Source organism: Paenibacillus sp. FSL H3-0469, assembly GCF_038051945.1.
In the GTDB taxonomy this organism is placed as follows: domain Bacteria; phylum Bacillota; class Bacilli; order Paenibacillales; family Paenibacillaceae; genus Paenibacillus_AQ.
Genome location: NZ_CP150302.1, coordinates 171985 through 287327 on the forward strand (window position 1 = coordinate 171985; position 115343 = coordinate 287327).

106 protein-coding genes and 1 pseudogene (1 of these 107 running past the window's edge) are annotated in these 115343 nt (G+C 51.7%); 65 read left to right on the forward strand and 42 right to left on the reverse strand.

Annotated features, from left to right (window positions below):
- Together NSS83_RS00805 and NSS83_RS00810 are read right to left on the reverse strand one after the other, a co-directional pair.
- Positions 1-553, reverse strand: partial view of an S-layer homology domain-containing protein gene (locus NSS83_RS00805; RefSeq protein ID WP_341186201.1) — the 5' portion only. 122 nt of this gene lie to the left of the window's left edge; 553 of the gene's 675 nt are visible here — the first part of the coding sequence; its start codon is at positions 551-553; its stop codon lies beyond the left edge, outside the window.
- An 85-nt stretch (positions 554-638) separates the two neighbouring features.
- Positions 639-1214: a hypothetical protein gene (locus NSS83_RS00810; protein WP_341347493.1), complete on the reverse strand. Its 576-nt coding sequence runs from the start codon at positions 1212-1214 to the stop codon at positions 639-641.
- Between the two features lie 286 nt (positions 1215-1500).
- Here NSS83_RS00810 and NSS83_RS00815 point away from each other — a divergent pair, with 286 nt between their 5' ends.
- A complete protein-coding gene (locus NSS83_RS00815) occupies positions 1501-1974 on the forward strand; it encodes a transcriptional repressor (protein ID WP_036694380.1) in 474 nt (157 codons plus the stop codon).
- A 93-nt stretch (positions 1975-2067) separates the two neighbouring features.
- On the opposite strand, the gene NSS83_RS00820 is transcribed toward NSS83_RS00815, so the two are convergent.
- Complete coding sequence (locus NSS83_RS00820) at positions 2068-2748, reverse strand: TIGR00266 family protein (RefSeq protein ID WP_341186199.1); 681 nt, start codon at positions 2746-2748, stop codon at positions 2068-2070.
- A gap of 457 nt (positions 2749-3205) precedes the next feature.
- A complete protein-coding gene (locus tag NSS83_RS00825) occupies positions 3206-4024 on the reverse strand; it encodes a helix-turn-helix domain-containing protein (RefSeq protein WP_341186198.1) in 819 nt (272 codons plus the stop codon).
- Positions 4025-4338: 314 nt separating this feature from the next.
- Here NSS83_RS00825 and NSS83_RS00830 point away from each other — a divergent pair, with 314 nt between their 5' ends.
- Genes NSS83_RS00830 through NSS83_RS00850 form a run of 5 tightly spaced genes read left to right on the forward strand, consistent with a single transcriptional unit; the run spans position 4339 to position 9300 of the window.
- Positions 4339-5106 carry a sugar phosphate isomerase/epimerase gene (locus tag NSS83_RS00830; RefSeq protein ID WP_341186197.1) on the forward strand — a complete coding sequence of 256 codons (768 nt, stop codon included), beginning with the start codon at positions 4339-4341 and terminating at the stop codon, positions 5104-5106.
- Positions 5099-6196, forward strand: a complete 1098-nt coding sequence (locus NSS83_RS00835; protein WP_036729132.1) for a Gfo/Idh/MocA family oxidoreductase — start codon at positions 5099-5101, stop codon at positions 6194-6196. The genes NSS83_RS00830 and NSS83_RS00835 overlap by 8 nt, the downstream gene beginning before the upstream one ends.
- Positions 6197-6244: 48 nt before the next feature.
- A complete protein-coding gene (locus tag NSS83_RS00840; protein WP_341347494.1) occupies positions 6245-7315 on the forward strand; it encodes a Gfo/Idh/MocA family oxidoreductase in 1071 nt (356 codons plus the stop codon).
- Between the two features lie 41 nt (positions 7316-7356).
- Positions 7357-8325: a sugar phosphate isomerase/epimerase gene (locus NSS83_RS00845; protein WP_209985768.1), complete on the forward strand. Its 969-nt coding sequence runs from the start codon at positions 7357-7359 to the stop codon at positions 8323-8325.
- A gap of 3 nt (positions 8326-8328) precedes the next feature.
- Positions 8329-9300, forward strand: coding sequence for an aminoglycoside phosphotransferase family protein (locus NSS83_RS00850; RefSeq protein WP_341186195.1), 972 nt, complete (start codon positions 8329-8331; stop codon positions 9298-9300).
- A 55-nt stretch (positions 9301-9355) separates the two neighbouring features.
- On the opposite strand, the gene fabV is transcribed toward NSS83_RS00850, so the two are convergent.
- Positions 9356-10546, reverse strand: a complete 1191-nt coding sequence (gene fabV / locus NSS83_RS00855) for an enoyl-ACP reductase FabV (RefSeq protein WP_341186194.1) — start codon at positions 10544-10546, stop codon at positions 9356-9358.
- 95 nt (positions 10547-10641) lie between these two features.
- On the opposite strand from fabV, the gene NSS83_RS00860 reads away from it, so the two are divergent.
- The 3 genes from NSS83_RS00860 to NSS83_RS00870 all read left to right on the forward strand — a co-directional run bounded on the left by NSS83_RS00860 (position 10642) and on the right by NSS83_RS00870 (position 14469).
- Positions 10642-11187 carry an HXXEE domain-containing protein gene (locus NSS83_RS00860; RefSeq protein ID WP_341186193.1) on the forward strand — a complete coding sequence of 182 codons (546 nt, stop codon included), beginning with the start codon at positions 10642-10644 and terminating at the stop codon, positions 11185-11187.
- A 133-nt stretch (positions 11188-11320) separates the two neighbouring features.
- Positions 11321-12391 (forward strand): ABC transporter ATP-binding protein, encoded by a 1071-nt coding sequence (locus tag NSS83_RS00865; protein ID WP_341186192.1) that lies wholly within the window; start codon positions 11321-11323, stop codon positions 12389-12391.
- A gap of 641 nt (positions 12392-13032) precedes the next feature.
- Positions 13033-14469: a glycoside hydrolase family 43 protein gene (locus NSS83_RS00870; protein WP_341186191.1), complete on the forward strand. Its 1437-nt coding sequence runs from the start codon at positions 13033-13035 to the stop codon at positions 14467-14469.
- Between the two features lie 116 nt (positions 14470-14585).
- Here the strand turns inward: NSS83_RS00870 and fabF are convergent, their stop codons facing one another.
- Complete coding sequence (fabF, locus tag NSS83_RS00875) at positions 14586-15824, reverse strand: beta-ketoacyl-ACP synthase II (protein ID WP_341186190.1); 1239 nt, start codon at positions 15822-15824, stop codon at positions 14586-14588.
- Between the two features lie 132 nt (positions 15825-15956).
- On the opposite strand from fabF, the gene NSS83_RS00880 reads away from it, so the two are divergent.
- Complete coding sequence (locus NSS83_RS00880) at positions 15957-16799, forward strand: helix-turn-helix transcriptional regulator (RefSeq protein ID WP_341186189.1); 843 nt, start codon at positions 15957-15959, stop codon at positions 16797-16799.
- A gap of 128 nt (positions 16800-16927) precedes the next feature.
- Complete coding sequence (locus NSS83_RS00885) at positions 16928-18034, forward strand: citrate synthase/methylcitrate synthase (protein ID WP_341186188.1); 1107 nt, start codon at positions 16928-16930, stop codon at positions 18032-18034.
- A 112-nt stretch (positions 18035-18146) separates the two neighbouring features.
- Here the strand turns inward: NSS83_RS00885 and NSS83_RS00890 are convergent, their stop codons facing one another.
- Positions 18147-18434, reverse strand: a complete 288-nt coding sequence (locus NSS83_RS00890; RefSeq protein WP_036694360.1) for a hypothetical protein — start codon at positions 18432-18434, stop codon at positions 18147-18149.
- 175 nt (positions 18435-18609) lie between these two features.
- On the opposite strand from NSS83_RS00890, the gene NSS83_RS00895 reads away from it, so the two are divergent.
- On the forward strand, positions 18610-19377 hold the full coding sequence (locus NSS83_RS00895) for an exodeoxyribonuclease III (protein ID WP_341186187.1): 768 nt from the start codon (positions 18610-18612) through the stop codon (positions 19375-19377).
- Positions 19378-19575: 198 nt separating this feature from the next.
- Here the strand turns inward: NSS83_RS00895 and NSS83_RS00900 are convergent, their stop codons facing one another.
- Positions 19576-21081 (reverse strand): amidase family protein, encoded by a 1506-nt coding sequence (locus tag NSS83_RS00900; RefSeq protein WP_341347495.1) that lies wholly within the window; start codon positions 21079-21081, stop codon positions 19576-19578.
- 15 nt (positions 21082-21096) lie between these two features.
- Positions 21097-22242: a VanZ family protein gene (locus NSS83_RS00905; protein WP_341186185.1), complete on the reverse strand. Its 1146-nt coding sequence runs from the start codon at positions 22240-22242 to the stop codon at positions 21097-21099.
- 132 nt (positions 22243-22374) lie between these two features.
- Between NSS83_RS00905 and NSS83_RS00910 the strand changes: the two genes are divergently transcribed.
- From NSS83_RS00910 to NSS83_RS00925, 4 genes are all read left to right on the forward strand, one after another.
- A complete protein-coding gene (locus NSS83_RS00910; protein WP_341186184.1) occupies positions 22375-22722 on the forward strand; it encodes a hypothetical protein in 348 nt (115 codons plus the stop codon).
- A gap of 135 nt (positions 22723-22857) precedes the next feature.
- Positions 22858-24090 (forward strand): aminopeptidase, encoded by a 1233-nt coding sequence (locus NSS83_RS00915; protein WP_341347496.1) that lies wholly within the window; start codon positions 22858-22860, stop codon positions 24088-24090.
- Positions 24091-24649: 559 nt separating this feature from the next.
- Positions 24650-25186, forward strand: a complete 537-nt coding sequence (locus tag NSS83_RS00920) for a sigma-70 family RNA polymerase sigma factor (RefSeq protein WP_341186182.1) — start codon at positions 24650-24652, stop codon at positions 25184-25186.
- Positions 25176-26315 carry a DUF4179 domain-containing protein gene (locus NSS83_RS00925; protein ID WP_341186181.1) on the forward strand — a complete coding sequence of 380 codons (1140 nt, stop codon included), beginning with the start codon at positions 25176-25178 and terminating at the stop codon, positions 26313-26315. Before NSS83_RS00920 ends, NSS83_RS00925 begins: the two co-directional genes overlap by 11 nt.
- Positions 26316-26390: 75 nt before the next feature.
- On the opposite strand, the gene NSS83_RS00930 is transcribed toward NSS83_RS00925, so the two are convergent.
- The 3 genes from NSS83_RS00930 to NSS83_RS00940 form a co-directional block, all read right to left on the reverse strand.
- Positions 26391-26942 carry a hypothetical protein gene (locus NSS83_RS00930; protein WP_341021389.1) on the reverse strand — a complete coding sequence of 184 codons (552 nt, stop codon included), beginning with the start codon at positions 26940-26942 and terminating at the stop codon, positions 26391-26393.
- A gap of 168 nt (positions 26943-27110) precedes the next feature.
- A complete protein-coding gene (locus NSS83_RS00935; protein ID WP_341186179.1) occupies positions 27111-28412 on the reverse strand; it encodes a DUF5050 domain-containing protein in 1302 nt (433 codons plus the stop codon).
- Between the two features lie 39 nt (positions 28413-28451).
- Positions 28452-29300, reverse strand: coding sequence for an ornithine carbamoyltransferase (locus NSS83_RS00940; protein ID WP_341021392.1), 849 nt, complete (start codon positions 29298-29300; stop codon positions 28452-28454).
- 273 nt (positions 29301-29573) lie between these two features.
- On the opposite strand from NSS83_RS00940, the gene NSS83_RS00945 reads away from it, so the two are divergent.
- Positions 29574-30497, forward strand: coding sequence for a helix-turn-helix transcriptional regulator (locus NSS83_RS00945; protein WP_341347497.1), 924 nt, complete (start codon positions 29574-29576; stop codon positions 30495-30497).
- 90 nt (positions 30498-30587) lie between these two features.
- Here NSS83_RS00945 and NSS83_RS00950 read toward each other — a convergent pair whose 3' ends face one another.
- The 3 genes from NSS83_RS00950 to NSS83_RS00960 are packed head-to-tail and all read right to left on the reverse strand — an operon-like array spanning position 30588 to position 34165.
- Positions 30588-31727 (reverse strand): toxic anion resistance protein, encoded by a 1140-nt coding sequence (locus NSS83_RS00950; protein ID WP_341021394.1) that lies wholly within the window; start codon positions 31725-31727, stop codon positions 30588-30590.
- 26 nt (positions 31728-31753) lie between these two features.
- The gene (locus NSS83_RS00955; RefSeq protein WP_341021396.1) at positions 31754-33439 is read right to left on the reverse strand and encodes a VWA domain-containing protein; all 1686 of its coding nucleotides are present in this window, start codon (positions 33437-33439) and stop codon (positions 31754-31756) included.
- An 18-nt stretch (positions 33440-33457) separates the two neighbouring features.
- Positions 33458-34165, reverse strand: coding sequence for a hypothetical protein (locus NSS83_RS00960; protein WP_341021397.1), 708 nt, complete (start codon positions 34163-34165; stop codon positions 33458-33460).
- 626 nt (positions 34166-34791) lie between these two features.
- On the opposite strand from NSS83_RS00960, the gene NSS83_RS00965 reads away from it, so the two are divergent.
- The 9 genes from NSS83_RS00965 (at position 34792) to NSS83_RS01005 (ending at position 46523) form a co-directional block, all read left to right on the forward strand.
- A complete protein-coding gene (locus tag NSS83_RS00965) occupies positions 34792-35754 on the forward strand; it encodes a DMT family transporter (RefSeq protein WP_341186821.1) in 963 nt (320 codons plus the stop codon).
- Positions 35755-36041: 287 nt separating this feature from the next.
- Positions 36042-36878, forward strand: a complete 837-nt coding sequence (locus NSS83_RS00970) for a PRD domain-containing protein (protein WP_341347498.1) — start codon at positions 36042-36044, stop codon at positions 36876-36878.
- A 114-nt stretch (positions 36879-36992) separates the two neighbouring features.
- Positions 36993-38894 (forward strand): beta-glucoside-specific PTS transporter subunit IIABC, encoded by a 1902-nt coding sequence (locus NSS83_RS00975; protein ID WP_341347499.1) that lies wholly within the window; start codon positions 36993-36995, stop codon positions 38892-38894.
- Positions 38895-38928: 34 nt separating this feature from the next.
- Positions 38929-40404 (forward strand): 6-phospho-beta-glucosidase, encoded by a 1476-nt coding sequence (locus NSS83_RS00980; protein WP_341347500.1) that lies wholly within the window; start codon positions 38929-38931, stop codon positions 40402-40404.
- 103 nt (positions 40405-40507) lie between these two features.
- On the forward strand, positions 40508-40831 hold the full coding sequence (locus NSS83_RS00985) for a hypothetical protein (RefSeq protein ID WP_076077639.1): 324 nt from the start codon (positions 40508-40510) through the stop codon (positions 40829-40831).
- Positions 40832-41014: 183 nt separating this feature from the next.
- On the forward strand, positions 41015-41314 hold the full coding sequence (locus tag NSS83_RS00990) for a heme biosynthesis protein HemY (protein ID WP_036729071.1): 300 nt from the start codon (positions 41015-41017) through the stop codon (positions 41312-41314).
- Between the two features lie 211 nt (positions 41315-41525).
- Positions 41526-42413, forward strand: coding sequence for an Rpn family recombination-promoting nuclease/putative transposase (locus NSS83_RS00995; RefSeq protein WP_341348697.1), 888 nt, complete (start codon positions 41526-41528; stop codon positions 42411-42413).
- A gap of 191 nt (positions 42414-42604) precedes the next feature.
- Positions 42605-44194, forward strand: coding sequence for an ABC transporter substrate-binding protein (locus tag NSS83_RS01000; RefSeq protein ID WP_341186171.1), 1590 nt, complete (start codon positions 42605-42607; stop codon positions 44192-44194).
- A gap of 205 nt (positions 44195-44399) precedes the next feature.
- Positions 44400-46523: a serine hydrolase domain-containing protein gene (locus NSS83_RS01005; protein ID WP_341347501.1), complete on the forward strand. Its 2124-nt coding sequence runs from the start codon at positions 44400-44402 to the stop codon at positions 46521-46523.
- A 181-nt stretch (positions 46524-46704) separates the two neighbouring features.
- Here NSS83_RS01005 and NSS83_RS01010 read toward each other — a convergent pair whose 3' ends face one another.
- Positions 46705-48057: an FAD-binding oxidoreductase gene (locus NSS83_RS01010; RefSeq protein WP_341347502.1), complete on the reverse strand. Its 1353-nt coding sequence runs from the start codon at positions 48055-48057 to the stop codon at positions 46705-46707.
- Positions 48058-48784: 727 nt separating this feature from the next.
- Here NSS83_RS01010 and NSS83_RS01015 point away from each other — a divergent pair.
- Together NSS83_RS01015 and NSS83_RS01020 are read left to right on the forward strand one after the other, a co-directional pair.
- Positions 48785-50224, forward strand: a pseudogene (locus NSS83_RS01015) (AraC family transcriptional regulator).
- A 137-nt stretch (positions 50225-50361) separates the two neighbouring features.
- Positions 50362-51345, forward strand: coding sequence for a diaminopimelate dehydrogenase (locus NSS83_RS01020; protein ID WP_341347503.1), 984 nt, complete (start codon positions 50362-50364; stop codon positions 51343-51345).
- A 569-nt stretch (positions 51346-51914) separates the two neighbouring features.
- On the opposite strand, the gene gdhA is transcribed toward NSS83_RS01020, so the two are convergent.
- The gene (gdhA, locus tag NSS83_RS01025; protein ID WP_341348698.1) at positions 51915-53291 is read right to left on the reverse strand and encodes an NADP-specific glutamate dehydrogenase; all 1377 of its coding nucleotides are present in this window, start codon (positions 53289-53291) and stop codon (positions 51915-51917) included.
- Positions 53292-53565: 274 nt separating this feature from the next.
- Here gdhA and NSS83_RS01030 point away from each other — a divergent pair, with 274 nt between their 5' ends.
- The 9 genes from NSS83_RS01030 (at position 53566) to mnhG (ending at position 61740) form a co-directional block, all read left to right on the forward strand.
- A complete protein-coding gene (locus NSS83_RS01030) occupies positions 53566-54228 on the forward strand; it encodes a DUF2625 family protein (protein ID WP_341186166.1) in 663 nt (220 codons plus the stop codon).
- Positions 54225-55073: a metallophosphoesterase gene (locus NSS83_RS01035; RefSeq protein WP_341347504.1), complete on the forward strand. Its 849-nt coding sequence runs from the start codon at positions 54225-54227 to the stop codon at positions 55071-55073. Before NSS83_RS01030 ends, NSS83_RS01035 begins: the two co-directional genes overlap by 4 nt.
- 162 nt (positions 55074-55235) lie before the next feature.
- Entirely contained in the window at positions 55236-55844 is a 609-nt protein-coding gene (locus NSS83_RS01040) for a universal stress protein (protein WP_341186164.1), read from the forward strand.
- Positions 55845-55911: 67 nt separating this feature from the next.
- Entirely contained in the window at positions 55912-58776 is a 2865-nt protein-coding gene (locus NSS83_RS01045) for a Na+/H+ antiporter subunit A (protein WP_341186163.1), read from the forward strand.
- A complete protein-coding gene (locus tag NSS83_RS01050; protein ID WP_341186162.1) occupies positions 58776-59111 on the forward strand; it encodes a Na(+)/H(+) antiporter subunit C in 336 nt (111 codons plus the stop codon). The genes NSS83_RS01045 and NSS83_RS01050 overlap by 1 nt, the downstream gene beginning before the upstream one ends.
- Positions 59108-60589, forward strand: a complete 1482-nt coding sequence (locus tag NSS83_RS01055; protein ID WP_341186161.1) for a Na+/H+ antiporter subunit D — start codon at positions 59108-59110, stop codon at positions 60587-60589. The genes NSS83_RS01050 and NSS83_RS01055 overlap by 4 nt, the downstream gene beginning before the upstream one ends.
- A 2-nt stretch (positions 60590-60591) precedes the next feature.
- Complete coding sequence (locus NSS83_RS01060; protein WP_036694319.1) at positions 60592-61071, forward strand: Na+/H+ antiporter subunit E; 480 nt, start codon at positions 60592-60594, stop codon at positions 61069-61071.
- Positions 61068-61361, forward strand: a complete 294-nt coding sequence (locus NSS83_RS01065; RefSeq protein WP_036694318.1) for a Na(+)/H(+) antiporter subunit F1 — start codon at positions 61068-61070, stop codon at positions 61359-61361. Before NSS83_RS01060 ends, NSS83_RS01065 begins: the two co-directional genes overlap by 4 nt.
- Positions 61336-61740: a monovalent cation/H(+) antiporter subunit G gene (gene mnhG, locus NSS83_RS01070; protein WP_051493387.1), complete on the forward strand. Its 405-nt coding sequence runs from the start codon at positions 61336-61338 to the stop codon at positions 61738-61740. The genes NSS83_RS01065 and mnhG overlap by 26 nt, the downstream gene beginning before the upstream one ends.
- A 63-nt stretch (positions 61741-61803) precedes the next feature.
- Here the strand turns inward: mnhG and NSS83_RS01075 are convergent, their stop codons facing one another.
- Entirely contained in the window at positions 61804-63036 is a 1233-nt protein-coding gene (locus tag NSS83_RS01075) for an MFS transporter (RefSeq protein ID WP_341186160.1), read from the reverse strand.
- Positions 63037-63102: 66 nt separating this feature from the next.
- Here NSS83_RS01075 and NSS83_RS01080 point away from each other — a divergent pair, with 66 nt between their 5' ends.
- From NSS83_RS01080 to NSS83_RS01095, 4 genes are all read left to right on the forward strand, one after another.
- Positions 63103-64215 (forward strand): metallophosphoesterase, encoded by a 1113-nt coding sequence (locus NSS83_RS01080; protein ID WP_341186159.1) that lies wholly within the window; start codon positions 63103-63105, stop codon positions 64213-64215.
- Positions 64216-64338: 123 nt separating this feature from the next.
- Positions 64339-64725 carry a GntR family transcriptional regulator gene (locus NSS83_RS01085; RefSeq protein ID WP_341347505.1) on the forward strand — a complete coding sequence of 129 codons (387 nt, stop codon included), beginning with the start codon at positions 64339-64341 and terminating at the stop codon, positions 64723-64725.
- Entirely contained in the window at positions 64715-65578 is an 864-nt protein-coding gene (locus tag NSS83_RS01090) for an ABC transporter ATP-binding protein (protein ID WP_341347506.1), read from the forward strand. Before NSS83_RS01085 ends, NSS83_RS01090 begins: the two co-directional genes overlap by 11 nt.
- Position 65579: 1 nt before the next feature.
- Entirely contained in the window at positions 65580-66218 is a 639-nt protein-coding gene (locus NSS83_RS01095; RefSeq protein ID WP_036694313.1) for an ABC-2 transporter permease, read from the forward strand.
- A 32-nt stretch (positions 66219-66250) separates the two neighbouring features.
- Here NSS83_RS01095 and NSS83_RS01100 read toward each other — a convergent pair whose 3' ends face one another.
- Complete coding sequence (locus NSS83_RS01100) at positions 66251-67609, reverse strand: deoxyribodipyrimidine photo-lyase (protein WP_341186156.1); 1359 nt, start codon at positions 67607-67609, stop codon at positions 66251-66253.
- A gap of 152 nt (positions 67610-67761) precedes the next feature.
- Here NSS83_RS01100 and NSS83_RS01105 point away from each other — a divergent pair, with 152 nt between their 5' ends.
- Positions 67762-69681, forward strand: coding sequence for a serine hydrolase domain-containing protein (locus NSS83_RS01105; RefSeq protein ID WP_341186155.1), 1920 nt, complete (start codon positions 67762-67764; stop codon positions 69679-69681).
- A 250-nt stretch (positions 69682-69931) separates the two neighbouring features.
- Here NSS83_RS01105 and NSS83_RS01110 read toward each other — a convergent pair whose 3' ends face one another.
- Both NSS83_RS01110 and NSS83_RS01115 read right to left on the reverse strand, forming a co-directional pair.
- Complete coding sequence (locus tag NSS83_RS01110) at positions 69932-72220, reverse strand: DEAD/DEAH box helicase (RefSeq protein WP_341347507.1); 2289 nt, start codon at positions 72218-72220, stop codon at positions 69932-69934.
- A gap of 282 nt (positions 72221-72502) precedes the next feature.
- The gene (locus tag NSS83_RS01115; protein ID WP_341186153.1) at positions 72503-72982 is read right to left on the reverse strand and encodes a MarR family transcriptional regulator; all 480 of its coding nucleotides are present in this window, start codon (positions 72980-72982) and stop codon (positions 72503-72505) included.
- Positions 72983-73267: 285 nt separating this feature from the next.
- On the opposite strand from NSS83_RS01115, the gene NSS83_RS01120 reads away from it, so the two are divergent.
- Complete coding sequence (locus tag NSS83_RS01120) at positions 73268-73669, forward strand: RidA family protein (protein ID WP_341186152.1); 402 nt, start codon at positions 73268-73270, stop codon at positions 73667-73669.
- Between the two features lie 24 nt (positions 73670-73693).
- Positions 73694-75190: a monooxygenase gene (locus tag NSS83_RS01125; protein ID WP_341186151.1), complete on the forward strand. Its 1497-nt coding sequence runs from the start codon at positions 73694-73696 to the stop codon at positions 75188-75190.
- Positions 75191-75341: 151 nt separating this feature from the next.
- Here the strand turns inward: NSS83_RS01125 and NSS83_RS01130 are convergent, their stop codons facing one another.
- The 5 genes from NSS83_RS01130 to NSS83_RS01150 form a co-directional block, all read right to left on the reverse strand.
- The gene (locus NSS83_RS01130; RefSeq protein ID WP_036694305.1) at positions 75342-76265 is read right to left on the reverse strand and encodes a carbohydrate ABC transporter permease; all 924 of its coding nucleotides are present in this window, start codon (positions 76263-76265) and stop codon (positions 75342-75344) included.
- Positions 76266-76282: 17 nt separating this feature from the next.
- Positions 76283-77245 (reverse strand): ABC transporter permease subunit, encoded by a 963-nt coding sequence (locus tag NSS83_RS01135; RefSeq protein ID WP_051493410.1) that lies wholly within the window; start codon positions 77243-77245, stop codon positions 76283-76285.
- 117 nt (positions 77246-77362) lie between these two features.
- A complete protein-coding gene (locus NSS83_RS01140) occupies positions 77363-79042 on the reverse strand; it encodes an ABC transporter substrate-binding protein (RefSeq protein ID WP_341186150.1) in 1680 nt (559 codons plus the stop codon).
- 122 nt (positions 79043-79164) lie between these two features.
- A complete protein-coding gene (locus NSS83_RS01145) occupies positions 79165-80907 on the reverse strand; it encodes a sensor histidine kinase (RefSeq protein ID WP_341347508.1) in 1743 nt (580 codons plus the stop codon).
- A gap of 18 nt (positions 80908-80925) precedes the next feature.
- The gene (locus NSS83_RS01150; RefSeq protein ID WP_341186818.1) at positions 80926-82479 is read right to left on the reverse strand and encodes a response regulator; all 1554 of its coding nucleotides are present in this window, start codon (positions 82477-82479) and stop codon (positions 80926-80928) included.
- Positions 82480-82654: 175 nt separating this feature from the next.
- Between NSS83_RS01150 and NSS83_RS01155 the strand changes: the two genes are divergently transcribed.
- Entirely contained in the window at positions 82655-82792 is a 138-nt protein-coding gene (locus NSS83_RS01155) for a hypothetical protein (protein WP_341347509.1), read from the forward strand.
- A 404-nt stretch (positions 82793-83196) separates the two neighbouring features.
- A complete protein-coding gene (locus NSS83_RS01160) occupies positions 83197-83382 on the forward strand; it encodes a hypothetical protein (RefSeq protein WP_341186147.1) in 186 nt (61 codons plus the stop codon).
- Positions 83383-83490: 108 nt separating this feature from the next.
- Here the strand turns inward: NSS83_RS01160 and NSS83_RS01165 are convergent, their stop codons facing one another.
- Positions 83491-83859 carry a hypothetical protein gene (locus tag NSS83_RS01165; protein ID WP_341186146.1) on the reverse strand — a complete coding sequence of 123 codons (369 nt, stop codon included), beginning with the start codon at positions 83857-83859 and terminating at the stop codon, positions 83491-83493.
- A 39-nt stretch (positions 83860-83898) separates the two neighbouring features.
- Positions 83899-84798 carry an SUMF1/EgtB/PvdO family nonheme iron enzyme gene (locus NSS83_RS01170; protein ID WP_341186145.1) on the reverse strand — a complete coding sequence of 300 codons (900 nt, stop codon included), beginning with the start codon at positions 84796-84798 and terminating at the stop codon, positions 83899-83901.
- Positions 84799-85001: 203 nt separating this feature from the next.
- Here NSS83_RS01170 and NSS83_RS01175 point away from each other — a divergent pair, with 203 nt between their 5' ends.
- Positions 85002-86270 (forward strand): hypothetical protein, encoded by a 1269-nt coding sequence (locus NSS83_RS01175; RefSeq protein ID WP_341347510.1) that lies wholly within the window; start codon positions 85002-85004, stop codon positions 86268-86270.
- An 81-nt stretch (positions 86271-86351) separates the two neighbouring features.
- On the opposite strand, the gene NSS83_RS01180 is transcribed toward NSS83_RS01175, so the two are convergent.
- The 4 genes from NSS83_RS01180 to NSS83_RS01195 all read right to left on the reverse strand — a co-directional run bounded on the left by NSS83_RS01180 (position 86352) and on the right by NSS83_RS01195 (position 92061).
- The gene (locus NSS83_RS01180; RefSeq protein WP_341347511.1) at positions 86352-88412 is read right to left on the reverse strand and encodes a methyl-accepting chemotaxis protein; all 2061 of its coding nucleotides are present in this window, start codon (positions 88410-88412) and stop codon (positions 86352-86354) included.
- 159 nt (positions 88413-88571) lie between these two features.
- On the reverse strand, positions 88572-89318 hold the full coding sequence (locus NSS83_RS01185; RefSeq protein ID WP_341347512.1) for a (2Fe-2S)-binding protein: 747 nt from the start codon (positions 89316-89318) through the stop codon (positions 88572-88574).
- A 13-nt stretch (positions 89319-89331) separates the two neighbouring features.
- Positions 89332-90294 carry an ABC transporter substrate-binding protein gene (locus NSS83_RS01190; protein WP_341347513.1) on the reverse strand — a complete coding sequence of 321 codons (963 nt, stop codon included), beginning with the start codon at positions 90292-90294 and terminating at the stop codon, positions 89332-89334.
- A gap of 120 nt (positions 90295-90414) precedes the next feature.
- Entirely contained in the window at positions 90415-92061 is a 1647-nt protein-coding gene (locus NSS83_RS01195; protein ID WP_341347514.1) for a helix-turn-helix domain-containing protein, read from the reverse strand.
- A 165-nt stretch (positions 92062-92226) separates the two neighbouring features.
- Between NSS83_RS01195 and NSS83_RS01200 the strand changes: the two genes are divergently transcribed.
- Positions 92227-94104 carry an ABC transporter substrate-binding protein gene (locus NSS83_RS01200; RefSeq protein ID WP_341347515.1) on the forward strand — a complete coding sequence of 626 codons (1878 nt, stop codon included), beginning with the start codon at positions 92227-92229 and terminating at the stop codon, positions 94102-94104.
- Positions 94105-94157: 53 nt separating this feature from the next.
- Here the strand turns inward: NSS83_RS01200 and NSS83_RS01205 are convergent, their stop codons facing one another.
- Both NSS83_RS01205 and NSS83_RS01210 read right to left on the reverse strand, forming a co-directional pair.
- Positions 94158-95207: a DUF1835 domain-containing protein gene (locus NSS83_RS01205; protein ID WP_341347516.1), complete on the reverse strand. Its 1050-nt coding sequence runs from the start codon at positions 95205-95207 to the stop codon at positions 94158-94160.
- A gap of 30 nt (positions 95208-95237) precedes the next feature.
- A complete protein-coding gene (locus NSS83_RS01210; protein ID WP_341347517.1) occupies positions 95238-96341 on the reverse strand; it encodes a hypothetical protein in 1104 nt (367 codons plus the stop codon).
- Between the two features lie 507 nt (positions 96342-96848).
- Between NSS83_RS01210 and NSS83_RS01215 the strand changes: the two genes are divergently transcribed.
- Positions 96849-97763, forward strand: a complete 915-nt coding sequence (locus tag NSS83_RS01215) for a hypothetical protein (RefSeq protein WP_341186136.1) — start codon at positions 96849-96851, stop codon at positions 97761-97763.
- Positions 97764-97942: 179 nt separating this feature from the next.
- On the opposite strand, the gene NSS83_RS01220 is transcribed toward NSS83_RS01215, so the two are convergent.
- Both NSS83_RS01220 and NSS83_RS01225 read right to left on the reverse strand, forming a co-directional pair.
- On the reverse strand, positions 97943-98389 hold the full coding sequence (locus NSS83_RS01220) for an OsmC family protein (RefSeq protein WP_341186135.1): 447 nt from the start codon (positions 98387-98389) through the stop codon (positions 97943-97945).
- A gap of 271 nt (positions 98390-98660) precedes the next feature.
- A complete protein-coding gene (locus NSS83_RS01225) occupies positions 98661-99596 on the reverse strand; it encodes a sulfurtransferase (protein WP_341347518.1) in 936 nt (311 codons plus the stop codon).
- 163 nt (positions 99597-99759) lie between these two features.
- Here NSS83_RS01225 and NSS83_RS01230 point away from each other — a divergent pair, with 163 nt between their 5' ends.
- Positions 99760-100707 (forward strand): phosphotransferase, encoded by a 948-nt coding sequence (locus tag NSS83_RS01230; protein ID WP_341186133.1) that lies wholly within the window; start codon positions 99760-99762, stop codon positions 100705-100707.
- 13 nt (positions 100708-100720) lie between these two features.
- On the opposite strand, the gene NSS83_RS01235 is transcribed toward NSS83_RS01230, so the two are convergent.
- The 3 genes from NSS83_RS01235 to NSS83_RS01245 form a co-directional block, all read right to left on the reverse strand.
- Complete coding sequence (locus NSS83_RS01235) at positions 100721-101656, reverse strand: aminoglycoside phosphotransferase family protein (protein ID WP_341347519.1); 936 nt, start codon at positions 101654-101656, stop codon at positions 100721-100723.
- A gap of 75 nt (positions 101657-101731) precedes the next feature.
- The gene (locus NSS83_RS01240) at positions 101732-102118 is read right to left on the reverse strand and encodes a hypothetical protein (protein WP_341186131.1); all 387 of its coding nucleotides are present in this window, start codon (positions 102116-102118) and stop codon (positions 101732-101734) included.
- Between the two features lie 227 nt (positions 102119-102345).
- Entirely contained in the window at positions 102346-102717 is a 372-nt protein-coding gene (locus tag NSS83_RS01245; protein WP_341186130.1) for a hypothetical protein, read from the reverse strand.
- 303 nt (positions 102718-103020) lie between these two features.
- Between NSS83_RS01245 and NSS83_RS01250 the strand changes: the two genes are divergently transcribed.
- Genes NSS83_RS01250 through NSS83_RS01270 form a run of 5 tightly spaced genes read left to right on the forward strand, consistent with a single transcriptional unit; the run spans position 103021 to position 106552 of the window.
- Positions 103021-103995 carry an ABC transporter ATP-binding protein gene (locus tag NSS83_RS01250; protein ID WP_341186129.1) on the forward strand — a complete coding sequence of 325 codons (975 nt, stop codon included), beginning with the start codon at positions 103021-103023 and terminating at the stop codon, positions 103993-103995.
- Positions 103988-104734 carry an ABC transporter permease gene (locus tag NSS83_RS01255; RefSeq protein WP_341186128.1) on the forward strand — a complete coding sequence of 249 codons (747 nt, stop codon included), beginning with the start codon at positions 103988-103990 and terminating at the stop codon, positions 104732-104734. Before NSS83_RS01250 ends, NSS83_RS01255 begins: the two co-directional genes overlap by 8 nt.
- A complete protein-coding gene (locus tag NSS83_RS01260) occupies positions 104734-105117 on the forward strand; it encodes a GntR family transcriptional regulator (protein WP_341186127.1) in 384 nt (127 codons plus the stop codon). The genes NSS83_RS01255 and NSS83_RS01260 overlap by 1 nt, the downstream gene beginning before the upstream one ends.
- A 5-nt stretch (positions 105118-105122) precedes the next feature.
- The gene (locus tag NSS83_RS01265) at positions 105123-105824 is read left to right on the forward strand and encodes an ABC transporter ATP-binding protein (RefSeq protein WP_341186126.1); all 702 of its coding nucleotides are present in this window, start codon (positions 105123-105125) and stop codon (positions 105822-105824) included.
- Complete coding sequence (locus tag NSS83_RS01270; RefSeq protein WP_341347520.1) at positions 105818-106552, forward strand: hypothetical protein; 735 nt, start codon at positions 105818-105820, stop codon at positions 106550-106552. The genes NSS83_RS01265 and NSS83_RS01270 overlap by 7 nt, the downstream gene beginning before the upstream one ends.
- Before the next feature lie 80 nt (positions 106553-106632).
- Here the strand turns inward: NSS83_RS01270 and NSS83_RS01275 are convergent, their stop codons facing one another.
- Entirely contained in the window at positions 106633-106908 is a 276-nt protein-coding gene (locus tag NSS83_RS01275) for a PilZ domain-containing protein (RefSeq protein WP_235218399.1), read from the reverse strand.
- Between the two features lie 248 nt (positions 106909-107156).
- Here NSS83_RS01275 and NSS83_RS01280 point away from each other — a divergent pair, with 248 nt between their 5' ends.
- From NSS83_RS01280 to NSS83_RS01315, 8 genes are all read left to right on the forward strand, one after another.
- Positions 107157-107762 carry a pentapeptide repeat-containing protein gene (locus NSS83_RS01280; protein WP_341186124.1) on the forward strand — a complete coding sequence of 202 codons (606 nt, stop codon included), beginning with the start codon at positions 107157-107159 and terminating at the stop codon, positions 107760-107762.
- A gap of 153 nt (positions 107763-107915) precedes the next feature.
- Positions 107916-109547 carry a diguanylate cyclase gene (locus NSS83_RS01285; RefSeq protein ID WP_341186123.1) on the forward strand — a complete coding sequence of 544 codons (1632 nt, stop codon included), beginning with the start codon at positions 107916-107918 and terminating at the stop codon, positions 109545-109547.
- A gap of 414 nt (positions 109548-109961) precedes the next feature.
- Positions 109962-110042, forward strand: a complete 81-nt coding sequence (locus NSS83_RS01290) for a YjcZ family sporulation protein (RefSeq protein WP_245368211.1) — start codon at positions 109962-109964, stop codon at positions 110040-110042.
- A gap of 164 nt (positions 110043-110206) precedes the next feature.
- Positions 110207-111010 carry a glucosaminidase domain-containing protein gene (locus NSS83_RS01295; protein WP_341186122.1) on the forward strand — a complete coding sequence of 268 codons (804 nt, stop codon included), beginning with the start codon at positions 110207-110209 and terminating at the stop codon, positions 111008-111010.
- Between the two features lie 5 nt (positions 111011-111015).
- The gene (locus NSS83_RS01300) at positions 111016-111297 is read left to right on the forward strand and encodes a holin (RefSeq protein ID WP_341186121.1); all 282 of its coding nucleotides are present in this window, start codon (positions 111016-111018) and stop codon (positions 111295-111297) included.
- 114 nt (positions 111298-111411) lie between these two features.
- Entirely contained in the window at positions 111412-111834 is a 423-nt protein-coding gene (locus tag NSS83_RS01305; RefSeq protein ID WP_341186120.1) for a hypothetical protein, read from the forward strand.
- A gap of 154 nt (positions 111835-111988) precedes the next feature.
- The gene (locus NSS83_RS01310) at positions 111989-112123 is read left to right on the forward strand and encodes a YjcZ family sporulation protein (RefSeq protein WP_209873522.1); all 135 of its coding nucleotides are present in this window, start codon (positions 111989-111991) and stop codon (positions 112121-112123) included.
- 177 nt (positions 112124-112300) lie between these two features.
- Positions 112301-112552 (forward strand): YjcQ family protein, encoded by a 252-nt coding sequence (locus NSS83_RS01315; protein WP_341186119.1) that lies wholly within the window; start codon positions 112301-112303, stop codon positions 112550-112552.
- An 87-nt stretch (positions 112553-112639) separates the two neighbouring features.
- Here the strand turns inward: NSS83_RS01315 and NSS83_RS01320 are convergent, their stop codons facing one another.
- Both NSS83_RS01320 and NSS83_RS01325 read right to left on the reverse strand, forming a co-directional pair.
- Positions 112640-113533, reverse strand: coding sequence for an S-layer homology domain-containing protein (locus NSS83_RS01320; RefSeq protein ID WP_341186118.1), 894 nt, complete (start codon positions 113531-113533; stop codon positions 112640-112642).
- A 133-nt stretch (positions 113534-113666) separates the two neighbouring features.
- Entirely contained in the window at positions 113667-114242 is a 576-nt protein-coding gene (locus NSS83_RS01325; RefSeq protein WP_341186117.1) for a hypothetical protein, read from the reverse strand.
- Positions 114243-114422: 180 nt separating this feature from the next.
- Between NSS83_RS01325 and NSS83_RS01330 the strand changes: the two genes are divergently transcribed.
- Both NSS83_RS01330 and NSS83_RS01335 read left to right on the forward strand, forming a co-directional pair.
- Positions 114423-114848, forward strand: a complete 426-nt coding sequence (locus NSS83_RS01330) for a hypothetical protein (RefSeq protein WP_341186116.1) — start codon at positions 114423-114425, stop codon at positions 114846-114848.
- A 74-nt stretch (positions 114849-114922) separates the two neighbouring features.
- Positions 114923-115261, forward strand: coding sequence for a hypothetical protein (locus tag NSS83_RS01335; protein WP_341186115.1), 339 nt, complete (start codon positions 114923-114925; stop codon positions 115259-115261).
- Positions 115262-115343: the final 82 nt, after the last annotated feature.

Sequence of the window (115343 nt, forward strand, 5' to 3'; positions counted from 1 at the left end):
CAGTGATCTTGTATTTCAGCGCCCGCTGAATGCTGCCCTGGTAGGAAGGGTCCAGCGCGTCTGCATCTGCAAGCGTAGCCGGGACGAGATTGATCATCGGCAGGTTACCGGCCTTCTCCACAGCTTGAACCAGCATACTGGTATACAGCTCTTTAGAAATCGGCTTCGCCGGATCGATATTGGCCGGGATATTCACACCATTATAGTGCGCATTGATGAAGGCTTCCGCGTACCAGGCATTGTCCTTTACTTTGGAGAAAATAGCACTGGCCTGGGGGGCCTTATTGAAATCAATAGCGGCCAGGCTAAGCTGCAGACCACCGGAGATGAACTGAACACCTTGTGCAGTCGATACTATGGCTCCGGGAAGAAACTGTGTGTCTGATATTCCTTTGATCCGTCCTTGTTCCTTTAGTGTATCTATTTTATCTTTGCCGCTTATACTGCCGATATCCTTAAAGCTGCTGCCGGCTGCAAACATCTGCCCGCCGAACGAGAAGGAGAGAAGGGTGGCTGCGGTTATAGCTGCGATAGTGTATTTTTTCAATGTCATTTGAATTCCACCTCTATTATAGGTTGGGCCGCTTGGCCTGTATCAACTCCCTTGACGGTATAAGGTTAGAAAAGGTTGCAGCGCTCTACATCATTTCCTGAAACAGCAGATTGCGGTAGGGGTACCGGCTGAATCGGGTCTTGAACAGCAGCGCTATTCCGCTTTCTTCAATCGTTACGGATTTCAGTGACGTTGTCTTCACATGGCTGCGCACCATCGCCCTTACCGCCCGGTTATCCTTACGCCGGATGGCGGCAGCCATAGCTTCCGCGAAGCTCCGGTTAACCGCAAGCTCGCGGTACAGCGGGATGATGGAACGCGCTATGCAGCGGTGAGCGTCTGTATTGAAGGTGAACTGAACGGTTCCCGGCGGAATCGTCGTTCCATTGGTATAGAAGGCAACCGGCAGCGGAAAAGGAAAAGAGATAAAATATCCGATCCCGTTCGTTCCGTAATTCTCCGCGTCAGCAAGCGCAGGGATACTGTGGAGCAAGCTGCCCATCAGGTCCAGGTCGGCAGTGACAACCGCAGTTGTCCATTGCCTGGCATAACTGCGGTTTCCGGCAATTTTCCGGTAGAACGGCAGCATGGCCGCAGCTACGCTGCGCAGAACACGGGCTGTTACAAGCCGCTGCGTCTGCTTAGGTTGTACTTTCGCCATCTGGATCATCCTCACTTTGTACAGATTCTTTCCAAGTATAAGCACCTACAGGTTACATTTGATCTTGATATAGAGTATGGGGATAGCGCGCACTTCGGAATGGGCGGACCCGGTTTCGGCAGAAATATTATCTGTGTGCGGAGCGGCAGAGGGGGATATTGTGTGCTAGGGATGTTATACTGGTGTCAGGACTTTTCTTTGACGGGCAAGTTTGTTATGCTTATATCGTAACGATTACTAATTATTCTGCGGGAATTGTTCTGCTTCCGGAAAGGTGGGAACCCGGGTGAACCGAGTGGCAAATATCAGCCAGCAGTTTGCGGCTCATAATTATAAGCTTACACCACAGCGTGAGGCGATAGTGAGAGTGCTGCTGGATAATGAGAAGGATCATCTAAGCGTGGAAGAGGTATACATGCTAGTCAAGCGCAGTTACCCGCATTTGGGGCTGGCGACGGTCTACCGTACCTTGGAGCTGCTGTGTGAACTTCATATTGTGCAAAAAATGAATTTCGGCGACGGCGTCGCCCGTTATGATCTGCGCGACGACGACCATATGCATATGCATCATCACCTGATCTGCAATGTATGCGGTAAGCTGGAAGAGATCAAGGATGATTGGCTGGTGGAGCTGGAGGCGCGGGTAGCCCGTGAATATGGCTTCAGTGTGACCGATCACCGTCTCGATTTCAAAGGCACCTATAATAGTTGTCAAAAGAACGGCTGCAAGGGCGACAAGGACTGCCGCGCCGTCTCATAAGCACATCTGTAACGCACAGAAGGCGCAGGGCTGAACTTCAGCCTGCGCCTTCTTGCAATTATAAGAAGTTACGGAATCTGCGAAATGCGGCTGCTAGGAGCGGTTCGGCACGAAGGATTTGATCCAGGTTCCGAAGCTGCCGGGATTGCGGGTCTGAACCAGGATCACCCCTTCGCCGCGGAACCGGCAGACCAGGGCCTCGCCGCTGGTTAAGCTGTTCAGCCAGCCGGAGGCAGCTTTTTCTATCTTGTATTCCATATAGTCGGGCCAAGCTACAAGATGTCCGTTATCGATGATCATCTCTTCGCCCGGTCCGAGGTTAATGGCGTGAATCGCTCCGAAGGAGGAGAGGAAGACGGTGCCCCTGCCGCTGATTTCGAGAATGAAGAAGCCTTCGCCGGAGAACAGGCCGCGGGTCAGATTCTGCATCTTGGTATTGACCTGAATGCCTTGGGTTCCAGCCAGGAAGCCATCCTTCTGAACAATCAGCTTGTACGACCCGTCCAGCTCAATGGCCTGTACATCCCCGATGGCACCGGGTGAGAGCAGCACCTCACTCTGTCCGCGCGTGGCGGTCAGCTCCTGGAAGAAGAATTTCTCCCCGCTCAGCATGCGGCCCAGGCCGCGCATAATTCCGCCGTCCACGGTGCCTCTGAGCTCCACATTCGGTGACATGGCCACCATCGCCCCCATCTCTGCTTTAACGCTTTCGCCCGGTTCCAGCATGACTTTCAGCATGGCGAAGGCGCCGTCATACAGCACATCATATTTCATATAGTACTCCTCCTCATTCTTGCGGTTATTTGTTATGATCACAGGTATGTATCTTGCTCTTCAAGGATACTGTACCAAGCCGTGAGACTGCAAGCCGGACCTAAGGAAGCAAGGGGCTGGTATGCAGTAACAAATGAATATAGTGAACAGTACCGGGCAGCAGTCAGGATATTGTGTTAAAATGAAGCGGACAGTGCAGCCGCATTGAATCTACGAACGATAAGGAGTGTCGCCGCTTATGGCACGGACAAGAACGCAGAAGGCGCTGCTTAAGGCAGAGCGCTCAGGCACATGGTGTGCAGAAAGAAACCGCAGACTCAATCAGGATTACGGGGCCATTTCCCAGCATGTCAGAGTAACCCCCGGCAAACGGGAGCAACTTAATAAGGTCAAACACAAGGAGCGGATCTTCCATGATGGCGCTCCTTTTGCATGCCTTGCGCATAATTCATCATGCTTAAACCTGTGCCCTGCTGTGAATACGGTACTCCTTGGGCGACATGCCGAACCGGCTGCGGAAAATCCGGTGGAAATAGGTATAATTCGCAAATCCGCAGGTTTCGGATACATGCTCCAGCGGCATGGGGCTGAACGTAATCTTTTCCCGGGCCATATCCAGCCGTACATCATTTACATATTTGACAATCGTGGTGCCGAAAGCTTCCTTGAATAGATGAACTGCCCGGGAGACCGAGATATCTACATGTGCAGCCACATCCTCCAGCCGGAAGGCGTAAGAGGCATGCTCTTCAACGTACTGCTTCATCCGGTAAGCCAGATAAGCCTTCGGTGAAATCGCGGGCTGATCAATCATCAGCCGGTCAATCTCCATACATAGAATCTGCAGATAACAAGAAGAAATGTCCGGTGAGGAGTCTGACAAGCGGCGCTGTTCCAGCACAAGCTGGCGGAAGAGGCCGAGAATATGATCGCTCATCGGCAGGCGGAGTACCGCCGGACGCTGCTTGCGTCCCCACCATTCTTCAATCCATGGACCGCTGCAAAAGATATGATAGTCGCCGCTCTCGATTCTCGGCTTGCCAACAGGATAGACTTCCTTGTCGATACTTAAATAGTAGGGATCATTCGGTGCGAACAGCATGAGATCACCGCTCTCAACGGTCGTGATAGCTCCGTTCTCTCTGGTGCGGCTGCGCCCTTCGGTCTGGAGCCGCAGCAGATAATACTGTACGCCCTCGCTGCGTGACATATGAAACGGTTTGCGGTGGAAGGAGAATCCGGCGGATAGAATGTGGCAAGCGGCAGATGTTGTCATGTGTCCCTCCAAGTCTAATAAATGATAAGCAGATTGTTCATGTTTTAATCATATTATTCATTTTATTATATACGCTTTCATATTACCATGTAGCTAAGCAAAAAACATACAAATGATGTGGAGAAGGCCGTATTGCGGCGCTAATCGCTACATTTACAAACTCTGGAAGCAGTGGATGAAACCAAGAGAACACATCGTTCTCCAATGTTTACAGCCCGTTTGTTCAGGTGATGCACTTTCAGGGAAGATAACCTGTAGTGCGGCGGCAGCAAGCACAGGATAACTCCGGATCATATAAGGAGTGGAAATAACAAATGCTTAAGGTTGGACTGCAGCTGTATACGCTGAGAGAAGAACTGGAACAGGATTTCGAAGGGACTATACGTAAGGTAGCCGAGCTGGGCTACAGCGGTGTGGAGTTCTTCCACTATTTCGGCCGTACGGCCGGGCAGGTGAAGGCGCTGCTTGAAGAGACAGGGCTTGTTGCTGTCGGAGCCCACCGCCCGTACGATGCGATGCTGAATGATACGGAGCAGGAGATCGCCTTCAATCTGGAGATCGGCAACCGCAATCTGATTGTGCCTTATCTGACAGAAGAACAACGGAACTGGCCGGAGGTAGCGGCGGGTCTGCGGACCATCGGCGATAAATGCCAGGCTGCCGGTGCTGTTCTGTCTTATCATAATCATGATTTTGAATTCACGGAGAAGGTTGACGGCCAGCCAGCCTTTGATTATCTGTTCGAAACGGTGTCTGCGGAGCAGCTTCAAGTAGAGATGGATACATGCTGGGTGTATTACGGCGGATATGATCCGGCAGAATATATCCGTAAGTACGCAGGACGCCTGCCGATCATCCACCTCAAAGATCTGAAGAAGAAAGAAGACGGCTCACCGGAGACTGTAGTACTCGGCGAGGGTGAAGTGGATTTGGCTGCGATCATTGAAGCAGCAGCTGCGGCTGGTGTGGAATGGGCAGTGGTCGAGCAGGACTTCTGCAGCCGCTCGCCGCTTGGTAGTGTGGCTGACAGCTTGAACTGGATCAAAACATATGAGAATCAAGGAGGAAGTATTCATGTCTAACAAACTCAAAATTGCTATTATCGGTTGCGGTGGTATCGCAAACGGCAAACATATGCCAAGCCTTGCCCGTCAGGAGGATGCCGAAATGGTGGCATTCTGTGATATTGTGGAAGAACGTGCCCAGGAGGCTGCGAAGACTTACGGTTCAGAGGGAGCTGCCGTATTTACCGATTTCCGTGAGCTGCTGGCAACGGGCGGCTTCGATATCGTGCATGTCTGCACGCCGAATGACAGCCACTCCGAGATTACGGTTGCTGCACTGGAAGCCGGCAATCATGTGCTATGTGAGAAGCCAATGGCCAAGACCACTGCACAGGCCAAGGAAATGCTGGATGCCGCTAAGCGTACCGGCAAGAAATTGTCCATCGCCTATCAGAACCGATTCCGCGCAGACAGTGAATATCTGAAGGGGCTGTGTGAAGAAGGAGAGCTTGGCGATATCTATTACGGTAAGGCTATTGCGCTCCGCCGCCGCGCCGTACCAACCTGGGGCGTGTTCCTGGATGAAGAGAAGCAGGGCGGAGGACCGCTGATCGATATCGGTACCCATGCACTGGACCTGACACTCTGGCTGATGAATAACTACAAGCCGCGTATGGTTGTAGGCTCTACCTTCCATAAGCTGGGCCAGAAGAAAAATGCTGCGAATGCCTTCGGTCCATGGGACCCTGAACAATTCAAGGTAGAAGATTCCGCCTTCGGCTTCATTACAATGGAGAACGGTGCTACAATTGTACTTGAATCCAGCTGGGCGCTGAACGTATCTGAATTCGGTGAAGCGAAGACGATGCTTGCCGGAACGGAAGGCGGAGCGGATATGAAGGACGGGCTGCGTCTGAACGGCGAACGTGCCGGCCGCCTGTATGAGACCAAGGTGGACCTGTCCTCCGGCGGTGTCGCCTTCTACAGCGGAGCTGCGGAGAATGAAGCAGACCGTGAAGCCCGTCTGTGGCTGGAAGCCGTAAGAGAAGACAAAGACCCGGTGGTTCTGCCGGAGCAGGCCTTCGTAGTTACCCAGATTCTTGAAGCAGTGTATGAATCAGCACGTACCGGACGCGCCGTATATTTCGACGGAAGTTCTGACAACTAAGAGCATCTCCGGGTCACGCGACTATTTAGAGAAACAGGAGTGGAATCCATGAGTTCAATCAAACATACTGTAGCCATCATTGGTTACGGCGGAATGGGAAGCTACCATACCCAATTAATCAAGGAGAGTGACCGGGTGGTAGTGACCGGTGCCTTCGATCTGCTGGAGAACCGGCGCGCCTTGGCTGAGGAAGCAGGCTACACAGCGTATTCCAGCTATGAAGAAGTGCTGGCAGATCCGGCTGTGGACATCGTTCTGATCGCTACACCGAATGATGTCCACAAGGACATCGCCCTTCAGGCTTTTCAGGCAGGCAAGCATGTAGTCTGTGAGAAGCCGGTGGCCATGTCCTCGGCTGAATTCATCGAGATGCAGGCTGCTGCGGAGGCGGCCGGACGGGTGCTGATGGTGCACCAGAACAGACGCTGGGATGAGGACTTCCGCGTAATCAGAGAGATGTATGAGCAGGGAACGATTGGATCACTCTTTCAGATTGAATCCCGGGTGCACGGCGCCAACGGAATTCCCGGCGACTGGCGTCATGTGAAGGAGCAAGGCGGCGGGATGCTGCTGGACTGGGGCGTGCATCTGCTGGATCAGCTGTTGTTCATGATTGACAGCAAGGTGAGCAGTGTCAGCAGCAGTCTGAGCTTTATCCTCGGCAATAACGTGGATGACGGCTTCGATGCCGTGCTGCAGTTCGAGAATGGCATCAGAGCCATCGTGGAGGTAGGGACAACCAACTTCATCACGATGCCAAGATGGTATGTGAAGGGCACCGGGGGAACCGCTATTATTGAAGACTGGTCACTGAGAGGCAGAATTGTAGCCCCCAACCACGAGTCGGAAAAGATTGAACCGACACCGATCCGCGCAGGTGTAGGCTTGACCAAGACAATGGCCCCTCCTTCAGAAGGTTCAACGGTCCTTGAAGATCTGCCTGCGGCATTAGAGATGCCCTCCAGCTTCTATGATAATCTGGCCGCTGTCATCGAAGGCACGGCGGAGCCGATTGTCAAGAATGCCGAGGTGCTTCGAGTGCTGAAGCTTATTGAGGCAATCTTTGAAGCGGCAGAGCGTAATGAGACGATTAAGAATTTCGATAACTACGGAGCTTAAGCAGGCTACAATACGACCCCTAGGAAAGGTGGAATCTGCAAATGAAACTTGGAGTATTTATGGTGTTGTTCGGCGGCCGCAAGCTGGAGGATGCACTGGATTATGTGGTCTCCAAAGGACTGAAGGCTGTTGAGATCGGTACCGGAGGGTATCCCGGGAACAGCCATTGCAATCCCAAGGAGCTGCTGGAGAATGAAGCGGCCCTGCAGGAATTCAAGCAGCAAATAGAATCCCGCGGCTTGATCATCAGCGCACTAAGCTGCCACGGCAACCCGCTGCACCCGCAGAAGGAGCTGGCAGACAAGGATCATGAGGTGTTCGTAGACACCGTGAAGCTTGCACAGAAGCTGGGCGTCAAGGTTGTGAATACCTTCTCCGGCTGTCCGGGCGATCATGAAGGTGCTAAATATCCGAACTGGCCGGTTGCCCCATGGCCGAATGATTACCAGGAGATTCTGGCCTGGCAGTGGGAGAACAAGGTCATTCCTTATTGGACAGAGCAGGCGGCCTTCGCTACTGCACATGATGTGAAGATTGGTCTTGAGCTGCACGGTGGCTTCTCAGTACACACTCCGGCTACCCTGCTGAGATTAAGAGAAGCTGCCGGGGATGCCATCGGGGCCAACCTTGACCCTAGCCATATGTGGTGGCAGGGAATTGATCCGGTACAGGCCATTCATATTCTCGGCCGTGAAGGCGCGATCCATCACTTCCATGCGAAGGATACCGTTATTGATCCGGTGAACGTCAACAAGTATGGCCTGACGGACATGCAGTCTTATGCGAACATGCTGGACCGCGCCTGGCAGTTCCGTTCCGTAGGCTACGGACACGATGTCAAGGTCTGGGCAGATATGATGAGCGCACTGCGTCTGGTAGGCTACGACTTTGTAGTCAGCATCGAGCATGAAGACGGCCTGATGTCCATTGAAGAGGGCTTCTCCAAAGCGGTAGACAATCTCAAGCAGGTGCTGATCGAAGAGCCGCTGTCTGAGATGTGGTGGGTCTAACCGGTGGAGAGCTTCACTAAAGTCCAATTGAACGACTGGCAGCTTAGTCTCTTGACTGCCGCAGCCTTTGGTACGGATGTGCAGATCGCCAGCAGCAGGGAGCTGACCGCAGGATTCTTTAATACGGCCTATGATTTAGAATTAAGCGATGGCCGGTCGGTCATTCTTAAGGTGGCTCCGGACCCGGAGACAGAGACTCTAAGCTACGAGAAGGATATCATGCGTGCTGAGGTGGAGGCTCTACGGCTGGTACGTGCTGCTGGCGGTGTGCCTGTGCCGGAAGTGTACAGCTATGACGATAGCCTGCAGTTGATCTCCTGTCCGTATTTCTTCATGGAGAAGATTGAAGGACAACCGTATAACGAGGTGAAGGAGAGTCTTACCGAGGAACAACGGTATTCCATTGAATTCGAGCTGGGCCAGTACCAGCGGAGAATCAATGCAATTGAGGGATCAGCCTTCGGGCTGTTCGGCAAAGAGCCTGGCGGAATCGGACTCACCTGGAGGGAGACCTTCAAGTCGATGCTGCTGAATGTGCTTCAGGATGCGGTCAGGCTGGAGGCACGGCTACCGGCCAATCAGCAGGAAATAGAGCAGGTGGTGGAGCTGTATCTGCCGGCCCTGGATGAAGTAACCCAGCCGCGCTTGGTGCACTGGGATCTGTGGGGCGGCAATCTTTTTGTACAGAATGGAGTAATCGTATCGATTATTGACTGGGAGCGGGCGATGTGGGGCGATGTGCTGCTTGAGTATTATTTCCGGCATTTCGAGAGCTCGGCAGCATTCTATGAAGGATATGGGTCGGCTTTTGCCAGCCGGAATGAACTTCTGCGCAAGCAGCTATATGACCTGTATCTGGATTTGATCCTAGTCATTGAATGTTACTCACGCCAGTATAAGGATGAGAATCATATTAACTGGGTGCACGATAATCTTGCGGAATCCTGGACACGATTCACAGCTTTGGTACTATAGCATACCTATAAGGCCGGGTCTCTTATTGAGATCCGGCCTTATAGCCTGTTGATCCTCAGTAACTGTTGCGGATGGCAACAACCGGATCGGTATCAGCCTCATAGTCAACGCCGCCGGATTCGAAGCCGAACAACTGGAAGAACTCGCGCCGATAACCGGCCAGATCGGAATACTCGTAGACATTCTCCGTGCGTAGCAAGGGCCAGATGCGGTTCACTTCTGTCTGCACGGCATGGCTCATCTCATGGTCATCTATCCGGATGCGCCCTTGTGCATCTAACGGAGTCCCTTCCGGATTGTACAGGAAACCGTTATACAACCGGTAGGCTTGCTCAATGCAGCCTTCGTGTACTCCCTGTTCTTTCATGACCTTGTAGAGGACTGCCATGTATAGCGGAACTACAGGAATCGCCGAGCTGGACTGGGTCACCAGACCCTTGCTTACTACTACATAAGCGCGGCCGCCCGTTCGTGATAATTGTGCATTCAGCTGTAAGGCTGTAGCTTCCAGATGGTCTTTTGCCCGGCCGATGGTGCCGTCTCGGTAGATAGCCTGTGTTAACTCTGGACCTACATAGGAGAAGGCGAGGGTAACCGCATCAGCTGCCAGAACGCCGGAATCCCGGAGCGCTTCAATCCATAGCTGCCAGTCCTCTCCGCCCATCACATGAACCGTATCATCGATTTCAGGTTCGGTGGCCGGTTCAATCTGTACGGTGCTTAGTTCTCCCGTATGGAAATTGACGGTTGTATTGGTATAAGTACTGCCGATGGGCTTCAACACAGAGCGATGAACGTCTCCGGTCTGCGGGTCTGTTCTGCGCGCCGAGGCTACACTGTAAATGACCAGATCAACCTGTCCAAGCTCGCGGCGGATCAACTCGATGGTCCGTTCCTTTGTCTCAGCGGTAAAAGCGTCCCCGCATACGCTATAGGAGCACAGTCCCGCCGTGTGGGCCATCTCCTCAAACGCTGCGGAATTATACCAGCCTGCGGAAGCGGTCCGGGTCTCGCTGGCTGTACTCGGCCTATAGACACCTATAGTGGCTGCTCCAGCACCGAAGGCTGCTGCAATTCGGGCGGCAAGCCCGTAACCGGTTGAAGCGCCGATAACGAGCACGTTGCGGGGACCGGTGAATCTTCCTTGGGCCTGTACATAATTTACTTGTTCTTGTACCTGTTGTGCGCAGCCTACCGGGTGGGCAGTCGTGCAGATGAACCCGCGGGTTCTCGGTTTTATGATCATTAGAATAGCTACCTCGCTTTCATCGGTGGTTGCAGGGACTGCTGAAATAAACATACCAGATGACGACTTTCTTTGGCAAAGGGAGAGAAGTGAGGATGATGAACTTTCTTCAATTACATATTGACCTAACAAGCCTGCTGTGGCTATTGCCTGTCTGCTTTATGTTTCATGATTTTGAAGAGATTCTAACAGTCGAGGCTTGGGGAAAGAAGCGCGGACAGGCTGTTACCGCATCGGTTTCCCACGCTTTGCGGAAGCGTATTGCGCCAATGATGAGTGTAACCACCAGGAATTTTGCTATGGATGTGCTCTTCGTGTATATTCTCATAGTAGGGGTAACCTTCCTTGCGGTCTTTTTAGAGTTCTACTGGCCCTACTTAGCTGTCGTCGCTGTATTTCTGCTGCATGTCTTCACACATTTGGCACAAACTATTGTTCTAAAGCTGTATACCCCGGGTGTAGTGACAGCGGTGCTTGTAGCATTTCCGTATTCTTTGTATGCTTTTTACCGCTTGCTGCATGATGGCGTTGTTAGTGAAGCTGACATAGGATGGTCGCTGCTGCTCATGTTGATGCTAACACCGCCGCTTGTATGGGGGTTGATGAAGAAGAGGACAAGACATAAGCACAGCCATGAATAATGATTATTGACGGTGGCGTTTTCAGAAAAATCTTGACGTAAGCCCCCTAAGATAGATAAAATAATAGTATTGCGTGTTTTTCCGATATTAAGAATGAAGATCATACTTGAAAAGAAACAGAGAGGGTGACAGGATGGAGCGCCTTTTAGAGGTAAAAGACCTGGCTATATCATTCAGAACACGCGGAGGAGAAGTGCAAGCAATCCGTGGTGTCAGCTTTCATGTAAATAAAGGGGAGACACTGGCGATTGTTGGCGAATCCGGTTCCGGTAAGAGCGTAACCTCGCAAGCCGTCATGAAGCTGGTTCCTCAGCCTGCGGGCGAATATAAGCGTGGACAGATTCTGTTCGATGGACAAGATCTGATCGGCAAGAATGAGAAGCAGATGCAAAAAATCCGCGGCAAAGAAATCGGAATGATTTTCCAGGACCCGATGACTTCACTCAATCCGATGATGAAGGTTGGCCGGCAGATTACGGAAGTGCTGTTCAAGCATGAGAATATCACGAAGGAAGCTGCTTACAAGCGTGGTGTTGAATTGCTTAATCTGGTAGGGATTCCGTCACCAGAACGCCGTTTCCAGCAGTATCCGCATGAATTCAGCGGCGGGATGCGCCAGCGTGTCGTAATCGCTATGGCACTGGCGGCTAACCCTAAGCTCCTGATTGCCGATGAGCCGACAACCGCGCTTGACGTAACTATTCAGGCACAGATCCTTGATCTGATGAAGGACCTGCAGAAGAAGATTGATACAGCGATCATTTTCATCACCCATGACCTTGGGGTTGTGGCGAGAATGGCTGACCGTGTTGCTGTAATGTATGCCGGACAGATCGTTGAAATGGGTACCGCAGAAGAGATCTTCTACGATCCAAGACATCCGTACACTTGGGGCTTGCTGGCTTCCATGCCAAGTCTGGAGAGCAAGGGCTCGATGCTTACAGCGATCCCGGGTACACCTCCCGACTTGATTAAGCCGCCTAAGGGAGATGCCTTTGCTCTGCGCAGCACGTATGCAATGGCGATTGACATGGAGAAGGAACCGCCAATGTACAAGGTATCGGATTCTCATCTTGTGAAGTCCTGGCTGATGCACCCGATGGCACCTGCGGTAGAGCCGCCGGATGTTGTGAAGAAGCAGCGCCGCGTGTTGAGCAATGCTTATCCAGAGCCAGTACTTGTTGGCAATAGCAGCGATTACTAAGTTTAATTAGATTAGCGTCAGGCCTTCATGGGCCTGGCGTTTTTTTTGTTTTTTAGGAAATTTGTCCGAATACAATCGGTGCTCCTGCATTGAGGAAGGGCCCCTTGCTCCGCAGTCCGTAACATTGTAGAGATAATCCTGCAAGAAGTGCAACAATACTGCCCTATAGAACCCAATGATGCTGAAATCCTGCATAAAATACAACAAAGCCAGCACTTACTTGCTTAAAACACCGGAATTCTTGCAAATGATACAACAATACACCCTAGAATGTAACATTTTTAGAAGAATCCTGCAAAATGTGCAACAATGCAATCCATGCAAACGGCCCGTGAGAGGAAATGCTCAGAATGGGCGAGAGATAGGCGGAGAACCATCATGAAAAGAAGAAGTACTTCAGAACTTCTGCAAAGACCGGCTACAAAGTATGGCCAAAATGGTATACGGGCTGGATATATGTCACAAAAAGCGATGAGAGACGAGCATCCTTCACCCATGGGATGATTTTGTTCTATCTTTATTTTATAGAGGATATATTTCATATAAATATGAAACAAAACTAACTAATATAAATAAAAGTATTGACTAAATCTTATTTGCGCAGCAAAATGTAAGGGTATACATAGGGAGGTTATGATGAGATGAGAAAAAGATCCTTAACGGCATTGATATCCTTATCTCTGCTGTCGGCATGCGGTGGAGGGAATCCGGAAGGGCCGCCGGAGTTCGGGAATGTATCTGTACACGATCCCTCTGTGATTAAGGTGGAGGATACGTATTACGTGTTCGGTTCGCATCTGGCCTCGGCCAAATCCAAGGACCTGATGTCGTGGACGCAGATTTCTTCCGGCGTGACGGACGATAATGTGCTGATACCGAATGTAACGGAGGAGCTTAGCGAGACGCTTAGCTGGGCCCAGTCGGATACGCTGTGGGCACCGGATGTCATTCAATTGGCCGACGGTAAGTTCTACATGTATTACGATGCCTGTAAAGGCGATTCTCCGCTGTCAGCGCTAGGTATTGCCGTGGCCGATAAGATTGAAGGTCCATACAAGAATAAAGGCATTATTCTGAAGTCGGGAATGTCCGGCATCGGGGATGATGGAGAGGTCTACGATTCCACGGAGAAGCCGAATGTGGTGGACCCTGATGTGTTTTGGGATAAGGACGGCAAGCTGTGGATGGTCTACGGCTCCTACTCCGGCGGCATCTTCATCCTGGAGCTTGACCCGGCTACGGGCTTCCCGCTGGAGGGCCAGGGCTACGGCAAGAAGCTGCTCGGAGGGAATCATGCGCGGATTGAAGGGCCGTATATGCTATATAGCCCGGAGACCGACTATTACTACCTGTTCCTCTCCTACGGCGGGCTTGATGCGAATGGCGGTTATAATATCCGTGTCGCCCGCTCCAAGCATCCGGCTGGCCCGTTCGAGGACTCGGAAGGTAAGGCTATGCTGGACGCCCAGGGGACGCCTGGGGTATTGTTCGATGATCCGGCCTACGCACCTTACGGCGTGAAGCTGATGGGGAATCATGAATTTGTGAATACAGATGAAGAAGCCGCCGCCGGATCAGGTACAGGCTATGTCTCCCCGGGACATAATTCGGCGTACTATGATGAGAAGAGCGGGCAATATTATCTGATCTTCCACACCAGGTTCCCGGGTCTCGGAGAGCAGCATGAGGTTCGGGTTCACCAGATGTTCATGAATGAAGCGGGCTGGCCAGTTGTCGCACCCCACCGTTACGGCGGCGAGAGGATCGGCAAGTACACAGTCAAGGATGTGGCGGGTGCTTACAAGCTGGTGAACCACGGCAAGAAGATTACGGCTGAGCTTGCAGAGTCGCAGGTGGTAGAGCTGAACGCAGACGGTACGATTAGCGGGGCCGTAACAGGTACATGGGCCTTGAGCAATGATCATATGGCGAAGCTGACACTAGAAGGTGCGGAGTACAGCGGGGTATTCCTGCGGGAATGGAATGAAGCGACCTCAAGCGAGGTAATGACCTTCACGGCACTTTCAGCGGAAGGCGTTGCAGTCTGGGGAAGCCATGTATCACCGGAGGCCAAGTAAACTAATCCTGCGAGCATTCAAGTCACAACCGGCTTCATACCCTTAACCATTACAAACAGCGGGTCTCCCTTAGAATGGGTGGTCCGCTGTTTGCTGTATATAGGAATTAGCTGCGATTACGATTCATACTTGCGCAGAACGATTACAGCGTTATGGCCGCCGAAGCCAAAGGAATTGGAGATCCCGATCTTCAGGTCTGCTTGGCGGGCTACGTTAGGGACATAATCCAGGTCGCAGGATTCGCCCTGCTGCTCCAGATTAATCGTGGGCGGGATTAGTCCTTCTTGCAGGCTTTTGAGCAGAGCAATCGCTTCCAGACCGCCGGCTGCGCCAAGGGCATGTCCGGTCATCGATTTGTTAGCCGTGACCGGAATCTGGTAGGCCTGCTCTCCGAATAGCTTCTTAATCGCCAGGGTCTCCGAAAGGTCTCCGACCACCGTGCTGGTTGCGTGTGCGCTAATGACATCTACCTCCCCGGGACTGATGCCAGCCTCGCTAAGTGCCAGCTTCATTGCCTGGTAGGCTCCTATCCCCTCAGGATGAGTAGCCACCATATGATAAGCGTCGGAGCTTGCGCCATATCCGGTGACCTCGCCATAGATAACGGCATCTCTGCGCAGGGCATGGGAGAGGGACTCCAGGATCACAATAGCTCCGCCCTCCGCGATGACAAACCCGTCCCTGTTCCGGTCAAAAGGCCGGCTGGCCCCCTGCGGGTCTCCGTTCCGGGTAGACAAGGCGGTCGCATTGCCGAAGCTGGCCAGGGCAATCTCGGTCACCGCCGCTTCCGCACCTCCGGCGATGATCACATCGGCCCCGCCGTAACGGATCAGGCGGAAGGCTTCGCCAATGGCCGTGTTCCCGATGGAACAGGCGGTCACCGGCGATAGTGTAGGCCCTTGTGCCCCGAGCCTGATGCTGATCATCGCTGCCGCCATATTGGAGATCAGCATCGGGATCAGGGTAGGACTTACCCGCTCCGGTCCCCTGGACCGCAGCAGCTCGCCCTGGTCCATTAACGTCTGGATACCGCCTACGCCGGAGCCCACATAGACGCCCAGCCGTTCCCGGTCCAGCTCCTCCAGCCGGAGACCGGAGTGCGTCCAGGCCTCCTCTGCGGCGGCAAGCGCGAACTGGCTGAACCGGTCCATCCGCCGGGCCTCCTTGCGGCCGAATCTGGCATCCGGGTCGAAGGCCTGCACCGAGCCGGCAATCTTGGTTTTGAAATGGGTGGTATCAAAAGAATCAATCGGCGTAATCCCCGATTCTCCTGCCGCCAAACGGCTCCAAAACTGCTCCACAGTATTGCCAAGCGGGGAGATGACACCCATTCCTGTAATTACGACACGTTCCATCTGCTATTCCTCCTGTTATTCTGATTAAGCTTATTTTTTCATGTTGCTTATCCTATTACAAGTTGTAGTTTATACTAGTATAATTACTACTACACTAACAGGCAGACGAACTGTATGACAGGAGGAAGCATGATGTCCAATCAGAACAGGCTTCAAGCATTATCGGAATTCCTGAAAGCAAGACGCGCGGCCATTACCCCGGCATCAGCGGGGCTCCCGGAGGGCACCCGCAGGCGGACGCCCGGGCTCCGGCGCGAGGAAGTGGCGCAGCTCGCCGGAGTGAGCAATACCTGGTATACCTGGCTGGAGCAGGGGAGGGACATTAAAGTGTCCCCATCCGTTCTGGATTGTATTGCCGCAGCATTGCGGCTGACGAAGGATGAGCGGAGTTACTTGTTCGCTCTGGCGCTGGAGAACGGACCGGGAGTCGCAGACTATACCCAGGAGGAGCCTTCGGTGATTCATCCGTCCCTGCAGAAGATTTTGCAGGAGCTGAAGACCTGTCCGACCATCATCTCGGACCGGCACTGCGGCATTGTCGGCTGGAATGAGGCGGCGGCGCATGTGTTTCTTGATTTCGCCAAGCTGGCTCCACAGCAGCGCAATATGATCTCACTGCTGTTCGAACGCAAGGAGTTCAGGCGGCTGGCGGTGAATTGGGAGCAGTTCGTCCGGGGATACTTATCGATCTTCCGCGCCTATTACGGGCAATATCTGGAGGACCGCTGGTACGATGAATTCATCGCGGAGATGAAGGAGCGGCATCCGGAATTCAATCATTTATGGGAAGAGAGCCGGGTCAGCTCCGCGCCGGATGTTGTACTGGAATTCCGGCATGCCAAAGCCGGCAAAATGCTGTTCCATCTCACCTCCCTCCAGGTGCAAGGTACAGCGGATCTGCGGTGCAGCATCTACACGCCAGCGGGTGAATCGGGTACAGAAGCCAAGCTGAAGCAGCTTATGGAGCTTAAGTGAGGTAGGTGATAGATTTTCCTTATGGTTTCATAAAAAACTATAAATATGCAATATAGATTTTGCAGTTTATACTCCTAATATGATGAATTTCTTCCTGCGGGAGGGACCGGAAAAGGGGTAAAGATATAATGGCTAAAGTTACGGGATTAGAAGGCATAGTTGCCGGAGAGACAGCAATTGGATTAGTAGATGGAGAGAAAGGGTATCTGGTATACCGCGGATATTGGGCCAAAGAGCTTGCGGTGAGCAAGAGCTATGAGGAAGCCGCTTATTTGCTCTGGAACGGACACCTGCCTGATGCAGAGGAGCTGACGCAGCTCAAGGCGCAGATGGCAGCGGAGAGAATAATTCCGGAATATCTCTGCAAGATGCTTGATCTGTATCCGGCTTCTGTACCGCTGATGCTGGTATTACAAAGTGCAGTGGCTGCACTTGGGGATGAGGAGAACGCTACCTGGCCGCCCACACTGAAGCAGGCTGTGCGGCTGACGGCTATGCTTCCGGCGATCATTGCTTACAGGTACCGCAGCCTTCAGGGCTTGCCGCCTCTGAAATCGCTTCCTGAGCTTGGCCATGCCGCGAATTATCTGTATCTGCTCACAGGCAAGCTGCCTGAAGAGGCTCATGTGAAGGCGCTCAGCGCCTATATGATTCTCTGTATGGAGCATGGCATGAATGCCTCGACCTTCGCCGGGCGGGTGGTGCTGTCCACGGAATCGGATCTATGTGCGGCCGTAGCCGGATCGATCGGAGCGATGAAGGGTCCGCTGCACGGCGGCGCGCCGTATGAAGTGATATCGATGCTGGAGGAGATCGGGACGAAGGAACGCGCGGAGCCATGGCTGAGAGGGAAGCTTGAGGCCGGAGAGAAGCTGATGGGCTTCGGGCACCGGATCTACAAGACCAAGGACCCGCGGGCGGAAGCCTTGCAGATTGCGACACTTAAGATGATCGGCAAGGACGATTACTTTGATCTTGCGCTTCATGTGGAGGCTACAGCGGTTGCGCTGCTGGAGGAATACAAGCCGGGCCGCCGCCTGTTCACCAATGTTGAGTTCTATGCTGCGGCTATACTGAAGGCGCTGAAGCTGGCGCCGGAGATCTTCACGCCTACATTCACAGCGGGAAGAATTGTCGGCTGGACGGCCCATCTGCTGGAGCAGTCAGCCCATAACCGGATTTTCCGGCCACAATCTACTTATATCGGACCTATGCCTGAATCAGAGACGCTCTGATAGCAGCTGCTTCTCTATTGACGTGCAAAAGCACCCCCGGCCGTCTACCAGCCGGAGATGCTTAACAAGGGAATGTTAATGAGAGAGTATGAGGGGATACTCTTACATTAGATTAGAAATCAGAGGTTGCCACTTCGATTGTGCCGAAGACTGCACCGGCAGCTGTGCTCAGAAGTCCTGCGACCAGCAGGGCATGAACGGATAAAGTGAGACTGTTAAATGCAGGGATCAAATAAGTGACCACTGGAGCGTTGACGCGGTAAATAACGAGATCCACAGGAAACCCGGAATTGTTGTTTACCGTCACAGCCGCGTTGATGCCACCTGCCAGATTTTCATAGTAAGATTTACCTACAGAAGCGGGCAGATTGAAGAATTGTTGCGGTAATAAGATAGCCATTGTAATGTCCTCCTTTTCCTTGTGATAGGATAGTATATTCGGCAAAACTATGATTGCTGTAACGTATGCCATGGGAGATTCACACATTTCAATAGGATACCTTCAGGTTCATAGAGACCCCGAATCTATGGTACACTGGATGTAATCTAGTGACTGGTAAGGGGAAATGACAACGATGAAGCTGGTGTCCTGGAATGTGAACGGTCTGAGAGCTTGTGTGAATAAAGGGTTTAACGAGTATTTCCGGGAGGTTGACGCAGATATCTTCTGTGTGCAGGAGACGAAGCTCCAGGAGGGGCAGATTGTTCTTGACCATGGGGAGGAATATGCTCAGTACTGGAACTATGCACTCAAAAAAGGATATTCGGGTACGGCTGTATTTACCAGAATCAAGCCGCTATCCGTACGATATGGACTGGAGCAGGAGACGGAGGATGAGGGGCGGATCATCACCCTGGAATTCCCGGACTTTTATCTGGTGAATGTGTACACGCCGAATGCCAAGCGCGATCTGTCGAGGCTGGACTACCGGATGGAGTGGGAGGACCGGTTCCGTGCCTATTTGCTGAAGCTGGATGAGCATAAACCGGTTGTCGTGTGCGGGGATCTGAATGTGGCGCATCAGGAGATTGACCTGAAGAATGCGAGATCGAACCGGGGAAATTCAGGCTTCACCGACGAAGAACGCGGCAAAATGACCACGCTGCTCGCAGCCGGCTTCGTGGATACCTTCAGATGGTTCTATCCTGAGCTGGAGGGTGCCTACAGCTGGTGGTCCTACATGCCTAAGGTCAGAGAGAAGAATGTGGGCTGGCGGATCGATTATTTTCTCGCTTCAGAGCGCTTAACCCCGCGTCTGCTGGACGCCGGAATTGAATGTAATGTTCTTGGCAGCGATCATTGCCCGGTAGTTCTCCATCTGGCGGATGCGGCGGAAGCATAGACAGAGTGTATATCTGTGATACAAGTGGAAACGGCTTTGCCGTCCTTTTTAAAGTACGGTATCGTTTCAGCGAGAAATATAAGGATAAGTTATTGCGTGAAACATATAAATTCTTATATTTTAAAAAGAGGCTGTATCCCGGAGTTCGGGATACGGCCTCTTTCAGTTGTAACGCCGGTTGAGGGCCGGCTTGCCCGGTTATTCTGACGGGCTGCCTGGCTCCAGCACCGGCGGCCGCCGGTGCTTCGTGGCCTGTTCGTAACTATAAGAAATCCCTAGCAGCATAGCTTCACTATGCGCTGAGGCACAGAAGGTGATACCTTGCGGCCCCTTGGTAAGATAGCCGCCTGGTGCAACAATACCCGAGCAGGTGTAGCCGACAGGAACTGTAATCAGCGGATAACCCGCTCTCGCCGCTACTTCACGTCCGTGATCTCCAGGGAAGAGGAGCGCATCCAGACCGTAATGCTCCAGGGCATAATCGATTCCCTGGCTACCGGGCAGCGAACGGGAAGAATGCAGCTGCTCCAGATATTCCTGCTCTGTAATATCATCCCCAGAGGTGTTCAGCCATTCCAGTGTTCCCTGGCCGTATTTCAGTGCCTGTTCGCTATGCTGCTGATTGAAATCTATCAGTTCCTGCAGGGAATGCACAGGAGCGGATTCCGGCAGGCCTCCCAGATAGCGGTTCAATCCAGGCTTGAATTCATATTGCAGAATCGTAGCGTTCCATTCCGCATCCTGACAGGGGAGCTCTACAGGGTCAATGATTTCTGCCCCCAGCTCTCTTAGAGCCGCTATGGCAGATTCCATCATCTTAAGAGCTTCACTATCCAGATCTTTATAATAGAATCGCGGAATTCCGATTCTAGTGTTTCTTACCGCATCCGGCTCCAGACCTGCCGAATAATCCGGTACAACAGAGGAAGCAGAGTCAGCGCTCCCGGCCAATACATTAAGCAGGAGTGCAGCGTCCTTGACCGTTCTGGTCATCGGACCGGCGCTGTCCTGGCTGCCGATTCCCGGTATTATGCCCTTGTTGCTGACCAGCCCCCAGGTAGGCTTCAGACCTACAAGGGAGTTATGGGCCGCCGGGCTGATGATGGAGCCGGAGGTCTCCGTGCCTATGGCGACGGTGACAAGGTTAGCGGCAACCGCCGCCGCACTTCCTGAGCTGGAGCCGCCAATGAACAGCTCCCCCGGGCCGTAGGGGTTCAGTACAAGCCCGCCGCGTGAGCTGTATCCGGCCCACATCGAGGGCGACATGAAGTTGGCCCACTCGGTCATATTGGCTTTGCCCAGAATCACTGCCCCGGCTGTTCTTAGCCGAGTGATAAGCTCAGCATCTTCTGCTGCTATGCACTCTGCAAGCGCCAAAGCTCCTGCACTGGTGTGCAGCTTATCAGCTGTGCCGATGTTATCTTTGACCAGGACTGGTATACCATGCAGCGGTCCCCGGCTACCCTGATCTCTTCGTTCCTGATCGAGCTTCGCAGCAATCGCAAGCGCCTCTGGATTCACCTCCAATACGGAACGGAGGAGACCATCCAACCGGTTGATCCTTTCCAAGTACCAGCCCACCAGCACTTCGGAGGTTAAGCACCCTTGTGCCATTTGCTCCTGAATGCTAGTGATGTCTGCTTCTATTAACCAATCTTGCTCATCTGGAGCAAAGGAGATACGGATGGAATCGTTATTATTCATAAGAGTGCTATACCTCTATTCATTGATTACTGTATTGCCTAGGGTCTCGCTTGCCGCTACCTCATGCCGCTTCGGCCAGCTGATTACATTGCGGGTTCTGCTAAGCTCCTCGTAGATAAGTGGACGGTCACGCTTGATTAACCGCAGCACCAGATGAATGAAGAAGGCTACATCTACCGCCAGGATGAACAATTTCACCACGGCCGTCAATGCTGTGCCGATGCTCAGGAAGATCGCGGAGTCAGGCGGCAGGGCATTCATCCCCCCGAGGACGCCATAGAGTAATCCATATCGTGCCCATACCCTCCAGGGTCTGGCCGGGCCGCCGTCCTCACTCCTAAGCCGGATACGCACAACCCATTTGCCGAAGGTACGTCCGCCTGTGAACAGAGGAATGCTCAGGAAATACACCATACTAACTGCCCACAACGAAATGCTTAGTGAGAGCAAATTGAGGATTACCGTCACCGTGAGCAGCAGAATCGAATCCAGCAGAAAAGCAACAGCGCGGCGGGTGTAGGTCACTCTTTTGGCAGAAAGGTCCTCTTGGCTGTCAAGCTTCTCAATCCTCGGCAGAAGGCCGGAGATCCATAGGGATATCTTGAAGCCGGCAATGCCGCCCAGCGTATTCGTGATCATGTCATCGACATCGAAGATCCGGTAAGGGTGGTCGAAGAATCCGTAAATGCCGGTAATCTGCGTAATCTCGAACAACAGCGACAGCGCAAAGGACAGGATAATGCATGCCACCCAGCGCGTGCGGAAGTAGTAGCCCAGGAACATACCGAAGGGGACGGTCAGCAGTACATTGAAGGCTGCCAGCAGAAAATCCGCTCCGGTCAGCACATTAAGGTAGCTGGAAGGGTCGCTGCGCGTAATTGGCGTATTGTGCAGAATATCCTGGATGAATTGCAGCGGTACAAGCTGGATCATACTCCCGGACGGGGCTGCATTATGCCTGGAATCAGGCAAGGGAAGCAGAACCAGGAAGAACGCATTAAGCAGGTACAGCAGCAGCAGATACAGCACCATGGCCCGGATTTTATTGATATAGCCGTGCCGGCGGTACTGCACAATCAGGAACGGTAAAGTGAAGAATAGTGCCGCAACCGGAAAAGCCATGAATGCATAGGAAATCGGGAATAGATAAGTCTGAAACATGGGTTCACCTGCTGTCTTGTTTTTGTCACAACGATATCATTATAGAATTAAACATAAACCGTCTCAACAGAATTAATCATTCTAACCGTTCTTTCCTGCATAGACATGTTAGGAGAGGAGCGTGAGCACTGTATGGAAAAGAAGGTTCAACAGTATTACAAGCTCAAGACGAAGCAGAAGGAGCTGGAAAAGGAGCTGGCCGGACTCCGGCAGGAGATTCTTGCCCACGTTAATGAAGCGGGGCAGACGGAAGCGGTGTTCGGCAGCTACAAGGTCAAGCTGGTCACGCAAAACCGCAAGGAATATGATGACGACAAACTCTATCAGACCTTGTCCGACCCCGAGCTGTGGAGACTGCTCTCCCGGGCAGATCCGGCCAAGGTAGCCAGCCTGACGAAGCTGAAGGTGATCGCGGAAGAGAAAATCGCCCATACGTACGATGTGAAGACCATTCAGCTGCTGCAGGTGGATAAGCAGTAGCGGAAGCACTGCCGGAAGCGGAGGAGTTACGACATGCTCAGCTTCCGGTTGTACATAGATGATAGATACGTGCCATCTTCGCGGTCTTCCGCTATAATTATACAGAGACAGTGAAGATATGGAGGAAGAGAAGAAATGAAGGATTTTGAGCAGATGCTGGAGAAATACGCAGAGCTGGTAGTCAAGGTGGGTGTGAATGTGCAGCCGGGACAAGTGCTGATGGTTCACGCCCCGCTGGAGACAGCGGAGCTTACCCGGCTGATTGTAGGCAAGGCTTATGACGCTGGAGCGAAATACGTGCTTGTGGACTGGGACGATGAAGCGGTCACACGCATCCGTTACGAGAAGGCACCTGAGGAATCATTCGGGTATTATCCGCAGTGGCATGCCGATATGCTGGAGGGATTCGCTGAAGAAGGCGGAGCTATATTACATATAAAAGTGCCGGACCCGGAATTATTCCGCGGGATTGATTCGGCCAAGGTGTCCACTGCCGTTAAAGCGGCTGCGGTTGCGCGCAAGAAGTACCAGGCCTACACCCGGAACAGCAGAATCAGCTGGTCGCTGATTAAGGCGCCGACACGTGCCTGGGCGGACAAGGTGTTCGCCGATCTGCCGGAGGAAGAGCGGATCGATGCGATGTGGGAAGCAGTCTTCCAGATGAACCGTGTGAACAGCGAAGACCCGGTGGCTGCCTGGCGTACTCATATCGGCGAGTTGAAGCAGAGCCAGGACCGTATGAACGCCAAGCGCTACAAAAGCCTGCACTACCGTGCCCCTGGAACGGATCTGCGTGTCGAGCTGCCGGAAGGCCATCTGTGGCGTGGCGGCGGCGGGGAGAACGCGCGTGGTGTTTATTTTGTAGCCAATATGCCTACAGAAGAGATCTACACTATGCCCCATCGCACCGGCGTGAATGGCACCGTCAAGAGTACGCTTCCGCTGAACCTGAACGGGCGGCTCGTCGACGGAATCACCCTTACCTTCACAGACGGCAAGGTTACCGCCTATGACGCTGAATCCGGCCGTGAGCACTTGACCTCCCTGCTGGATACGGATGAAGGGGCCTCCTACCTCGGAGAAGTGGCGCTGGTGCCGTATGATTCGCCGATCTCCCGGCTGAACAGAGTGTTCTACAACACCGGAATTGATGAGAATGCTTCCTGCCATTTCGCGCTGGGCAGCGCCTATCCCGTTAATATTGAAGGGGGCACTTCCATGACCAGCGAGGAATTGCTGTCCAGAGGGGCAAACGTCAGCCTCACGCATGTCGATTTCATGGTAGGCTCCGATGCGCTAGATATTGACGGAGAACTGGCTGACGGCACGATTGAGCCGGTGTTCCGTAAGGGGAATTGGGTACTTTAGGTGTATCCTATCTGGAAGTGAAATAATCTCCAGAACAAAATCATCCTAACCGGATGAATAAGACTACCTTTGCGCGAGCACAACGTATGCTGTTTTTAGCATACAATGAGACTGTGTGCCTGCATGTGAGCAAATGTATGCTGTTTTTCACATACATTGAGGGCGTGGGCCTGCTGGTGAGCACAATGTATACTGTTTTTGACATACATTGAGGGCGTGGGCCTGCTTGCGAGCACAATGTATGTTGTTTTCCACATACATTCAGTCCATATGCCTGCTTGCGAGCCCATGTATACTGTTTTTCACATACAATTAGACGTGTGCCTGCTTGCAAGCACAACGTATGCTGTTTTTGACATACATTTGGTCCAGCACCTTCTCCACAGCAGCAGGAAACTATAGTTTCCTATATAACAAGAAAAGCCGCAACATTCCCGGCAGCGGGGGTTGCGGCTTTTCTGTTGTTCGTGGAAGTTATAAAATAATTACCGCAGACTAAAACTGTTTGCATAACCTCTCCGTCTAATTCATGTAAATGTGATGGAGAGGAGAGGGAGAGATGACGATGTCCGGGGCAGAGATGAAGCGGGTAACTGCCGCTGTGCCGCTTGAGGAGACGGATTTTGTCAAAGCGGTGATGGAGCACAGCGACCAGCTATACCATATTGCTTACAGCTATCTGGGCAACCGCAATGACGCACTGGAAGCGCTCCAGGAGACCACCTGCCGGGCCTGGATGAAACGGCGGACCCTGAAGGACCCCAGCGCGTTCAAAACCTGGCTGATCCGAATATTAATCTATGTCTGCATAGACGAGCAGCGCAGAAGAAAAAGGGCAGTCCCTACAGCGGCAGAGAATATGCAGCAGGGGGTCATGCAGAACAGTACGGATGCCATGGAAATGCAGTGGGCGCTCTCGCAGGTGAAGGTGAAATACCGCCATGTGCTGCTGCTCAAATATTATAATGATCTGACCCTGGCTGAGATCGCAGTCCTGCTGGGCAAGCCGGAGGGGACCGTCAAAACCTGGCAGCACAAGGGCCTGAAGCAGCTTAGGGAAATTATGAAGAACCGGGGTGAATGGAATGAACAATAGCAGAGAAGAACAGGCGATGCTGTCCGATGCGCTACGTATCCGTGAGGAGGTGCGGGTGGACTGCGGGGGCAATGAGGTCAGAGGGGCGGTTCAAGCAGGGATCGAGCGCGGACGCCGGAAAAGCTGGCAGGGCAGACTCACCAAAGGCTCCTTCCTCGGAATAGCCGCAGCCGCTATTGCTGTAGTGATTCTGTTCTTCATCCCAGTCATTCATGATGCGGTACCTCGGGCCGCCGTACCTGCCGGAGAAGTGAATTGGGGCGGGCTGGAAATGTTCAAGCGGCTCTATGAATTTGATTCAGAGGCACCTACACTGGATTCGGCGATCCGGCAAGGATACATTCAGGAGATTAATCAGAGTGCAGCCAGCGGGGATTACCGGATTACCTTGAATGCGGTAACGGCGGATGAGAACAAAATCATCTTTTTGTATACAGCTAATGTTGCGGAAGGACAGGAGATCTATGGTATTAGCAGTGCGAGAATCAAGAATCTGGAAACCGGATACGATCTGGACAGCGGCGGTCAGATTGGTGCTAATGCTGAGACAAACGGTCACGACGATTATCGTATTTTCTATGGCCGGAGTGTCATCTATCTGGACCGCAACAAGCCATTCCCGGAACAGGTGGAAGCCAATTTCCTGATTGCCTCGATGAATGAAGGGAAAATGAAAGATCTGGGGAAGAGCAAGGGTGTAAATTTAACCGATGTGCATAATTCTCCAAGACTCAAGATCAGCTTCAAGCTGGACCCGAAATTCAAACAGCAACAGACAGTCATTGTCCAGCCGGAGGAAGATTTCATACTGGAGGGCGTTCAAGTGACACTGGAGCAGGTTGAGCTCTCCCCCTTGATGACCCGCACTATAGTCAAAATTAAAAATGAGTCTGAGGTTACATGGCAGAACCGGCAAAAGATATTTGGCGCCGCACACGGGGGAAAAATTCAATCGATAACGAAGTACGGAACCACCGAGATAGGGATGTCGTCAGGATCAGGCACTTACGAGGGCTTTGAATGGTACTCTGGCAGCAATCTGCTCGATAAGCCGGAAGCAATGAATATGATTATGAAGACAGGGACCGGCAAGAGTACTAGGGATATTAACTTGCCCATTCTGCCGTGAACACTTGTACACGAAAAAGGCTGACTACTGGTATATCCAGCGGGTCAGCCTTTTTGCGGTGAGGTCAGAGTAGTTCTAACCCCCCCGGTTATTGAACCTGAATGCAAGCTTCTGTCCGTCAAAAGTCTCCCCGCTCCGCTCCGAATATTGGCCCTGCGTGTAGCGGGAGACCGTCTTGCGCCAAAATTTCTGGCCGGTGATATTCTTCGCTGCCGGGTTGGTGAACAGCTCCCATTCGCCGCGAAACTGTTCAAACACCAGCACCGCCGCCTGTTCCGCGATTCCCGTCCCTCTGAAGGGCTGCAGCAGAAAGTAGTCGCTCACGAAATAATCGACGCCCTGCGCACAATATGGAGGGGTAGCAATCCGTGCGAAGCCTGCCGGCATCGAATGAGCTTGAATCAGAAAAGAGTACAGAATGCCCGGCTTGTCCCACCAAATATTCTGCACCTCATACTGATCTGCCAGCGTGCGGTATTCGTCCGTGTCCTCAAAGATGCCATGCCGGTTAGGCAGATGCCCCTCCACAAGTCCGTAATGACCTGAAAGATCATGCAGATAGAGCGGTAACATATTTTTGATAATATAGGCTTCATCCGGCCCGGTTAGCTTGATCGATATATTCATTGCCAGCCTGCTTTCTGTAATTATCTATAACACCTACTCCCACTGTATACCGGAAATCATGCCTGTTCATAGGCAAGTCTCTGTTATAAACTGAACTTTATCTATTCGCATTTCTAAAAAAAGCCGAAACTTCCGATATCGGAAATTCCGGCTTATTCTCTCTGTATATTACTTCGCGGAGACCAGCGCTATATAGCTAACCGGGCCAGTGGACAGCTTGGTTTTGGTTTTGCCGTCATTGCTGTACCGGTATAAACAATCGTTATCCAGACCGTTGATATAATACAAGCCGGGAATATTGTTTGTAATTACAGAGTAATCGGATTCTACTCCGCTCAATTTGATCAAGGATGAATCGGCATTCAGCAAGTAAGCATCGGCTGCGGTAAACAACACGGTGGTAAGCGCCGCCCCGTTCTTAACCGTTCGGATATCTTGAACATTCGACAGCGGCAGCGTCTTGGAGGAGGTGACTTTGCCGTTAGCCAGCGTGCTGATGTAGGCTTTGCCTTTGGAGTCTGCATATACCAGTTTATTCGCAGCAATCTCGCTGATGCTGATCACACTGTTCTGGCTTAGCTGCAGGATCTTCCCGTTCTTATCCATCAGGAAGCCTGCGCCTGTACTGTAGTCGAAATCCTCTCCCTCGGCATCCAGCTTGATTCCCTTGTTGAACAAGAAATAATTATTGGACCAGGTCCCGGAGGAGACATCATTGGATTGAAGCGGATTCTTCGCATTGGCTGCTTTGGCAGCTCCGCCGCTTAGAGGCAGGGTGTAGAGCACCATGGAGTTCAGAGAATACTCGGTTTCAGCAGGTTTGTTGTCAATCATAAGGTTAATACTTGTAGCGTAAGGATGATAGAATTTGCTCTTCTGAATAGCTCCGCTGGCAATCCACTGAATGACCCCGCTCCCGTCGCGGGACCTCGAAGCAACCCAGGTTGTGTTGTTCTTCAGCGCATTATAGTAGATCCGCCCGCCCGAGACGTTGAAGGTCCGGAAATTCACATCGGCGTTATCTGCTATAAGGGTAAGGTGTGTATCATCGTCAGCGTCGGCTAAGGTGCGGTAGATGTGCCCTGTATCATCCAGGAAGTACAGATATGGACCCTCGAACAGGTAAAAGAGGATATTCCGGTCCCCGAGGAAGCTTGTAATTAAAGCATCGGGATCGCTAAGGGACAGCCGCTGAATTCCCATACCGTCATCATAGTAAAAATACAAATATTTGCCGGTCGAGTCTAATCCGTTGCCGTCATAGTTCTCTACGATCGTCTGTGTCTCACTTCCATCTGAGGTCACACGGTATAGAACATCGTCAGAGACATAGTACACATATGATTTCGCAGAAGCAGCCGCTGCTGCTGTGTGTGACTGTCTGCCGCCTCCAACTGTACCGAGTGACGCCAGTATCAGCGCGAGCAGAAGGACACCTGTTTTTCTGGATAGTAAGTATAAAGCCTTCATAGTCATTCTCCCCTTCAGTAAGTGTAGATGTGTTGTACATCAATGCGATAAGCAATAGATCAGAATGGCCTGCTGAAGATAGATCAGGCTTTTCTTGAACCCGAATCCGGCAAAATAAGGCGAAGCAATAACCTCTTCACTGACCTCCTCATTGCGGAAGAAGGGAGGACAGGGGTTCAGCAGCGCCCCGGGTCTTGTCTGCTTCATCCGGTCCAGTGTAATCTGGTAGGCATGGATATACTCCGGGGTCAAGAAATCCTTGGGCAATGAATCGGTAAGAATCACATCACTCTCCGGTAACACGCTATCCAGACTCGTATGAAAAGTATAGCCGGGGTGATTGCCGCTGGCCATCTCATGACCTGGCGTGCATACATGATGGAACGAGAGATTCAGGGCTTGCGCCGCCTCCAGCCAAGTTCTTGATATATTGCCGGGCGGTCCAACGAAGGTGTAGGTCAGCTCCCGGTAGTTGTCCCGGAGACTGCGCAGAGCATACAGGTCAGCCAGAATTTCGCAAGGGTGATTATGAGCAGTCATCGCATTAATAACGGGAACAGAGGCGTAGGCGGACAGTTCCTTCAGTTTGCAGAGGTCAGGTGTTCTGACAATAATGCCATCCCCCCAGTTCTCCAGGTAGCGGACGATATCGCCCGGCGCTTCTTTCTTGTCGAGCGTCTCCGGCGGAAAGGGAATGCAGGCCCCGCCCAGGTCGCGGATGCCTTTCTCGAAGCTGACCCTTGTCCGCAGACTGGTCTCCGGGAAGAAGAGAATCATCGTTTTACCTTCGAGCAGTGGTTCTGATTTTCGGAGACGCAGCCGGTCGGTTAATTCAAAGATATCCAGAATCTGCTCTGCAGTAAGCTGGTTGATATTCAAAAAATGCATCGGTGTATCCCCCGGTAGATGAGAAATCAGCAATAAATGCCGGTTGAATAAATATACAATAATCAGGAATAGTATACAACCCATTTTATGTTAAATTGTTTAGGGAGTTTCATTAATACTTAACCCTGATATTGTCATCCGGAACATTCTACCGGCAGTTGAATCAGAGGGGATGCAGCCATTCAACCAGCAATTGATAGGATTGCGTATGCTGAAATGCTATGCTGTTTCTGGCAGTGCGCACTGTACATATTATAATCTCGGAGGGATATCATGCTCGACTTACGCAGAATTGGGGCTTATATATCGCGGCTTCGCAAAGACCAGGACTGGACCCAGCTGGAGCTTGCCGATCAACTAAATGTAAGTCATCAGGCCGTATCGAAATGGGAGCGGGGCGACTCGCTGCCGGATATTGGAACACTTCCGCAGGTTGCGGGGTTATTCGGCTTAACCGTTGACGACATTTTGAATGCAGGAGACCACGCAGAGCATCGGGAACACCCGCATCTGGGACGGATCGTAGAGGAGATTGCAGAGAACAGGCCGGGCCAGGTTACAGAGATGGTTAATGCCGGTAGGCTGGAGATGGAAGAGCTTGTAGAGGTAGCGCCTTTTGTAAAAGCAAGTGCCCTTAATAAGGTCACAGAGGGTATAGACAGCAGCGTCCTTAGTTTAAATGTAATTATGCGTCTAGCCCCGTTTCTGGGAAGAGATACATTGGATGAACTGGTTCGTCAGGCTGAAAAGAAAGAAATGGCATGGGATGTTATTGCCGGACTTGCGCCGTTCGTCAGCAGCGGTACCTTAAGCGAACTGGTCGATCAAGCAGCAGACGGTTCTAGAGAGGTGAACAATCTTGTGGGCATCGCCCCGTTTCTGGAACGGGAGCAGCTGGACCGGTTGGTGCAACAAGCCAGTGGGGACTGCCCCAGCTGGCATTCCATTCAAGGACTGGCTCCCTTTATTAGCAGGGGGACGTTAGGCTTTCTGGTTGACCGCGTGGCAGACGGTACAGTCGATGGAAATCGGCTCCCAGGACTCGCTCCTTTTCTGGATAGGGGGAAGCTTGAGAAGTTGCTTGGTGAAGTCCAAGCGGAACAGCTTAGCCCGGATCTGCTGGCAAGCCTCGCCCCGTTCATCGATCAAGGGACGTTGAGCAGAATGGTGGCAGGCTTGTTGAATACAGGGAAGTAGACAGCAAAAAGAAAATAGACAGATAAAAACAGAGCACCGGCGTATCCGCCGTCATGCTCTGTTTTGCGTTAAATATGGGTAGCGTTGCTGCTACAGCCCGAGCGTATTTCCTTTTTCCAGCCGCTGAATCTGCTGTTCGCCGTTATCTGCCAGCTCCCGGAACTGGGTAATGGTCTCACGCATCTTGGGGAGCGCCTCCTGCTTGTAGGTGCTGATCGAATCCAGGGCGGAGAGGACGTCGGTGAAGGCCTGCTTCAGCGTATCGACCGAAATACTGGTTTCGAGCGATTGCTTGTGAATGGCTGCACCCTGCTCCTTAAGCATTCTGGAGGTGCCGCTGATCAGATTATCGGTGGTCTGGTTCAGCAACTCGATTTTTTGGAGAACGATCTTCTGGTTGTATAAGGCGCTGGCCACCGTAACCGAAATTTTAAGCGCAGATACCGTAACATTCCTGGCTCTGTCCACTCCACGGATCAGTTCCTTGTTGTTGCGGATGACAACCTCGATGGCCATAATTCCCTGTTGATTGACCACGAGCATCTGCTGCAGATCCATCACCCGCTGGCGCAGCGGGAACAGCACCTCCTCCGTAATGAACCGCACCTTATCCTCATCTTCACTGCGCTGCTTAGCAGCTTCAATCTGCTTCTCAATCTCCTCGTCCATCAGGATGCCGAGCTGAATCTCCTTCTTAAGGCGCTTGGTCAGCTCCCTCAGGGTCTGCTGTTCAATCTCCAGTGTCGTGTTGTCATTCTTCAGCACGGCTTTGCCTTTATCCAGGGATAGAATAATATCTGAGATGACAGCGTCGGCCTTTTGATATTTGGCGAAATAATTACGCAAGGGATGAAAAAACTTGCCGAGAAACCCGCTTTTGGCGAAATCTACCGCGCTGGGGTCCAGATCCTTAAGCTGCTGATGCAGCTCGGTTAATCCCTTGGCGACCTGGCCGCCTTCATCCCCGGTCTTGGACAGATTGCCCACCGATACCTGAAGCAGGGAGTTCTTCTCCGACGAGGAACGCATGGTGCCCATCCCGAAGCTGTCAATGGACTGCAGCACGGCCTTGCGTTTCTCCAGAGACTCGAAATCCAGCTCCAAAATACTGGAGACATTATTAATCGCCTGCTCCTTAAGCTGGGTGACTTCCTCCGGCTCCGGCTGGACCTGCTCCTCGATGACCGATTTCAGCTTCTCGGGGCTGGGAATTTCCATGGTGAATGACATATGAACCCTCCTTCAGAATATAAAGTCTACATTTGCACGTTGAGCAGATTACCGATTTTGTATACTACATCCTCTGTGTCGGCGTTGATATTGGCCGCCTCGTTGATGCTGGAAATGCTCTCCAGAGCCTTGATATTGGCGTTATATCCAATGGTGTATACCGGAATCTTGTACGTCTCGATCAAGCCCCGGATATCATCCAGGGAATGGCCTTCGTTCGTCTCCCCGTCGCTAAGCACGAAGATCAGGGGCTTCATATCCGGGTTCACCGCCAGCTCATCCTTCAGCATCTTCATCGCAACCACCAACCCGTCGAAGGTAGCCGTTCCGCCCACAGGCTGAAGGCTGTTAATCGCTCCTACGAACATGGATTGCTGATTGGTGTCATATTTGCCGATGGGCAGATTGATGGTCACATCGCTGGAATAAGAGACGAAGCCGATGCTGTTGTCCTTGCCGAGGAATTTCTGGCCCTTCAGCAGGGACTCCTTGAGCCGGTTCAGCGGCTCGCCGGCCATGCTGCCTGAGACATCGGCAACGAACACTGCCGCAATCGGTTTGCTGCCGTTCTTTTTCTCCTTCCAGAGCTTCTGGGCTGAGGAGAGAATGGAGCCGTCAACCGGTGCCAGTTCGGAGACATAGTCTGTCAGGCCGTTGAAGCCCTTGTCGGCAGCTGTCTTCTGATACTTCTCCTGCTGGACGAATTCGCCGAACTTCTTGATGATCGCCAGCTTCTCCGGCGGCAGTTGCCCGAGTGCATAGAGCGGGCTGTCATGTCTTACCCCGAACGGGGTGAATACATAGCCGCTGGTCAGGTCCTTCGCATTGACAAAGGTCTGATACTCAAGCACGAAGGCATCCAGCATGCCGGATTTGGCCGCTTCCCGCATTTGCAGGGTGGTGGAGGCGATGAAGGGCACGTTGGCCTGGAACTTCTCGAAGCCTTGAACCGCCTTGTCTCCCAGCAGATCCGTACTGTCGAAGGTGCTCAGAGCGGTGACCAGGAAATTCAGCCCCGTTGAGCTGGCAAAAGGATCGGTGTACCCCATCGCCAGCTCATTAGCCGCAATGGCATCGGTAATGGTCTTCACGTTGATCGAACCGTATTTGTCGACCAGCTGATCGTATTTCTGCTTGCTCATTACTACTCCGGCTACGTTGCCGGTCAGACGCTTCGTAACCAGCTCGGCCTGCACTCCGCCGGCCTTAACCATCTCGCCCCATAGCTCATTAGAGGGAGTGAAGGCATCAGGCACATATTTGCCGGACCGGATATAATCAGCGGCTGTGCCGGAAGCGATGTTGCGGATTTTGACGGAGGCCGGTTTGCCGTCTATTGTAATACCGGCAGCGTTGAAGTCTGTTGCGACTTCATTCAGCCAGCCGTCATTGCCTGTTCCGGACTTCTCCGTGGAGGAGAAAATCTCGACGTAGCTATCGGTTGTGCTCTCTACGGAGATGGGGAACTTGGAGATATCGGGCAACGAATCGCCGATGGACGCCGGATCAAGATCAATCTGCCCTTTTACAGGCTCAGCACTGGTCACGTTGATATCCTTATAGATGCGGTTCAGTCTTTTGTCGGCGTCTTCGGCAGAGATTTCTGTCTTGGATTTGCCCAGATTGGACGTTAAGGTAATTCCGAAATAGACAAGTGCGAAGACGGATGCGGCGATAATGCCGAGTATGAACAGTGTTTTGCCTTTCCTCATAGGTTCATCTCCCTTTCCTTACTGATAGAGTTTCGTCTGCCCGATCAAGGCGGTTAATTCCTGCATACATGGCATGTCTTCCACATTGGTATAATCTGTGCTGCCCAGCTCGGTGATCTCCAGCAGCAGCTGATCCAGCTTCAGCAGAATTTCCTCGTTGGCCCCGAGGCAGCCTTTGACATAGGAGAGATATTCGTTGTATAACGCGGTTTTCTTCTGAATCAGGGAGCTGGAAAACCGGGTAGACGCGTTATCTGCACTAAATCTGGCGAACTCTGAGGCATCGAATACGCTGAGCTTGCCCAGCAGCCCCCGGATATTCAGATAAAAGAGCTTCTCGACCTCCATAATGACGGAATGAAACTTGCGGAAGCTGAGCTCAGCCGGATCGAACCTGCGGCCCAGCACCTGGAGCAGTGCGGTCTTCTTCTTCTCAATCCGCTCCATCTGGTCCAGGGCGAGGGCGATATCATCCTTCAGCACCTTCACATTCCGGTGACGGCCGAGGCCGGCAATGTAATCCTCCCGCGTCTCTAATTGCACGCTAACGGGCTTGGCAGCCGGGGGGTTGAAGAGCAAGGTGTAACTGCCATATAGGACGACCAGCAGACTGATGATTAACAGGGTTACTGCCGATGCCGTTTCCAGCGGACTTCCGCCGATCTCGACACCGAGCAGGCCGGGAGAGAGAACGATGACATTTAAGATTACAACTCCGGCAATCATGCCGAGGAGCTTAACGGGCCCGGATCTGTTCAGGATCTACACCTCCTCCATAGTAGTATATTTGGGGATAGCAGCTTGAATCACATGAAAAGAGTTAGAATGAAGGCTATTACAGACTGCTACGTATCGAAACTTGTCAATGTTTCAAATTTTTACGATTGCGCCGGATTGAGGACGGGGCTTGACCATATGTAGGCTCCTTTCAAATGATCTGCTGAATTGAGTTATATTTTATCATAATTTGGGAGAGTAGGGTCTGTGTTTGTTATGTTCATTGGCTGGAGAATTAATTGAAAAGAGGTCTATGTACCCTGAATTTCAAATTTAAAAGAATTAAGGCTTGACGTCAGCTCACTTGGCGTGTAACATATGAACAGTCGTCATTCAGGTGTAACCAGGCAATAATTTCATAACTCTATATTGTTCTCGTATAACCTCGCAGCCATTCCGATGTCACAGGGCGAGGGTTTCTACAGGAAGCCTATTCTTCCTAACTACGATGATAAGGACCGTGAACCAAGCGGTCCCTGTCCCGGAGTTAGGATTTTTTGCGTCTGGCGGTCCTTGACCTTGACGCAACATGATTCAGATTAGAAGATTCAGGAGGCATAACCGACATGAAGGATATGAAATATTTAATCTCCGTACTTGTAGGCGCTATGAGCTACGGCATTTTATCAACGATTGTTGTATTGGCCTACGGGCAGGGTTATAAACTGGGAGAGGTGGTCGGCACTCAGCTCTTAACCGGCTGTATTCTTGCCTGGCTGCTGGCGTTATATACCAAGCTTAGAGCGAACCGCAAACAGCGCAGCACAGTTAACGTTGCGGTGTCCGCTAAGGCGGCCCCCGCCCGGCTGACCTGGAAGCATAGAGTGCTCTTGATGATGGCCGGTGCGCCAACCGTGGTTACGGGGCTGCTGTATTACCAGTCCCTCCGGTACATTCCCGCTTCGCTGGCGATTATCCTGCTGTTCCAGTTCACCTGGATCAGTGTGCTGATTCAGGCGGTAAGCAAACGTCAACGCCCTGACAAAATCACGGTGCTGACGCTGATCCTGCTGTTCGGCGGAACCCTGCTTGCCGCAGGTATTCTGAATCAGGGAGCTGCCGAGTTTAACCTGCTGGGGCTGATGCTCGGTTTGTTATCTGCAGTAAGCTATTCGATGTTCATTATCTTCAGCGGCAAAGCCGTTCCATCGGCTCATCCGGCCTACCGGAGTGCCTGGATGGTAACAGGCGGCCTGGTGCTGTTGTGTATCCTGTTCCCGCCGACCTTCCTGTTTAACGGTATGTTATGGGGACCGCTGCTGCTGTTCGGCTTCCTGCTCGGCTTGTTCGGCGCCTTTATCCCGCCGCTGCTGTTCGCCATCGGGGTTCCGCATATCGGCGGCGGTATGGCCGGTATTCTGGGTGCCGTCGAGCTGCCCGTTGCGGTCTTAATGTCCTCGTTCGTATTGCAGGAGCATGTAAGTCTTCTGCAATGGGCCGGAGTGGTGCTGGTGCTGCTGGGTGTGGTATTGCCGGAGCTGTATAAGCTGCGGTGGGGAAATGGAAATGCCCAGGCCGTGAGTTCGTCATCGGTCTGAGTTCAGGCGGATAGAAGAGGAGTGTTCCCTTTGAATAGGGGGCACTCTTTTATTTGCAGATTCAGATAATTGTAAGCGCAAACATTTTTGTTGCCAAAAGTGAAATTCAATGCTATTCTGAATTTGGGATTGTTACTGCAAAGGCAAAACCCAAAACATGGTCACGTGTTTTGGGTTTTGCCTTTCTTTATGTTAAGGGCTCTGCGGGACGCCGCAAGGAATCCTTAACCCGTCTAACATCCTGTAAGCAGTGCCAAATGAAATTCGGGGTAAAGGAGGGCAGCGGGTTGATTATCGAGAAGATTTTCAATAACAATGCCATTATTGCCAAGGATTCAGGTAAGGATGAATTGGTTGTTATGGGACGCGGCATCGGCTTCAAGAAGGGCCCCGGTGATCCGGTGGATGTCTCACTGATCGAGAAGACATTTGTACTGAAGCGAAATGACGCGTCCGAGAAATTCAAGGCCTTAATGGCGGATGCCCCCGCCGAATATGTGGCCTTAAGCTATGACATTATCGAGTATGCCAAGCAGACGCTGAAGGCCCGGCTGAGCGATTATATCTATGTGACCTTGACGGATCATTTGACTCATGCACTAAGGCTTCATGAGCAGGGCATCCGCAATGACAATCCGCTGCTCTGGGAGATTCAGCGCTGTTATCCGAGGGAGTATGCGATCGGACATCATGCTATGGGGATGATTGAGCAGTATACCCGTATCCGCTTGCCGGAGGATGAGGCCGGGAACATCGCACTCCACCTGATTAATGCGCAAATGAACAGCTCGGGCAACAAGATTGCGGATCTTACCAGGCAGACCCAGCAGATTGATGACATCCTCAATATTGTTAAGTATTCCTATAACAACGAAATTGATGAGCACACTGTCAGCTACGAACGGTTCATCACCCATCTGCGGTATTTTTTCCAGCGTTCGCGCAAGCAGGAGTCTGAGGAGTCTGTGGACGATTTTCTGCTCAAGCAGGTGAAGATGAAATACAGGAAAGCCCATCACTGTGTGCTCAAAATTGAGAAGTATCTGGACCTGAAGCTCCTGGATGAAGAAATCCTGTATCTAACGATTCACATTCAGCGGGTAACGCAAAGACAAACTGAATAAAATCACTTCACTTGGATTGTTACTGGTCATGCAGGCGAAACCAAATCAGGCAGGAAGCTGCCGGGATGGTTTCGCCTTTTGCTTATCATTCATCAGGAAACGGGAGGACTTACTATGAAATATGAGGCACTAGCCAAGGATATTATCAAGCAGGTCGGTGGCAAGGAGAATATCAGCAGTCTCACGCATTGCATTACCCGTCTGCGCTTCAAGCTGAAGAATGAGGCTGCGGCGAATACAGATGTGCTGAAGAACATGGACGGAATTGTGACAGTGATTCAGAGCGGCGGCCAGTACCAGGTCGTGATCGGCAATCATGTATCTGAGGTCTATGCCCAGGTGATGGCAGCGGGCGGATTACAGGAAGGCGGCGAATCAGAGACAGCCTCCGGCGAGAAAATGGGTCTGTTCAACAGCTTCATCGACATGATCTCCGGCGTATTCTCGCCGACCCTTGGCGTACTGGCTGCGACCGGGATGATTAAGGGCTTCACCGCCCTGTTTCTAACCGTGGGACTCCTCACCAAGGAGTCGGGGACCTACCAGATTCTGAATGCGCTCGGGGATTGCCTGTTCTACTTCTTCCCGATCTTCCTGGGGTATACCTCGGCCAAGAAATTCGGGGCCAACATCTTTATCGGGATGGCGATAGGCGCTACGCTGGTGTATCCGTCCTTCAGCAGCATCACGGCGGCGGGCGAACCGCTGTACACGCTTTTTAGCGGAACGATCTTTGAATCGCCTGTGTACATTACCTTCCTGGGGATTCCGGTCATCCTGATGTCCTATACCTCCAGCGTCATTCCGATCATCATCTCGACTTATATTGGCTCCAAGCTGGAAGCCTTCTTCCGAAAAGTAACGCCAAGCGTGGTACGTACCTTCCTTGTTCCGTTCTTCACCCTGCTGGTCACCGTTCCGCTGGCGCTGATTGCCATCGGGCCGATCTCCACCTGGGCCGGACAGCTGCTGGGGCAGGGAACCTTGTTCCTCTACAACCTCAGTCCGGTTATTGAGGGGCTGCTGGTAGGCGCGTTCTGGCAGGTCTTCGTTATCTTCGGGCTGCACTGGGGTCTGGTGCCGATTGCCCTCAATAACATGGCTGTACTGAAATCCGATCCGATTTTGGCGGCTTCCTTCGGTGCTTCGTTTGCCCAGACCGGTGCTGTGCTGGCGATTATGCTGCGGACCAAGAATGCCAAGCTGAAGTCATTGTCGATTCCAGCCATTATCTCAGGCATCTTCGGAGTTACGGAGCCTGCTATTTACGGCATTACGCTGCCGCGCAAGAAGCCGTTCATCTTAAGCTGTGTTGCGGCGGCGGTCGGCGGCGGTATCATCGGTCTGATGGGCACCAAAGGCTATATTCTCGGCGGTCTGGGGATCTTCGGTATCCCAAGCTACATTAGCCCGGACGGGATGGATAAAGGCTTCTACGGCGCGATTGCCGCCATTGTGATCAGCTTCATTCTCGGGTTCATTCTTGTCTTCTTCTCCGGTTTCAAGGATGAGGAAGCGGCGGACAGCAAGAGCGGCGGGACTGCCCGGAGCAATCTGGTGAAGCAGGAGACGGTGGGAAGTCCGCTGAAGGGCCAGATCAGAGCCTTGTCGGAGCTGACGGACGAAGCCTTCTCTACAGGCGCAATGGGCAAAGGTATAGCGATTGAACCGCTGGAAGGCAAGGTATACTCTCCGGTTGACGGGGTACTGACCACCTTGTTCGCCTCCGGCCATGCGATTGGCATCACCAGTGATAACGGGGTCGATATTCTGATTCATGTCGGCAAGGACACGGTCAAATTGAAGGGCAAACACTTCACCCCCCGGGCCAAGCAAGGCGACACCGTCACCAAAGGCCAGCTGCTCATGGAATTCGATGTTGCCGCGATCAGAGAGGCGGGCTATACGCTGACCACGCCGGTGATCATCTCCAATTCCGGTGATTATCTAGATGTCATTGAGACGGACAAGAAGAGTGTCGATTACCGGGAGAATCTGCTGACCGTCATGATCTAACTGATATTCTAATCTAATCTGAGGAGGAATTAATATGAATAAGAACGTGAATGTGAATGTGAGCAACAGAAGCTTTCCGCAAAATTTCCTGTGGGGCGGCGCAACGGCTGCGAATCAGCTCGAAGGCGGGTTCGATGCGGGAGGCAAGGGGTTAAGCACGGCGGATGTCATGACCGCCGGAACGCATACGGTCTCCCGGAGAATTACTCCTGTGCTGGAAGCCGGAGCTAATTATCCGAGCCATGAAGCGGTTGATTTCTATCACCGGTACGAGGAGGATATCGCGCTGTTCGCTGAGATGGGCTTCAAGGTGTTCCGCATGTCGATTGCCTGGTCGCGGATCTTCCCGAACGGGGATGATGCCGTGCCAAGCGAAGAAGGGCTGCAGTTCTATGACCGGGTGTTTGCCGAGCTGGCCAAGCATGGGATCGAACCGCTGGTGACGATCTCGCATTATGAAGCGCCTTATCATCTGGCTGAAGCGTATAACGGATGGGCGGACCGCAGAACGATTGACTTTTACGTCCGTTACTGCGAGGTGATCTTTAACCGGTATAAGCACAGCGTCAAGTACTGGCTGACCTTCAATGAGATCAACATTCTCACCATGCCGCTGGGAACCTTCATGGCGGGCGCGATGAAGCCGGAGGGAAATGCCGAGCTGACATCATCCGCGCAAACCGACAATGAGAAGCTAAGATACCAGGCGCTTCATCACCAGTTCATCGCCAGTGCCAGAGCGGTGAAGCTGGGACATGAGATTCATAAGGATTTTCAGATCGGCTGTATGATTGCCTACATGTGCTCATACCCGCTGACCTGTAATCCCGAGGATGTGCTGCTGGCCCAGCAGAAGGATAATCTGAGTAATTTCCTCTGCTCCGATGTTCAGGTAAGAGGCGCTTATCCGGGCTTCGCACTGCGATACTTCCGGGAAAAGCAGATTGAGCTGCAGATGGAGGAGGGTGACGAGCGGATTCTTAAGGAAGGCTGTGTCGACTTCTACACCTTCAGCTATTATTCATCCACCTGCGTGAGTGCAGCTCCGGATCAGGAGTCGATTGGCGGCAATATGTCACTGGGGCTAAAGAACCCGTATCTGAAGGCAAGCGCGTGGGAATGGCAGATTGACCCGCAAGGCCTGCGGTGGTCCCTGAATCATATCTACAACCGTTACGGACTGCCGATGATGGTGGTAGAGAACGGGCTTGGCGCAGTGGATACCGTAGAAGCAGACGGTTCAATCAAGGACGATTACCGGATAGAATATCTGCGGGAACACATCCGGGCGATGGGGGAAGCGCTGGCTGATGGCGTGAACTTAATCGGATACACCTCTTGGGGCTGCATCGATCTGGTCAGTGCAGGCACCGGAGAGATGAAGAAGCGTTACGGCTTCATCTATGTGGATAAGGATAACGAAGGCAAGGGGACGCTGGACCGGTCCCGCAAAGACAGCTTCTTCTGGTATCAAAGGGTAATCGCCAGTAACGGAGCGGAGCTGGAGTAATACGCGTTTGCCGGAAGCTCACTTTTTACAAATATCCGTTTGCTGTTTCAGTCCGCCATCCCTACGGTATATGATAATAAAAAACCGTTAAAGGGGATTTCCGATGATCATAAAAGGGATCGAGAACATGGACGGCGGCAACATTATGAGCCAGATTCAGCAAGGCGGCAAATTTGTGATCTACACGTATTGCTTCTCTGTTGTCCTGATGACGTTCAGACGCAGCTCGGGTATCTATTTCATCAAGGCGGGCGAGGGCTCCGTCAAAAAAGGCTTGAAGTACACCCTGCTGACCTTCTTTGTAGGCTGGTGGGGGATTCCCTGGGGGCCGATCTATTCCATCGGGGCGTTCATTACTAACTTCAAGGGTGGCAAGGACGTCACTAATGAAGTGTTAGCCGCTCTGTCGAATCAGAACGCTTCATAATAGTAGTACAAATACGAGAAGCTATCCCGCCTGCCGTGAAATATGGCTGGTTGGGGCAGCTTTTTGTGATGTGGTGATCTACTGTATCCTAAACGGAATAACCACTTAATTATCTATAGCACCTTATAATATGTTATAATGAATTTCTGATTTCATACTAAGCAGAATAGAGGTCGCCAGAGGATGAAAGTAAAAATTAACCGCAATGCAGCTAAAGTTCTAAAAGATATGCTGAACAGCCCGGAAGCGGAAGGCAAGAAAATCCGCGTGGTCATCACCCAGAATCATGGAGATCACGGACACTATGATGTAGCGCTTGATACACCTACTGAGCACGATGAAGTAGTTGCTACAGACAAGGATATCGAGATTCTGCTGGATACACGCGAACCGCTGCTCGACGGCGTTTGGATTCAGTATTTCTATGTGCCGCAGGAAGGCTTCTTCATTACCAATCCGTCTACCGGATTCCTGGAGAAATAAACAGCAGATCACTATCCTATTGTGTTGCCTTAGGGGCGGCATGTTCTGAATCAGCCTTACCCGGCTGGTCAGACCGTGCCGTCTTTTTTTCAGGGTTAGCACATTTTAATGCGAATGTATGTTCCTTTTATTATATACAATCCTTGGATGATGGAATATAATTACATACGCGTAGTCCGATACTTGAACCCAGGAGGCGATAGAGATTTCTATACCGCATGATGAGGCATTTAAAAAGCTGCTGGAAACATTTTATCAGGAATTCATTGAGCTGTTCTTTCCTGAACTGGGTGCTATGCTGGACTATAGTGAGACCCGGTTTCTGATGCAGGAATTGCTGGTGGATATTGTCGGCGAGGAGGCGCGGGAGCTGGATCTGCTGCTGGAGACCCGCTACAAAGGGCTGGACGGTTATATTCTCATTCACCTGGAGCCGCAATCGTACAGGGATAACGAATTCCGTGAACGAATGTTTATTTACTACAGCCGTTTATTCGAGCGTTACCGCAAAGACCACAAGCTGATCATCCCTATTGCGATTTTTACGTCAGATGAGGTCAGGGAGGAGCAGGATACGCTGGAGATATCCATTCCCGATCATTCCATTCTGCGCTTCCAGTTTCTTAAGGTGGAGCTGCGCAAGCAGAACTGGCGGCGGTTCATCGATTCGGATAATGCGGTGGCTGCTGCGTTATTGGCGAAGATGGGGTATACTACAAGAGAAGCGAGAGAAGTAAGGCGGGAATTCCTGCGCATGTTCATGAAGTTGAGAGCGCGGCTAGATCAGGGTCGGTTGGCGCTGATTATGTCCGTAGCAGATCTGTACTTCAAGTCGGACCGGGCACAGGATGAGGAAATTCTAAGAGAATTAATCGATGACTACCCGGAGGAGGGAGAAGTAATTATGGAACTCATGCCAGCTTGGAAGCGTTGGGGCTATGAAGAGGGTATTGCGGAAGGTATGGAGAAAGGTATTGAGAAAGGCAAAGAAGAAGGCCAGGCGGAGACGATTCGTAAGCTGTTGCTCCACGGTTTTTCTCCTGAAGCGGTATCCAAGGCCGTTGAATTGCCACTGGAAGAGATTAAGAAGCTGATGTGAATACAGATCCGGGCAGATGTTGCCCGGGTCTTTTTATGATAGGCTCTTTTACAGGAATATTATGTTATCCCGTCCTGAAAGTCGTTGCAAAAGTATGTATAATCGTTGAATGCCTATATTAGCGGGGCGCAGATTTTTTATTATACTGTTCTTGTAAGCGATTACACACATATAGCTGGGGGGAAATTCTAGTGAATAAGAAAAAAGCAATGACACTGATGTCCAGTATCCTGATGATCTCTCTGCTTAGCGCTTGCGGAGGCGGTAACGGGAATGCCGGCGGAAACGCAGCGGAGCCGAAGGCCTCAGCCGCAGCAACGGAAGCTACAGGAACAAACGCCCAGCCAGCCAAGGATGCCGGTGCAGTGGATACATCCCAGCCTGTTACCCTGAAGATGATCTTCGTAGGTCCGAAGCCGGTTGATTACGATCAGGTATTCGGGGAGATCAATAAGAAGCTCAAGGAGAAAATAAACGCAACACTCGAAGCCGAATTCCTGGACTGGTCCGACTGGGCGCAGAAATATCCGCTGAAGCTGGCGGCTAACGAGGACTTCGATCTGATCTATGCCGCCAACTGGGCAGGCTATAACGACCAGGCACTCAAAGGCGGGTTCCTGGAGCTGACGAACGAGATGCTGGAGAAATATGCACCGATGACCTGGAAGGCGATGCCTGAAATAGCCTGGGGTCAGGCGAAGGTGAACGGCAAGCTGTATATGGTGCCTCAGAACCGCGGTGAAACCGTAGAGAAGCTGATTCTGTACCGCGAAGACTTGCGAAAAAAATATAATCTGCCGGAGATCAACAGCCCGGAGGCATACGCCAACTATCTCAAGACTATATCCGGTAAAGAGAAGGGAATGACCCCATTCGTACCGGAAACCGGAGACTGGAAGCTGCATAATCTGGACCGGATCCTGCTCAAGCAGCAGAATGAATGGAATCTGTTCGACCTCGATCTGCCGATGGGCTTCAAGCTGGATGATCCGGCCGGTAAAGTATTCAACTTATATGAGACTCCTGAATTCAAGGAGCTTGTCTACTATTATAAAGATCTGGCCGAGAATAACGCCTGGTCAAAGAGCGCACTGAACAGCAAGCTGGATCATCAGCAGGAATTCAAGGCAGGCAAGGCTGCCTCCATCACCCACAATTTGGGTACGCTGGGCGCTTTGATGACCGATATGCGGGAGAAGAACTCCCCGTATGAGCTGGCTCTGGCCGATATTAACCCGGATAAGAAAAAATCCGTTGCCGTCTCTACGCAGAATGGCGTAGCCATTCACTCCACCTCCAAGCAGCCGGAACGTGCACTGATGATGATCGATCTGCTCCAGAACGACAAAGAGCTGCATGATCTGATGATGAACGGCATCACGGCGGTACATTATAATCCGGTCGGTGAAGATAAATTCACGAACGCCGAGAAGAATGCCAACTACACCGGCTTCTCCAACTGGGGCTTCAACTCCCCGCTGAACCGGGATAATGCTTCCTTCCCGGACGAAGCGAACGCCCTGACTGACAAATGGGAGAAAGAGGTCTATCACTATCCGCTGGAGACCTTCGTCTTCGATAACAGCAAGGTGAAGACAGAAGTGGCCAACGTAGGCAATGTGATGCTGCAATACGGCATTCCGCTGGAATACGGAACGGTGAAGGATGTAGATGCGGGTCTGGCTAAGCTCCAACAGCAGGTAAAGGCAGCTGGTATCGATACCATCATCGCAGAGGTGCAGCGCCAGATTGATGAATTCCTGGCGAACTCAGCCCAGTAAGCCAGGGCAACTCCGTTACACCCTATATGTACAATATGGCAGCGGTTCTCCCTTTATGGGCGAACCGCTGTTTCATGTTTTTTAGGCCTGTTCATCTTCTGTTCATCTTGCCGTCACTCTGGGGACATTTTGGCAGGCTATGCTGTCTGTAGCGCCGAATCAGGCGGCTTGTACCATTAAGATCAAGATAGGAGTAGATGCAGCAATGAAGCTAAGAGAGAGAAGAACCACGAAGACAAGCATACGCACAGCAAGCGCAAAATATTCTTTGGCAGCAGCAGCGCTCGTACTGACTATGCTTGCTCCCATGTCCGCTATGGCTGCACCAGCCGCCGGGGCGCTTGGGCCTGCCCAATACACTGCAGTCCAGAAGCTCGCGGAGGATAAGGCCGCACTGCTGACCGAAACTTACGGTATCCCAAGTGTGCAGTATGCGCTAATTGATCATGGTAAGATTGTAGTCTCTGGCCAGAGCGGCAAAAACGATCTGAACGGCAAGCGTCCCCTTACATCCAATACCATATATGGGGTAGGCTCAACGAGTAAAATGATGCTGACCGCCGCTGTGATGAAGCTTGTAGATGAAGGGAAAGTAGATCTGGATGCTCCCGTAGTGAACTACATTCCCGAATTCAAGATGAAGGACAGCTGGTACACGCAGATTACCCCGCGTATGCTGCTCAATCATTCTTCCGGCCTGCTCGGCAAACCGGGTCCGAATGTGGCGCTCTATAACGATAATGATTCGTACGCACACGATCATTTGCTGGAACAACTGGCCACTCAGAACCTGAAGGCAGATCCGGGAGCCTTCTCCGTCTACTGCAACGACGGCTTCACCTTGGCTGAGATCCTGGTCGAACGGGTCAGCGGCATGAGCTTCACAACATTTTTGCACAAGAACATCACTAAGCCTCTGGAGATGAACCATACCAGAACCCCGCGTGACCCTATGGATCTGAAGGCAATGGCCGGTATCTATTCTCCGACTTATGAGAGGCAGCTTCCCCAGGAGAATTACGCGGTTATCGGTTCGGGCGGAATCTTCTCTACAGCGGAGGATCTGGTGCGATTCTCGCAGATTTTCACGGCTCAGAACAAGGGCATTCTCTCGAAGAATTCCTTAACCGCCATGGCCCAGCCAGAGTATAAAAAAGGCATGTGGCCTCCGGCAAGCGACGGCTCCTTAGCTTATGGATTAGGATGGGACAGCGTAGAACTGTTTCCCTTCAACCAATACGGAATCCAGGCGCTGGTCAAAGGCGGAGACACTATGTCCTATCACTCCTCGCTAGTGGTGCTCCCAGAATTGAACCTGGCTGCGGCTGTGATCTCTTCAGACGGTTCAAGCTTGATCGATCAAATGATGGCAAGTGAACTGCTCCTCCGTGTGCTTCAGGACAAACAAATCATTAAGCAGTTGAAGCCGGAACAATCCTTCGGGACTCCAGTACCCGCCGTTATGCCCAAGGAAGTCTCGCAATATGCCGGTCTCTATGGCAACTCTGCGTTGTTAAAGGCAGAGATCACTCCGGCAGGGGAACTGTCTGTAGCAGCGAGCGGCGTGCCGGACAGTGCTGTGCAGAAGTATACGTACACAGCCGACGGCTCTTTTGTAAATAAAGAAGGAACGGAAAAAATAAAATTCGTGGTGGAGAAAAATGGGCGTACCTATATGTGGTCCCGTTCTTATATAAGTGTACCGGAGCTTGGACAGGCGGCGACCTCTGAATACACTGCTGAGAAGCTTGATCCCAATCCCTTATCTGCAGAGGTTGCAGACGCATGGGAGAAGCGGGACAATACCCGATATTATTCGATATCCGAGAAGTATTCATCGATGCTCTATCAATACGGGCTGCCGGTTGTACCAGTCAGCTTGGACAAAAATACACCGGGATATATTAACGGCCATAAGATTCTGAGCGCAAATCAGGTATTAAATGAACAGCAGATTCCCGGGATGGCAGGCCGTGACAATATGCAGATCGATTTCTATACAGATAATGGAATAGAGTATATGGCGGTAGCAGGCAGCCTGTACATTAGTGAACAAGCGGTCACAGACCTCTATGCAGGCGCGAAGTCATCCGCAACGGTCTCAGCAAGCGGCTATGCCAAGTGGTACAGTGTGCCGAAGTCAGCCCAAGGGAAGCTTATGACCGTAAAGTTACCTGCGAACAGCTCTTTTGCGGTATATGATCAAGCCGGAATCTGTGTGAACCACACCGTGGTTAGCGGGAAGAATCAGGTCCTGCTGCCAGAGCAGGGTAAGATTGTATTTGCAGGCGGGGCGGGTGCGAAGTTCCAGATTACACTTAAGAAGTAAATGGAGATACCAGGGTAGCGGTATATTTAGAATCAACAAGCAGGCGGGGGCGGCAACCCCCTCCTGCTTGTTTGTGCAAATATAAGAATTTATATGTTTTACACGATAACTTATCCTTCTATTTCTCGCTGAAACGGTACCGTCCTTTAAAAGGACGGCAAATCCGTTTCCACTTGGTAAATCAGCTTGTGGTGCGGGCTGGCGGGATGCTCTGCGGATTGTTGAACACATTGCCTGGATCATATTTCGCCTTGACTCTGCGTAATCTGGCATAATTCGTTCCATAATAGACCGGTCCGGAATGCTTGATGCCCTGGTCAGGCACATTGATATAGCTTCCCACGATGAACGGCTGAAGCTTGCGGCGGGTGTTGCGGACGTAGAATATGTTTTTGGCGGCATCTGCTTTCTTGATCCAGGAGCTGTTCCACTCCACATAGAACTTAGCCTTGCGCCAGTAGAAGGCGGTGGCTTTAGGAGATTTACGGCTTACGGCCCCACCCCAGTTGAGGAAAAAGAACCCGGCGTCTTTCCCCTCCACCTTCTCCAGGAACTCACGCATCGGCTTGAATGCCTGCTGCGGGAACGGTTTTCGTCCGAAGCCGCTGGAGAACTGGTTGCTGAACCGCTGGGTCTGTACCGGATCGGGAGCAAGCAAGAAGCTGACTACCTGCGGATAAGGCAGAGAACGAATCGTTTGGATCGTAGGCGTTCCTACGCTTGTAATGGGCTTCAAGAGGCGGATCGCCTCGGCCTTAGATCCCAGAAAAAGTCCCAGCATGCTGACATTTCCGCCTTTTTTGGGACCGATGGATAATTCGCTGCCCAGTCTCGTATTCACTGCGGGAGCCCAGCGCTGCCAGGTCTTCAGCACCTTCTCGAACTGGCTCCAGGGCCAGGTGATGCGGAATACGGTCGCTGTGGCCGGAGCCGGGCGTACTTTGAATTTGTAACGGGTGCATACGCCGAAATTCCCTCCGCCGCCTCCGCGGGAAGCCCAGAGAAGATCGGCATTATTCTTTTTATTTGCGATAATAATCCTGCCTTTGGCATCGACCATTTCGAGCTCCACAAGATTATCGCTGACCAGCCCCAGGGTACGCTGAAGCGGGCCAATCCCGCCGCCCAGGGTAATGCCGCCGATCCCAACGGTCGGACTATCCCCGAAAGGCGCCATATACCCCTTCCGGGCAAGTGTATGGGCGATTCTCCCTACCGTATTTCCGGCTCCGACCACGGCTGTTCCCGCTTTTGAGTTGAGCTTAATGCTTTTCATTTCACTGACATCAATGACGATGCCGCCGTTCACCTGGGACAGATTGACCTCCAGCGCATGTCTGCCGCCTCTGGGCCGGATGGGAATCCGGTGCTCGTTGGCATATTTGATGGCATTGGCTACATCCTGCGTCTTCTTCGCGAAGACAAATACCTTCGGGAAGCGGTCGGTATGCGGGTCCCAATTTTTGCGTGCGGTCTCATAACCCGGGTCACCTTTAAAGATTACGCGTCCGGTAAGCTTCGTTCCTGAGTTCACTGGTTTCCAGCTCCTTTTGAGCTAATATTGGCATACATGGAAATGACTTTGACTAGGTTATCGTATGCAGGGCGTTAGTCTATGGCGTGGGCTATAATATGGGGTGTTAATGAGAATGGTTATCAATTATAATGTGATTAACCGGCAAAGAATACAACGAAATAAAGATAAGCGGGGAATAGAGATGAAGCTGAACGAACATATACAGTGGTGGAACCATGCATCGGTCAGGATTATGGATATCCGCAGAGGGAGACTCCCGGCAGGCTCGGCACTTCCGTATTACCAATTGCCTGCGAGTGCATTCCTGTATGCAGCGCAGGGACAGGCACAAGTACAGCTGGATGAGCTACAGACTACCTTGAGACGTAATCAGCTCGTGCATGGCGGGCGGGGAGCGGTTCTTGCGGTGCACGCGGATGAGGCCTTCGAATACTTCCTGGTGCTGTACAAGGCAGTGCTGATGCTGCCTCAATCGGGCAGAGGGATAAAGCTGCTGGAGCAGGAGAATCCGGCCAGGCATCAATACAGCTTCAGTCCAACTTACGCGCATCCCCTGCTGGACCGGCTAGAACAGATGCACATAGAATGGTTAACCGCAGATCCGCTGCAGCATCTCTATGTAAGATCGCTGTTTCTTCAGCTTGTGCATGAGGTGCTGGCTCAGATGAAGCAGCAGGGTCTTGTTCCGGTTCAGCCGGACCTGCTGGCCCAGGCTCTGCGGTTCATGCGGGAGCATTACAGGGAGCAGATCACACTGGATACTCTGGCTGATCAATTTGATTGCAGCGTCAGCTACCTGAGCAAGCTGTTCAAGAGCCGGATGCAGGCAGGGCCTATCCGTGTACTTACACAGATCCGCATGGAGAGGGCAGCGCATGATCTGCTGCATAGCGGATATAGCGTGCAGGAGATCGCGGAACGCACAGGTTATCCCGATGCCCATACCTTCAGCCGGAATTTCAAGAAGTACTATGGTAGCCCGCCGGTACAATTCAGAATGAGAATGGATACCCAGCTGCTTGTGCAAGAATCGCCTGTTGTTGATCCGATAACTGCCCTTGTAGCTCATAATTCCAGGTGCTATAGTATCCAAAGTAGTGAGAACTATTATCATTTACGGCGAAAAGGGGGATTACCAGTAATGCGGGGAACGAAGACGGCATCTATGGCTACAGCGGTTTTATTATTGTGCGTAACCCTGCTGCTAAGCGCATGTTCGGGGGCTGGTGCAGGGACACCGGCGAATAATGGTGCGGCAGGAAATAAGGCGGCTCAATCCGTGAGTACGTCCAATCCGGGGAGTGAAGCGGCGGCTCCGGGCTCTACTACAGACAATACGGCTGCAGCAACGAAGGTGTATACTGACGGCAAGGGAGAGGTCACTATTCCAGTAAACCCGCAGCGGATTATTGATCTGACAGGCAGCGCAATCGGCAATCTGCTGGTGCTCGGTGTGAAGCCGGTCGCAGCTTCGGATGACTCCTTGCAGAATCCGTTCCATGCGGGTCAGCTGGATGATATCGTGAATATCGGGGCGGAGCCGAATGCTGAGGCTATTCTCAAGCTGGACCCGGATCTGATTCTGACTTTTGACTATATCGAAGAAGCCCAGTATGAGCAGCTTGTCCAGATCGCTCCGGTGGTCCGGCTGAAATACGGCGGGGGTACTCCGCAGGACCTGTTGCTCGAATTCGGCAAGATTACCGGCAAGGAAGCAGAGGCGCAGCAGTGGATTGACGGGTAGAACGTTAGAATCGCTGAAGTGAAGCCGAAGATTACTGAAGTTGTCGGGGACCAGACGGTATCGATTCTCCAGCCCTATGCGAAGGGCATCTATGCCTGGGGCAACAAGGGAGGAAGAGGCGGTGAGATTCTGTATGGGGACCTCGGCCTGAAGGCGCCGGAAATTATCCGGACCACGCTGATTGACGGGGAAGGCTTCGGAGGTGATCTGTCGCTGGAGCTGCTGCCGGAGTATGCGGGAGACTATATTTTCACCAGCAACTGGGGCTGGGATGACGGGGATGCGAATGTGGTCTACGGCAGCAAGGTATGGAAGTCACTCCCGGCTGTAAAGAATAATCGTGTCTATTTCATTGATGAGAAGGGTTCGTATTATAATGACCCGATCTCTCTGGAAGCACAGCTGAAATTCATTGTGTAGAGCTTTTTGGGAACGGGGCAATAATCTGGTCGGTGCGGCTGCGCAACTTGATGTTTACATTTCGTGTAATGTATATATACTTAACTTTTGAAGGATTCATATCTCCGGGTTAACCGGCAAGGGAGGATATTACAGACATGACATCAACCATTAGAGTAGGGATCGTCGGATACGGAAATTTGGGCAAAGGGGTACAGCAGGCCATTACGCAGAACGCCGATATGGAGCTGGTAGCCGTATTTACCCGCAGAGATCCGCAGCAGCTGGCAGACATCACAGGAACGCTTACCGAGCACATCTCAGCCGCTGAGCAGTACATAGGCAAGATTGATGTAATGATTCTGTGCGGCGGTTCAGCGACAGATCTGCCGGAGCAGACTCCGCAGCTGGCCCGGTTGTTCAATACGGTGGACAGCTTTGACACGCATGCCAAAATCCCCGATTTCTTTGCTGCGGTGGACAAGTCCGCCCGCGAAGGCGGCAGCGTAAGTGTGATCTCCACAGGCTGGGACCCTGGAATGTTCTCCATGAACCGGCTGCTGATGCAGTCCATCCTGCCGGTAGGCGAGGATTATACGTTCTGGGGTACGGGAGTCAGCCAAGGGCATTCGGATGCGATCCGCCGGGTTCCCGGTGTCAAGGCAGGCGTGCAATATACCGTACCGGTCCAGGAGGTTATTGACAGCATTCGCGGAGGAGAAACCCCGCAGCTGTCCACCCGCGAGAAGCACCGCCGGGAATGCTACATAGTGGCTGAAGCAGGAGCTGACCGTGATGCCATTACCCGGACGATTGTGGAGATGCCGAACTATTTCGCCGATTATGATACAACGGTCAACTTTGTGTCGGCAGAAGAGCTTGCCGAGAAGCATTCCGGCATGCCGCATGGCGGATTCGTAATCCGCAGCGGAGTGACTGGGGGCGGAAGTAAGCAGATTGCCGAATTCGGACTGAAGCTGGACAGCAACCCTGAATTCACAGCCAGCGTCCTGGCCGCCTATGCCCGCGCTGCTGTGCGCCTGAAGCAGGAAGGCCAGACAGGAGCCAAGACGGTATTCGACATTCCGCTCGGACACCTCTCTCCAAGATCTGCTGAGGAGCTGCGGCGCGAGCTGCTGTAGGCAACAATGAATGGAGCTGTCCCAAAGCCATGAAATGGCTGCTTGGGGCAGCTTTTTATTTTGGAGTAGACTCAACGTGAGCACTTGGGAGGACGCTCCGCTTGTCCACAATTGTTCTGCCCGCTCTGCTGTTTAAGCGGGAGACGACTCGTCCATCCTTAAAAAAGAAAACTATGGAGGGAGGGCATTTGTGTAAAGCTGTGTTGCCTTAAAAGGCTACGCTTTAGTTATACGCTGAATGAAAGAACCGGAAAGCGTGTTTACAACTGAAGTGCCGAAAGCTGTCTGGAGGGTTGAATGAGAGGGAGAAATCCCTTTGATAGGGCCAGAAGTTGGCTGGAGGGTTGAATGAGAGGGATAAATCCCTTTGGTGGGATCGCGTGTGGCTGTAGGTGAGTAATGAGGTGCATTAGTGCACCTGAATCCGCCGGAAGTCAGCTAAATGAGCGAATAAGGAGCATTAATGCACCTGAAAGTCCAGAACCCTGCCTTTTACACAAAAAAAGAGGTGTCCCCCAGCCAAATGGCTTAGGGACACCTCTTCTTGTATCAATTGAGTCTATAGCAGGTTACACGATACCCTGCGCCAGCATGGTATCGGCAACCTTCAGGAACCCGGCGATGTTGGCGCCGGCAACCAGGTTACCGGCGACGCCATAATCCTCAGCCGCCTGAACGGTGCTGCTGTAGATATTTTTCATAATGACTTGCAGCTTCTCGTCTACCTCTTCAAAGGTCCAGGACAGACGCATGCTGTTCTGGCTCATCTCAAGGCCCGAGACTGCTACGCCGCCTGCATTAGCAGCCTTGGCTGGAGCAAACAGCACCTGGTTCTCCAGGAACAGCTCCACCGCCTCGAGGGTGGTCGGCATATTGGCGCCTTCGCCAATGGCCTGAACCCCGTTCAGAATCAGCGTCCGGGCAGATTCCAAATCCAGCTCGTTCTGTGTGGCACACGGCAGGGCGATGTCGCAAGACAGGCTCCAGATTCCGCTACAGCCCTCAACATACTCGGCATGCGGGTGTTCCTTCACATATTCGCTGATGCGCAGGCGTTCTGTTTCCTTCAGTCTTTTGACGGTAGCCAGATTGATGCCCTGAGGATCATGAATGTAACCGTTCGAGTCACTGCAGGCAATGACGTGGGCGCCAAGCTGCTGAGCCTTCTCGATCGCATAGATGGAGACATTCCCGGAACCGGAGATGACCACCTTGCTGTCCTTGAAGCTTGCTCCGCGCGATGACAGCATCTCCTGCACGAAGTATACACAGCCATAGCCGGTAGCTTCCTTGCGCGCCAGACTGCCGCCGTAGAGCAGCCCTTTTCCGGTAAGAACCCCGGCAGCATGCCCGCCGTGAATCCGTTTGTATTGGCCGAACATATAACCGATCTCGCGCGCGCCTACACCGATATCTCCTGCAGGAACATCTGTATCCTGCCCAATGTGGCGGTACAATTCCGTCATGAAGCTCTGGGTGAAGCGCATAACCTCTTGATCCGATTTATCCTTGGGATCGAAGTCGCTGCCGCCCTTGCCGCCGCCCATGGGCAGGCCGGTCAGCGAGTTTTTGAAGATCTGCTCGAAGCCCAGGAACTTGATAATCCCGAGGTAGACAGAAGGATGGAAGCGCAGGCCTCCTTTGTAGGGACCGATGGCACTGTTGAATTGAATGCGGAAGCCGCGGTTAACCTGCGTATTACCGGCATCGTCCACCCAAGGGACACGGAAGGAGATGCTGCGCTCAGGCTCAACCAGCCGCTCGAGAATCCCGTGCTTCATATACTGCGGGTGGCGGCTCAGAACGGGGGTGATGCTCTCCAGGAATTCCTGGACAGCCTGGTGAAATTCCGGCTCATGCGGATCGCGCTTCTGGACCTCTGCATAGATCCGCTGCACGTACTGCACAGCCTCATTTGATACTTCTGACGTTAGTGTAGGAACGATGGACACTTTGGCAAGCACTCCCTGTCTGATTGTAATTCGGGCTATCCCGTATTAATTAGAATTTAAAAGAATTCTATAAAACCTGACATCAATTTGCCAATCAATTATTTTTGGCAGAGTCATTAAGAAATTCTATGAACCTTACATACTATGCAAGCTAAATGCGGCAGAATGTTAATAAACCTCTGGTCAATTCAGGATTGCAGTTCCCTTTAAATAGGGTATATATAAATATTGGAAACAGCATAAAGCATTGAGAGAGAGGCGGAAGCATATGCACTTATTATCTGTAGCAGAATTAGTAGATGTGGAGAATCATGCCTGGGAAGAGATCAGGGAGCTGCTGAGCCAAGGGCCGCGAACCTACCGGCTGGAGGCCGCAGAGCCGGAGGCAGCCGCGCTGACGCTCGTCCGTCTGCAGGTAAGTACGAGGTCTTATCTGGGAGCCATTGCCTATGAAGCCGGAGGTATTATCTTCGAGCATGGCTGGATTACCTTGCTTGGCGCTGGAGCAGAAGGGGTCTGCGGCAGTCTTGCTTCCTGGAACGGTCTGGGTGATGCAGAGGATACAGTCCCGCTGCCGGGTGTGCTGATTGTAGCATATGATGCGGCCGGAGGCTTCTTCGGCCTGGATACCGGGCGGTTCGGACAGAGCGGGCATATCTATTATTATGCCCCCGATGCGCTAGAATGGGAGACGACGGAATTAACCTATTCGGGCTTCATCGGCTGGCTGGCGGAAGGTGACCTGGATCTGTTCTATGAAACGTTCCGCTGGGAAGGATGGGAAGAGGAGACACAGAAGCTTGCGCCGGATCAGGTCTTCGGGTATTACCCGCCGCTCTGGACGGATAAGGGCAGCGGCTCGGCCAGCAGCAAAGCACCGGTCTCTATTCTAGAGGCATGGCGGGCAGCAAGAAGTGCAGGTGCTGAATGAAGCGGCGTAAGGCTGAACGCGGGCAGCTTAGAGTCTTACGGGTAGCGGAAGAACCGCTGGAGGTGGTCCCCTTTGTCAGTGCAGCGCCCGGCAGCCAGGGAATAATATATAGTGGGCTTCCGATATATCCGGGAGAAATGCAAGGACTGCCGGAAGAGTTGAAGGTGCTGATCGTCGCATCCGATCTTCAGGGAGTTGCCTTGTCTGACGATGGAGATTACGGCGATCTATTGGTGGGTGAGAAGCTTGCTGCCACACTGGAAGGTTTGCTTCTCCGCCATATGCCGGATGTCCGCCCGGATCAGGTGCTGGTCTGTTTATGCGGCGATCTATATGGAGACACTGCAGTAAGAGGTTCTAGCGGTGATCCGCTGCCGGTATGGCGGTCCTTCCGCCGCAGATTCGGTACGGTATTCGGCGTGAACGGCAACCACGATCTTCTGACTTCGGAAGGCGAAGCTGAGCTTGCCTCCACACCGGGAATACATCTGTTCACCGAACCGGCGGTCCTGCGCCATGAGAATATGCTTATCGCTGGACTTGGAGGCGTCACGGGAAGAGCAGGCCGGCCGAACCGCACGCCGGAGAAGGAGTATCTGGAGAGACTAGAGGGGCTGCTGCAACGCGGACCCGATCTGCTGCTGCTGCACCAGAGCCCTGACCTTCCTGGAGCAGGGCTACCGGGACATGCAGGCATCCGCGAGCGGCTGGAAGCCGGGCCGGAGGTACTGGTCTGCAGCGGGCATGTTCACTGGGACCAGCCGCTGGCGGAGCTGGACAACGGTGTCCAGCTTCTGAATACAGACGGAAGGGTGCTGGTATTCACAGCCGCAGGCCTGTGCTAAACGTGCGCTTGTCCGTAAACTTTACAAACAGCATCGGAATAGGTATAATTTAAGTATATTTCAGGGTTTGAAACAACAGAGAGGGGCCTAACGCCATTAGGCTCCTTTTGTATTTCCACCCATGTTAACAGGAGGGCGAAAGTCATTCACAAGGAAAAGATTATGGTATGTGTTCATTATGGGCCGCATGGGGAGCGTCTAATCCGGCGTGGTGTCGAGCTATCTGAGATGCTTGGGGCACCGCTCTATGTGCTTAATGTGGATAGTTCGGACAGCGATGAATATAATCATAGCAAAGAAATGTATATGGCTGTCTGGAAGCGTCTGGCGGAAGAAGCCGGGGCAGAATTTATGGTCCGCAAACGCCGGGGCCGCAAGACAACGGATGTTATTGTTGAAGCTGCAGAAGAGAAAGAGGTCACTCAGATCATTATTGGCCAATCCGCCCAGACCTTGTGGCAGGAGCTGACCAAACGCAACTTTGTCAATGAGCTGATCAGCAAGATGAATATGATGGATCTGCATGTCGTTGCAGTTCAGCGTATGCGCGCCGGTCTCGAAGAGACCCATGAAGAAGGCGTAATCTCTTATCTGGTGAAGAATGAGGGAGTATACCAGCTCAGCGATGAGCCGGAAGGCGACGATTACATCAAAGGCAAATTTTTTCATGAATTGCACACAGAATTTGAGAATGGCTTGTTCAAAATTGAGCAAGATGGTAAAGCGAGATATTTGCATATCTGTGAAGGAACGCTGACCGAGCCATTATAACCGGCTCTTGTTTTCAGGAAGTAAGTACCAGCGTTCACAACCCAAATTGTAGAATGAAAAAGGAGGCTTGCCTTTGCTGCATATAACCGTTCTTGTTCCGTTTCTCCTGGCCCTGATGATAGCGCTTCTGCGCGGGAGGATGCGAAAGCTCCATAGAGGATGGCTTGTATTAGCCGCACCGCTGGCGTTATTCATATATTTCTTGACCCGGATTCCAGTCATCAAGGGAGGGGAGCTCGGATACGAGACCCTGTCCTGGATTCCTTCCCTTGGGATTGATCTGGTCTTCCATCTCGATGGATTAAGCTTGCTGTTCGCCTTGTTAATTACGGGCATGGGTACTCTGGTCTTTATCTATTCCATATTTTATCTCGATAAACGCAAGGAAGAGCTGACGCCGTTCTATGTATATCTGCTGTTATTCATGGGGGCGATGCTTGGAGTTGTGCTGTCCGATAATCTTATGGTGTTATACGGATTCTGGGAGCTAACGAGTGTCTCGTCGTTCCTTCTGATCGCCTACTGGCACCGGAGACAGAAATCACGCTATGGCGCACAAAAGTCCATGCTGATTACCGTCTTCGGCGGTCTGGCGATGTTCGCAGGCTTCCTGATGCTGTATGTGATGACGGGTACGTTCAGTATCCGCGAGATCTGGAGCCAGGTGGGCGATATCAGCGGAGAGACGCTGTTCATTCCTGCGATGCTGCTTATTCTGCTGGGTGCCTTCACCAAATCGGCCCAGTTCCCCTTCCATATCTGGCTGCCTGATGCGATGGAAGCGCCGACTCCGGTCAGTGCGTATCTGCACTCGGCAACCATGGTCAAAGCCGGTTTATATCTGGTAGCACGTTTCAGCCCGGTGTTCGCGGGGCAACATGAGTGGTTTTGGATTGTGTCGGGTGTCGGCCTGATCACCTTGATCTATGGATCGATCCAGGCGATGAAGCAGACGGACCTGAAGGCTCTGTTAGCCTATTCTACAATCAGTCAGCTTGGACTGATTATGGGATTACTCGGTATGGGTTCAGCCGCGTCCTTCTACACAGGGGAAGAGGCTGTATTCTATACCGCCGCAACAACGGCAGCCCTATTTCATTTAATTAATCATGCCATATTCAAAGGTTCGCTCTTCATGGTGGTCGGAATTGTCGACCATGAGACGAATACCCGTGATCTGCGCAAGCTCGGCGGTCTGGTGTCTCTGATGCCGGTCACCTTCACGCTGGCGTTGATCGGCAGCTTCTCGATGGCGGGTCTTCCGCCGTTTGCCGGATTCCTGAGCAAGGAAATGTTCTTCACGGCTGTGCTGAATATCAGACAGCTGGATATCTTCAGCCCGGGGGCCTTCTTCACCCTCTTCCCGGTGCTGGCGTGGATTGCAAGCATATTTACCTTTGCATACAGCATGATTATGGTCTTCCAAACCTTCTTCGGCAAATATCAGCCGGAGAAGCTGGACAAAAAGCCGCATGAAGCGCCCTTCGGCCTTCTGCTTCCGCCAGTGATTCTGGCATTACTGGCCGTAGTCACCGGCTTCTTCCCCAATATACTGTCGAAGTCACTGATCGTGCCGGGGATGAATGCGATTCATCCGCAGATTGCCGCCAGCTCGCCTTTTTATGTGAATATCTATTTCTGGCACGGGTTCACCGCCGAGGTCTGGATGACGCTGGGTGTGATCCTTCTGGGGATTATCGTATACCGCGTATACGGCCGGTTCAGTCTGGTCGAGAAGGAATGGCGCACCGGACTAACGCTGACCCACGTGTATGACGGGAGTATCCGTCTCGTGGAGAGCGTATCCCGTGCAGTGACAGGCCTGTACATGACAGGTTCAATGCGTCATTATCTGATGTACATTTTCACCCTGATTATCGCCGTTGTCGGCGGCACGATGCTGTACTCGGAAGGCATTACGTTCGGCCAGGGGCAATATGCTCCGGTCACATTCTTTGAAGTTGTTGCGGTACTGGTCCTGCTGACAGGCGCGCTTGCCATTCCGTTTGCCAAGTCCAGAGTCTCAGCGATTCTGATGACGGGAATGGTCGGTTACATGGTGACGCTGCTGTTCATCCTGTTCCGTGCACCCGATCTGGCCCTCACCCAGATGATTGTCGAGGTGGTCTCCGTTACGCTGTTCCTGCTCTGCTTCCGGCATCTGCCGAAGCTGAAGCGGGAGAAGGTGAAGCTGCGGGTCAAGGTACCCAAGCTGATCATCGCCTTAGGCTTCGGGATCACGATGACGCTGGTGGCGCTGGCGGCGCTCGGCAGCAGTCCGTTCGAGTCTATCTCAACCTACTATGTGGAGAATAGTTACAAGCTTGGCGGCGGCAAGAACATCGTCAATGTCCTGCTGGTGGACTTCCGCGGCTTCGATACCATGTTCGAAATTACGGTGCTGGGGCTGGCATCGCTGGCCATCTACTCGATGATCAAGCTACAGCTGGAGCAGGATCATACGCCTGTTCTGACCAGAAGCAAACCGGAGTCCTTCACGCGCCGCTATACCCGCAGCAATGATGTATTGCTGCAATCGGTGGCAAAAGTAGCCTTCGTGATCATCATCACGTTCTCCCTGTACCTGTTCTTCGCCGGTCATAATCAGCCGGGCGGCGGCTTTATCGGAGCCTTGATGGCTGCTGCGGCGCTTGTACTGATTGCGATTGCCTTCGGCACGGAGTTTGTAGAGAAGGTACTGCCGGTCGATTACCGCAAGTTAATCGCAGTCGGGATTATGATCGCTTTTCTCACCGGAATCGGTTCCTTTGTCTTCGATGTTCCGTTCCTGACCCAAGCCTTCGGCTACTTCGAACTGCCGGTCATGGGCAAGACGGAGCTAACCACGGCGATGCTGTTCGATCTGGGAGTTTACCTCTCGGTGATCGGTGTCACGATGAATATTATCTTTACGGTCGGGAGGGATAACTAATGGAGATCCTTATTGCCCTGGCGATCGGTGTCTTGTTTACCGTAGGTGTCTATCTGGTCCTGTCCAAAAGTCTGCTCCGCATCCTGCTTGGGACCACGCTGCTGACTCATGGCGTTCATCTGCTGCTGTTGACGATGGCCGGCCTGAAGACGGGCGCTTCACCTCTGCTTGGTGAGAATGCGGACAGTTATGTCGATCCGCTGCCGCAGGCGCTTATCCTGACTTCCATTGTAATCAGCTTTGGGGTATCCGCGTTCTTCATCGTTCTGGCCTACCGGGCTTACCGCTCGGCGGGGACGGATGATGTGGAAGGAAGCAAGGGGGAGAGACCATGAACAACCTGCTGGTACTGCCTTTGCTGATTCCGGCCTTTACGGCGGTCATCCTGATTTTTCTGAAAGAGAAAGTGAAGCTGCAGCGTATCCTCAGTGCCATCAGTGTGCTGGTGAACATCGCAGTAGCGCTTATCATTGTGTACCAGGTCCGTACGGACGGGATTCAAACGCTGTATATGGGAGGATGGCTACCGCCTTACGGCATCGTCTTCGTAGCTGACATGTTCGCAGCGCTGCTCGTCTTGACGACTGCGGTGGTAGGGGCAGCTTGTCTGTTCTTCTCCTTCGCAAGCATCGGTGAGGAGCGGGAACGTTTCTACTATTATACGTTCTTCCATTTCCTGCTCACCGGCGTGTTCGGCTCGTTCCTGACGGGTGACCTGTTCAACCTGTTTGTCTGCTTCGAGGTGCTGCTGGTTGCTTCCTACGCCATGATTGTCTTGGGTGGAACCAAGGTACAGCTGCGCGAGACGCTCAAGTATATCCTTGTCAACGTAATTTCCTCCACCTTGTTCGTAGCGGCGATTGCCTATTTGTACGCTGCGACAGGCACGCTTAATATGGCTCATCTGGCCATCCGTGTGGGAGAGGCCGGGCAGGGCGGAGTGATGAATGTGATTGCCGTGCTTCTGCTGCTGGTGTTCTCGCTCAAAGCAGGTCTGCTGTTATTCTTCTGGCTGCCGGATTCGTACAGTGCTCCTCCGCAAGCGGTAAGGGCATTGTTCGGCGCACTGCTTACCAAGGTGGGGCTGTATGCCATCACCAGAACGTTCTCGCTGATTTTTGTACATGATATGGGCTTGACCCATTCGCTGATCGGCTGGATGGCAGGGGCCACTATGATTCTTGGAGCCATAGGGGCGCTCGCCTATAATGATCTAAGCCGGATCTTCAATTATAATATTGTCATCAGTGTCGGCTTCATCGCCTTCGGCATCTCCGTGGCTACCCAGGATTCGCTTAGCGGGGTTGTATTCTATCTGATGCACGATATGGTTGCCAAGGCGCTCCTGTTCTTCCTGGGCGGGCTGATTGTCGCGGCTTCGGGGACGGAGCAGCTCAGGCTGATGGGCGGTCTGATACGCCGGTATCCGTGGACGGGCTGGATGTTCTTCGTCCTGACGCTGGCGCTGGTCGGTGTTCCTCCGCTTAGCGGTTTTGCCGGGAAGGTCATGATGGTCCGCAGCGGCTTCGGAGAGCAGCACACTGTGCTTGCGCTCATCGCCTTGGCTTCCAGCTTCGTGGTTTTGTATTCGCTGATCAAAGTGTTCCAGCAGGTATTCTGGGGGGGCGAGAAGAGCGATGAAGAAATCCGCCCTCTCCGCTACAAAGCGATGATGGTACCGGCTGCTGTGCTGTTTGTTCTAGTCATCCTAATGGGTATTGGCGCTGAGCTGGTGAACGGCTATGTAATACATGCCGGCGCAGTCCTCGCTGATCCGGCAGCGTACATTAATGCTGTCATAAGGAGTCGATGAAGATGGCCTTTCAAATATTGTTGAATCTCATGATTGCCTTCCTGTGGATGTTCCTGAATAATGACTGGACGGCCTCCGGCTTCATCATCGGTTATGTGCTGGGGGTGGCCGTGCTGGTGGTCATGCGGCGATTCTTCGGCGGACGGCTGTATCTGGGTAAAATATGGGCGGTTCTGAAGCTGGTGGCCCTGCTGCTGCGGGAGCTGGTGGTATCCAGCTATGTAGTGGTGAAGGCGGTGCTTAGACCGAATCTCAATATCCGCCCAGCTATCCTGATGTACCATACAGAGCTGAAGTCGGACTGGGAGGTAGCCGTGCTGATCACAATGCTCTGCCTTACGCCGGGTTCCGTCGTGCTCGAGGTGTCCAAAGACAACCGGACCCTATACATTCATGCCATGGACATCCAGGATGTGGAGCAGTTCGATGCGAATATCCGTAATACCTTTGAACGCGCGATTCAGGAGGTGACACGTTCATGATTCAATCGATTCTTATGCTGGCGTTGTCAATTATGGTCATCTCCATCGCGATCTGTGCCTGGAGGCTGGTTAAGGGGCCATCGCTGCCTGACCGGGTTGCCGCACTCGATACCATCGGTATCAATCTGCTGGCGATGGTGGCAGTCCTCTCGGTTCTGTTCAAGACGCAAGCCTTTATAGAATATATTCTTCTGATTGGAATCCTCTCTTTTATCGGGACGATGGCCTTGGCCAGATATATCGAAAGGGGAGTGGTGTTTGAACATGGACATGATCAAGACGGTCATTGAGTATGTGTTTGTCCTGCTGATTCTGACCGGAGCCTTGCTTAGCGCAGTCAGCTCTGTAGGGCTGATCCGCTTGCCCGATGTCTACTTAAGATCACATGCCGCTGCCAAAAGTGCTACGCTTGGTGTGCTCTGTGTACTCAGCGGCGCCTTCCTGTATTTCGCCTTCTTCCTCGATTTCATCAGTGCGAAGCTGCTGCTCGGAATCGTGTTCGTATTCATGACTTCGCCGCTCTCCGCTCATCTGACAGGCCGCGCGGCCTACCGCTCCGGTGTTCCGCTCTGGAGCCGCCGCGTCCAGGATGATCTTAAGGCGGCGCTGGAAAAGGAGCAGGCAGAGGAAGAGGCAACGGAACGTGTGAAGACTGACGCATCACCATAAAAGAACAGGGATGTCCACAGCGCTTGAGCTGCTACGGACATCCCTGTTGTAATATTGGCTTGGTCATGCGCTCTGAGGAGCTGTCCGTCTGCGGTACAGGTGCAGCAGCAGATACGAGGCGGCGAACGCTGCGGTTACCAGCCACAATGGAATTCTCGGGTCGAGCTTGTAGGCCCAGCCTCCGATAATGCCCGCTGGCGCGGTGAATACCAGGATCAGGACAGACAGCATGGAGAAGACCTTGGCCCGCTTATCATCATCAATGGCGTTCTGCACAGCTGCCTCCAGATAAGGAGAGCTGATCATCAGGCCTACAGCTGCCAGAATGGTGCTCAGTCCGATCCAGATAAAGCTCGCTGTAGGGTAGAGAACCAGCATGGCATTCGACAGAGCAGATAAGCCGAAGCCTGCCATCATAGCGCGGTTAGCGCTCTGATCCGGGATTCTGGGCATCAGCAGCCACAGCGTTAGCAGCATGATGACTGAGGACACGGCCGGGAACAGAGAGAGGATGCCGCTGTCCAGATGGATATAATCTGCCAGATACAGGTACAGGTAGGTGCTTTTCAGCGTAGCCTGGAAGTTGAACAGAATGTATACGCCGAAGATCAGCAGCAGATTGCGCTCCGCCCCGAGGTCACGGAAGGCGCCGCCGTATTCAATCATACTTTCCCTAAGGCTGAGCTCACGGGTCTCCTGTCTTTTGCGGATGCCGGCCTCGGTCTCCCGGGTAGTCAGATGGCGGCCCACGAACTGGAAGGTCATGAAGAGGAAGGCCAGCACGTACATGATCCTCATGCCCGTGACCATGCCATACTGGTGGACAAGCAGACCGCCCAGCGGTGCGAACAGGCCTCCGATCACCCCGATAATTTGCAGCAGTGTGAATACATAGGTCCGGTCAGAGGGGCGGGTATCTTCAACAATCAGGCAGTAAAAGGCGATATGCGGCACACGCTGGAAGCCGTTAATCACCGCAGCCGCCACGAAAAACCACAGGTTCTGTGAGAAGGCCCATAACAAGGTGGCGAGACTCCAGCTAAGCAGGTCAAAATATAATATAGCCCGCTTGCGTCCCAGCCGGTCCGTTAAATATCCGCTGAGCAAAGAGGAGAATACCTGTACGATGAGTCCGATCGTCGTTATCCAGCCGATGTTCAGCTCGGTCAATCCAAGCTCATACATGTACAGGGTGGCATAGGTAGAGAACATGCTAAAGGGAATCAGAAAAAAAGGCTCAAAGGTCAAGCAGCCCCGGCTGTTTCCCTCCAGCCGCGGAAAAAAGGGTTTTGCCATGATGAAATCCTCCAGGTTGTCGATTGTCTACACTATATTTATTTAACACAAATTGGAGCTGAGCGCATGTTTATTATTCTCGGACTGGTATTTATTACGATATATGCCCTGATTGTCTTCTATATTGGCTGGAGCGGCTGGAGCTGGATCAAGCCGGTCGTCTCCGGACGGTTCCGGCTGTTCTATATTATTGCGCTGATCTTCCTGGCCAGCTCGCTGATCCTCTCCAGAGTGGTGGCTGGGTCAGCTGTCTTAAGCGTCATCGGCAGCTACTGGCTGGCCGTATTCAGTCTGCTGCTCATGCTGCTGCCGCTCGTGCATCTTATGGTCTGGCTAACGAAGCTGTCCAAGCTGCCGCGCCGCGCGGTTCAGAAGTGGTCCGGTATCCTGACGCTGGTTATTCTAATCACCCTGATAGGATATGGAAGCTATAATGCGTACAGTCCGGTTGTCCGTTCCTATGAGTTACAGATTGACAAGCCGGGTCCGCCCAGCGGTAAGCTTCACATCGTGATGGCTTCGGATATGCATTTCGGTTATTTATCCGGCAAACGCCATGCAGAGCGGATGGTGCAGGAGATTAACGCCTTGCACCCCGATCTGATACTGCTTCCGGGCGACATCGTGGATGATGACGTCAGGCCCTATAAGGACAAAGGTCTCGGCGCTGTGCTGGCGAAGCTTGAAGCTCCGCTCGGGGTATATGCTTCCCTGGGGAATCATGACCGGTTCAAGGGCGGGACAGAGGAGATCATCAGCCTGCTGGAGGAGAGCGGGATGCAGGTGCTCTACGATGAAGACGTCGAGGTGGGCGGCTGGCTGACGCTGATTGGACGGAAGGATTACAGTGATAAGGAGCGGGCCAAGCTGGCTGACCTGACCAAGGACGTAGACCGTTCCAAGCCGGTATTCATGTTAGAGCATCAGCCGGTGGAGTTCGGGATTGCTGAAGAGCAAGGCATCGACTTGATGGTCTCCGGCCATACCCACCGCGGGCAGATCGCACCAGCCAACCTTATCACTTCCAGGGTGTTCGAGAATGACTGGGGGTATCTGAAGAAGGGACAGCTTCATACCGTCGTCTCTTCAGGCTATGGCTTCTGGGGCCCGCCGATCCGTATCGGCTCGCGCTCAGAGGTGGTGTCCCTTCAGGTGGAGTTTTCTAACGTGAATAAGTAATTTGGAAGGGCTGACCGGGTGTTCGGGTTAGCTCTTTTTTTGGATGATATATTTACAAAAACCATTAGATCAGTTATATTGTACTGGTACAATAAGTACACTGGTCACGCAAGGAGGAAGCGTGTGGAGATTATCATCAGCAGTAACCGGAACAAGCCCATTTATGAGCAGATCACCTCGCAGATTAAGGGCAAGATTATGAGCGGAGAGCTTCAGGCAGGAGACCCGATCCCTTCGATGCGTGCCTTGGCCAAAGCAATTCAGGTCAGTGTCATCACCGTACAGAAGGCGTATGAGGATCTGCAGCGTGACGGATTCATCGAGACGACGGTCGGGCGCGGAAGCTTCGTCTCTGCCGTGAACCAGGATGTCCTTCAGGAAGAGCAGCTGAAGAAGGTGGATGAGCATCTAATGAAGGCAGCCGAAATCGCCCGCGCAAGCGGAATCAAGCTGGAGACGATGGTGGATATGCTGACTATCTTTTACAAGGAGGGAAATCATGAATCTTAGTTTGGAAATCACCGGACTGACCAAGTCCTATGCCGATTCCGGCTTTATGCTGGACAATGTATCATTTGCTATACCCAGCGGAACGATTATGGGGTTCGTGGGGGAGAACGGGGCAGGGAAGACGACAACGATCAAGTCCATTCTGAACACGGTTCAGATTGACAGCGGAACAATCCGGCTGCTGGGCAGGGAGATGACGGATACTGACACGGTCTTACGCGAAGATATCGGAGTGGTGCTGGATTCGGCCAATTTCCCGGCGGTGCTGACCCCAAATAAGCTGGCTAAGGTCATGCGCGGCATCTATAAGCAATGGGACCCGAAGCTCTACATCAAGCTTACAGGGAAGTTCGGCCTGCCTATGAACCAGAAGATCAGCGGGTTCTCACGGGGCATGACGATGAAGCTGGCGATTGCTGCCGCCCTGTCGCACCATCCCAAGCTGCTGATTCTGGATGAGGCTACTTCGGGGCTGGACCCGGTGACCAGAGAGGAGATTCTGGAGGTGTTCCTGGAATTCGTAGAGGATGAGCGTCATGCTATACTGATGTCCTCCCATATCACAAGTGATCTGGAGAAAATCGCTGATTATATCACCTTCATCCATCAAGGGCAGATCATTCTGACAGCGATGAAGGATGAGCTGATCTACGACTACGGCGTGGCCCGCTGCACCAGCGGCCAGTTCCAGAGTATTGCAGAAGAAGACAGGCTGGCTTACCGGGTGAGGGAGCATCAGACCGATGTGCTGGTGAGGGACAGAAGAATCTTTGAGCAGCAATACAGCGGGATCACCGTCGATCAGGTATCTATTGAAGAAATTCTGCTGCTGCTGGTAAAGGGGGCGAAATAGGATGCGCGGACTGCTGCTTAATAACTACTACTCGCTGCAAAATACGATCAAAACATCCCTGGGCATCGCGCTGATGCTGGCGCTGGTCCCATTGGCCGTAATTAATAACTCGATACTGAATGCCATCATTGGTGCGCAGATTCTGGTCTTTGTGGTGAGCATCGGGGCCTCCCTGCAGGCGGATGAGGCATCGAAGTGGAACCGCTTTGAGATCACATTGCCGATCAGAAGGCGAACGGTGGTCTATGCCAAGTACTTAAGCTTTCTGCTGCTGATTCTGATGGGGACGGCTACGAGCCTGATTACTATAGGGGTGATCTATGCCAAAGGCGTGGACACCTCGGGCTGGAGCCTATCCACCGGGTTCACCTTCGGTTTATCGCTGGCCATCACAACGCTGGCGGTCTATTATCCGGTTGTGCTTAAATTCGGTGTGGACAAAAGCGAGCTGATGGTGATGGTAGCCGCAGGAATCGCTGTAGTCCTCCGGGTTCTGGTATGGCTGCTGCTGGGCCAGTATATGGACGGTGTTAACTTCAATGGACCAGAGACCGGGTATGCATCTCTGCTGTTGGCGGTTCTCTTGTTCGCCATATCTTATGTGACGGCCGTGCGGATTCACCGGAACAAGGAATTCTGATGCTGAAGAAGCCGGGCTAAGACCCGGCTTCTTCAGCTTTTGCGGCTTCGCATAATCTCCTTATAGACTTCAATAGCCAGCGCCCGGGACCGCTTCAGGTCAACAATGGCATCATCGGCAGGCAAATGAATGGCCTGGTCAGACCAATCCGCGCGTTCCGGCAGCCAGGTGCGGAGATAGCTGCCGTCTGGATCATGAGTCCTGGACTGGGTGACCGGGTTCATCACCCGGAAATAGGGAGAAGCATCGAAGCCCAGCGAAGAGCTCCACAGCCAGCCGCCGCGGTTCTGGGCATTGTCGTAATCGCTGAGCTTCAGCCGGAAATAACGTTCACCGTAGATGAACGGACAGCCCAGATTCTTCGTCAGGAACATCGCCGTAATCATCCGCAGCCGGTTAGGCATCCAGCCGGTCTCATTCAATTGGCGCATGGCAGCGTCGATGACCGGAATGCCGGTCCTGCCCTGAGCCCAGGCCTCGAAGTGCTGTGTTCCAAGCGCAGAGAGGTCATATATTTTCTCATAATTGAAAAAATCCCCATCCAGCCTTGCCTGATACAGATAGAAATCCCTCCAGGCCAATTGCCGCAGCCATTCCTCTCCAAGGTCATCTTCCTCAGTCAGCCTGCGATAGACAGCCCTTGCAGATACAGCCCCTGCATTCAGGTGGCTGCTCATCCGGCTTGTCCGGTCCTCCGCATATTGGTCGCGGGTATCCGGGTAATGCTGGAGTTCTGCCGTAATGAAATCCTCCAAGGTTCGGCCCGGATTCATCTCCCTTGCCGCATCCTTCAGTTGTGCGAGTTGCTGATCTATTTCCTCCGGAAGCCTGAAGGCCTCTCTCATCTCCGGATGAAGGTCTGCCGTCTGCAAGCTGCCCAGTCCCTCAGTGTAAGGGGGCCGGAACCGTTCTGAGAGAAAAGCGCGCCAACGGCGGTAAAAGGGAGTGAATACCTTGAACGGCTCACTCCTGCCGCACCAGTCCATGAAATCTTCCAGGTCACAGAGCATCCGTTCATGCCGGGCATGGAACCGGAGGCCAAGCGAATAAGCGGTATCCTGCAGCACACTGTCCCGCTTCAGAGCATAAGGGGTATAGTCTGCGTGTAAACTGACTTCCTGTATGGGGTGGAGCTGTGCCAGTCTGCGGAGGATTTCCTCCGGCTCCCCGTACAGGAGATGAAGCCGCTTGCCCTGCTCCGCGTATTCCTGCCGGAGGCGGGCAACATGCAGCAGGAAATTCTGACCGCTATGCTCCAGATAACGCTTATTCCTTAGCAGAAACGGCTCCAGTATTAATACATGCAGGGAGTCCTCCTCTGCTGAAGCTATAGCGTCGAAGGCCGGCAGATCAGAAGTCCGCAGGTCCTTGCGGTGTATGAATAGAATCATAGATGATGGATGTCCTTTCAAATAGAAGTATCGTGTCTCTATTCTATATACCCAAATTGTACTTTTACAAGATTATAACACTCAAGTGTCAGGTTTTTTGTTAGAATTAGGAAGGCTGCAGGATTTTACTCGACTAAAGGAGAGGTTTTATTTTGAAACGAGGATTCACACTAGTGCTCATGGTGCTATTGCTGCTATCGGGCAGCATTACAGCATTTGCCGCAGAGCAAGGCAGCGTAGGAGCAGGGGGAGCTACCCCATCCGGCATTCCGCTGACCGGGCTGGAAGCTTTTGTAGACGATTATGTAAAAGAGTACATAGGAAAGCAGACCGTAGGCGCTTCCGTTGTGATGGTGAAGGATGGACAGATTGTTCTGTCCAAGGGGTACGGCTACGCCGATGTGGAGAAACAGATCCCCGTCACCCCGGATACGGTCATGGAATGGGGCTCGATCAGCAAGCTTGCTGTATGGGCATCCGTAATGCAGCTGGCGGAGCAAGGCAAACTGGACCTGAATCAAGATATCCGTAAGCTGCTGCCGGAGAACTTCCTGACTAAGCTGACGTATGATGAGCCGATCACGATGCTGAATTTGATGAACCACAACGCCGGATTCGAAGAGTATATGTTCGATATGGCCTACCAGTCTCCTGAGGAAGTGCGGTCACTGGAAGAGGGGCTGAAGCTGGCTCAGCCCGCACAGATCTACAGACCAGGGGAAGTGGTCGCGTATTCCAATTACGGAAACTCACTGGCTGCCTATATTGTGGAGCGCATCAGCGGACAGCCGTATCATGAATACGTCCAGCAGCATATTTTTGAGCCGCTGGGCATGAAGCATTCCATGGCGTATTCTGTGGTGGAGGACCGCCCGGAGCTGCTGGAGCATAAGGCCAAGGGATACTTCTTCGCCGGACCAGGCTCCTTCAATCAAGGGTCATGGAATTATATGTCCATGTACCCGAACGGCGGAAATAACGGGACGGCGGAGGATCTGGCCAAGTTCGCCATGGCCTTCATGCCTGCCGCCGGAGAGCAATCTCCGCTGTTCCGGAAGTCCGGTACGCTGGATACGATGCTGACCCGCAGTCATTCCGCTGCAGAAGACATGCCGGGCATCGCCCACGGGTTCTGGGAGTATCCGGGAGTTCACCGGACGCTGGGGCATGGCGGGAACACGATTGCTTTTGCCACCAATCTGATGCTGGTGCCTGAAGACCGGTTTGCAGTCGTGATTATGACGAATCAGGCGGGCGAATCCCATATTGTTCATGGTCTGACCAAGGCAGTAGTGGGGCAGAGAGCGAAGACGGAGGCAGCGGTTCTGCCGGATGTATCAGAGGTGGAAGGCCGATTCGTGGCAGCACGCCGTCCCGGACATGGCTTCATGAAGCTGTTCCCTTATCTCACGATGATGAAGCTTGAGCCTCAGGGAACAGATCAGCTTAAGGTGTCACTTGCCGGGATGAGCGGAAGCTATCAGCAGGTTCAGCCTTATCTCTATGCGAAGACGGGCGGAGATTCAGGGCTGGATGCCTGGCCGATGCTGTATACCAAAGTCAGTGAGGGGAAGGTAGAGGCCGTCTCGGTGTACACCTCCGATTATCTGCCGCTGGGTCCGGGCCGGTCCATGCCGGTACTGCTAATCAGTGCAGCACTGGCGGCACTGGCGATTGCCTATTTTGTAATTGCTCCGTTTGTGTTGCTGGTACAGGCGCTTCTGGGTAAAAGGAAAGCGAGTCGTCACCGTACTGCCCCCCGTTCCGCCAACCGGAAGCTGACGGCCGGACTGACTTTAACCGGCACCGGTCTGGTCGTGAACAATCTGGTGCTGGCCTTACGGATGCTGAGCAACAGTGAACGTGCCTATGCAGAGGTCTATCCTCAGATTATAGTGAATATTGCACTGACCGGCCTGGCGGCATTGCTTATCGCTGCGCTATTGCTAACCTTGATGAAGCGCCGGTCCCCGTCTGTCTTACCGGCCCGTAGCCATTGGCCGGCCATCGTGCCCATGGTGATGATGTCGATTCTGCTGGTCCAGCTTGTATTCTGGGAGTTCTACAGTTAAGCAGCAGGGGACAGGCTGAGAAGCGGCAGCTCAGATGGGAAAGAGGCCAGGATGCGATGAGAGCCGGAAACAGGTGGATTTTGTCCACTTGCTTGACCGCAAAAAACTCTTACTAAGCCCCACAAGTGCGGTGATCATTTGCTCGTGGGGTATCGGTAGAATACCTTTCAATTTCTGTACAAACTAGAAACGGCTACGCTATCCTCTTAAGGACGGCATAGCCGTTTCTATTACTATAATAAAGGTTCTATTAATATTTCGGCTGCTTAATGAAGGGGGATAGCAGCTTCTGAGCAATTGGACGAAGCCAAAAAGCCACCACTGTCGTTCCCGTCCATGAGCTGCGCTTATTCTGGAGATATTGGTCGTTGATGATATAAGTCCGGGTGGAAGCAGGGCTCCTCAGTCCCAGCCGTTCCCATTCAGCCGGATCATTGGACCCGCCGAGCCTGATCAGCATAGCCTCTGCCGCACGTTCGATCTTATCCGGAATCTGATCGAATGCTCCGGTAATCTGCGTATGAAATTCATCGATCGGGCTGCGGCTGGCGATGCTCTCCAGGTGAATGCCTTCGCGGAGATAGGAGACGAAGGCCAGATGGTCAGCCCAGCATTCATCGATATAGAACAGCCGTACCCGCTGTTCCGCAGGGCTCACCCTCTGCTCGCCCAGCAGTATGCTGAGCCGCTCTGTGTAGAGAATCCGCCGCTGGTCCTCGATCATATCCGAATAACGGTTCAGCTCGTTATGGATATCGAAGTTCTGGCTCATTACAATTTGCTGAATACTTGCGATCTTCCGGCCAAGCGAAGGCCCTGCAATAGCTTCCTGCTGTCTGAGCGCATGGGCTGGGGTTGGGGAGCTGAAGCGGCGCATCAAATCGTCTTCCAGACTGACATAGAAGACAGAAGCCCCCGGGTCGCCCTGGCGGCCGGAACGCCCGCGAAGCTGATTGTCAATCCGCACGCTCTCATTCACATGGGTGCCAATGACATATAACCCGCCGAGCCGGGCGACAGCGTCGGCCTGTACCGGGTCACCGCCGCCGAGCCGGATATCGACACCGCGACCCGCCATATTCGTTGAGACCGTTACGGCGCCGAGTTCTCCGGCTCTGGCGATGATATCCGCTTCCTCAGCATCATTCTTCGCATTCAGTACCTGAACGGGAACACCGGCAGCCGCAAGCTCCGCAGCCAGCATGTCCGATTCCTCGACGCTTGCGGTCCCAATCAGTATGGGACGTCCCTCCCTGTGAATAGAGGAGATGTCCTGCACGAGCGCCTGATATTTGACATCCTTGTGTGTGTAAATCCGGTGAGGGTGATCTACCCGGATGTTCGGCTGATTCGGCGGAATCTCCACCACCTGCAGAGCATAGATATCCTTGAATTCCATAGCCGAGGCGCAGGCTGTAGCGGTCATTCCGCAGATTTCCGGATATAGGCTAATGAAGTGTTGAATAGTGATTGTACCGAGAATTTTCCCGCCTGCGGTCCATTTCAGTCCTTCTTTGGCAGTCAGTGCGGCTTGCAGGCCGTCCGGCAAATACCGGTTCTCGGCCACGCGTCCCGTATATTCTTCGATCAGCTCAATAGCACCGCCACGGACAATGTAATCAATGTCCTTCGTTAATAAGGTCTCCACATGCAGCGCACAATTCAGTGAGGTTAGCAGCTGACTGTTCCGGCTATCGTAGAGATTACCGCATCCCAGCAGCTCCTCCACCTTGGCAGCACCAGCATCGTTCAGGTATACGTTCCGTTGGAATTCGTCATAATCGTAATGCTCTCCAGCCAGCAGCAGCCGGGCCAGATCTGCGTATCGCATGCCGTCGCTATGACTGACCTCGGATTCGCCACTGATTACAAGCGGTACCCGCGCTTCATCAAGCAGCAGGGAATCAGCTTCGTCCACGATGACATAGTGGAAAGGGCGGTGTACCGTAGCGGCTTCCGTGAGCGCAATGGTGTCCCGCAAGTAGTCGAACCCGGCTTCTTTTGCCGTAACATAGGTGATATCGCTCCTGTAGGCCGCCCGTTTCTCGCTCAGACTCATGCCCGCTTGAACCGAATCCACCGATAGTCCCAGGAAGCGGTAGATGGGACCCATCCACAGTGCATCCCGCCGGGCCAAATAATCATTGAAGGTCAGCACATGCACGCCTTTGCCGGTCAGCGCATTCAGATAGGCCGGCATTACGGCTGAGAGGGTTTTGCCTTCACCCGTGTGCTGCTCAATCAGCATTCGCTCGTGCAGGGCGATAGCAGCCATGATCTGGACATCATAAGGCTGTAATCCGAGGGTTCTTGAGGCAGCCTCGCAGACTAATGAATAGGCATCGACAAGCAGCTCTTCCAGAGCTATGCCGGATTGGGCAGCGTGCCGGAGCCGGAGGGACTCCTCCTGAAGCTTGGTGTCATCCCAAGTCTGCAAATTGCGTTTGCGGATTTGCTCCGTTTTGTCCCGGTAGACACTAAGCATATTCCGGTTATCGTAATCTCTGAAACGTTGCACGAATCTAGCAGCTATATTCATAGTCATAGTCTCTCCCTGTTCTCCCAACTGCTAATATGAACCTCATCGGGCTACTTTACTGTATATTATAATCCATTCCTGTTTCGGTTTACCAATGTATGGATTATAAGCCCAAGAGACGAGAGTTAGCTGAATAGGAAAGGGGAGTGGAAGCAGCCTTTAGGCACTCAGTCCGCCGTCGACCGGCAGGATGACCCCTGTTACGATTAAAAGCAGCCTCTCACTTGAACTGTATCCCCAATTATTATTGATGTCTAACCTATGTACAATTTATTGGGTTCGTTAGCGATAGAAGTCCACCATATCTCCAAACAGCTGTTTAATAAATTCGAGCTCGCTTTCTTTATATCTTTCCAAAAACTCGTACATTCTTTGCTTTTCCTTCACATGAAGCTCATCATGAGCAGCAAATAGCTTTTTGCCGATAGGCGTTAGCCGAAAATACACTTCCTTTTTGTTGTCGTTGAACTGGGCTTTTCGCACCCAACCTGCCTTTAGTAATTTATTTGCGATCTTGGAGGTATTTCCTTTACTTAAATTGATTCTCTCCGCGATGGAAGTGAGATTGATCGGCTCCTGCTCTCCGATGCACGCAATGGTGTGCAGTTCCGTCATATTCAAGCTGAATTCTGATTCAATATGCTTCCGGATATCCTTCAGGTATGTGGCAGTTATTCGGGTTTCATATTGCTCTTTTTGCTCAAGAAACTGAACGAAAAATTCATGAATGGCAGTTTTGTTTTTACTGGCAGTATCCATCATTATGCTGGCTCCTCGACTTATTTGTTTTATTATATCATAGATTGTTCTCTGAGAAACATACGGAATACCCATATTGGGATTGGGGTTGACATGATAAAGAGTAACCAAGTAAAATGATATTGTTTCGAATGAAACTAAAATTGTATATAATTTTCATCACCCTTGTTTTAACGGGCGATAAAAAAGGTTCTAACGAAACAATAATTGATGAAGGAGGTTTGCCGGGAATACTTGTCCACTTTTCAAGAGGGAATTTATAAATAGGGAAATGGAGCATACCTGCCTATGGAGGTCGTAAATCCGAAGACCTTGACGGATAAGTTTACATCTGTAATTTCTCATGTCGTGGTAACTACTGCCTCCCAATTGGCCTTCATCTCAGGTCAGGTTTCTGTAGATGAAACAGGATCATTGGTCGGTTCAGGGGACTATTACGCGCAAGCGATTCAAGTGTTCACCAACCTTAAGTATGCATTGGAAGCCGTGCGAGCGGATCCCTTGTACATTGTAAAAATGAATATTTTTGTTGTAAACCACAACCCGGAAATGATTCCGATTATTTTTGAGGCAGGATTTCATGTGTTTGGCCCTCACTGGCCGAAGACAGCAAGTACCTATATAGGCGTTCAAGCACTAGCCGATCCTGAATGGCTTATCGAAATAGACGCTATCGTGATCTTCCCATAATGTTTAAGAAAAGAGGCTTTTGATATGAAATATGAAGTCATCCTGATCGGTGGCGGACCTGTCGGCATGATGCTGGCCGGGGAATTGGCATTAGCCGGTGTAAAGGTCTGCGTCATTGAGCGATTAAAAGAGACAACTCCTTATTCACGTGCGCTTACCGTACATCCTCGAACTCTTGAAATATTAGATATGCGTGGACTGAAATCACAATTAATCAGTCAAGGCCGCTTACTTTCGAGAGGACATTTCGCCGGATTAGAAACTCCTTTGGATTTCACGGTGTTGAATTCTTCTTCCAATCACACTCTCTTTTTACCGCAGAGTGAGACGGAGAAGGTGTTGGAGGAATGGGCGCTTAGCCTTGGCGCAGAGGTCTGGAGAGAGGTTGAGGCTCTATCTGTACACCAGGATGAGGATGGGGTTGACGTTAAGGTCGCAGGACCTCATGCAGAAACAACGTTAAGATCAGCTTATGTGGTAGGTACGGATGGAGCCAGAAGTTTGGTTCGCAAGCATGCAAATATATCATTTGAAGGTTCAGATGCGACCTTCACGGCGATTCTGGGGGATGCCGTTCTATCTGATTTGGCTCCTATGAGTGTCATATCCCGGATTACAGAAAAAGGATTGGTCAGCATCATGCCGATCAATGATCATCTGTATCGGGTCTTGATGATCGATATGGAGAGACGTAACATCTCTAAGGATGAGCCCGTTACATTGGAAGAGTTTCGTTCATCGCTCATCCGTACAACCGGAAGCGATCTGGGATTGAACGATGTGAAATGGATGTCCCGTTTCGGAAATGCGACGCGGCAAGCTGGACGCTATCGGAATGGTCGATTGTTCTTGGCGGGAGATTCGGCGCACATTCATTTTCCCGCTGGTGGACAGGGAATGAATGTCGGCTTACAAGAAGCGATGAACTTAGGCTGGAAGCTTGCAGGAGCAATCAAAGGCTGGGCTCCGGACTGGCTATTGGACAGTTATCATGCCGAACGCTTTCCATGGAATACAACCTTGCTCCGGAATACCGAGGTCCAAACCCTGCTTCTGGATGTGACTCCCCCTATCACGGAACTTCGAAGTATGTTAGCTAAACTGATTCAAATACCGGAAGCAAATTATCAGATCGCCGCACAAGTTTCCGCAATGGATGTACTTTATGCTCCAGACGCCGAAGCGCCTCCCCATCCTTTAAATGGGAAACGTTTCAAGGATCTAAGCTTAAAGCTGAAAGACGGGCAATTGATTAACTCCTATCCGTTACTACAAAAAGGTACTTTTCTTCTGCTGCATTTCCATCCTAATGAACAGAATAGCTGTCAATGGGAAACGTTTAGCAACCTTCAAGTTGTACATGCCTCTTTGGCTGAGGCTGACGCGGATTGGAACGACGTCCACACGGCGCTTATTCGGCCGGATGGACATATTGCCTGGGCGATTCCTCTATCCGCTCCAAATCCAATGCAAACCATAAATGAAGGAATCACTCGCTGGTGCGGGGACATTACCGTATAGTAATTCGTTCGAGGTGCGTAACTGATTCGCTACCACGTTCAAGGATCTAATGAATTAGGGCTTGCAATTAAAAACAAGCGACCCTTCAGAAGGCGGACAGCCCCCGGAGGATCGCTTGTTTATTTTAATAGTATTCATTGGATCGTAAGACTTAACCTTTGACCCCGCCGACAACCATCCCTTTGACGAAATACTTCTGCAGGAACGGATAGACGATGATAATCGGCACACTGGCCACAATAGTCATCGTAGCACGGATAGAGGTCGGTGTAACGGTCGATTTGTTGCCCTGCGCGTTCGCAAAGGCATCGGCTGCCGAGGAACTGGACATCGCGGTGTTGGATGTTGACAGCATCTTCATCAGCTCGTATTGCAGCGTACTCAGGCTTGGCGTGGAGGAGTTGTACAGGAAGACGTCAAACCAGGAATTCCACTGATAGACCGCTACGAACAGGGAGACAGTAGCCAGCGCCGGAACGGTCAGCGGAAGCACAATGCGCGAGAAGGTGATGAAGTCGCCTGCGCCGTCGATTTTGGCCGATTCCATCAGTCCCTCAGGCAGTGCCTCAATGAAGGAGCGGATGACGATCATATTAAATACGCCGATGATGCCCGGAATGATATAGACCCAGAAGCTGTTCAGCATGTTCAGCTCTTTGATCAGCAGGTAGCCTGGAATCAGACCGCCGCTGAAGTACATGGTGAAAATAAACGTGACGGACACAAACTTCTTCAGCTTATATTCCGGACGGCTTACCGTATAGGCCAGCATCGCTGTACAGAATACGGAGACCACAGTGCCGATTACCGTCCGTGCTGCAGAGACAAACGTTGAAAAGAAGATGTTGGATTCACTGAATACATACTCGAAGTTGCGCAGTGTCCATTCACGAGGCCAGATATAAATATCACCGCGGACAGAGTCATTCGCTTCATTGAACGATAGAGCAAACATATTCAGGAACGGATAGAGGGTAACAATGACCAAGAGAATCATGAAGATCGTATTGCATATATCGAAGATTCGGTCACCAAGCGATGAATTCCGGTATGAATTGGTTTTGGATTTAGCCATTACTTGTGTCCTCCTTTCTAGTACAATCTGCTTTCGCCCATACGCTTGGCGATATTATTGGCTGCGATCAAGAAGATGAAGCTGACCAGCGTCTTGAACATACCCGCTGCGGTGGCAAGCCCGAAGTTGTTCATCTGCATCCCGTACTTCAGTACGAAGATATCCAGATTCTCCGAGTAGTCGAGGTTCATCCCGTTACCTAACAGGTACTGTGCCTCGAAGCCGGACTCCAGAATATGGCCCAGGTTCATGATCAGAATCAGAACGATAACCGGCTTGATACCCGGCAGGGTAATATAGAACATTCTTTGCAGACGGGATGCCCCGTCAATCTCAGCCGCTTCATATTGAGAAGGGTCGATGGAGGTGATGGCTGCCAGATAGATGATGGTATTCCAGCCGACATTCTTCCAGACTTCCGTAACCCCGAGTATTCCCCAGAAGTACTTGCCTTCGCCCAGCCACAGAATTGGATGATCAATAAGCTGCGCTTTGACCAGCAGCACATTGATGATCCCTTCCGGTGCCAGTGCCATCTGTACAATATTGGCCGCTACGACCCAGGAAATGAAGTAAGGCAGGTAACTGATCGTCTGCACGGTGCGTTTGAAGAACACATTGCGCAGCTCATTCAGCAGTAGGGCCAGTACGATGGCCGTTACAAATCCGAGAACCAGGTTAATGGAGCTCATAACCAGAGTATTACGAAGGACGCGATAGAACTGCTGTTCCTGGAACAGGAATTTGAAATTGTCCCAGCCGACCCACTTCTGGTCGAACAGATCCTTGGCTGGCTTGAATTTCTGAAAAGCAATCGTCCATCCCCATAGCGGGAGGTATTTGAATATAATCACCCATAACAGAAAGGGCAATGACATCAGCATCAGCATTTTCTGTTTAGATAGCTCTTTAAAAAAGGTTTTGAAGCGCGAAGTACCGGTATTATTCGATTTTGCCAACTGCACAGCGGTTTTTCCCACCTGTACCGTCCCCTTTCCAAGCTCCATATTCTCTCTTTGCTAACAAGTGTAGAAGGGAAAAGTGAAGGCAGGCTTCACTTTTCCCGGTTCATCATGCTGCATCTGGGAAGCGGACGCTTACCATTTGCCGTCGATGCGGTCCTTGATCTTGTTAGTCATGAATTCTTCGTAGCCCTTAGCATCGAGCTTGTTGTATTCGGCCAGGTATTCACTCCAGACCTTTTCAAATTGGCCAGGGGCAGCAAGCACCATACGAGGATAGTACTTCTGCTGCAAATCGCCGGCTCTCTGGCTGAAGAGCTGCTCAGGGGAGCCCGGTTCTTTCTCAATACTCCAGGCAGGGTACCATGGACGCTCTACCGGCTCGGCATAGAAGTCGGAGAAGGTCTTCAGGTTGTATTTCTCCAGCAGTGTTTTGTCGCCATCTGTGTAGTTGATCGCTGCAACTTCCGGCTGGTTGAACGGAACGTGGGCGTTGCCGTCATCATACACGGAATTGTCGCCATAACGCGGCCATTCATAATCGAAATAAGCGAAGCCGAATTTACGTTTGAAATCATTGTCGTTGCGGTTTGTCAGCTGTTCTTCGCTCATCACCATACGGCCTTCAGCGTTCTTAGTGTAAGTTTCGCCTTCAATGCCCCACTCGACAAGCTTCTGGTTCTCATCGGTCAGCAGGTTGTCAAAATACTTGATGATGCGGACCGGATCTTTTGCGCTGACAGAGATACCCAGCCCGCGGTTGTTAACGAAGGACGGAGGATCAACATAAGCATCTTTAATGCCTTCGTCAAATACGATAGGAAGGGCAACGTAACGCAGATCGTCGTTACCGGCGGATCTCAGATTGTTCGTGGCGTCGTTGATCTGCCAGGAATAGTTGACATATCCGAGTACACGGCCGGAGGTCAGCTTCGCCAGATACTGGTCTTTGTTCGCTGTGAACGTCTCAGGGTCAACCAGACCCTTGCCGTTCATTTCGTTCAATTTAGCCAGCCAGCGCTTCTCATCTTCGGTTCCCTGGTACAGCTTGGCTTCATGAGACTCCATGTCCACCAGGACGGCGCCTTCATTCGGATAACCGGCCAGATGCATAGGCTGGTTGGTGATGGTGAAGAATTCACCGGCTGTACCGGCGAAAGTAGCGAAGCCGATGGTGTCTTTACCATCCACCTTAGGGTACTTAGCTTGGTATTTCTCAATCAGGTCAAAGTACTGGTCAAGCGTTTTCACTTCCGGGTAACCGAATTCCTTAAGGACGCGTCTCTGCATCCAGAAGGTACTGCTTGGATCTGGCGGCGATAAGTATCCGTTTACATTTGCAGTGAAGGGAAGGATATAGATGTTGCCGTCTTCATTGGTGATCTTGTTCATATAATCGCCGTAGACACGCTTGATGTTAGGGCCATACTTCTCAATCAGATCATTGAGCGGAATGTATGCACCGGCATCGAGCAGCTTGGCGAGCTCGCCGACTGGAGAGATGACATCAGGATAATCGCCTCCGGCAATCATAACCCCGGACTTGGTGCTTCCATCGCCAACTACATATTCCATTTTCCAGTCTACGCCTGTCTGTTCCTGAAGCTTCTTACCGATGGTGGTATCACTGGCCATGGTATCCTTGTTGGCTCCGAAGCCGAAGTAAGTGAACGTTACCGGCTCAGTGCTTACCTCGCCGTCGTTGCCGCTGGCACTGTTCTTGTTCCCGTTGTTGCCGCCCGAGCAGCCGGCAATGAGGAGGGCTGAAGCCATAACAGCAGCCAGTCCGGTTTGCATCCATTTCTTTGTACGCATTTCATATCCCCTTTCTTTACTTTGTGCTATTGAACATCCTCATTATAAAAGAAAGCGTTTAACTTTGTTACAGGGCAAACCTTAGATCAGTCTTTGAATAATTAAGGTATACCCTATATTTATTATTTGTTATCCAGAGGCAACCGCAGCAAAATGCGGGTTCCCGCTCCGGGCTCGCTCGTGATGGAGAAGGTGAACGATTCCCCGTAGGTGATCCTCAGCCGGGTGATTACATTCTTCATCCCGATTGAATCCCCCATGGCGGTCTCATCGTCCAGATAATGCATAAGCTCACTGATTTTCTCCTGGTCCATGCCCACGCCGTTATCTGCAATGACGAAGACAATCTGCCCGTTCTCCTGGGCGATCTGGATATTGATATACCCGATGCCGGCTATATTCTCAATTCCGTGAATACTGGCGTTCTCCACATACGGAAGGAAGGCCATCTTCGGAATTTCAATGTTCAGCAGCGACTGGTCTACCTCGATGTGATATTCAAGCTTGTTGTCGAAGCGGTATTTCTGAATCTCCAGGAAGCTCTCGATTAATTCCAGCTCCTCGCGGATCGTAACGAAGCTGCTCTTCCATGTGATTGATTTGCGGAAAATTTTCGCCATGTTCTGAATCGTCCGCGCCGTCTGGGTCTCACCCTTCATCATACTGCGCATCCGGATCGTCTCCAGCGCATTGAACAGGAAATGAGGGTTGATCTGACTGTGCAGCGCATGCAGCTGGGCCTGCCGCTGCCGGAGTTCCAGCTCCTTCTTCTGTATTTCTGCAACATATACATCATTGATCAGGTTCTCAATGCGTTTACTCATCCGGTTGAACTCAACGGTAAGCTCGCCAATCTCATCCCGCTCCAGGTGGTAGGGGATGAGTCCGAAGTTTTTGTCTTTTACAGACTTCATATGCCTCAGAATGTTCTTAATACGCGTGTGAATAGAACGGGACATGATCATAATTACGATGGTAGGAACCAGGAAGTTAATACCGGCGAACCAGAGGATAAATTGCCCGGATTGTCTGACGTCAGACAAAATAAGGGTCTCATCCAGGACGCCGTAAATCGACCAGCCGCTTAGATAGCGGTTATTCTGGTAGGTTTTGTCGATTACAATGGCCTGCTTAGGCTTGGGAATCTCAGTTGGGGTCAGGGTATGCGCCGCAGTAATCAGCCCGCTGGGCTGACCGCTGGAGAGACGGCCGAAGCGGGCCTGGCCCGACGGGTCAAGAATATAGAAATCACCGCTGAAGCTGGATAAATCCAGAATCTGCCGGATATAGTTCATGTTCAGGTCAATTTTGAGCACATGCTCGTAGGTCTCCAGCCTGCGGTCGGTAAGGCGCTGGATCACGCTGATGCTGTCGGGCGTTACATAGAGATGAGGGTGAGTGTTGCTGAACTTACTGATCTGCTTATACCAGTCCTGCTCGCGCATGCTGTCCTCCAGCTTAATGATATGGGCTGAGGCCAGAACGGTTGGATTGTCGGTCATAATCACCGAGGAGCTCAGCACCTTGTTCTCTTTGTCGGTCCGGTTGAACAGATTCGATATGGCGTTCAGCGACTCCACATAGCGGTCTGTTGAAGCATAGGTGGTATTCAGATGCTGGATCAGCTGCCGGTCAATAGAGTAGAGGTAGGACATGCCTGCAGCATCTTCAATGACGGTCCTCAGCTCAGCCTGCAGCAGATTCATCGCCTGCTCGGCATCCGCGGTCTTCTGATTCTTGATATTGGCGGTGGTCACCTGATAGAACATTACATTGGTCAGGATGATCGGGATGAACACGCATACAATGTAGATGACAATCAGCTTGCTTCTAAGCTTCATATGATTCAGACGGAAGTTGAACACGGCAGGGAGCCTCCTTATTTACTGCCCAATCATCATATTGCGATAATCGGTTGGCGTCATATTCTCAAGCTTTTCAAACTGGGTGGCAAAATAATCCGCATTCTGGAAGCCGACCAGCTCCGCGATTTCGTACATCCGCTTCTTGGTTTGCCGCAGCAGGCGTTTGGCCTCCTCAATCCGCAGGGTCAGCAGGTATTCATTGAAATACACTCCGTAGGTTTTGCGGAATAACTGTCCAAGATAGACAGGGTTCATATCGAAATCGGCGGCAATACCCTTGAGGTAGATATTTTCACGGTAATGCCCGTCGATGTATTTTTTGATTTTTTCAATATTGCCCTCGCTCTTGCCGCCGCGCTTCTCTGCGATATATTCTGCGGCTTCGGCGATAAACTGCTGGAATATCTGCTTCAGCTGATTCAGATTTCGGTACTTCAGCGGCCAGTTGAGCAGCTCATGCATCCATTGCAGCGTATTCTCGTCACCTTCGAGCTGCCGGATAATATTAATGATGGCAATCATGCTGCGCCGGATCGTGTTCGTCACCGCTCCGGGGGCGAAGTGGCGCTCTTGGAACAGGGTGAAGATAGCGTCCACAGTTGAGCTGTAACCCTTGTTGTCATTGGCTTCGACCTCGTAAATCAGCTTGCTGTGCAATCCTTCATCGATGTCGAAATAGTATAAGGGCAGCTCCAGCAGCTCGTCCGCCATATAAATGCCTTCGAAGCCGGCGGCAAAACGGTACTGGAGGCATTGCTCGGCACTGGTCCCGGAGTCTGCAATCTGCTTGAGATGGCTTACCGTCCGGCCAACGAACAAAGCGATGCTTGTTCCAAGCTCCCGCTCCAGTGCATCCAGCATTGTGCGGTAGCCTCCCCACGGGGATGGATTAGGATCATCGGCCCAATGGCCGGGCACGATCACCCCGTATTGATTGTTAGTGCGTACATGAAGGAGCAGAGTCTGAGCCTCTTGGCGGAAATAACGCAGCAGCGAGTCCTTCAGTGCAGGCAGGTAATCGACTTCTCCGGCGGGGAGCTGATCCTGCATTTCTGCGATGAGATACGTATAGGAAGAGGTGAGAGGAAGCTCCAGCGCGTAGGCGATCCGCCCCATGACCTGATCATCAGGTTCTGTCTGCAGCAGGCTTTCGATGACCGTCTCAACCAGAGGCTTTTCACGGGTAATGGAGAGGAGCTGTTTCTTGTTCAGTATATGGGCGATTTTGCTGAGCGCAACCGCAAGCTCCTGTTCGTCAACCGGCTTGAGGATATAATCGGACACATTGTACCGGAAGGCTTGCTGGGCATAGGAGAAGTCGGCATATCCGCTCAAAATAATAAAAATCGGCTCCTGCACAAGCTCCGTCTTCACTTTCTTGATCAGTTCCAGCCCGTCCAGCACTGGCATACGGATATCGGCAATCACCAGCTCCGGGTTCAATTGTTCAATCAGGGTAAGCGCTTGCTCCCCATTCTCGGCTTCACCGCAAATTTCGAATTGCGGCGAGCATTCGCTTAAGATCCGGATCAAGCCCTTCCGCACAAAAACTTCATCATCTACAATCAGCACCTTATACAATGGACTTCCTCCTTGGGGTTATTCTGGATTGCTTGGTCCTGTTCCATCCTCGGTCAAGCCGCAGTGTGATCATTATAAGCTAATTTCCTGACAGAATTCGAGTGGAAACGACTTTTTATTCTAGCACCTGCTGGAAAATCTCTTCAACACGAAGAGCCTGCATCGTTTGACACAGGTTGTTCGGTATTGTATTTTCCGCTATGCGCTTAGTTTATTTGTCATTCTGCAGGAGATGCGGGGGCAGCGGATGCTGATGCTGCACCAGCTCGGCTGCCCGGGTCTGAACATTCGCCAGTTCAGCTGAATATTCATCCGTCCACAGATCTCCCCTGGCCAGACGTTCCTTCAATTCGCAAATACAATGCGCCAGAGCGAGGTGTGCGGGCCGACTGAGCAAGGTGTACGTGGTGCTATTCTAATGATATCCTGCCGTATATGGGAGCATCCGTCCGAATGTTTACGAACCCTGTCTGCTGAGTTAGTCTCTTCTAAGCTCAGTACGGCTCACCCTGTGTAAGCCCGGCTGCTCCGCATTGGGTGAGCCGGTTCTTTCCCGTATAATAGTAGACGTTACGCCGGAAGTCATATTTGAGCGTACCCCGGCGTATGAACTCTAAGCATCAGGAAGGGAATGAAGAAACGTTGACTTATACGAAACTGTTGGAACGAAAAGGGGAAATTCTCAAGCGAACCGTGGAAACCTGGATCATGAAAGAGAATCGTGACGGGCTGGACCGTCAAGAAGCCCATATCTACAGGAATATGGTCAAGGAGCTTCATCAGAATGAGCAGGAACTGAATGTGGCGCGTGTGGAGGAACTGGATAAGAGCCCGGATTCGGACACGGATGGAGCAGCTTCCGCGCAGAGAGAGCTTGTATCGCAGGGTGTGTGAAACCGACAGCGAGAAAAGTTGTGTTTATACTAACTAATATAATGGAAAAAGCCGTCCGGAATTCGCGTTAGCGAAGCGGGCGGCTTTTCGCTGTGAATAAACTTCATGTCAAGGCAGCTTGATCCGGTAACAGCTTGCAGCAGTCACTTCAGTGCCCTTGGTCGTAGCGAAAGTATAGTGATCGCTGAAGGAGAAACGAATTCCGCTGCGAGTCACCCAATTACCGCTCACAGCAGCGATTTTGCCGTGGGAGATGGCGTGTTCAATCGTCAGCGCAGTGAGCTCTGGAACTGATGCTGACTTCTGGAGAACGGCAGATAACGGATAATGTTCACTGCCTACAAGTTCTACAGTAGAATTGTCGGTAAGCAGATGGCTTAATGTCTTGGTATCTCCAGTAATAAGAGCAACTGCTAAATCCTCAGCCAGCTTGTTCTTCGGTGAATTTCCGCACATGCCGCTTAATTGAATTTCCATAGCTTGTGTGCCTCCTTTGACAGTGTTTGAGCGAATGGCCTACAGCCTCACAACCCGCCGGTACACCAGGCAATCCAGCAGATCCTCCCATTCCAGCTCGCTCTCATAAGGGTCGCGGAAAGCAGTGGCGGTTGGGAGATACCCGAGAGCAACGCCCTGGCCGCCGTGCAGATTGCAGCCGCCGTCGCCGCCTTTACCTGTGATGCCGCCCTCAGTGAGGACCAGTTCCTTCTTATAGGGATCGCCGGGGAAACATAGCCCAAACCCATTCGGCTGCTCCAGCGGATACGGGTCGGAAGTATTGCCCTCAGCTGCTCGGGATACATGCCTGAGACGCATGGATTCGTCAATCTCGTCACCCCATGGGAACAGCGTCCGGGCGCCTGCGCCGTACAGATACTCCCATTCATCCTCAGTCGGCAGGGCGAAGCCCTCTGGCAGCTCCGCTTCGGACCATTCCTCGAACGATTCGCTGTCGTCGAACAGGAACACTACGACCTGATCACCTTCCCGTTCCAGCCGGAAATACTGGGAGTACTCATAGCTGGTGTGCGGCCCCTGCCGGAATTCCTCGATAGCCTGAAGGACATCCTCGTCCTCTTCCGGGTCCAGCCGGTCCAGCGGACACTCATACCAGCCTGCCGAAGCAGGCTGGCGCTGCACGAGCAATGGCCCGATCACAGCTTCGCGGACGGGAGACATCTCCGCATACATATGTAACTCTGAACGGCCCAGGGTCACCGAGCCGCCAGGCACGTACACATATTCACTGCCCTCGTACTTGAATACCCCTGTTTCCAGTGACTGGCCGTAACGTTCGAACCTCTCTAACCGCAGCCATTTGAAGCCGGCGGGCAACCGCTTAATCAGCTCTTGCATCGCGGTTTGCTTCTCTTCTACCGTTAATTGCCCCCACCCGGCACGGTCCCATGCTACCATATCATCCTCTCCTCCCGGGAATCGGCATTATCAGCCTCTTTACTGTCATTGTAATGGACAGCCCGGGTACTGGCAAACCCGACGGGAATGCTGCCGGGCACACCTGTTAGATAGCATCCATTTATAACCTGTCCTTATTGTCTGCGTGGTCATATAATAATTCAGGTTGGAACATTAATACATAGACAAAGAGGGATAGAAGTATGAATTCAATTCGACTCAAAATCTTCACAGGAGCATTTGCGCTTCTGCTGGCGGCACAGGTACTGCTTCCCGGGCGCTCATCGGCAGCAAAAGTCATTGAACAGCTCCCCAAGCCGGAATGGAGCTATACGCTGCCGGAGGGCCAAACCTTCTGGGGCACCATAGACAGCTTACAGAGCAGCAAGCGGTTATTCGTTCCAATGGTCAAGACAGTCACCGTCTCACCAGCCAAGACGAAGTCTTCCGGTATGCTGTACGCATCCATTGACCGCGTTTACGGTTCTAACAACTGGGTCTATGACTACTCCGACATGGCCAACGACAAGCCGTTTACCGCCCATCGTTTCTTTACGGCCAGTAACGGCTACAGCTATTTCTATAAAATGTGGGGCGGCAAACCCTATGATCTTACCGTTGTTGATCCGAACGGCAAACGGAAATGGACCAAAACCATAACCGGGTCCTATTCGCCGGTGGTGCTGGATAACGGGAATATTGTGATTCTAACCTTGGTTAGCGGCAATGTAGCTTCTCGTGGTATCACCGAGTACAATCAGGACGGGAAGGAGGTACGCAAGCTTAAGCTGACCGGCAAATGGGCCGCAGGGATGCTAGAAGTGCTTCCAAACGGGTATGTGGTGCATACTGAGTACGATAAAAATAAAGTTAGCGTATACCGGAGCCTGGGCGCTCTGACGAAACCGCTGGCTGCCTACACTGCTCCCAAAGCGTTGAGCGATCCTTACTTCCAGGTGCAGCTGCTCAGCGGCGGGTCTTTCCTGATCCAGATGAGTAGTAGGGATACATGGCTGCTACTTGGCTATGATGCGGGGGGCATCAAGAAGTGGGTCCGTCCCTTGAACAAAGCGGATCAAATCAATACGACAGGAAACAACTACCTGATTAAGAGCGACAACGTCTACAGACTGTACAGCAAAGACAACCAATTGCTTGGCAAGCAGCAGATCGGTGAAGCCGGGAACCGCGAATGGTACTACAGGATAACGCCATCGGGTGAGATTACGGTCGAGAAGCAGTACCAATGGCAGGAGCGTCCGGCTGTGATTGATCTTGAGACCTTTGAGGGAGATATAGCGAAGGAAGATTTCTATGTGCTGGACCCGGCCAACCTGCAGATTAAATATCATCTCTCCACAAGCTGGCATGACTACGAAACCGGGCATAATTACATTTATGCGGGAGGCGGCGAGCTGTACATTACGAGGAGCTATGCGCCTAAGACCATAAGCAAATATATGTTAAAATAGGACCGAGCCGAGCATATGCCTCCGAATGATAAAAACAACGCCAAGTGGGACGTCCACTTGGCGTTGTTTTGGCATATTCCGCTACTCCAGCTTGAACTGCCTCAGCTCTTCCTCCAGCTTCTGCGAGATTTCGCTCAGCTCTCTGGACAGTTCAGCGACCTGCTCAATACTGCCTAGCTGTTCTTGCGTGTTGGCGCTAACCTCTTCAGTGGAGGCGGAATTCTCCTCGGTAGTGGACGAGATGACCTCAATCGCCTGCAGAATCTCATCCTTGTGCTTGTGGACAATCGAAGTGTTATTGCTGATCTGCAGCATCCGTACCTTAAGCTCCTCCAGGTCGCTGTTCAAGCTGAAGAAGACCTGCTTCGCATTCTCGACAGATTTGGCATTCTCCTCCGCAATCGTAAGGTTAAGCGTAGTGTGTTCTACGGACAGACTTGTTTTTTCTTCAATGGCGCTGACCTTCTTGTAAATTTCCTCGGTAGCGCGGGCTGTTTGCTCGGCAAGCTTACGTACTTCACCGGCCACCACGGCGAACCCTCTGCCATGCTCACCTGCGCGCGCCGCTTCAATGGAAGCATTAAGGGCGAGCAGATTGGTCTGCGTCGCTATTTGATTCACTGTGCCTACAATACCCGAAATCTCATGACGGCTCAGATCAATATCCTCAATGAGCGATGACATCGCCTGTGTAGATCGGTGATTGTCTTCTGCAGCTTTGGAGAGCTGCTCCACCAAGTCAAGACCGGAACTGCTGAGCTCTGCTGAGTTCTGCACCATGGTTCCTACAGTCTGGGCATCACTGGTAATTTCGTCAATTTGATCCGACAATGCACCGGTTTTGTGAAGAATGCTCTCGGATTCAGCGGACTGGTAGTTGGTAGCATTCGCAATTTCATTGATGGCCGTAGCCGTTTCGTTCATGGTTATCGCAGTTTTGGTAGAGATGGCTTGCAGGTTGTGGGAGGATTGGGCCAACACCTGAGTCGTATTATGGATCACCTGAATCATGCCCTGAATCTTCTGGACCATGCCCGCGATGCCATGAGCAATCTGTCCGATTTCATTGCGAGAGGCGTCACTCAGCTGAACAGTCAGGTCTCCGTCTGCAATCCGTTTGATAGCGGCCAGCAGTTTTGGAATGGAACGTAACAGGTAGCGCAGTGTGAGATAACAGATGAACACCAGGACCAAAGCGGCGACAGCAAAACCGGTGATGGTCGTCCGGGTGAAGGATGTCAGTTCGCTAAGCGCCTCTTGCCGGGTAATGGTTAAGCCTACAGACCATCCGGTATCCTTGCTGGTGGCATAGCCGATATAACGGGGGGCACCATTATCATCAATGAGCGATACGCCAGATTCGCCGTTAATCATTTTTTTGCCGATGGCCCCGAGATCGCCAGGACTGTCTGTAATTTTCTCCTTCAGCACTTTGGCTTTATCCGGGTGGTAGAGAATATCGCCTGAGCGGGTAGCCAGAATGGAGAACCCGGTGCTTCCCAAGGAATAGCTCTGCATGATTTGCGGGATGTCGTCGAAGGCAATATCTGCGGCAATGAAGCCGATCATTTGGCTGCTCTCATTCAGAATCGGATAGAAAATGCCCATCAGCATTTTGCCGCTAATGACGTCGGCGTAAGGTTCAGAATAATAGAGACCCTTGGATTCGGATACGGGCTTGAAGTAGGGGCGGGCGCGGATATCGAAGTCTGATTTAGAGGTCAGACCGTCATTTTGGAGAAAATATCCCTTCCCGGATAACCCGGCCACCCAGGCATCGGCGAAGGAGGGCTCTGACTTTACAATGTCCGCCAGTGTAGCGAGTGCTTCTGCGGCGTGGGGGGAGGTGGTGATTTGCTCTGGTGTAGTGCTCTCAATATATTTTTGGAAAATCGAGTTGGTAGCCATTTGTTTGACCAGTGAGCCCTTCTCCTTAAACAAAGCATCGAATTGGCTGACAATTCCCTGCGTCTTGGTCATCAGCATCGACTCTTGCTGGCTGACCAGAATGCTTCGGGTGCTGGAATAGAAGAAGGTACCCAGAATCGAGAAGACGACAAGAATAATGACGAGCAGTACAATGGCCAATGTGTTGGCAATGCTGGTTGAACGGACTGGCCGTTTTTGAATGAGCAGTGACATAGGTCATCTCCCGGATACGTATTAGAGCAAAGGCTCTTAGGTAATATGTCGGAATTTGGCGGATGTTCTTGTAGAGTGAAGCAGGTTGATTTTCATGAAAAAAACCGGATGGGAAAATGATCCCAATCCGGTGTGGAATTTTATAAGAGTAGTGTCAGGTTAAATGATGGGGCATCCGCCGCAATAGCCATGATCCGCTCTGAGCTTATAAGCCAGACAGCAGGTTGCCTTAACAGATATCGTATGGTGCGGCGGGTCGGGGTCCGTTCTGAATTTCGGGGTGATCCGCAGCGGATTGCTGCGAAGTCCGAATACCTCCGGTGTCAGCTCCCAGAGGGCAGCTTGGAATTGCCCGTGGATCAGGTTGCGATGGCATTCACTGGGAGCGTCAAGAGCATCCTCTTCGATAAAAGTATACAACTGATTATAGACATGCTTCCACAGCATCACCGCTTTGGTCTGTGAAGCCTCGGCAAGCGCGGCAATAACCGGTCGGACAACGCTGCTGTAGAACATGCCAAGCTCGCCGGATAATTCTTTTCCATCCCCATCCTGGTCATAGGTCCCATTTCCCTGATCGTGGATAAGAAAGGCGAATTCGGGATACCCCTCCGTGCGGATGAGCTGCACAGACAGGTTATTCAGCCGCAAGGCATGAGCCAGCGGGTCTGCGGCTGCGAGCAGTGCGTATTTGGCTCCGCAGATCCCGGCGACCCATGTGCAGAAGATGGCTGCAGCGATACGCTTATCCTCTGTCCCGAGCATGGAAGCATAAGTGGTAAGCAGATATTCAGCTTGTGCAGGGCTGCATAATTCGGTCAGCGGTATAGTAGCCACTGCGTTCTCAACAGCTTCGGGGCGGATGTAGTAACGCTCAGCCCCCTGGAGTCTGTCAGTGTCACCCATCTGAAGTCCCCCTTTATTTGGAGTTGCCTTCAAAGGCCTGAAGCACCGCATCCACCGCATAACGGTTAGCCATTGGAGACATCCCCAAGTTGAACCAGTCCTTGCCGGCCATGGTGTAGACCTGATTCTTTTTGACCGCAGTCATGTTCTTCCATAATGGACTCTTCAGCAGATCGTCATAGGTTTTCTTCACCCCGGCATCATCCTCGTTATTCAACTGGAGGAAGATGTGATCGGGATTATACTCCGGCAGCTTCTCCAGCGAGATCGATAAGGAAGGATCTTTAGCCGGGAAATTCGGGATCATCTCCAGCCCAAGCGTAGTGTGAAGGAATTTTCCGCGGTCAATCTGATCTCCGTAAAGAACGAAGCTGCCCGGCATAACCATCATGTACATCACCGTTTCATTACCCACCAGGTCATCCAGCTTCTGCTTGGCTTCTGCTTCCTGAGCCTCCAGATCCTTGATTACCTTCTCTGCAAGCTCCGTCTTGCCGAGCACTCCGGCGATATCCTTCAGCTCATCGCGCCAGTCATCGCGCTGCGGCAGCAGAACCGTCGGAGCGATCCCCGACAACTGGTCGTAATCCTTAGCCGACCACCATGTAGGAGCGAGGATCAGATCGGGATTGGCAGAGAGGATCATTTCGAAATTCGGGGTCTGGGCAATGCCCATCTTCAGCGTATCCTTGAACGGCTCCTGCAGATAGGTTGGGAACTCCTCCTGGTAGTTCTGCACAGCAACGGGAGTAACGCCTAAGGCCTGCAGGAATTCCGGGTAGACCACAGACAATCCAATCACTCTGGCCGGGTGGGCAGGGATCTTAATCTCGCCTTTCTCACTGTTGACTGTCCGGTAATCAGCTTCGGAGTCTGCGGCTACCTTGGCCTGTCCACTGTTGTTAGAGCAAGCTGTCATTACCAATATCAACGCTATCGCCATGCAGAACACCATTCTTTGTCTCATCTGTCGCATATCTTCAATAACCTCCTGAGTATCAATACCTGTCTTCTCACCTGAGAGTGAGAATCAATATCACTGTTAGGAGTATAAAACAATCCGTCTGATTCGACTATTGACTATCACGCCAATATTTCATGTCCGATTACGCCAGAGTGTCAGTGCGGAGTCGAGAGCCAGCTCTTGGGTGAACGAGTTATACTCTGTCCAAGGGTAGGGAGGGAGGTGGCCAATACGTGAAAACCATGCGGGATCAGGGGGCAGCAAGGACGCTCTGTCCCGGAATTTAGACCAGACGGCCTGCGAAGCAGCATCCTCATCCACAATGAACAGCAGCTTGTCCGCATCTGACGACCATAGCTCCTCCGGGGTTATGGTCTGATTACTTAGCTTACGGTCCACAACGGACGCCGGGATAAAATGCAGATCATCGTAGAACACCTCAGCTAAGCTTCGGGTAGACAGCACGGTGATGGATTGAGCGGATATACGGACAAGGAGCAGCTTGCCCATAGCGGGTCCTTGGCCCAATTTTACCCGGATGCTCTTGGCCTTACGCTCATAGTTATTCAGCCATGCCGCTGCTTCCGGCGCCCTGCCCACGCATTCTCCAATGAAGTGTAATTGCGAGCGCCAATCCGTCTGGAGCGGAGACACGAGGAACGTGGGAGCAATTGCCTGGAGCTGCGGGAGCATCCACCGGCTTACCGAAGTCTCCAGCCCGAGAATGTAATCAGGACGGAGAAGAGTAAGCTGCTCTATCCATAGAGTATCCTCCCGGGCAAGCGGCAGCACCGCATCCGTCTCATATTTTCGCCGGTAATATTCAGCCCAGGGATGGTCCGCAGGAGCCGCGCAGGGAATAATATTCAGGGTCAGCAGCGCCCCGGTGAGGCTGCCATGACAAACTGCGATTTTGAGCTTGGCATTGCGCATGAAGGTGGCCGGTGCGACCCCGGTAATCTGCTTGAATTTGCGCCGGAAGTAAGGAACATCCTTGTAACCCACATAAGCCGCAATATCCTTCAGCTCATAATTCGTCTGCGGAAGCATCAGGCTCCTGGCTTGTCTGATCCGGTATTCGGTCAAGTACTCGATTGCGCTGAGACCATAGGTCTGCTTGAATAGCCGGATGAAATGCCTGACGCTGGTGCCTGCTTCAGCAGCAAGCAGACTGATGGACAGCTCTTCACGGTAATGCTGCTCTATATAGAGCTTAGCCCGCTCCATGGCAGTATCGGTATCGGTGGGCTGCATTTGTCCGGCACTGCTCAGCAGACTGTGCAGCAGCTCATAGAACCGGCTCTGGGCAAGCAGACGCTGCAAGGGGGCCGGGCTTCCCATATAACCGCTGATCAACTCACAAAGTTTGCTGTATGTAATCGTTGACTGAATGGCTATGTTTCCGCTCAGAGGGAAGGGGAGATGAAGCTCCGCCGGGCGGGTAGGTTGCTGTTCTTCTGATATACTATGCTGGCTATACACATCAAACCGCAGGGTGTAAACACTTTGTTCAGCTGTGTCCTCCATTGAAGCCTCGATTAATTGCCCCGGCAGACAGACGAACACACATCCCGCCTTCAGCTCGCAGTATTTACCGTCCACCGTGATGGAGCCCTGGCCCGCAATGGGAATTAGCAGCATGTACGATTCCACAAATTGCAGCCGCAGCGGCCACTCTCCCCCTGGATTACGGCCATGCATAATACTCCGAAGCCTGAACCACATCTGATCTAGCTCTCCAAAGGCTTTCGAAGGCGGGAGGCTATTCTTATCGTTCATTTGTTGCACCGCCTTTCTGCTATGTGCAGCTTAATTTCATGGAATTTATTATAGCTCACTTGGCAGACAGATCCTATTTGCAGAGCTACATTGTTGTAACTGATAATGGTTATCAATTATAATAATAGAAATGTACAGTGAACGGATAGCCAGGGGGAAGTTGATGTGAGACTTGGACAGGAAGACAGCATTCGGGCATGGAACCATGTACCGGTTAGAATCATGGATATCCGTCATGTAAACATGAGGCCGGGAGAGCAGCTAAGGTACGTTTTTCCGTCAAGTGTGTTTGTACTCACCAATCAGGGGGAGGCTGAGGTTCGGTTCGACGGGGACGGGCACACTCCAGAGTATGCGCATGTTATTCATGGCGGGAAGGGAGCCGTTCTGGAAATTGCATGTCTGGAGCAGACATTCGACTATTATCTCATCCTGTACAAACCGTGGACAGACACTCCCTTCACAGAAGCGGGAGGGGACAGACCTAGTCCTTTTCAGCAAAAATATACCTTCCAGGGGAGAGACCCATGGGTGATTCTGTCCCTGCTGGAGCGTATGCATCAGCTATGGAAGAGCGGCGGAGAGCTGGAACGGATGCAGGTGACCGGGCTGTTCTATCAGTTCGTAGCCGAGCAATTCCGTCAGCTTGCGCTGGCGGGGGAGCAGGAGCCGGAGACAGATCTGGCTGAGCAGATCGCCCGTTATATCAGGGAATTCTATCACCAGGCCCTGTCCATGAGCACAATGGCGGAGTTGTTTCATTACAGCACCCATCATTTGGTGAGGGTGTTTAAGCGCAAGTATCACTGCAGCCCAATGGAATATGTGAGCCGGACCCGGATGCAGCACGCCAGAAGCCTGCTGGCCGGGACAGATGCGCCGATCCGCGATGTGGCTGAACGTGTGGGATATACGGATTTCTATTATTTTAGCAGACTGTTCAAAAAGGTGTTCAGAGAGACTCCGGCACAGTTCAAAATGCACGCCCCGCTTCTGAAAGGTTCAAATCCTACCAAAGAAATGCCGGAATCGTTCATTGCTCCCCGTAAGGAAGCACGCTATATTGATATCGATGATAATCATTATCAATACAGAAGATGGAGTGTGAATGATTTGAAAGTTAGCCATAAGCCCATGTTTGCGATATCCCTCTTGATCAGCTTGTCTGTGATGCTTGCAGGCTGCGGGGGCGGAGATATGAATGCTGCTGAAGACAAGCCCAATAAGGTATTTACTGATGGCTTCGGCAGAAAGGTAGAGATTCCGGCGGAGCCCGCGCAGGTTGTGGCACTCGCATACGGCGGGTATATGCTTCCGCTTGGACTGAAGCCGGCAGGTGTCAACCAGGAGACACTGGATCAATACAAGGAAGAGATGGCAGATGTGGAGAATGTCGGAGCAGGCGTAGGCAGTGTGGAAGCGATCTCTGCATTGATGCCCGATCTGATTATTATACCGGATTATCTGGGGCAGGATGTCATTGAGACGTATGAGAAGATTGCTCCGACCGTAGCAGTAGCCTGGGGCGGTGACCCGGATGTGGTGAACACACTACGGACCATGGGCGAGATTATGGGCAAGCAGGACGAAGCGGAGAAGTGGATTGCCGCATTTGATAAGAAGCTGCAAGGCATCCGGGATACCATCAATGTGAAGCTTGATGAAGGTACTACCGCCATCTCCTTCGTAATCCATAAAGGGGAAGTGCTGCTTGGAGGCGAGGGTGGCACCTTAGGCAAGCTGATCTATCAGGATTTCGGCTTTACCATGCCTGAACAATTCAAGCAGTATGCTGACGGGGGAACGGTACTGTCAATGGAGATGCTGGTGGACAAGCCGGCGGATTACTTTTTCACGCAGATGACCGATGAAGAGCTGGCTGCCATGCGGGAGCTGTTCAAGGAGCCGGTCTATCAGAGCATACCTGCGGTGAAGAACAACCGGATTATCAACGTCTCACGCGACAACTGGAACAATGGGCCTTATACGGTGGAGCGGGGCGTGGATGCACTGATTGAGCAGGTGTCGAAGCTGCAGGAGTAGGCGGTATGGAGGAATTAGCTGAATAGGCAGCCGAAGACTTCGGCTGCTTCTTCTCAGGGTGCTATAGTTTTCTTACGCGTGCCGAGTTTAACAGAGAACTGATGCAAGGCTCTTGGCAGTCCGCAAAACTCTAAAACTCCTTGGTTAACTAAGCTCCAAATTCTATTGGTAATAAATGGACACCCTACGAATTGGTGCGAAGTATCAAATATTCTAGCGACTACACTCCCCGCGTTAATAAAGCCATTCTCATCTTGTTCTTGCTCTAGTTCAATGACGGAACTAATGATCATTTCGTCCAGTGCAGATTCCTCAGCGCCTTTCACAGAACGCTCCTTCCACAAACGGAGCACATGATTCTCACTTGAGAGCATTAGCCATTCTGATTCATACCGTCTTCTTTGACTAGGATCAAGAGGAACACCTTCATAATATTTTTTAACGATGATCTGAAAATGTTCTCTATCGATTAAACTACTCCAATAAGGTTTGAATTCTTCTTTGTTATGATTGCCTATAGTATTAAAGAGCTCTGTCACATTAACAACATTAACCGGCTGTTTCCGGTCTCTTAACAAATGCATTACGAAACGTAAGCCTGTTTGATCATGTGCGTTATCCGCGCACCAAATGACAATGGTTTTATTTTCGGGAATATTCTTTACAGCCTCTACTATTCTATCAAGCTGATGCTCGGGGTTATAGCTGACGTTTTCATCGTTTTCCGTCAACCAAACTAACCTATTCTGCTGTCCAGTTTCCGTATCCAAGTTAGTTATGGGTCCAACTGAGAACAATTCATTGAATGCCAAGACTTGGCAAAGCTCCCGCTTGCCGATTTTACTTAGCGCTACTTTTAATGAACCTGCATCAGAGAGACTGAAAACAAGATAAACATATTGTTGGAGTTCATCTATTTGCCGTTTATGGTTGTGAACCGCCTCAATATGATTTTGCACGATAGTAAGGAGTCCTTCTGCTAACTTTCTTTCTTCCATACTGCCGTTCGTTTGATAATGATCTACTGTTTTTAATAAGTTGTAAAAGAAAAACCGCAGGTCATTTCCATCTAATTGATGTAGACGATCGTAGAGCGTCTCCATTGATTTCCTCCTCACAAGGCTACTCAAGCCCTACACACAGCGCCACGCTTCAAGTCTTCCCTCACTGATACGCAGGAACAGATCGGCTTGCCTATGATACAAGTCTGGTTGAACCGGAAATTCATACATCTGCGGCTGCAGATCCGGCAGGTTCCAGCAATATAGGGGCAAACCGGTTCCCCAGGCGAATAGTCTGCCGGAATATGATGCAGCCAACTGTGCCTGTGGGTGTATAAATACATCTTCCGTATTGGAACTCATGATAAAATTAGGCAGGTCTGTCAGGACAAGCTCTCTGCTCTTTTGGGCCGCATTGTAGACCAGAATGGCTGGACGAATTCCTTCTTCCTGCCAATCTTCTTCATCTACCATCTCTCTATCGATCTGCCCCCATACCGCCAGCCGTTCGTTATCCAGCCATACCATTGGCAGATCCCAATCAATCAGCGGGGTCCAGATCGCGTTCAACTGCTCGCCTCCTCCCGTTGCAGGTTTATTCTGAGCCCCATTCGAGAGTTTCCATACCCGGGTGATGCCGGTCGGCGACCATGCCCATCCGGTTTCCGCGATGTAAGTATGATCTGGAGAGACATGAAGCTGCCCGTGAAAATAGTCCAAATCGTCTTCCTGCACATCAGAGCTTGCTTCGGTAAGGCTTATATCAGCAGCAACTGGCCCGGCTTCAGGCAGAACAACAGTAAGCTCCAGCCGGTTCCAATCCACACCGTGAATAAGAACCAAGTCCTGTCCGCGTTCAGCAAAAGCAAGCGGATAGGTGGATACGCTGAAATGATAGGTTCCCCGGCTTAGGTCCAGCAGCGTATGACCGGTTTTCAGAGAGACCACGGTGGCATAACGTCCGAACCGGTTGCTCACAGCGGCTGCTTGTCCGCAGGGGCTAATGACTAGCTGCACCGGATGCTCCGGATGAAAGTCTGGCAGATGAATATCCGCCACAGCGGTGGTACAGCCGGATATGAGATCAATTTGCCATAGCTGCAGGTGCTCGTTCAGAGCGATTAACCGGGGCTGTGAGTTCTCCCGGGTTCTTGACGGCTGCGGCAGTTCGCGGATCACAAGCAGCTTGCCGGGATCGGGTTGAAGCGGAGGATAGGTACAGCGCTGAATCTCCATCGTCTAACTCCTTTACATACCAAAATACACTGCCATAGGCATTGCCTGCCCCCCAGGTTAGGCAATTTAAGATGCCTCGGGCAGCGGTCTCCAAGCCTTAGGTTTCTTGTGCCGTAGCTACCGGATTTTCCTCATAACTAATCCAGTCACTCCAGCTGTCGTGAAACGTAATAGTGCATTATACATAGTATAAAACATTTACTGTATGACACATAGTCTTGTTGTTCATTTTGGAGGAGAGAAAACAGTAAACAATGTTGTTAACGTCATTATAAGAAATGGCATTGGCACAGATGCCAGTTATATGAACTCTTCACCTATATTATCCCAGCACAAAGAGCCCGCGCAAATGCGGGCACTTTACTTTTACTATTCTTTAATCTATCGTAGTAACACGTTTCAATTCACGGCAAACCTTTTTGGGACGGACTCCAGTATTAATTTACAAGCATCCTCGCGTGATGGATAATTTCAGTAATATTCTAGATAGAAAAGGTGAATCTCGATATGAATCCATTTAAGAGAAAAGTCAATGTTCCTTACGTCAAATTCCGTAAAGCCAACATCCTCCGAAACGACTCTACCCAGCATGACTGGCAGCACTGGGGGGGCTACCGGGATCAGATCCGGCAAGTTCTGGAGCAAACTCTGGAGCATAACCGCTGCGGGCGCGGGCATATTTTATTACTCGGAGCAGGGAACGGAAACGATGTGCCCATCTCGTACATCGAGTCTATATTTGAACGGATCACGATCGTCGATATTGATGGAAAAGCGCTTGACCGCTTTCTGGCCAAGTCGGCGCACCCGGAAAAATACGAACTAGCAATCATTGATCTGACCGGAGTAGGAACGGAAGTGTCTTCGCTGGATGATTTGAAAGAAAAGGTTGACGATTTACGGCCAAGCGTGGATTTCTCGCCGCTGCACCCTCCTTTTGACGTGGTCATGAATTTATGCTTCACGACGCAGCTCATCTCAGCTTTTTTTTACCGGAAGAAAAATAAGGTTGCCCATACGCCAGAATTCAGCGCTCAGCTGGATCGACTGCTTGAACGGATTCATATCAATATCTTTGAATCTTTGCGGGGCCTTCTGGCATCGGACGGGGTGATTGTCCATTTAACCGATACTCTGCTGCTGCAGCACATGAAAACAACCGGCTATACCAGCCCGGCTACTTTTAAGACGCTGGAGCTGACGGGAGGTAATCTCCGTGAAAACTTGGACTTGATTTACGAGCATCTGCCGGAGCTGGCTAAACTAGGCTTGTGTCTTCCGGGGGCATTTGTCCACGTTCATCCGCAAATTATGCGGCTCTATAAAGTTGAATTAAGGTTTTCGCTGCTGTGGGAGTTCGTCCATGACGAATACGAAGACAGGGATTACATTGTGAGCGCACATGTGCTGACCAAGCTGTAGTGAAAGGTACCGGACCGGTCTTAGGTGGGACTGACGAATGGGGAGTGGGGGCTGCTAACCCGGAACGTTTGCAAGTTGTTGGCGGAAAGCCCAAAGAGGGCCGGGAAAGATCACTTCCTCCTAACCTTTTCCAGCCCCCAAGCCCGCGTCCGACGCGGCTTCCCGGTTCTTATCGGCGCTTAGCTTTCGATGATAATGCTGTCCAGCTTGAGATTAACCGGATATGCGAGGGTATCTCCAACTGGACATTTGCTTTCCAGGAATCGTACAAATTCTTCAACCTGTTCTTTGGGCGAATCTGTTTTGATTCGGAATGTATACCGAATGTCAGAATAGCCCGGACGTACCTCCGACCTGTTAAAAAAACCATCCAGGTCAAGATCGCCTTCTACATCCACGAAGAAATCCTTGAGGTTCACGCCGAATTTAGGCGCATACACTCTGGCCACGATAGACTGACATGCTCCCAGCGAGGCCAACAAAGCTTCGACCGGATTCATTCCGGTATCGGTTCCGCCCAAGCTTTTGGGCTCGTCGATAATAAACTCAAAGCTTCGGGATGTTACTTTCACTTGGACTCCGTCTTGCAAATGCGCAGATGCTTTAAAGGTTTGGAGAGCGGCCATTTTTTAAGTCTCCTTTTGAAGTTTAGTTTATAATGAATTAAATCATACTAATCCGCTGTGATTATTTTAGATTAGACACGGCTCATTGTCAATCTTCAAATTACTAACTTGTATATCTCGGGAACCGCGCGGGGACTTGTGATTTATTACTTTCTTAGGGATCTTGTTTGCAGGCTGTTGAGCGAAAATGCCAAAAAAGGGCCGTGAGCAGCCTGCCTCCCGGCAACCTGACACAGCCCCAAAACCCGCGTCCGGCGCGGTCTATCAGCTTTTACTCGTCTCCCGCCGCCACCGGATTCTCCTCATAACTAATCCAGTCACTCCAACTCCCCGCATACAGCCGCACATTCTTAAATCCAGCCTTCTCAAGGGCCAGGATGTTCGGGCAGGCGGTTACGCCGGAGCCGCAGTAGACGATGATCTCGCGGTCTTTATCCAGTCCGGCAAAATGCTCCGCAAGTTCATCGGCGCTCTTGAAGCTGCCGTCTGCATTCTGCGTATCTTTCCAGAAAAAGTTGAGCGCGCCAGGGATATGCCCCGCCTTCTTGTCCAAGGTCTCGTTAAGACCGCGATAGCGGTCATTCGCGCGGGAGTCGATCAGAACCGGTAGAGCGCCAGGTGAGGATGATACACCAGTGCCATCATTTGTCTGGACCTCAGTTGGTGCATCCGTGCCGTCAATAGCGCCAGCACTTGTGCCGGCACGTACCGTTTGCTCCGAAACCTCCCGCACCTCATCAACCCCCGCCAGCATCTGCGGCTGGACATTTGCTACGAACGAGCTGGGCACGCGAACCGGCTGATGATCCGTCACCGGATAATTGCCCTCTTTCCACTGGCTGAAGCCGCCCTCCAGAATGAAGACCTGCTCATGCCCGAGGTAGCGCAGCAGCCACCACAGACGGGCGGCATTCATGCCGTTCTCATCATCGTAGGCCACAATACGCGAGTGGTTGCCGATTCCGAGCTTGGATAGCCGGGATGCCAGCACTTGCGTGTCGGGAAGAGGGTGTCGTCCGCCATGCCCGCCTACAGGAGCAGACAGGTCGAGTTCCAAATCGAGATAGACCGCGCCTGGAATATGCTCTTTATTATAACGTTCTTTGCCCTCCTGAGGCTTGCCCAAGGTGAACCGGCAGTCTACGATGGTCTGTTCCGGTTCATAGAGTCTGGAGAGCAGCCAGCGTTTGGTTACGGTTGAATCCACATGCATCCCATCCTTTACAAGGTTCAAGTATGATATGGAGTTATTATAGCTGATTATTGCATCTCCGCATAACCGCTCCGCCAGTCTAAGCATTTGACACGGTCCTGATCTGATTCTACAATGGCTGGATACATAACCTATTCGTCGAAAGGGGCATAAGCCTATGGAGGCCATCGTGAGTCAGGTCTGGCCTGAATGGAAGGGGACCTTGCGCAAACGGAGCGGGGGCTGGAATAACACCACTTATTTCGTGGAGGGCGGGGAGCGCCGCGCGGTACTGCGGATCTACGACACACATAAGGACAGGAACAAAATAGAATTCGAGCATACGGTCCTCCTGAAGCTGGCCGGTGCAGGTCTGCCGTTCAGTACACCTCTTCCGATCCGTACTGCAAGTGGAGAGACCTTGGTTCAGCTCGAAGACAGCGGGAAATTCGCCTGCTTGTTTGCTTATATTGAAGGCGAATCCCCGTCCGGACAAGCTTCGGATTATTATGAGTCTTTTGGAGAAGCGGCAGGCAACTTGTCCGTTGCACTAGCTGAGATAGATACGGGCATCCCGGCCGTATACCGTCCATACTATGAGCTGCGGACCTCCTATCCGCTGTGCACCCGTGAAGCGCTGCATGGTCTGTTGACAGACCCGCCTGAGTCTCTGAAGGAGCTGATCCCGGAGTTGACCCTATTAGTGGAGGCCTACGACAATGTGGCTGACTCGCTGGAACAGCTTCAGAGCCTGCCGCATCAGCTGGTGCACGGAGATCTGAATGCTTCCAACCTGCTGGTGGATGGAGCGGATACTACCCGGGTGAAGGCGCTGCTGGATTTTGAATTTTGCACCAGGGATGTACGGGTTATGGATGCTGCTGTAATTCTGTCGGCCTTGCTCAGTTATGAGGAATCGGAGAGGATCATTCGTGATTTCTGGAGGGGTTATAATCGCATGGTCACGTTGACTCCCGAAGAACTGGCGGCTATTCCGGTGCTTATGCTCCTGCGTAAGATAGATGTGTTCCTGCATTTTGTCACCCGTTACTGGGAAGGGACCGATGAGGTAAATGTCCTGCAGCAGCAGGTGAGGGAGCTGGCGGCAGAGGTAGCTGCGATGTAGGCGGGAAGCTTCCTTACAGGAAAAGCTGCTGATTATGTATTCTATTCATAAGCTCTCTGCCTGATCGGACGACCTCAGGTTGATGATGGTGAGTACCCCAGCAGATATCGCCGAGGGCCATTTTGATGCAGCATATTTGTATTTCAGCAGTTTGGTTCTTAAGCACTTCAGGTCCATATCCTGCAAAATAGGCATCTCTGGCAGACGGATGATCTATGAAATATCTGGCGAACAGAATGGAGAAGTTGTCCACGGCCAGCCCCCATAACATATTCTCGAAGTCGATCATTCCCGTCAAAATCCCCTGGTCATTCACCAGCCAGTTGCCTGGCGTAGAGTCCCAGCTTATAGGCACAGGTGCGCTATGCCGTAGGATATGAACATTCTGAAGTGCCCAGTCGGTTAAACTTAATTCATCGGCTTGCACCAGCCCCTCATTAACACACTGAGAAGTTAAATCCTGAATGGTATCGGCAACATACTGCACCGGGTCAGCGTTGTGACTTAGCTCTATCGGGTTTCCGTATTGATCGGGGCGGCCAAACCATTGGCCTGCCTGTGAAAGGTGCAGAATCTTTGTTAATTCACCAGCCTTATAAAAAGCAGCATCAGCAGCACTCGGGCTTAGTGCTGTCTCTCTCATAATGGACCCGTCGATTGCAGTAATTAGTATGGCCTGCCACCCCTCACCCTCGTAAGCAGCGACTAACTCAGGCACATATGGCTTCAAGTAACAAACCCAATGACGGTATGCATAGACTTCCGGGTGCCATCTCTGTTTGCGGCTGTATGTTTTTAAGTAATAATAGTTAGAGTCCTGATCGGAGTACAGCTTCCAAACCCCGGTTCTCGCACTATTCTGCCTGTAATTCTCCAAGACCTGAAAGGGGCCAATGTCGGACTGAACCCGCCCGTACAACGCTGATGGATGGATATCCAATGGATTCATGTTCTGCTGGTCCTCCTTGTGTCATGCTAGGTTTCACAGGATATACTACCGTCCAGGTGATGTGGTCTGAAGATCCTATTGAATTTGATTAGCTAAGTCTATAAAGGCGGAAACCTCTAATTTATCAGTGTGGATTGGATCTAGATTTCCGTTGATATAATATACAAATCGCGCCAAAAAGCCGTTCTCCTCTTCCCACCAGATGGATTGAGTAGTTTCGTCTTCGTCATAGTATGCTTCTTTTCCATTATCAAGTTCTAAGCGTTGCTTGCCTTGAATAGAAATTTTCTCCGGTGCACTCATATCCTTACTTAGGATGTATCTTATTTCTTGCAGGGTCTGCTTGTTTTTATAATGAAAAACATACTGTTGAAGCACATTAGGGTTATCCACTGCGATTTCAGTACGAACGTCATCGATCTCAAACGGAAAAAGATGTGGTTCTTTGAAGCTGTAATTCATGTTTATGTTTCGTTCTCCGGTTGGGTTGTTACATCCGCTTATCAGAAAAATAGATACCAGAACGGAAAAGCAAATACTCCGCATGATCTCACCCCCCTATAACTTTAACGAAAAAGAAATCAATTAGTTGTGTGAAAAGTACGTTAATCAAGACAATTAAATGACAAACAGGGCACACTCCGGCTGGGCGATTACCAGAGGGTGCCCTGTTCAGCGTGCGTGTTCTGTTAGATTAAGCGGTAGCCTGCAGGGAGCTCCCCGCTGCTGCGGATACGGCGGATCTGGTCCAGCGTCAGTCTCTGGTTGGTAGAGATGATCGATTCTACGTCATTGCCGGAGATGAAATCATCCAGATCGCGGATGCTGTGGTTGCCGCGGAGCACGCGGAAGCTGCCTCTGAACCGGGTTCTGCTGAACAGGACGAGTGTAGCATTGCTGCTGGTGGAGAAGAAGCGGAGGCTTTCGATGCCATCCAGAATATTGTCCGTATTGCGGATGCCAAGATTGCCTCTGTAGATTCTGCTTCTTCCCCGGAAGTTTTCTTCACTGTACACTGTGAGTCTTGGATAAGTCTGAGAGATATGAACCTCTTTATTCATGTGTATTCCTCCTTGAAGCGGTTTTGGCAAAAGCAGCATGATACTGCCACCTGCAATACTATTCTATGTATGCTGATAGAGACTGGTATGGTTAGAACCCCTGCACGGATAGCCTGTTTACATACAGCTTCAGGAAATTTTTCACAAACCTGCTTTACAAACCGAAATACCTAGTGTACTATTTAACTAACACACCAATACAACGTAGAAAAATACACATGTTTCAGCTCAGTAACACACGTTCCAGCTCAGCAACAACCCGTGGAATACTCCACCTATACCGATCCGCACAAGGAGGCTGTCATGAATTCAACTGCTAATAAGGCTCAGGGGCCGTCTGGCCCGGCACAAGAACCAACCGTACTGGAAATGCAGGGCGTCAGTAAAATGATTAAAGGTAAGGCGATTGTAGATAATCTGAGCTTCAAGATTCAGAAGGGAGAGATTGTCGGTCTGCTGGGACCAAACGGTGCCGGCAAAACAACCACCATCCGGATGATGACCGGACTGATCCGCATGAGCGGAGGGGATGTTCTGATTCATGGACACAGCATCCGGAAGGAATTCAAGCAGGCGATCTCACAGATCGGGGCGATCATTGAGAATCCTGAGTTCTATCCGCATATGACCGGGTACGACAACCTGCTGCAATATTTACGCATGAGTGATGGAGCCGGGGTCTCGCGGATCAAGGAGGTTGTGGAGCTGGTGGGGCTGCAGGAGGCGATGAATAAGAAGGTTCGGGCTTACTCACTCGGGATGCGCCAGCGTCTGGGGATCGCTCAGGCCTTGCTGCACTCACCGAAGCTGCTCATACTGGATGAACCGACCAACGGGCTGGACCCCGCCGGTATCCGTGAGATGCGCGATTATATGCGCAGAATAGCAGAGGTAGAGGGCATTGCCATTCTAATCTCCAGTCATATGCTGGCTGAGATTGAACAGATCTGCCACCGGGCGGTGGTTATTCAGAACGGCAAGCTTGTAACGGTGACACAGCTTACGGAAGCACCGGAGGCGCGGAGTGAGGTAGCGCTTGCGATCCGGGTAGATAAGCTTGAAGCTGCACGGACTGTGGCCGCAGCCTTGCAGGGCGTCAAGGTCACAGGAACGGATGAGGCCCGTTCCGAGCTGCATGTGCAGCTGCCGGATGAAGCCGTACCGGAGCTGGTGGCGGCACTTAGCGAAGCCAAGGTAGGGATTTACCGGATTACTGAGAACAGACAAAGTCTGGAAGAAGATTTCCTGAAATGGACAGGGGGCAACCGCATTGCGTAAATTTAATCTGCTTGTGCTGAATGAATGGCTCAAAATATCGAAGAAACGCAGCAATATCATTCCTTATATCATTCTGCTGGTGCTGTCGCTGGCAGTGGGCTATATCACACGTACATTTGCTACGGATATCTATGCTTCAGCGGCGGACTTTACGGCAGATTCTCTTCAGCCCAGAGGCATCGGTCAGATTCTGGCCATTCTGGTCATCGTCGGAACGGCGGGGATTGTATCCAGAGAATACAGCCAAGGCACGATCAAATTTCTGCTGATCCGTGCCCGCAGCCGCACCGCAATCCTGGCCTCCAAATATCTAACTGTACTGCTGTATACACTTAGCATGCAAGTAGTTGCAGCGGTTGCGCTGTTCCTCACAGGAGCGGTCTTCTTCGGACTCAGCGGAGGGGAAGCGGGAATAGGCGCGATCCTTGCTTCGCTGCTGTATTCAACTGTGTACTGTACCGTCTACGCCACGATTGGCTTCATGCTGGGGATTCTGACAAAGTCGACGGGTGTAACCATTGGGGCGACCATCTTCGCCACCACCATCGACAAGCTGGTCATTTCCCGTGAATTCTACAAATATGTGCTGTTCCCTAATCTTAATCTCGCAGCCTACCAGGATGGCGGTGCGCCGATGCAGGGAATGACACTGACCTTCTCCATTATCCTGCTGTGCATCTACATGACGCTGTTCCTGCTTGCAGGCTTTGCCGTCTTCAGACGCAGGGATGTTGCTTGATGGGAATCGAATTCGATAATAACCAGCCGATTTATCTCCAGATCATGAATTACATCAAAGGAGAGATTATCACCGGCAAGCTGAAGCCTGGAGATAAGATTCCCTCTGTCCGTGAATTGGCCGCTGAACTGCAGATTAACCCGAATACCGTGCAACGAACATTTCAGGAACTGGAGCGTGAGACCATCGTGGAGACCCGCCGCGGCATGGGCAGATATGTGACCGGAAGCGAAGAGACGATTCTGACCGTTAAGAAGGAGATGGCACAGGATGTGCTGGACCGTTTTATCCGCGGAATGCAGGAGCTCGGCTTCCAGGGCGAAGATATTCTAACTGCAGTAGCAGAGAGCATTCATCAGCGGGACCAGGGACAGGGGGAGTAAGAAGAGTGGATGATATACTTGATATTCAGAATGTAAGCAAACAATTCGGTGCCAGACAGGCGTTGAATCAGGTCTCCTTCAAGCTGGGCAGCGGCACCATCACCGGTCTTCTGGGAAGCAACGGCAGCGGCAAAAGCACGCTCATGAAGCTGATCTCAGGACTCGCCTGGCCCGGCTCGGGCCGGATCTCGGTCCTTGGCGTACCCGTGGGCGTAGAGAGTAAGAAGCTCGTCTCCTTCATGCCGGATGTGCCGGTCACAGAGTCATGGATGAATATTGGAGATTCTCTGAGATTCCAGCAGGATTTCTACCCGGATTTCGATCAGGCCAAGGCACTGCGGATGCTGGATTTCATGAAGCTGCGCACAGCGGATAAGGTGCGGACGTTATCCAAAGGGATGAATGAACGCCTGCAGCTGACCTTAGCCCTCTCCCGGCGGGCCCGATTATATCTGCTGGATGAGCCGATAGGAGGCGTTGATCCGGTGGCGCGGACCAAGATTCTGAATGCGCTGATGGAGTTCTATGAGGAGGACAGCAGTATTCTGCTCTCCACCCATCTGGTGACGGATATCGAGCGGATCTTTGATGAGGTGATTTTCCTGAAGGATGGGGAGATTGTGCTGCATCGTCCGGTGGAGGAGCTTAGACAAGAGCACGGGAAGAGCGTAGATGAGCTGTTCAGAGAGGTGTTTGCCGAATGCTGAAGCTATTGAAATATGATCTTAAACGCCGCAAAGAACGCATTCTCGTCTTCATCGTCATTGCGTTGCTCGCTCAGGCCGGGCTGTGGATCTCCAGTGCAAAGATAGACGCGGACTTGGCGTCTCTGAATCTGGCTGTGTACTGTATACTGGCCATCGCAATGATATTTATAACGGTTACCGGATATTTCCGTAATCTTAAATCCTATCAACGGCGGCTTCTGCCGGTTACTGCGCTGCAGACGGTCCTGTCGCCCATGCTGCTGGCGCTGCTGCTGACCGGGGTAGTGATCCTCCTCGGTCTGGCCCATCTGGGGATCTACAAGCTGCTGTACACGATGGATTTCCTGCCTGGAAATCTGCAGACGGTTGGCTTCAGGGCATTGCTTCAGGCGGACTGGTCCACCTTATTTCTAATGGTGATGGTTATGTTCTCCTTTACAGTAGCCTTGAGTCTGCGAATGAAGGGGAGAATCTGGATTGGCATCGTCCTTCTGGTCCTGCTGGAGAACGGATTCGGTTTTCTGGAGAAGTTTTTCTTCCACACCTATTTCATCAGTTTGGAGAATGCCTTTAGCTTCGAGATCTACCCTGGAAGACTCCAGTCCGGCAGTGATTACACTATAAAATATCTTCCAATCAATCAAGGGGCGCTGCTGTTTGAAGTGGCGGCTGTCTGCCTGATGATCTGTGGAATGGTTACACTGGTGAGGAGAAGAATCGAAGTATAAAGGGATGTTCTTATTTCACGCAAGCAAGGCTCCCCATCAGCCTTGCTTGCGTTTGTGTGCATCCATAAGGAGAGGAATGGCTATAAGCCTTGCGCGCTTCTTCCGCTGGTCCAGAGCTCCAGCTCCCGCAGCAGCTGTTCTTCCTCGTCTTCCTGCAGGTCCAGCCTTACCCCGTACTGGTATTGTCCCAAACCAAACATCCAGCCCCAGCGGACACTGCCTTCGTACTGTAGCTTCTCTTCCGCCAGCTGAAAATGAATAATCAGCTTCGTATCCCCTGCGGTGAAGCGGAGGTTCAGCGAGGTGCGGACCTTGCAGCCGGAGCGGCTAAGGTCAAGCAGGATACCTTCAGTCAATTTTCCCGCTCCCGGTCCCGAATTACTGGCTGGAATCTCAAGCCAGCAATCGATGGGCTGGTTCATTACATATCGGAATGGTTCTTTTCTGCTGGAGTCATCCATCATTTACCTCCGCGATTTTATTTGCTATTATATCGAAACGGCTACACTTGGACAATCTCCTAAAGTAGTATATTTAAAGAATAATATAGTATATGTTATACCATATCTTTGGCCCAATACCCAGATCAAGAGGTGCTTAAACCATGTATCAATTTCATAATGAAACGTTTAATGAGCATAATTTCGATTACGCGGCGCTGCAGGATGGAGAAATAAACGGCTGTACCTTTGAGCGCTGCTCCTTCAAGGGAGCTTCGATGGAAGAGATGACCTCCAGCGGCTGCCGGTTTGTCGATTGCGATTTCACCGGTGCCCTGCTGAATGCTTCGCTGCACACGGATGGCGCATTCACCAACTGCAAGTTCACCGGAGCGAATCTGTTCGTGGCGAAGTTCGAGAACTGCAAGATGGTCGGATCGGATTTCGCCAACGCCCATATGGACGGAATCACATTGAGCGGAGGGGACTGGGCCTATACGAATCTGCGCCATCTGAACCTCAGCAGGCAGGATCTGCGTGGCATCCGGTTCACCGAGGCCGATATGCAGGGCTGCGATTTGCAAAAGGCGGATCTGCGCGGAGCGGATTTAAGCCGGGTTCAGCTTGCAAAGTGCAAGCTTGCAGGGGCGGATCTGCGTGACGCCAAGCTGGAAGGGATTGACCTGAAGAGTCTGGATCTCAAAGGGGTGCGTCTGGATGTGGAGCAGGCAGTGCTGCTGGCCCGCTCTATGGGAGCGAAGGTAGGGTAACGGCTCAAGAAAAAACGGCTGTGTGCCGGAAGCTGTATTATATTTCTGCCGGACTCTTCCGATAAAGAAATATCGACCCGTTTCGACATGTTGCCGCAAGATATCTTCAGTGGTCGGAAGCATGAACAAGGTCATCGGAAGAGGAGAGTTTACATGTCATTAAGTCTTCGCACTTTATTTTCAACAGCATTTGCGGTTATTATCATTCTGCTCACGGCTATCCTCAGCTATGTGATCGGCAACCGCTCCACCACTTCTGTGGAAGTCGGTATCGGCAGCTCCCTGGCCGCAGAGGCCAACCAAATGTCCGAGAAGCTGGATCAGTTCATGTGGTCACGTTCCGGTGAAATAGAAGTTTTGAGTAAGCTTAATGCTTTTCAGGAGCCTGTGGAACCGGCAGAAGCTGGCGGATTGCTGAATCAGCTGAAGAAGAGTCTTCCAGTATTCACCTGGGTAGGTTTTCTGGATAAGACAGGGAATGTAGTTGCTTCCACGGATCGGATTCTACAAGGAACGAATATCAGCCAGAGGCCGGTTTTTCAGCAGGCGCTTAAGGGAACCTTCGTCGGGGATGTCCACGATGCAGTGCTGCTCTCTAAGCTGCTGCCTGCCCCGACGGGAGAAGCGCTGCAGTTTGTTGATGTGAGCGTGCCGGTCATGGACAAGCAAGGACAGACAAGCGGTGTGCTGGCGGCACATCTTAGCTGGGAGTGGTCACGCGAGGTCGAGGCCTCCATTGTGAATCCGCTCAAGGAACGGCTTAAGGGTGTGGAGGTGTTCGTGGTCAGCAAGAAGGATGATACCATTCTGCTGGGACCTGAAGCGCTCACCGGTAAAAGAATGACGGATGCGGTTCTGCAGCAGGCCCGCAGCGGCAAGAACTCCTACGTGATTGAACAGGAGCGGGGCCGTGACTCCTATCTAACGGGATACGCTTATGGCGATGGTTACTTGAACTATCCGGGCCTTGGCTGGACGGTCATGATCCGTCAGCCGGCAGACATCGCTTTTGCCTCGGTCCATCAGCTTGAACGCTTCATATTGATCAGCGGTCTGCTGACCGCAGCAGTCTTCGCACTAATCGGCTGGCTGCTGGCCTCGTGGATCAGCCGCCCGCTGAGGGATATCACCCGTACAGCCGACCTGCTCAGCTCCGGCGCCGATGTGGAGATCCCGGCTTCTACCCGGTTCAAGGATGTGGCGATTCTGTCAGCCTCCCTGCGGGGCCTGGTGAACAACCTGACCAAGACAGAGACCAAGCTAAGCTATATGTCGGATATGGCGCTCCATGATAAGCTTACCGGCTTGCCCAACCGCGCAGCGCTGGATGAGTTTCTGGCCCATGCGGTCAGTAAGGCCAAGCAGAAGCGGACGACGCTAAGCTTTTTGTACATGGATCTGGACGGCTTCAAAAAAGTGAACGACAGCTTCGGCCATGCGGTTGGAGATGCCTTGCTGCAGGAGGTTGCCTTCCGGCTGATGGACTGTACGCGGGACAATGAGATCGTTGCCCGGCTGGGCGGGGATGAATTCTTAATTATTCTGAATACCTCGGCGGGCAAACCGATGAAGGAAGCGGAGGTGGTGGCTTCGCGGATTATCAGCAAGATCAACCAGCCGATTCTGATCAAAGGCGAGGAGTTGCGTGTGGGCTGCAGCGTAGGTGCTGCTGTATGGACTCCGGACGGCGGAGATACCGCCCTGACCCTGCGGCTCGCAGACGAAGCGCTGTATATCTCCAAGCGGAGCGGGAAGAACCGGATTACCTTCGAGGCGGCATCTTAGGATCAGGAGTCAGAAGCAGACAGTAACAACAAACAACCTTTTATCAGCAGGACAGGGGTGCTCCTCTTGTGCCGGATAAAAGGTTGTTTGACGTTATCTCACTACATTCAGCGCAATCGCTTACGTGGATTAGACCATCTCTTTATCCACAGAAATCCTTCATCGTCCCGGAAAAACTTAATGCCTATCCAGCTCAGCGGTGTCCAAATTTCCTTGAAATAATATGAAGGCATAGTAAATTAGTCCCTCCGATATAGTTAATTATTACTAGTTTAAGCCAGGGTGGAAGATTTAACAATACTTTTTATTACATATAAATCCCATATTGTGCGTTCGCCCAGTTTTTTTGGGACTACAGGCATATGATGTAGAGGAATCAAAGCTGGGCATGTGCGTAAGAAAGGAGGGCTTCAGATGAGTGGAGGTCTGAGAACGTCAACGGCGACCATACTGGTGTTGTTTATTTTGCTGATTATTATCCTTAGCGTATTTTAGCGGAGGGGCATATAGGGAGTATTGAAACAGCGCCGGGGCATCCGCTCCGGCGCTGTTTCAATACGTATAAGCTGCAGCCTGCTTCCATATACATCATAACAGGGATAAGCACAGGCAGTTTGGCAGGGCGGCGCATTTAATATAGTAGGAAAGGGAGTGATGCAATGGCAAGCTCCGAATTTATCACCCGGATTGCTTCCTTCGCGGTAGCCGATATGCAGCGCAGCCGTATCGCAGCTTCGCTGACGATTGCCCAGGCGGCGCTGGAATCCGGCTGGGGAACGAGCGGCTTGACGCAGAAGGCTAATAACCTGTTTGGTATCAAGGGCAGCGGGCCGGCAGGCAGCCTGGCGTTTCCGACAACGGAATACAGGAACGGCCAAGCTGTACAGGTGACTGCCCAGTTCCGTTCCTATCATAACTGGGGAGAATCTATAGCGGATCATTCTGCATTGATTACCGGGGGAGTCTCCTGGAACCCCAAGCTGTACAGCAAGGCCATTGGAGTGGACGGCAAAACAGCCGCCCGCGAGATTGCTGCTGCAGGCTATGCAACGGACCCGGATTATGCGGCCAAGCTGACTCAGATTATGGATTCATATAACCTGTATCAATATGACGAGCAGAAGGAGGATGAAGAGATGTCGGCTGAAGATAAACAAAAACTTGCGGCGCTGGAAACCGAGCTGCGGGAGCTGAAGGAGCTGCTGGCAGGATTGTCTGTCAGCAGAGATACACTGAAGGCCGGCGTTCAAGAGCAAGGCCAATCTATTAAAGGTGTGGCGGAGCGGCTGGCTGTCATTGAGGGCCGTGCTGTGATGAACGTACCGGCTTGGGCTGAGCCTGCGGTACAGGCAGCGTCAGCTGCCGGTCTGCTGGATACGCCTTCAGGAGGCAGCTATGATTTTTACCGGATGCTGACCGTTTTGCACCGCGCCGGTCTTCTGGTTACCAGCAAGGGGGTGTAGCCGTTATGTACAATGATGCACTTAACAATGTACTAGCCTTTGCATCCGTATTGGCGGTATTCGTCATGGCGCTGGTGCAGCTCGTCAAGAACAGTGTGAATCTTCCACGCAATGTGGTTCCTGCGGTGGGGCTGGTCATCGGCCTGCTGGTAGGAGCGGCTGCGTACCCTTTTACAGACATGAATCTCATTCTTCGTCTATGGGCCGGAGGCTTGGCCGGATTATCGGCAACGGGATTGTTTGAACTGGCCTTCAATAAGCGGAGCGGGACGACCAAAGAGGAGTAGGATAATACCGGCTACTTGAGAGGAAATAAAATAGGGTGCAAGGAATGGTAATTCCATCCAATCGGTTTGGTAGGAACGCTAATATACTAGTTAAGAAGAAAGGAGGTGCTTGATATGGGAACTTATGTTGATGGAAGAACCTCACAGAATGCTAGTACAGCCAACTCTATTGCAATACCGATTACAGTTATTAATACGCCACAGCTCTTCGGTCAAATTGGTCTGATCACTGCTGGGGTAGGCGCGAATCCGCGTGTAATTCTGAAGGGAACAGTTTCCGTTTCGCTGCCTCTTGCACTGGTTGGCATCACTGTAACCATCGTTAGAGGAACACTGGCTACGGACCCTCTTGTGTATTCCGCCACTTCCACTTTCAGCCTTAGTGTTCTGGCTCCGCAGGTTATCACCTTCTCTGCAGACGATTTCCTCCCGACGATTACTCCGCAGTTAACCTATACTGCGTTTATCAGCTCGAATCTTTTGGGTACGGTCCGTGTGGGTCCGGAGAGCTTTGACGGCATTCTGGTGTCTGATTAATCTCTTGGCTGTGGGACATCCTGCTCTGCTCTAACATTCGGGCGGGCAGGATGCCCTTGTACATACGCCCCAAATTATGTCCGTTTCGCCCAATCTGATCAGGCCATTTGCTCATATGCTGTTCTGTAGTCAACATTATGAAGGAGGTAATCTCATGGGTGCAGATTGCGGATACGGTGGCAATGTAGGCGGAGTGAATACTTGTGGAGTAAGTCCTTGGACATCGACAGGCGCGATTCTGGTTCTTTATATCCTGCTCGTTATTATTCTGAGTGCCTGCTTCTACTAGGAGATCCCATCAGTCAGCGCAGTCCCGGTAATCCGGGACTGTGCTTTTTTATAGATGCTGGATGGACAAGACATGCTGCCTGACGGTGAATTTAAATTCGCCTTGCCCTGACAGGATGTGCGATAATAGAAGTCATTGTCTTCAGGGCAATCAGTGCTGGCATGAAAGAGGTGTACGATGGAAGAGAAGGAAAAGATATATGCCATCCTTAAGCGGATCGAAGCAGATCAGCCGGTTAATCGGGAGGTAATGGAACTCGAAGCCGAGGCCTTCGCCGATATTATGGAGGAACTCATCGACAGCCGGATGGTGGAGAATGTTAAGATCTCCAGATCAGGCAGCGGGATGGTGACGGTTAGCACCACTGGAATGAAATTGACCCGGCGTGGCCATGATTTTATTTTATTGAAGGAGTCCGGCCGAATTTGACCGGAAAATAGAGGTCATTACCCGGCACTGAAAGAGGCCGGGTTATTTTTTTACTATCCACCCCGCTTGATGAATCAACGCTTAAGATTACTTATTGCTGTATTTCTGCAGAATCCCTTTCTTCTCAAACAACAGATAGACGCGGTCCAGAATGGTTGCCAGTTCTGCCCGGGTAACAGGGGCGAGCGGTCTGTAGTATCCACGGGAATCGGCTGTAATAATCTTGTGAGAATCCATCGCTGCAATGGCGTACACCGGCAGGAAGGTGAAATCTCCAACTAGCGAGATAGATCCATTCGGGTATGTATAAAAAATCGCAGGGGAGAGCTCATCCCCAGGTATGTATGTATTCCATCTGTTGCCGGCCTTCGCTCTTTCTGTATCCATGTATTGATCCATCGCAGTCTCAGTATTAAATTTTTTCAAGGGAATATCCTTGAATTTACTTAACCGCTGGTATAACTCTTTGTCAGGATCATCGGGATTCGCACCCTTATCGAAATCTTCAGCGAATAATTGGTAGAGCATAGACGTTAGCTTGAGTCGTGTCAGCCGGGCATCAGGCTGGAAGATATATTTGCCTGTTGAAGGGTTTTGGGAAATCCCGCCGCCGCTGACCGCAGAGGAATTGTATAGCTCGGATATTTCCTTGTAGGCCCAATGATTCTTGGGGACATCCTGGTAGCCGGTCACTTTCGGTTCATGGAACTGGGGCGCTACATTGGGGCGGTACTTATCGAACAGCCGGTGCAGCATGACGGTGAACTCGGCTTTGGTAACCGTTGCCTCAGGTTTGAAGGTACCGTCGGAATACCCTTTTAGCACATCGTTATCCGTCATGAAAAGAATGGATTCCATCGCCCAGGCATATTTCTGCTCGTTGACATCGGAGTACAGGCTTTGCGCACTTGCGGAAGAAGTTGAGGCAGAGCCGAGCAGCAGCATGCTGATGACGGGGACAAGGATCGTTTTTTTGAACATGGGACCTCCTGAACAATTGAATTCTTATGATGAATGCGGGAGCTTCTGCTCCCTTACCCTAATGAAAGGTATCACCATCATTCCTGAATTGTCAATCAATACGGGAGGTCCCATGCCGGTAACATAAGAATTTTTACTTGGTTGTAATCTCCGACAACGCCTTGTCCATCTGCGTTTCATTCGATTGCACGGCTTCGCTCTCCACAGCATCAATTCCGCGGAAGACATTCTTAGTGTTCTGATAAAAGTCAAAGGCAAACTTCTTAATAGCCTCACCATCAGAGTGATTGCGCTCAACAACGGTAGCCTTGAACAGGTTCGTCAGCATGTATCCGGCATCCTCGCTATGCGCGAGGTAATTCCCGGCGGTGTACTCCTCCACGATCTGGGATTCAAAATCTTTAAGCTCCACAGCCGACGGAGTATACGATTTTGCCAAAACTTCTGCGGCGTCTGCTTTTTGCGTGGCCTCCGTATCCGTAGCCGCGATTTGCTGGATCGCAGATTCCCAGTTCACTGCCCCCTTCCCGGTGGACGGTTCAGAGACAGGCGCAGGGGTTGATTGGGCTGCTGTCGGCTTCGCTGCCACGGTAGGAGTTGGGGCGGCCTGATTAGCCGGAGTGTTGCAGCCTGCGGTCAGTCCGATGGCACCGCCGAATACGATCGCTAGGGCAAGGGACGACATCTTTTTATACAAGGGCTTCTTCATAGCGGTTCCTCCTGAATCTATCTGATATCCATATACTATATATGTAACCTTGTCCGGACGGATTGAATTTATTCGCTAACGTGGCTGATAGATATGAATATTTTGTGAGTCTATAGAACTAAGTCATTTGGCCTGATATAATTGGTAAAAAATAGAATGGCAAAGAGGTGCTACTGTAAAATGAAGCGGAAACTGGCAACGCTCTTTTTGGTGATGATATTAGCGCTATCCTTAAGTGTGCAGCCAATATCGGCAGCAGGCAAGACTCAGAAGGTTAAGGTCACGTTTATTAGTGCAGACCTGGTTGAGAATAATCATGTAGGCAATGAGTGGTGGTGGGGCGGATTCGTCAATGGAGAGGAGCTTGAGGAAGGCGATTCAGTCACGCTGGATGTCAGTTCTACAGGAAGCATCAAGCTTCGGGCTGAAGCGCAGGAACAAGATAAAATTCCCGATGAAGGTTCGGCTAACGCCTCAATTAAGGTTTCCGCCCTGAAGGATACCCAAAACAAATCGCTGACAGTGAAGGTAGTCGAAAACCGCGGGCGGTATTCTGGAAATTCTGCTTCCTGGAAGTTTGTGTTCAAGATCGATAAGGTCAAATGACAAGCAGAAATGAAGTAGAATAATACATTTGGTTCTGGTACAATCTAAATATTAAGTTTGAAGGAGCGGAGCACATGGATGATGATCTGGTACATTTATTACGGTCCGTTATTCGGGAAGAATTAGTTCCTGTTAAGGCGGAATTAGGAACCGTCAACGAGCGTTTGGATCGAATAGAGACAGAGCAGCAGAACATGAAACAAGATCAGCAAACAATGATGCAAGAGCAGCAAACAATGAAGCAAGATCAGCAAACAATGAGGCAAGATCAGGAACAGATTAAACGTGCTGTGCTGGAAACAAACGAGCGGCTCATCAATGTGGAGTCTCTTCTGGAGAATCAGCACAGAATAATCGAACTTCTCTCAGCGCGCTCCATTGAGCAGGAAGCCAAGCTGAAGCGGATTATATAAGTATATACACAGCAAGCCCCCGTATCTTGATTTCAAGGCGGGGGCTTTTTTGAAATATAAGAATTTATATGTTGCACATGCT

Bases quoted from the DNA above. Each gene is read 5' to 3' on its own strand.
- NSS83_RS01140 (WP_341186150.1), bottom strand. From the start codon at position 79,042: ATGCGTACAAAGAAATGGATGCAAACCGGACTGGCTGCTGTTATGGCT.
- NSS83_RS01240 (WP_341186131.1), bottom strand. From the start codon at position 102,118: ATGAATTACAGCTTCAAAGAACCACATCTTTTTCCGTTTGAGATCGAT.
- NSS83_RS00895 (WP_341186187.1), top strand. From the start codon at position 18,610: ATGAAGCTGGTGTCCTGGAATGTGAACGGTCTGAGAGCTTGTGTGAAT.
- NSS83_RS01245 (WP_341186130.1), bottom strand. From the start codon at position 102,717: ATGAATAAAGAGGTTCATATCTCTCAGACTTATCCAAGACTCACAGTG.
- NSS83_RS00810 (WP_341347493.1), bottom strand. From the start codon at position 1,214: ATGGCGAAAGTACAACCTAAGCAGACGCAGCGGCTTGTAACAGCCCGT.
- NSS83_RS00985 (WP_076077639.1), top strand. From the start codon at position 40,508: ATGATCATAAAAGGGATCGAGAACATGGACGGCGGCAACATTATGAGC.
- NSS83_RS01330 (WP_341186116.1), top strand. From the start codon at position 114,423: ATGAAGCGGAAACTGGCAACGCTCTTTTTGGTGATGATATTAGCGCTA.
- NSS83_RS00935 (WP_341186179.1), bottom strand. From the start codon at position 28,412: ATGAAGGCTTTATACTTACTATCCAGAAAAACAGGTGTCCTTCTGCTC.
- NSS83_RS01295 (WP_341186122.1), top strand. From the start codon at position 110,207: ATGGCAAGCTCCGAATTTATCACCCGGATTGCTTCCTTCGCGGTAGCC.
- NSS83_RS01125 (WP_341186151.1), top strand. From the start codon at position 73,694: ATGAAATATGAAGTCATCCTGATCGGTGGCGGACCTGTCGGCATGATG.
- NSS83_RS01110 (WP_341347507.1), bottom strand. From the start codon at position 72,220: ATGAATATAGCTGCTAGATTCGTGCAACGTTTCAGAGATTACGATAAC.
- NSS83_RS01230 (WP_341186133.1), top strand. From the start codon at position 99,760: ATGGAGGCCATCGTGAGTCAGGTCTGGCCTGAATGGAAGGGGACCTTG.
- NSS83_RS01120 (WP_341186152.1), top strand. From the start codon at position 73,268: ATGGAGGTCGTAAATCCGAAGACCTTGACGGATAAGTTTACATCTGTA.
- NSS83_RS01175 (WP_341347510.1), top strand. From the start codon at position 85,002: ATGAATTCAATTCGACTCAAAATCTTCACAGGAGCATTTGCGCTTCTG.
- NSS83_RS01210 (WP_341347517.1), bottom strand. From the start codon at position 96,341: ATGGAGATTCAGCGCTGTACCTATCCTCCGCTTCAACCCGATCCCGGC.
- NSS83_RS01090 (WP_341347506.1), top strand. From the start codon at position 64,715: ATGAATCTTAGTTTGGAAATCACCGGACTGACCAAGTCCTATGCCGAT.
- NSS83_RS00830 (WP_341186197.1), top strand. From the start codon at position 4,339: ATGCTTAAGGTTGGACTGCAGCTGTATACGCTGAGAGAAGAACTGGAA.
- NSS83_RS01160 (WP_341186147.1), top strand. From the start codon at position 83,197: ATGAAAGAGAATCGTGACGGGCTGGACCGTCAAGAAGCCCATATCTAC.
- NSS83_RS00865 (WP_341186192.1), top strand. From the start codon at position 11,321: ATGGAGCGCCTTTTAGAGGTAAAAGACCTGGCTATATCATTCAGAACA.
- NSS83_RS00990 (WP_036729071.1), top strand. From the start codon at position 41,015: ATGAAAGTAAAAATTAACCGCAATGCAGCTAAAGTTCTAAAAGATATG.
- NSS83_RS01095 (WP_036694313.1), top strand. From the start codon at position 65,580: ATGCGCGGACTGCTGCTTAATAACTACTACTCGCTGCAAAATACGATC.
- NSS83_RS00840 (WP_341347494.1), top strand. From the start codon at position 6,245: ATGAGTTCAATCAAACATACTGTAGCCATCATTGGTTACGGCGGAATG.
- NSS83_RS01170 (WP_341186145.1), bottom strand. From the start codon at position 84,798: ATGGTAGCATGGGACCGTGCCGGGTGGGGGCAATTAACGGTAGAAGAG.
- NSS83_RS00980 (WP_341347500.1), top strand. From the start codon at position 38,929: ATGAATAAGAACGTGAATGTGAATGTGAGCAACAGAAGCTTTCCGCAA.
- NSS83_RS01320 (WP_341186118.1), bottom strand. From the start codon at position 113,533: ATGTTCAAAAAAACGATCCTTGTCCCCGTCATCAGCATGCTGCTGCTC.
- NSS83_RS01270 (WP_341347520.1), top strand. From the start codon at position 105,818: ATGCTGAAGCTATTGAAATATGATCTTAAACGCCGCAAAGAACGCATT.
- NSS83_RS01040 (WP_341186164.1), top strand. From the start codon at position 55,236: ATGGTATGTGTTCATTATGGGCCGCATGGGGAGCGTCTAATCCGGCGT.
- NSS83_RS00955 (WP_341021396.1), bottom strand. From the start codon at position 33,439: ATGAGGAAAGGCAAAACACTGTTCATACTCGGCATTATCGCCGCATCC.
- NSS83_RS01185 (WP_341347512.1), bottom strand. From the start codon at position 89,318: ATGGGTGACACTGACAGACTCCAGGGGGCTGAGCGTTACTACATCCGC.
- NSS83_RS01180 (WP_341347511.1), bottom strand. From the start codon at position 88,412: ATGTCACTGCTCATTCAAAAACGGCCAGTCCGTTCAACCAGCATTGCC.
- NSS83_RS01315 (WP_341186119.1), top strand. From the start codon at position 112,301: ATGGAAGAGAAGGAAAAGATATATGCCATCCTTAAGCGGATCGAAGCA.
- NSS83_RS01050 (WP_341186162.1), top strand. From the start codon at position 58,776: ATGGAGATCCTTATTGCCCTGGCGATCGGTGTCTTGTTTACCGTAGGT.
- NSS83_RS01030 (WP_341186166.1), top strand. From the start codon at position 53,566: ATGCACTTATTATCTGTAGCAGAATTAGTAGATGTGGAGAATCATGCC.
- NSS83_RS01290 (WP_245368211.1), top strand. From the start codon at position 109,962: ATGAGTGGAGGTCTGAGAACGTCAACGGCGACCATACTGGTGTTGTTT.
- NSS83_RS00950 (WP_341021394.1), bottom strand. From the start codon at position 31,727: ATGTCATTCACCATGGAAATTCCCAGCCCCGAGAAGCTGAAATCGGTC.
- NSS83_RS00920 (WP_341186182.1), top strand. From the start codon at position 24,650: ATGACGATGTCCGGGGCAGAGATGAAGCGGGTAACTGCCGCTGTGCCG.
- NSS83_RS00835 (WP_036729132.1), top strand. From the start codon at position 5,099: ATGTCTAACAAACTCAAAATTGCTATTATCGGTTGCGGTGGTATCGCA.
- NSS83_RS01300 (WP_341186121.1), top strand. From the start codon at position 111,016: ATGTACAATGATGCACTTAACAATGTACTAGCCTTTGCATCCGTATTG.
- NSS83_RS01250 (WP_341186129.1), top strand. From the start codon at position 103,021: ATGAATTCAACTGCTAATAAGGCTCAGGGGCCGTCTGGCCCGGCACAA.
- mnhG (WP_051493387.1), top strand. From the start codon at position 61,336: ATGGACATGATCAAGACGGTCATTGAGTATGTGTTTGTCCTGCTGATT.
- NSS83_RS01005 (WP_341347501.1), top strand. From the start codon at position 44,400: ATGAAGCTAAGAGAGAGAAGAACCACGAAGACAAGCATACGCACAGCA.
- NSS83_RS00890 (WP_036694360.1), bottom strand. From the start codon at position 18,434: ATGGCTATCTTATTACCGCAACAATTCTTCAATCTGCCCGCTTCTGTA.
- NSS83_RS01100 (WP_341186156.1), bottom strand. From the start codon at position 67,609: ATGATTCTATTCATACACCGCAAGGACCTGCGGACTTCTGATCTGCCG.
- NSS83_RS00945 (WP_341347497.1), top strand. From the start codon at position 29,574: ATGCTCGACTTACGCAGAATTGGGGCTTATATATCGCGGCTTCGCAAA.
- NSS83_RS01305 (WP_341186120.1), top strand. From the start codon at position 111,412: ATGGGAACTTATGTTGATGGAAGAACCTCACAGAATGCTAGTACAGCC.
- NSS83_RS00960 (WP_341021397.1), bottom strand. From the start codon at position 34,165: ATGATTGCCGGAGTTGTAATCTTAAATGTCATCGTTCTCTCTCCCGGC.
- NSS83_RS01115 (WP_341186153.1), bottom strand. From the start codon at position 72,982: ATGATGGATACTGCCAGTAAAAACAAAACTGCCATTCATGAATTTTTC.
- NSS83_RS01205 (WP_341347516.1), bottom strand. From the start codon at position 95,207: ATGGAGACGCTCTACGATCGTCTACATCAATTAGATGGAAATGACCTG.
- NSS83_RS00880 (WP_341186189.1), top strand. From the start codon at position 15,957: ATGTCCAATCAGAACAGGCTTCAAGCATTATCGGAATTCCTGAAAGCA.
- NSS83_RS00940 (WP_341021392.1), bottom strand. From the start codon at position 29,300: ATGCATTTTTTGAATATCAACCAGCTTACTGCAGAGCAGATTCTGGAT.
- fabV (WP_341186194.1), bottom strand. From the start codon at position 10,546: ATGATCATAAAACCGAGAACCCGCGGGTTCATCTGCACGACTGCCCAC.
- NSS83_RS01235 (WP_341347519.1), bottom strand. From the start codon at position 101,656: ATGAATCCATTGGATATCCATCCATCAGCGTTGTACGGGCGGGTTCAG.
- NSS83_RS00905 (WP_341186185.1), bottom strand. From the start codon at position 22,242: ATGTTTCAGACTTATCTATTCCCGATTTCCTATGCATTCATGGCTTTT.
- NSS83_RS01325 (WP_341186117.1), bottom strand. From the start codon at position 114,242: ATGAAGAAGCCCTTGTATAAAAAGATGTCGTCCCTTGCCCTAGCGATC.
- NSS83_RS00930 (WP_341021389.1), bottom strand. From the start codon at position 26,942: ATGAATATATCGATCAAGCTAACCGGGCCGGATGAAGCCTATATTATC.
- NSS83_RS00910 (WP_341186184.1), top strand. From the start codon at position 22,375: ATGGAAAAGAAGGTTCAACAGTATTACAAGCTCAAGACGAAGCAGAAG.
- NSS83_RS01130 (WP_036694305.1), bottom strand. From the start codon at position 76,265: ATGGCTAAATCCAAAACCAATTCATACCGGAATTCATCGCTTGGTGAC.
- NSS83_RS01080 (WP_341186159.1), top strand. From the start codon at position 63,103: ATGTTTATTATTCTCGGACTGGTATTTATTACGATATATGCCCTGATT.
- NSS83_RS00965 (WP_341186821.1), top strand. From the start codon at position 34,792: ATGAAATATTTAATCTCCGTACTTGTAGGCGCTATGAGCTACGGCATT.
- NSS83_RS01335 (WP_341186115.1), top strand. From the start codon at position 114,923: ATGGATGATGATCTGGTACATTTATTACGGTCCGTTATTCGGGAAGAA.
- NSS83_RS00885 (WP_341186188.1), top strand. From the start codon at position 16,928: ATGGCTAAAGTTACGGGATTAGAAGGCATAGTTGCCGGAGAGACAGCA.
- NSS83_RS01215 (WP_341186136.1), top strand. From the start codon at position 96,849: ATGAATCCATTTAAGAGAAAAGTCAATGTTCCTTACGTCAAATTCCGT.
- NSS83_RS00825 (WP_341186198.1), bottom strand. From the start codon at position 4,024: ATGACAACATCTGCCGCTTGCCACATTCTATCCGCCGGATTCTCCTTC.
- NSS83_RS01220 (WP_341186135.1), bottom strand. From the start codon at position 98,389: ATGGCCGCTCTCCAAACCTTTAAAGCATCTGCGCATTTGCAAGACGGA.
- NSS83_RS00860 (WP_341186193.1), top strand. From the start codon at position 10,642: ATGATGAACTTTCTTCAATTACATATTGACCTAACAAGCCTGCTGTGG.
- NSS83_RS00820 (WP_341186199.1), bottom strand. From the start codon at position 2,748: ATGAAATATGATGTGCTGTATGACGGCGCCTTCGCCATGCTGAAAGTC.
- NSS83_RS01060 (WP_036694319.1), top strand. From the start codon at position 60,592: ATGGCCTTTCAAATATTGTTGAATCTCATGATTGCCTTCCTGTGGATG.
- NSS83_RS00975 (WP_341347499.1), top strand. From the start codon at position 36,993: ATGAAATATGAGGCACTAGCCAAGGATATTATCAAGCAGGTCGGTGGC.
- NSS83_RS01035 (WP_341347504.1), top strand. From the start codon at position 54,225: ATGAAGCGGCGTAAGGCTGAACGCGGGCAGCTTAGAGTCTTACGGGTA.
- NSS83_RS00925 (WP_341186181.1), top strand. From the start codon at position 25,176: ATGAACAATAGCAGAGAAGAACAGGCGATGCTGTCCGATGCGCTACGT.
- NSS83_RS01055 (WP_341186161.1), top strand. From the start codon at position 59,108: ATGAACAACCTGCTGGTACTGCCTTTGCTGATTCCGGCCTTTACGGCG.
- NSS83_RS01190 (WP_341347513.1), bottom strand. From the start codon at position 90,294: ATGCGACAGATGAGACAAAGAATGGTGTTCTGCATGGCGATAGCGTTG.
- NSS83_RS01065 (WP_036694318.1), top strand. From the start codon at position 61,068: ATGATTCAATCGATTCTTATGCTGGCGTTGTCAATTATGGTCATCTCC.
- NSS83_RS01280 (WP_341186124.1), top strand. From the start codon at position 107,157: ATGTATCAATTTCATAATGAAACGTTTAATGAGCATAATTTCGATTAC.
- fabF (WP_341186190.1), bottom strand. From the start codon at position 15,824: ATGGAACGTGTCGTAATTACAGGAATGGGTGTCATCTCCCCGCTTGGC.
- NSS83_RS00915 (WP_341347496.1), top strand. From the start codon at position 22,858: ATGAAGGATTTTGAGCAGATGCTGGAGAAATACGCAGAGCTGGTAGTC.
- NSS83_RS00870 (WP_341186191.1), top strand. From the start codon at position 13,033: ATGAGAAAAAGATCCTTAACGGCATTGATATCCTTATCTCTGCTGTCG.
- NSS83_RS01260 (WP_341186127.1), top strand. From the start codon at position 104,734: ATGGGAATCGAATTCGATAATAACCAGCCGATTTATCTCCAGATCATG.
- NSS83_RS01310 (WP_209873522.1), top strand. From the start codon at position 111,989: ATGGGTGCAGATTGCGGATACGGTGGCAATGTAGGCGGAGTGAATACT.
- NSS83_RS01165 (WP_341186146.1), bottom strand. From the start codon at position 83,859: ATGGAAATTCAATTAAGCGGCATGTGCGGAAATTCACCGAAGAACAAG.
- NSS83_RS01195 (WP_341347514.1), bottom strand. From the start codon at position 92,061: ATGAACGATAAGAATAGCCTCCCGCCTTCGAAAGCCTTTGGAGAGCTA.
- NSS83_RS00845 (WP_209985768.1), top strand. From the start codon at position 7,357: ATGAAACTTGGAGTATTTATGGTGTTGTTCGGCGGCCGCAAGCTGGAG.
- NSS83_RS01020 (WP_341347503.1), top strand. From the start codon at position 50,362: ATGACATCAACCATTAGAGTAGGGATCGTCGGATACGGAAATTTGGGC.
- NSS83_RS01285 (WP_341186123.1), top strand. From the start codon at position 107,916: ATGTCATTAAGTCTTCGCACTTTATTTTCAACAGCATTTGCGGTTATT.
- NSS83_RS01075 (WP_341186160.1), bottom strand. From the start codon at position 63,036: ATGGCAAAACCCTTTTTTCCGCGGCTGGAGGGAAACAGCCGGGGCTGC.
- NSS83_RS00900 (WP_341347495.1), bottom strand. From the start codon at position 21,081: ATGAATAATAACGATTCCATCCGTATCTCCTTTGCTCCAGATGAGCAA.